Origin of the sequence: Agromyces fucosus, assembly GCF_004134865.1 — a bacterium.
In the GTDB taxonomy this organism is placed as follows: domain Bacteria; phylum Actinomycetota; class Actinomycetes; order Actinomycetales; family Microbacteriaceae; genus Agromyces; species Agromyces fucosus.
Window position 1 is genome coordinate 282,506 of the sequence record NZ_SDPO01000003.1, and the last position, 112,687, is coordinate 395,192.

Consider the following 112,687-nt stretch of genomic DNA (forward strand, 5'->3'; position numbering starts at 1 on the left):
CCTGCTCACGACCGGTGACGACACTCCGTCCGGTGCAGCGAGGGCGGTGCTCGCCACGAGAGCACCTCGCCGTCCATCGGCCTCGCCGGGCTCGATGCCACCGCGGATGCGCCAGAGGGGCGTACGGTACGACTGGCGGCATTCCGCGTGCTGGAGGCCGCCGCGGGCAGGCACTGCGCCGGCAGGCGTGCGCGCGAACGGCCCGACGGAAGGACGCATCGTGAAGACCCTCGTGCTCATGCGACATGCGACTTCGAGCTGGGACTCGCCAGGCCTCGTCGATCACGATCGGCCGCTGAACGATCACGGCCGCGAAGACGCGCCCCGCATGGGCCGGCGACTCGTCGAACGCGGCATCGAGCCCGACGTGATCATCACGAGCACCGCCGAGCGCGCCCGGTCGACGGCCGCGCTGGTGGCAGGTCAACTCGGCACCCCCGCCCGGCGCATCATCGCCGACGAACGGCTCTACGCCGCGTCGGTCGACACGATGATGCGCGTCATCCGCTCGCTCGACGACCGGCTCGCCGTCGCGATGCTCGTCGGACACAATCCCGAGATGACCGAGCTCGCGACCCGCTTCTCGAAGACCGCCGAGGCCATGTCGACGGCGGCGATCGCCGTCTTCACCTTCGATACGGCCTCGTGGGCCGATGTGCGCACGACGCCGAGCGCGGGCAGGGCCGCGGCGGCGCCGGTCGGCGTGACGTTCGACGCCCCCGACCGGTCGCACGACCGGAACCGGTGACAGCCGCCTCCTGCGTCGCTAGTGTCGATGCCAACGGGAGGGAGCGCCATGTCGTTCATCACCAGGGGATTCAGCGGGCGCAGCCGTGATCGCGACGATCGGCTTCCACCCGGCCAGACGCTCGTGCCCGATTTCCCGGTGCTGTCGGCGGGGCCGACGCCCGAGGTCGACACCGCGGAGTGGGAGTTCACGATCCGCACCGAGTCGGGCGTGCACCGGTGGAACTGGGACGAGTTCATGGCCCTCGCGATCGAGGACGTCGACACCGACATCCATTGCGTCACGCACTGGTCGAAGCTCGGCACGAATTGGCGCGGCGTCTCGCTCGACACCCTCTTCGAACACGTCGAGACGGAGCGGGAGTTCGTCATGGCGCACAGCTACGGCGGCTACACGACCAACGTGCCCCTCGATGAGCTGCTCGGCGGCAAGGCGTGGGTCGCGTTCGAGTTCGACGGCGAACCGCTCGAGCCCGAGCACGGCGGGCCGGCCCGGTTGCTCGTGCCGCACCTCTACTTCTGGAAGAGCGCGAAGTGGGTGCGCGGACTCCTGATGATGGACGAGGACGAGCCAGGATTCTGGGAGCAGAACGGCTACCACCTCCACGGGGACCCGTGGACCGAGGAGCGCTACTGGTGAGCGAGGCCGTCGCCCAGAGGCCGGAATCGAATGCCCCGTCGGCGGTGCCGCCAAGCGCCGCGCTGCGTGCGGTGCCCCGCTCGGGCTGGCACGTCGCGACCGTCGCGTCGACGCGCCGCGAGACGCCGAACGCGTCACGCCTCGAGCTCGACGTCGACGGATGGCCCGGCAACGCCGCCGGACAGCATCTCGATGTGCGGCTCACCGCACCCGACGGCTACACGGCGACCCGCTCGTACTCGATTGCATCGTCGGGCACCGGCACCCGCGTCACCCTCGCGGTCGACAAGCTGCCCGACGGCGAGGTCTCGCCGTATCTCGTCGACGAGGTGCGCGGCGGTGACATGCTCGAGGTGCACGGACCGCTCGGCGCATTCTTCGTGTGGGCACCGGATGCCGCGGCAGCGGGCGACTCGGACGGCGACGACACCGGCGGCCCCACGGCAGGAACCCGGCCCGTGCAGCTCATCGCGGGCGGCTCGGGCGTCGTGCCGCTGTTCGCGATGGCCGCGGCCCACGGTGCGGTCGCCGATTCGACGCCGTTCCGCCTGCTCTACTCGGTCCGGAGCCCCGACGACGTCTACTTCGCCGACGAGTTGCAGCGGCTCGCCGAGGCATCCGCACCGTTGCGACTCGACCTCGTCTACACGCGCCGCGCACCCGACGGATGGCCGTCGTCACCGGCGCGCATCACTCGAGAGGTGCTCGAGACGGCCGTGATCCCGGCGGCCGAGCGGCCGCGGGTCTTCGTCTGCGGGTCGACCGGCTTCGTCGAGCGCGTCGCCGACTGGCTCGTCGAGCTGGGCCATGATGCACGGTCGATCCGCACCGAGCGATACGGAGGCACCTGATGGAGCATGTCGACGGCAACGCCCTGGCGGGTCCGCTCGCGGAGTTCTTCAGCTTCGACGCGACCACCGCGACGGCGCGATGCAACGGGTGCGGTGCGATCGGCGAGCTCGCCCGCGCGATGGTCTACCGCAGCGGCGCCGGCACCGTGGTGCGCTGCAGCAGCTGCGACCACGTGCTCGCCACCCTCGTCGAGACCGCCGGGCGCGCCTGGATCGGCCTCAGCGGCATCAGTGCGATCGAGGTGCCCCGGGGCCCAGCCACATCGTCGGGGTGACCATGTGGATCGGCTGGATCGAGTTCGACGTGCTGCTCGGCGACGTGCACTCGCTGAAGGGCAAGCGCGCCGTCATCCGGCCGATCATGGCCGAGTTGCGGCGCACGACCGAGGCGAGTGTGGCGGAGGTCGGCGAACAGGACCTGCATCGTCGCACGGTCATCGGACTCGGCGTGGTCTCGTCCGCGCCCGACCGGGTGACCGAGACGCTCGACCGGGCTGAACGGCTCGTCGCCGATCGGCCCGAGGTCACGTTGCTCTCGACCCGGCGCGGCCTGCATCGCAGCGACGACTGAGTGGATGCCCCGGCGTCAGCCCGACGCGACGACCGCGCCGTCCTTCCAGACGCGTGAGATGAGCGGCACCCCGGGCCGGTAGGCGAGGTGAACGTGGCTCGGCGCCGAGAGCTCGACGAGGTCGGCGCGCATGCCGGGGCGGATCGCACCGACATCCGTTCGCCGCAGCGCGAGGGCACCGCCCGCGGTCGACGCCCAGACCGCCTCGGCCGGGGTCATGCCCATGTCGCGCACGGCGACGGCGATGCAGAACGGCAGCGAGCTCGTGAAGCTCGAGCCCGGGTTGCAGTCGCTCGCGAGCGCGACGGTGACGCCGGCCTCGATGAGGCGTCGGGCGTCGGGGTAGGGCTGCCGCGTCGAGAACTCGACGCCCGGCAGCAGGGTCGCCACGGTATCGGATGACGCGAGCGCCGCGACATCCGCATCGCTCAAGTAGGTGCAGTGGTCGACCGACGCGGCGCCGAGTTCGACCGCGAGCTGGACGCCCGGCCCTTCGCCGAGCTGGTTGCCGTGCACCCGAACGCCGAGTCCGGCAGCCGCCCCGGCCTCGAGCACGCGTCGCGACTGCTCGGCGGTGAAGGCGCCGCGCTCGCAGAAGGCGTCGACCCAGCGCGAGTGCGGGGCGCACGCGTCGAGCATCTCGCCCACGACGAGGTCGACGTACGTCTCGGCGGCTTGATCGGCGTCGCCGCCGAACGCAGGGTCCTCGCGGAACTCGAACGGCACGACGTGCGCGCCGAGGAACGTCACCTCGGAGGTGACCTCGTGGGCGAGCCGTACGAGCCGTTCCTCGTCAGCGACCGAGAGGCCGTAGCCCGACTTGATCTCGAAGGTCGTCGTGCCCTGCGCGTGCAGCTCGGCGACGAATCCGGCGAGCCGCGCTCGCAGCTCGTCGTCGCTCGCGGCTCGCGTCGCCGCAACCGTCGAGCGGATGCCGCCGGCTTCGTACCGCTGCCCGGCCATGCGGGCGGCGAACTCCGCCGCGCGGTCGCCGCCGAAGACGAGGTGCGAATGGCTGTCGACGAAGCCGGGGATGACGGCCCGGCCGCCGGCGTCGACGACCTCGACGTCGGCGTCCCACAGCGAGCGGTGCTCGTCGCCGTCGCGCCGGTCTTCGCGTTCGACCCGGTGACCGAGGCGCTCGTCGGCGTGCGTGGCGGTGCCGACCCACGCGATGCGTCCGTCTTCGACGAGCACGGCGGCGTCACGCACGATGCCGAGCAGGCCCGCCTCGCGATCGGGCGACGGGTCGTTCGTGATGAGCTCGCCGATGCCGGTCAGCAGCATGCGCCCGGCGGCGCCCCCGTCGCTCATGCCTCGAGCATAGGCACGCGCAGGCCGCGCTCGCGAGCGACCTCGACCGCTCGGTCGTACCCGGCGTCGACGTGGCGCATGACCCCGGTGCCAGGGTCGTTCACGAGCACGCGCGCGATCTTCTCGGCGGCGAGCTCGGTGCCGTCGGCGACGATGACCTGTCCGGCGTGGATCGAACGCCCGATGCCGACGCCGCCGCCGTGGTGGATCGAGACCCACGTCGCACCCGACGCCGTGTTCAGCAGGGCGTTCAGGAGCGGCCAGTCGGCGATCGCGTCGGAGCCGTCGGCCATGGACTCGGTCTCGCGATATGGGCTCGCCACGGATCCCGAGTCGAGGTGGTCGCGACCGATCGCGACCGGGGCACTGAGCTCGCCCGAGGCGACCATCTCGTTGAACTTCAACCCGGCGAGGTGACGCTCCTGGTAGCCGAGCCAGCAGATGCGCGCCGGCAGGCCCTCGAAGTGCACCTTCTCACCGGCCTGGGTGATCCAGCGGCGGAGGTGCTCGTCGTCGGGGAAGAGCTCGAGGATCGCCCTGTCGGTCGCGGCGATGTCGGCGGGGTCGCCCGAGAGCGCCGCCCAGCGGAACGGCCCCTTGCCCTCGGCGAAGAGGGGCCGGATGTAGGCGGGCACGAAGCCGGGGAACTCGAACGCACGGTCGTACCCGCCGAGCTCTGCTTCGCGGCGGATCGAGTTGCCGTAGTCGAAGACCTCGGCACCGGCGTCCTGGAATCCCACCATCGCTGCCACCTGCTTGGCCATGCTGCCTCGCGCACGATCGGTGAACCCCTCGGGGTCGCGCTCGGCCTCGGCGCGCCAGTCCTCGAATGCGACGCCGACCGGCAGGTACGCGAGCGGGTCGTGGGCGCTCGTCTGGTCGGTCACGATGTCGACCTGCAGCTCTCCGGCGCGGTGGCGCAGGAGCAGGTCGCCGAAGATCAGGGCGGCATTGCCGACGACGCCCACCGAGAGGGCCTCGCCAGCCGCCTTCGCGGCGGTGACACGCGTGATCGCCGCCTCCAGGTCGGTGGTGTACTCGTCGAGGTAGCCGTGCTCGACGCGGCGGGCCAGCCGCGTCTCGTCGACGTCGACGATGAGCACCGCCCCGCCGTTCATGGTGACGGCGAGCGGCTGCGCGCCGCCCATGCCGCCGCAGCCGCCCGTGAGGGTCAGCGTGCCGGCGAGCGTGCCGTCGAACGACGCGCGCGCGATCGCGCCGAACGTCTCGTACGTGCCCTGCAGGATGCCCTGCGTGCCGATGTAGATCCACGAGCCGGCCGTCATCTGGCCGTACATCGTGAGGCCCTGCTGCTCGAGCTTGCGGAACTCGGGCCACGTCGCCCAATCGCCCACGAGGTTCGAGTTGGCGATGAGCACGCGGGGCGCCCACTCGTGCGTGCGGAACACGCCGACGGGCTTGCCCGATTGCACGAGCAGCGTCTCATCGGACTCGAGGCCTTCGAGCGTGCGCACGATCGCGTCGAAGGACTCCCAGTTGCGGGCGGCCTTGCCCGTGCCGCCGTAGACGATGAGGTCCTCTGGCCGCTCGGCGACCTCGGGGTCGAGGTTGTTCATGAGCATGCGCAGCGGCGCCTCGGTCTGCCAGCTCTTGGCGGTGAGCTCGGTGCCGCGGGCGGCCCGAACCGTGCGGGGGCCGGCGGGGGCTGCGATGGGTGCGTCGGTCATGCTCCGATGCTCGCGCACCGCGCGGTCACCGACAACGGATGTCGCGAGCGTGCTGTCTGGGATACCAGACGAGTGCGAGCGCGCCCGACGAACAGTTGCGGGTCGAGCCTGTCGGAACCCGGTTCCGGGAGAGCCTCAGCCGAGCTGGATGCCGCGGGCCGCCATGAACGGCACGGCGTCGACGGCGGTGCCGTCGAGTCGCACCTCGAAGTGCAGGTGGCAGCCGGTCGACGCGCCGGTGCTGCCGACGGCCCCGATGAGCTGACCCGCCGCAACCGCGTCCCCGGGACTGACGAGGATGCCGCCGTCGGAGAGGTGCGCGTACCCGGTCTGCACGCCTGCGCCGTGCTCGAGCAGGATCCAGTTGCCGTAGCTGCCGTTCGCGCGGGCTTCGACGACGATGCCGCCGGTCGCGGCGAAGACGGGCGAGCCGCAGCTCGCCGCGACATCCGTGCCGCGGTGGAAGTCGTTCACGCCGGCGAGGGGCTTGTTCGGCCGGGGGCCGAATCCGTCGGTCTGGTTTCCGGAGACCGGGGGGGCCCAGCCCTGCTCGCTCAGCTGCCCGGCATCGCGCGGGAGCGAATCGATCAGCGAGACGCTCGTCGAAGCCACGCGCGTGCGCAGGCCGGAGAGGTCGGAACGAGCGGATGCCACGGCGCGCTCGGCTGCGGCCACCGCAGCCTGTGCCGCCTCGACCGGCACCGCGTCGACGGCGGCCCACGCCTCGGCGGCGCGCTCCTCTGCGACGTCGGCTTCCGCCGAGCGCTTCTCGGCGATCTTCTGCAGCTTCTCGGCGTCGCCGGTGATCTGGTCGACGCGGGCCACGCCGCCGAGGCCGGCGAGCAGGTCTTTGCCGGAGCCGAAGGCCGCGGCCATGGACGTGAGCGAGCTGTCGCCGCCGCGCGAGGCGGCGAAGGCGGCCGCGCCGGCTGCATCGGCGTCGGCGCGGGCCTCGACGGCCTGCTCCTGCAGTTGCGTCGCCAGCGCCCGGGCCTCGATGCGCGTCGACTGTGCGGCGTCGAACTCCGCCTCAGCGGTGCGGAGTGCTGCGGTCGCCCGATCGAGGGCGGTGCGGGCGCCGAGCAGCGAACTGAGCTGCGGGTCGCTGCCGCTCGAGATGCGCGCGTACGGGCCGCTGCCGACGAGCAGCGAGGCGCCGGGGCTCGCGACCGGGGCGGAGGGGGCCGGCGGCTGCGCCGGAGTCCCCGTCGTCGGCGGCGGCGTCGTGGCCGGCGGGTCGGTGGGCGTCGGGGTGGGAGTGGGCGTCGGGGTCGGCTCGGGGGTCGGCGTCGGCGTGGGCGTCTCGGTCGGCGTCGGCGTCGGTTCGGGCGTCGGCTCCGGGGTCGGCTCGGAAGTGGGTTCGGGTGTCGGCTCCGGTGTGGGTTCGGGCGCCGGTTCGGTCGCCTCCCCGGTCGTGTCGGCCGTCGTGTCGGTGGTGTCGGCGGTGGTCTCCGAGGTCGTCGCCGCCGTCTCGGTCGCGACGATCTCCTCTGCCGATGCCGTGGTGATGCCGGAGATGCCCAGCACGACGACGGCTGCCGCGGCGGCCAGGGCGAGCCCATCGGGGCGAGCGCGACGCACTCGGGACGGGTGGTGCAGGCCGGGCACTCGTTGCATCATCGACATAGGGTTCCGTTCAGACGCCGGCTTCGGGGGCCGACATCTCCCTCAGTCTCTCAGCGCAGGCAGGTCGACACAACACCTGAACGCGTCGATCTCGCACCCTGTTCGGGGCACACGTGGGCCCGGCTCAGTCGAGCGCGCCCGTCGCCGACGTCGCCGCGACGACGATCCGGCCGTGTTCCACGAGGTCCGAGATCGCCTCGATCTCGGGGGAGAGGAAGCGATCGGGCCCCGGCACCGCACCGGTCTCGGCGACGAGCGAGACGACCGCTGCGGTCGCCGCGCCGGGCACGAGCGGTGCCCGCAACGCGAGGCCGCGGGCCGCGGTCATGACCTCGATCGCGAGCACGCGGGAGAGGCCGTCGATCGAACGCCGCAGCTTCCGCGCGGCCGCCCAGCCCATCGAGACGTGGTCCTCCTGCATCGCCGACGACGGGATCGAGTCGACGGATGCCGGCACCGCGAGCCGCTTCAGCTCGGAGACGATGCCTGCGGCGGTGTACTGGGCGATCATGAGACCCGAGTCCACGCCGACCTCGTGCGCGAGGAAGGGTGGCAGGCCCTGGTTGCGCGCGCGGTCGAGGAACCGGTCGGTGCGGCGCTCGCTCATCGACGCGACATCCGCCACGCCGATCGCGAGGAAGTCGAGCACGTAGGCGACCGGGGCGCCGTGGAAGTTGCCGTTCGACTCGACGCGGCCGTCGAGCGTGAGCACGGGGTTGTCGACGGCGCTCGCGAGTTCGGCGTCGGCGACGGATGCCGCGTGCGCGAGCGTGTCGCGTGCGGCGCCGTGCACCTGGGGGGCGCAGCGGAGCGAATAGGCGTCCTGCACGCGCGTGCATTCGGGGCCCTTGTGGCTCTCGACGATGGGCGAGCCGGCCAGCAGGCGCCGCAGGTTCGAGGCGGAGATCGCCTGGCCGCGCTGCGGGCGGAGCGCGTGCAGGTCGGCGGCGAAGACGGCGTCGGTGCCCATGAGTCCCTCGACGCTCATCGCCGCGGCGATGTCTGCGGTGGTGAGGAGCATCCGCAGGTCGTCGATCGCGAGGGCCAGCATGCCGAGCATGCCGTCGGTGCCGTTGATGAGGGCGAGACCCTCCTTCTCGGCGAGGCGGAGCGGCGTGATGCCCGCGGCGGCGAGGGCGCTCGCGGCATCCGTCGTTTCGCCGACCCCTCCGGTCGAGCCCGTCGATACGCGGACCTCGCCCTCGCCCATCGCGACGAGCGCGCAGTGCGCGAGGGGGGCGAGGTCGCCGGAGCATCCGAGCGATCCGTACTCGCGCACGACCGGCGTGATGCCGGCGTTGAGGATCGCCGCGTACGTCTCCGCAGTCTCGCGGCGCACGCCCGTGCGGCCGGTCATGAGGGTCGAGAGGCGCAGCAGCATGAGGGCGCGCACGACCTCGCGTTCGACCTCGGCGCCCGAACCCGCGGCGTGCGAGCGCACGAGGCTCGCCTGCAGCTGGGCGCGGCGGTCCTCGGCGATGAACGTGGTGGCGAGTGCGCCGAAGCCCGTGGAGATGCCGTAGTGCGGCTCGGGGTCGGCCGCGAGTCCCTCGACGATCTCGCGGCTCGCGGCCACGCCGTCGAGCGCTGCGGGGTCGAGCACGACGGATGCCCCGTGGCGGGCCACCGCGACGACGTCGTCGATGCCGAGGGGGCCGGTGCCGACGGTGACGGATGCCGCGGCGCGCGCGGGGGCGGAGTCGTTGCTGCTCATGCCTCCGATTCCACACCGCCCCCACGCGCGCGGGAAGCGCGTGGACTCGGAAGCCGTCCGGTATCCCAGACTCGCGCGGTACGCTCGCCTCACACTCCAAACCTCAGCTCACACTCCACACCTCACCCTCACCCGACCCGACTCGAATCGAGATGGCAGAAGATGTCGGAATCCATCGCCCGGAGCGACAACACGCGTCATCTCGATACGCTCGACCGCTCGAAGGTGCCCGCGGCCGACCAGACGCTCGCGATCCTCACCCACCTCGCGGCGCAGCGCGGGCCCGTGCCGGCAGCGACGATCGCCGCAGCGCTCGGCATTCCGCGCTCGACGGTCTACCACCTGCTGGCCGTCATGCAGGAGCGCGGTTTCGTCGTGCACCTGCCCGAAGAACGCCGCTACGGGCTCGGGATCGCCGCCTTCGAGCTCTCGAGCGGCTTCTCCCGACAGCAGCCGCTCGCCCGCCTCGGCCGGCCGCTCGTCGCGGCGCTCGTCGACCGGCTCGGGGAGAGCGGGCACCTCGCGGTGCTCCACGGGCGCGACGTGCTCTACCTCGTCGAGGAGCGCGCCCCGAGACGCCCCTCGCTCGTGACCGACGTCGGGGTGCGGCTGCCCGCGCACCTCACCGCCACCGGCAGGGCGATGCTCGCCGTGCTGCCCCCCGCGCAACTCCGGGCCCTCTACCCAGACGCGGCTGCGTTCGCGGGACGCGCCGCGCTCGACGGCGCCGAGCACGTGTGGAGCTACGGGCGCCTGAAGCGCGTGCTCGCCGTCGTGCGCGAGCAGGGCTGGGCCGGTGAAGACGGCGAGGTCACGGGCGGTCTCGCCTCGGTCGGGTCGGTCGTGCTCGACCACGTCGGCTGGCCGGCTGCGGCGATCGCGGTGACGTACCCGGATGCCGCGCCCGAGACGGAGGTCGCCCGGTACGTGTCGGCGGTGCAGGAGGCGGCCACGACGCTCGCTCGCCGCATCGGCACCCCGCGCTGAGTCACGGCGCCCAGCTTCCGTCCAACCGGCGCCGGTAGCGTGAAGCCGCCGCCGAGCACCGATCATCGACCCCGACCGAGAGCCGAGACACGACCTTGCTGACGACTGCCGCCGACCACGGTTTCACCGGCCTCACCGGATTCGCCGCCGACGTGCTGAACTCCCTCGGGGACGTCGGCGTCGGGGTGCTCGTCTTCCTCGAGGTGCTGATCCCGCCGATCCCGAGCGAGGTCATCCTGCCGTTCGCGGGCTACCTCAGCCAGTCGGGCGACCTCCACCTCGGGATGCTCATCCTCTGGTCGACCCTCGCCTCCGTCGTCGGGGCGCTCGTGCTCTACGGGCTCGGCGCAGCGGTCGGCCTGGCACGCGCCATCCGCTGGATCGCGTGGACGCGTCTCGTGAGTCTCACCGACCTCGAACGGGGCGCGGAGTGGTTCCATCGGCACGGCCGCTGGTCGGTGCTCGTGGGGCGCATGATCCCCGGAGTCCGCAGCCTGATCTCGCTGCCTGCCGGGGCCGATCGCATGCCGCTCCTCTCCTTCTGCCTCTTCACCGCCCTCGGCTCGGGCCTCTGGAACACGCTGCTCATCGGCGTCGGCGCAGCGCTCGGCACCCAGCACGCACTGCTCGAGGAGTACCTGCAGTACCTCGATTGGGTCGTCTACGGCGCGATCGCGGTCGCCCTCGCGGTGCTCGTCATCCGCCGAATCCTCGAGCACCGGCGCGTGGTCGACGAAGCATCGGCGTAACGCCGCCGGCTTCGGCGCTCCTGCTCCGGCCCGTCTCAGCGAGCGTCGGGCGCGAGCCAGCGCCGGAGCAGCCGCGTCACGAAGGGCAGCGCCCAGAACGTCATGACGGGCGTCAGCAGCAGGGTCGTGACGAGCACCTTCCACACCACCGCGAGCTCGTTCCAGCCCGGCAGGTACGCCGTCACGAGCAGCGTGAAGACGAGGTTCACCGGGAAGAAGCCGAGCCAGATCGTCACCGCCTGCTTCCACCGGGGCGGCGCAGGCGGCAGTTCGTCGAGCGAAGCGGATGCCGCGGCATCCGCTGCCGGCACCGAACCTGTCGCCGGGTCGTCGAACCAGCCCTCGATGCCCGTGCGGCGCTTGCTGCGCTCGGAGCGCACGAAGCCCTCGCCCATCGAGAGCCACCAGGTGCGCTCGGCCGAGCCCTCCCAGGCCTCGAGCGTCGCCTCGTTCGCGAAGCGGTAGAGCATGTGCCACACCTGCGAGCCCTCGCCGGCGCGCACCCAGCCGGAGCCGAGGAAGCCCGGGTACTTGGCCGCGAGGTTCACGCCGGTCTGCACCCACGCGGTTGCCTCCGAGATGCGCTCGGGGTCGACCTCGCGCCGGATCGAGACGGTGATCGGTTCGCTGTTCATGGGCCACCCCGGGGCACTCGCGAGTCCCGCGGATCGTGTGCGCGGAACTCTGGATGATCGGCCGTTTCGCTGGTGGCGGGCTGGTCCAGGCCGAATGCGAGTGTAACCGGGCCATGTTTCGAGGGTGCTTCGAGCACGTCGCCGCCGGCGACCGCCCGGCTCGTCAGCCGGCGAGCGGCCGAGGCGCCTCCGGCCACGCGACCGTGAACCGCTCGAAGAGGATCTCGAGGTCGTCGGACCACTCGATTTCGAGGGCTGCGCAGACGCGGTCCCAGTAGCGACGGTGGCTCACGAGCCACGCGTCGAGCGAGCGGTCGTCCTCGGCCTCGTCGAAGGCGAAGGCCTCGTCGGCGTCCGCGATCGTGCCGAGTCGCAGCTCGGTGCTCCGCAGGATGACCCGGGGCGCACCGCTCGCGTCGCAGGCGATCCAGTGGCTGCCGACGCGGGGGAGCGGCACGCCGTCGGCGGCGAACTCCTTCACGAGCGTGGCCGTCGCCCGTTTCCGGCCGGAGACGACGAGGTCGAGCAGCGCATCCGAGAGTTCGGCGTGGTCGCCGAACCGCTCGACGGTGGGCACGTCGTCGAGCCCGACCTGGTCGGGATGTGCCCGCCAGTAGGCGTTCCACATCGTGGAGGCTGCTTCGCGGTCGACCGGCACCATTTCGTTCAACGGCACCTCGCGCTCCCTCGGGCTGCGCTCGTCGATGATCATCCCCGTGCCCCGGTTCAGAGCTGGTCGGCGACCACGGCGGCGGCGGTGAGCCACGCGTCGTGGGTCTCGGCCGAGAGTGCGTCGAAATCGATCGTGCCGCCGTCGACGAGCGCGGCGTCGTAGGGGATCGTCGTGACCGCGGCGGTGAGCGCGCCGAAGTGGTCGGTGAGGCGCTGCTCGAGCTCGCGGTCGGGCTTGTCCGATGGCGAGGTCAGGATGGTGACGGCCCGGTCGACCTTGTCGCCGAAGCCCTTCTCGGCGAGGCCGTCGAGGAGCCAGGCGGCGCTCGCCGCGGTGTCCTCGCGCACGGTCGAGACGATCACGAGCTGGTCGGCCGCGGCGACCGCTGCGACCCAGTTGGAGGCGCGCATGTTGTTGCCGGTGTCGACGATCAGCAGGCGGTAGTACCGCGAGAGCGTGCGGTGCAGCCGGTCGAACGCGGCGTCGTCGATGGTGGATGTCGCGGCGGCATCCTCGTCGGAGGCGAGCACGTCGAAGCGGGCGTCGACCTGCGTGCGCACGTAGTCGTCGAGCTGGCTGAGGCTCGCGACGCTCGGATTCTCGAACCGCTCGAGATCGTTCAGGAGGTCGACGGCGGTGCGGTGATGCGGGGTGTGCTGCGCGCGCCAGCCGAGGGTGCCGCGCGTCTCGTTGTTGTCCCACGCGAGGGTCGAGCCGCCGCGGAGCCGTCCGAAGGTCGCTGCGAGCAGCAGGGTGCTCGTGGTCTTGTGCGCGCCGCCCTTGGGGTTCAGCACCACGATCGTGCGGGGGCCGTCGAGCCGCTTCTGCACGCGGTTCGTCTGGTCGTGACGGGTCTGCTCGGTCGCGCTCGGCTTCGGCGAGATGAGGCCGCCGCTCATGCGGCGCACCCGGCCCTGCCAGCCGGTGGTCGCCTTCAGTGGGCGCTGCCGGGGCCGGCTCGAGAGCAGGTCCTCGACGGTCGGGCGGTGCGGCCTGGGTTCGGCGGGTGGTGTCGCCGGGACAGCCGGGGCGGCCGCGACCGGCGGAGGTGCCACCTCGGAGGCCGGGACGATCGGCGGGGCTGGCACCGCCTGAGCAGCGACCGGCTGTGCGACGGGCTGGGCGGGCACCGCCGGGGCGACCGGTGCGGCCGACACCGTCGGGATCGGCGCGGTCGAGGTCGGGCGCGGCTCGAAGCTGTCGGTCACGAGCCCGGTCGGCGCCTCGGTGACCCGGCCGTCGGGTTCGACGGTCAGGGTCCAGTGGGAGGAGTCGTCGATGAGCGCGGCGGTGGCCGGTACTCCGAGGCGCTGCGCTCGCTCCTGCACGAACGCCACGACGCGGTCGCGCAGCGCGTCGCCGTCGGCGGCCTGGATGCCGAGCACCGCCCCGTCAGCGTGCACGTCGGCCTCGGTGGCCGAGGTCAGGAAGACCGTGACGCCGTCATGCGTGTTGATCGAAGTGGACAACTGATTCCCCCAAAAAGCCGTGCGTCGGTCATGGGAGATCGGGCCGGGTGCACCGGCTGCAACCGCCCGGATGCAGCCTGCCGGACGCGAGCGCTCCGCGTCGCCGGCCGTTCCCCCGCGGATCAGTCTATGGTCCCGTCCATCGACGGAACCTGGACCAATCCGCTCCCCGAGCCGTTCCGAATCCCCTTCCAGCACGGCAGATGCCGCGCCACTGAGAAGGAGGAACCTCATGCGAAACTCCCCGAACCGCATCGTCGCGACCGTCTTCGGCGCGGTCTACGTGCTCGTCGGACTGCTCGGATTCGCCGTCACCGGCGGGGTCGGGTTCTTCGCGACCGAAGGAGGGCTGCTCCTCGGCGTCTTCGCGGTCAACCCGTTCCACAACGTGGCCCACCTGCTGATCGGAGCCGCGCTGCTCATCGGCGGCATCGTCTCGGCAACCGCGGCGAAGGCTGTCAACGCGACGGTCGGCGCCGCCTACCTGCTGCTCGGCATCGTGGGGTTCTTCCTCGCGGGCACGGCGGCGAACATCCTCGCGCTGAACACGGCCGACCATTTCCTGCACCTCGCGAGCGCGATCGTGCTGCTGGGGGTCGCGCTCGGGTTCGAGCGCTCCGGACGCGTGGCGACGGCGTAGGGGCCGGCCATGCACGCACTGGCGGCGGCGCTGCGCAGTTGGCCGATGCTCGCCGCCCTCGGCGCCGGGCTCGTGCTGCTCGCGCTCGCCGCCGGTGCAGGGGGAGCGATGCTGCCCGCCCTCGCCGCGGCCGGCGTCGCCGCGCTCGGCTGGGGCGGGCTGGCGCTTCGGGCGGGGCGCGTGATCGCCCCGTCGACGACGCTCGTCGTGACCGCCGTCGCCCTCGTGGGGATGGCGGCGGCGGTCTCGACGGGTGCCGCCGCGATGACGGATGTCGCGCCGGGCCCGCTCGCCGCGGCATCCGTGTTCATCGTGGTCGTGGCGCTCTCCGCTGGCCTCGAACTGCGTGCACGCTCCCGCCTCGCCCGTGCGGGAGCGCATCCCCGCGGCGACCGTGATGCCGCGGCATCCGACACTGCTCGTCTCCTCGGCCTGGTCGCCGGTGCCGCGCTCGTCGCGGCCCTCGCGACGCCGGCGCTCGCGGCGACCGAGGCCGGCGAGTCGGCCGTGCCGCACGGCACGCACGACGTCGGCACCGATGCGCCTCTGCCGGGCGCGCCCGCCGGCCACGATCACTGACCCCACGCGGGCGTGCCCGCGAGCCGGCCGAGCCGTCGCTCCACCGCGCAACGGTCGATCGGTCAGTCGCGCGGCGCGGCGCCGTCGGTCGGGATGAGCGCCGTCGCGAGCGTGACGGCACGGCGGCCGTCGACCTCACGCTCGGCGGTCAGGTAGGGCGCGAGCAGCTCGCCGAGCCCCGCCTGGATGACGGCGAGGTCGGCCGTCGTCACGTGCAGGGTCGTCTCGCCGAATCCGAGGAAGTCGCGGAACCGCGGATCCTCGGCCGCGCTGGCCCGGTCGAAGCTCTCGCCGAGGTGGGCGAGGAAGGTCAGGAACGCCTGCTGCAGCTCGCGCGACCCCATCTCGAGCAGTTCGTCGTGATCGACGTGCGCCATGCGCTCGCCGAGGGCGAAGGTGCGCTCGACCGCGCCGCGAACGCGTCGCTCCTCGACGACGGTGAGCACGTCGGCGTCGACGAGCGCGGCGATGTGCCGGTAGAGGGTCGCCTGAGCGACATCGGGCAGGGCGCTGCGCAGGCTCGCCGTGGTGACCTCCTGCGTGCCCACCTGCTGGATGATCCGTAGCCGGACGGGGTGCATGACGACGTCGGCGATGGGCGACGGGTTGCGCATCGGTCCTCCGGATGATTATTCTCACGGTGAGAACATTCTCATTGCTCTCGAACGAGTATGCCACCGAAGGGATCCGCTCCATGATCACCGCCCAGATCGAAGTCTCCGGACTCGCGAAGCGCATCGGCGACGTCGAGGCGGTGCGCGACGTCACGTTCGTCGCGGCGCCCGGCCGCGTCACCGGCTTCCTCGGCCCGAACGGCGCGGGCAAGTCGACGACGCTTCGCATCCTGCTCGGACTCGCGCGCTCCGATTCGGGCACCGCGCTCATCGGCGGCCGTCGGTACGCCGAGCTGCCTGACCCGACGGGCACCGTCGGGGCCGTGCTCGACCTCGCCGGCGCGCATCCGGCGATGACCGCCCGCGGCCACCTGCGCGCCTACTGCGCACTCGGCGGGCATGATGCCGGACGCGTCGAAGCGGTGGCCGAGCTCACCGGCATGTCGGAGTACCTCGACCGCCGTGTCGGCGGCTTCTCGACGGGCATGCGGCAGCGACTCTCCCTCGCGACGGCGCTGCTCGGCGACCCCGCGGCGCTCGTGCTCGACGAGCCGTCGAACGGACTCGACCCGGCGGGCATCGTCTGGCTGCGCACTTTCCTCCGGGAGTTCGCGGCGAAGGGCGGCACCGTGCTGATCTCGAGCCACGTGCTCACCGAACTGCAGCACGGCATCGACGACCTCGTGCTGATCGATCGCGGTCGCACGACCTGGTCGGGGCCGCTCGACGCGTTCACCGCGCGCGGCACGAGCCTCGAGGAGGCGTTCCTCGAACTCACCTCGGGAGTCGAGTCGTCGCCAGTCCCGACCGCCACCGCCACCCCCAACGCCACCGAAGGGATCCGCGCATGACCCGCCTGCTCCGCGGCGAGGTCGCCAAGCTCTTCGCCACCCGTCTTCCGCTCTGGTCGCTCGTGACCGCCGCGCTCTGCGGAGGCGGCCTGACCGGGCTCCTCTCGCTCATCGGCCCCGAGAACGCGACGCCGCCGCTTCCCGGACTGGGCGCCGCCGAGGGCGTCGGCATCGTCGTCGGGATGAGCGGGCTCCTGCTCTTCGTGCCCGCGCTCATCGGCACGATCGCCGTCACCGGCGAGTACCGGCACCGCACGATCGGCACGACGTTCCTCGCTGCGCCGCGCCGCGGGCGGGTGCTCGCCGCGAAGCTCATCGTGTTCGGGGGTCTCGGCGTCGGGTACGGCGTGGTGTCCTCCCTCTTCGCCGGCCTGGCCGTCGCGGCGGGGGCCGCGGTGCAGGGGGTCGAACTCGGGGTGCCGCTCGCCGACCTCGTCGCGCTGCTCGCGCGGATCGCCCTCGCGGCGGCCGTGTACATGGTGCTCGGCGTCGCGATCGGCGCGCTCGCCCGCCACCAACTGCTCGCGGTCGGCATCGTGCTCGGGTACTTCTACTTCCTCGAGCACGTGCTCATGATCATCCCCGGGGTCAACGTGATCCACCCGTTCCTCCCCGGCGGCGCGACCGCGGCTCTCACCGACTTCACCTTCCTGGGCGACGCGATCGCGGAGCAACTGCCCATGGCGGCCGCGTCGACGACGTCGCCGCTCGTCGGAGCCCTCGTGCTGCTCGGCTACGCGGTCGTGGCGGCCTGGCTCGCCATCGCGATCCCGTTGCGCCGCGACCTGCGCTGAACCCGCAGCGCCGTGGTCGCCCTCGCGAGCACCGGGCCGATGTTCTCGCTGCCGTGCAGTGCGATCGTCAGCAGCGCGAGCGCGATGCCGGCCTGCACCGGCCCGAACCCGCTGACGAGCACAACGGCGACGCCGGCCACGCCGCAGACGGCATCGAGGGCAGCCGCACGACGACTCGTCGCGGCGGGTCGGGGCGCTGCGTTCCGCGCTCGCTCGAACCGGGCGAACACGAGCGTGACGCACACGACGACGACCGCCGCCGCGCTCAGCCAGAGCGGACGCGTCGCCCACCAGTCGGCGCTCATCGGCGCGGGCAGCGGCAGCCCGAATGCGGCGTTCGCGACGAGCAGTGCCCCCGCGAGTCCCACGAGCACCGGCATGTGCCACAGGTAGACGGTCATCGCGCGCTCGCCGACGGCCGAGATCGGCCGCGAGGCATCCGCTCGGTCGACCCAGGCCCTGATGCGCGGGCGCGCCAGCTGGAAGAGGGCGAGCTGTGCGACGCCGAGCACGACGAGGCATACGGTCGGCGGGTTGAGGTTCTCGTACATGTCGGCCGAGTACGGCGTCGCGGCGGTGAGCGCGACGAGCAGCGCGAGCGCGCCGGCGGCGATCGACCACAGGGCCGCGGGGGAGAGACGGTCGAGCGCCCCGTCGGCGAGGTGGAATCCGAGCTGCTGCACGAGCAGCCACACGAGCAGGAGGTTCAGGAAGCCGATGCCGTCGAGCCCGGTCGAGAAGCGCAGCATGTCGACCGCGACGACGCCCGCGAGCAGCGCGACCGGTGTCAGCACCCGCGCGCGCTCGTGGGCGCGCACCATGAGCGGCACGAGCGCCGAGGTCGCGAGGTACACGCCGAGGAACCACAGCGGCTGCCCGATGCGGAAGCCCGCCGTCGCGACCATCTCGGGCGGCAGCCCGGCGAGCGAGAGTGCCACGAGGGCGGCGGCGACCACGGCGACGAGCACGACGGCCGGGCGCACGAGGCGCTCGACCCGCGCTCGCACGTAGTCCGCCCCGCTCGCCCCGCGGCTCCGCATCGAACGCCAGTGGTGGAAGCTCGAGAACCCGCCCGCGATGAAGAACAAGGGCATGATCTGCACGACCCAGCTCACGGCGGCGAACCACGGCCGGCCCTCGAGGGCGTTCTCGAGCACCGGGCCGTCTGGCCCGACGCTCACGCCGACCATCATCGCGTGCAGCGCGAACACCACGACGAGCAGCGCGACCCGGATCGCGTCGACGCTCGAGTCGCGGGTGACCGGCGTCGAACGACGAGCGGATGTCTCGGCGCGCGTCGCCGGATGGACGCGACCGGCCCCGGTCGAGGGTGCGAGTACGTCGGTCATTGCCGCCTCCATCCGGGCGGCTCCTCCGCCCTCGAAGGCAGGTTAGGAAGGCGGCGTCGCCGTGCTCATCACCCGCAGGAGCGGTTCCGACCGGTACCGGCGTACGGTCAGGATCCCGGTTGCACGAGACCGGTGTCGTACGCCAGTACGACGGCGTGCACGCGATCGCGGAGGCCGAGCTTCGAGAGGATCTTCGACACGTGGGTCTTCACCGTCTGCTCGGCGATGAAGAGGGCCGCGGCGATCTCGGTGTTCGAGAACCCCCGGCCGACGAGCGTCAGCACCTCGCGCTCGCGCTCGGTGAGCTCGGAGAGGCGGGTGGCGTCGATGCGCGGCGGCGGCGCCGACCGGGCGAAGTCCTCGATGAGGCGGCGCGTCACGCTCGGCGCGAGCAGCGCGTCGCCCCCGGCGACGATGCGCACCGCGGCGACGAGCTCCTCGGGCGTCGCGTCCTTCAGGAGGAATCCGCTCGCCCCGGCTCGCAGCGCCTCGTAGACGTAGTCGTCGATGTCGAACGTCGTCAGCATGAGCACGCGGGGCACGTAGTCGCTCGAGCGCGGCGGGGTCTGCAGGTCGCGGGTCGCCTCGAGGCCGTTGCGGCCGGGCATGCGCACGTCCATCACGACGACGTCAGGTCGCAGCTCGTGCGCCATCGCCACGGCTTGGTCGCCGTCGGCCGCCTGCCCGACGACCTCGATGCCGTCCTGGGCGGCCAGCACCGCCGCGAAACCGGCTCGCACCATCGCCTGGTCGTCGGCGATGAGCACCGAGATCGTCACACCGCGCCTCCGTCCGACCCAAGCGGAAGGGTCGCGAGAACACGGTAGCCGCCGTCCGGCCGTTCGCCGAACTCGGCGCGCCCGCCGAGCAGTGCCGCGCGCTCGCCGATGCCGACGAGGCCGTGGCCGCCGCCCTTCGCGTCGGTGGCCGGGTCAGCCGTCGCCGCCTCGTTCTCGATGCACACGACGAGGTCGTCGGCGAGCACCTCGACCGAGACGAACGTGGTCGCGCCGGGCGCGTGGCGGACGACGTTGCTGAGCGCCTCCTGCACGATGCGGTAGGCCGCGGTGGCGGCGAGTCCGCCGTCGTGCAGGGAGGCGTCGACCGTCAGCGTCACCGGCACGCCGGCGCGTTCGACGGATGCCGCGAGCTCGGGCAGTTGGGCGAGCCCGGGCTGCGGGGCGGTCTCCGCCGCGGTGTCGGCGCTGCGGAGCACTCCGAGCAGCTGTCGCATCTCGGTCATCGCCGAGCGGGCGGAGGCCGCGATCTCGGAGAACTCGGTCTTGGCGGCGTCGCTCAGCCCCTCGACCCGGTACGGCGCACTCGTCGCCTGCACGTGGATGATCGAGAGTCCGTGCGCGACGACGTCGTGCAGTTCGCGGGCGATGCGGTTGCGCTCCTCGACGAGCACGCGGCGCTGCTGCTCGGAGGCGGAATGCGCGCGTTCACGGAAGAGCTCGACGCCGATCACGCGGCGCTGGGCGAGCAGCACCGCGATCGCGCAGGCGAGTGCCGTGACGGCGGCGCCCGTGATCATGCTGGCCGCAGCCCCGGTGTCGACGAAGGCGAACGGCAGCGTCACGACGACCCCCATCGCCCACGCGATGAGGCCAAGGCGCCACTCCCACATGAGGCCGAGCACGATGAGCAGCACGCCCTGGCTCACGATCGAGGTGACCGGCCACGGCCACGGCCACCCCTCGGAGTTCATGGTGAGCAGTGCGAAGGCGAGCAGGCCCGCAGCGGAGACGCTCGCGGCGACCCACGGCCACCGCACCGCGAGCGGCAGCGCGATCGCGAGCGCGAGGCACGTGCCGAACGCGGCGAGCAGGTTGATGTCGTAGATGGTGGCCGCGAGCGGCACCGAGATGGCGAAGAGGATGATGGCGAGGAGCGAGGTCGACACGAGCATCCAGGCCCTGAACTGCCGTTCGTCGGCCGTGATGCGCGCGAGGCGCGCGGGCGCGGCGGGGATCGACGGCACGGGCGGAAGCGGCGCCGCAGGCGGGCGCGGCGGGGGCGGGGCCTGCTGCGCGGGACGGGCCTGCGCCGCGGCATCCGCCGGGCTCTGCTCAGGGTGATGGGTCTGCGCCATGATGCCAGTAGCCAATCACGCCGTGTGCTGCGCTGCATCCCTCCCGAGGACGATTCGGGGGCGTACGCGGGTACTGTGCCGCTCAGCCGTGCGGGCGGAGCCCGGCGGGCGGGGTCACGCCGTCGACCGGGGTGTCGGGGCGCATGCCGGCGGAGGCGTGCACATCGCGCAGGCGCTGGGTGCGGTTCACCGTGATCACGCGGTCGTCGCGCAGCGGAAGACGCACCTGCTCCTCGGCGGGAATGCCGGCGCGCAGCTGGCGAGCCCGTTCGACCTCGGTGTCGAGCACGGCGCCGAAGAGCATCGCGAGGTTCGACAACCACACCCACAGCATGAAGGCGACGACCCCGCCGAGCACGCCGTACACGCGCTCGTAGTTGCCGACGCCGAAGACGTAGAGGGCGAACAGCGCGGTCGTCGCGATCCAGGCGAGCAGCGCGGCCACCGCGCCGATGCTGAACCAGCGCAAGTGCCGACGCCGCACGTTCGGTGCGGCCCAGTAGAGCACCGCCAGGACGAGCACGCCGATGGCCGCGAGCACGGGCACCTTGGCGAGGTCCCACCAGAAGACGACGCCCTCGTCGAGGCCGAGCACGCGGGCTGCGGCCTCGGCCACGGGCCCGGTCATGACGAGCCCGGCGGCGGCGATGGCCCCGAGCACGACGAGCACCGCGGACACGGCGAGCATCGCGGGACGCATCTCCCAGAAGGGGCGCCCCTCCTCGACCCGGTAGATGCGGTTCATGCCGCGGCCGAAGGTGCCGACGAAGCCCGAGGCGGCCCAGAGGGTGGCGACCAGGCCGCTCCCGAAGGCGAGCCCCGCGTGGGACGCGTTCAGCAGCTGGTCGAGCGGCTCGCGCAGGACCTCGACGACGGATGCCCCGCCGAGCTCCTCCAGCACCCGCAGCGCATCGGCCACGACCGCCTCGGCGCTGCCGAAGATGCCGAGCAGCGCGAGCACGGCGAGCAGCGCGGGGAAGATGGTGAGCAGCACGTAGAACGTCAGCGCCGCCGCGATGTCGTGCACCTGGTTGATGCGGTACTCGTGCACCGTGCGGGTGCCGATGATGCGCCAGTCGGCGCGCGAAAGTTGCGCCGGCGAGTCGTCATCGGCCGAGCCGGACGGGTCGTGGACGGCTGGATCGTGGACGGCTGGATCGTGGTCGGATGGACCGTGTTCGGGCATGATGCCTCCCGTGCAGACGCCCCGAGCCTACGGGTGCCGGCGACGTCGGCACAGGGGGTTGCCGAACTCAGGCCGATCACCTCATACGCGGGACGCGCGCCGGCCGGGCGGTCAGCCCAGGTGCGCGTGGAGGAACGCGGCGACGCGCGCGCGCATCGCCGCATCGAGGATGCCGATCGAATGATCGGAGCCCGGCACGACGGCGAGCTCGGCCGAGACGCCTGCCGCGGTGAGGGCGGTGGCGAGCCGCTCCGACTGCCCGAGCGGCACGACCTCCGCCTCGGCGTGCCCGATGAAGAAGGGCGGGTCGCTCGGGTCGGCGAAGCTCGCGGCCGAGGCATCCGCCGCCTGAGGGCACTCTTCGTCGCTCGCGCCCGGCTCGCAGTCGAGGTACTCGCCCACGATGCGCTGCAGCCAGTCGGATGCCCCGTCGGACACGAGGTCCGCAGCCCCGAGCCCGACGGGGCCCGAGAGCTCGGCGACCGCCGCGACCCGGGATCCCTCGTCGAGCGGCCCTTCGCCGGTGGTGCCGAGCAGTGCGGCCAGGCTGCCGCCCGCCGAACCGCCGAAGGCGCCGATGCGAGCGGGGTCGATGCCGAAGCGCTCGGACTGCTCGGGGTCGCGGAGCCATTCCACCGCGAGCGCGACATCGTCGATAGCGGCGGGGAAGACGGCGTCGGGCACGAGCCGGTAATTGACGGATGCCGCGACGAACCCCTCGCTCGCGAGCCAGAGGCAGACGCCCCGCCAGTCGGCGTTGCCCTTGTCGCCGCGCGCCCAGCTGCCGCCGTGCACCGAGACCACCGCGGGCAGCGGCTCGTCGGTGAGCACCGCACCGGCGGGCGTGCACACGTCGAGGGTGAGCAGCGTGCCGTCTTCGCGCACCCCGTACTCGACGTCGGCCTCGACCGCGATGTCGGCCGGCGCCGTGAAGGTGCGGATGCCGATGAGCTCAGCGGTCGCGACCTCGCTCGCCGCGTCGGCGCCCCGGGGGTCGATCTCGCGGAGCGGCACATGGAAGCCCGAGAGCGCGCTCACGCTCGCGATGGCGGCTGCAGCGGCCGCGACGGCCCACACCACTCGCCGGGCGCGAGTGCCGGAGCCGCCTGTGCGTCGGGTCGAGTTCACACCGGGCTCCGGGTTCAGGGGTGGAGTGATGCTACCTCACGTTCTGTGCAGGTGGAAACGCTTGCTCCTCGGCGGCGAGGGGCTTCGCGAAGCACACCGAGTGCGCCTCGCCGACGTACTGGCCGAACTGCGGGATCTCGCGGTAGCCGTGGCGCGTGTAGAGCGCCTGTGCGGCGTCGTGCAGGTCACCGGTCTCGAGCACGATCTCGATGAGCCCGCGCGCCGAGGCATCCGCTTCGATGCGTTCCAGGAGTGCGGCCGCGACGCCGCGACCGCGCGCATCGGAGTCGACGAACATGCGCTTCAGCTCGCCGCGCGCGGCCGACGCATCGGCGACGAGTGCGGCGATGCCGACCGCGCGCCCGCCGTCGCGCGCGACGTAGAGGGAGACCTCGGGGCGTTCGAGGGTTGCGATGTCGAGCAGGAAGTTGCTCTCGGGCGGGTACAGGCTCTCGGCGAAGGCGGTGCTGCCGTCGAGGAGGCGTTCGACCTCGGGCTGGCGGGGCGGTTCGATGCTGACGGTCACTGGAGCGGGGTGCTGCGGCATCCGGCGAGCATACGTCGCGGGTGTTTCGTCGCGATTTCGGAGTCGGCGGGAGTTCCGCGTGCCGCGACGGATCGCGGAACGGCCTCGCTACGATGAGCGCGACGCGGCTCCGCACCGTGCCGTCACGGGTCGACCGGAGCGCGAGACGTGAGGGGTGCACGCCATGACCGACGACCGGAACCCGCAGAACGCGCCATCCGAACCGACGGGAGCATCGCCTCAGTCGTCGACCACCGCGGGTGCGCCCGCGAAGCCGGCGGGAGCGAGCCGCGCGATGCTGCTCTGGGTCGGTGTCGCGGTCGTGCTCCTCTCCTTCGTGGCGTCGTTCCTCGGGGCCACGCTGGCCCGGTCGTCGGATGCCGACGAGGCGGCCGCCACCCCGCCGCCGACCACGGCCGAGGTCGACGAGGCCGCCTACGAGGAGGCGCTCGCCGAGATCCTCCCCGCGGGATCCGCGGTGCGCGCCGGTTCTGGGGTTCCCGAGTCGGGCAAGGGCTACGAGGGCGACGTCTACATCGACATCGCCACGGCCGACGTCTACCTCTTCTCCGACGGCGAGTGGTCGCTCGTCGGCAACATCCGCACCTCGGCGGCCGAGCACCTCACGGGCGCGACCGGCGCCACCGGTGCGACGGGCGAGACCGGCGCGGCGGGCAAGCCCGGTGCCACCGGAGCGCCCGGCGCGAGCGGTGCTCCCGGCCAACCCGGAACGCAGGTCGTGCTGGGCGTCGGCGAACCGGCTCCCGAGACGTGCACGACCGACGGCGACGTGTTCATCGACACCGAGACCGTGACCTTCTACGAGTGCCAGGGCGGCGCGTGGGTGCTCTCGGGCGCCACCGATGAGGTGGCGCCGGCTCCCGAGGGCTGAGCCGCCGACGGCAGCGCGGATGTCCCGTGCGGGACTTTCCCAGACGATTCCGGTATCGTTGCCGAGTCGGTTCTGGACACCGCGCTGTGCGCGGATGGGTTTGTGAGTCCAAAGGGCCGGTTTCGAGGCACAGGCCTCGGATAGTCACCGTATGTGAACGGCCCCGGTCGACGATGCTCCGGGTTCTCAGTGTGCTGCGCCTGCAGTGGCGCTGCCATGTACATGAGTACAACCCAGGAAGTCACCATGCCCAAGAACAAGAAGCCCCAAGGCGGCAGGCCCGCCAAGAACTTCGATCCCTCGTACGCGAAGGGCGGCTCGAAGGGCGGCCCGGCACGCGCCGGATCGTCCAAGCCCGGCTCGCGCAGCGAAGGCCACCGCGGCTACCGCCCCGAGGCCGACGCGCCCCGAAAGGAGCGCTGGTCGCGCGACGAGCGCGTCTCCACCGGCCGCGCCCCGCACCGTTCCGAGCGTGACGGCCGCGACGAGCGGGCTCCTCGCTCGTTCGATCGCAACGACCGTCCCGCGCGTTCGTACGACCGTGACGACCGTGCACCCCGTACGAACGACCGCAACGATCGCGCGCCGCGTTCGTTCGATCGCAACGACCGCCCGGCCCGTTCCTTCGACCGGAACGACCGCAACGACCGTCCCGCGCGGTCGTACGACCGTGACGACCGTGCGCCCCGCACGAACGACCGCAACGACCGTGCGCCCAGGTCGTTCGACCGCAACGACCGCAACGACCGTCCGGCTCGTTCGTTCGACCGGAACGACCGTCCTGCGCGTTCGTACGACCGTGACGATCGTGCACCGCGCACGAACGACCGCAACGACCGTCCGGCTCGTTCGTTCGACCGGAACGACCGTCCGGCCCGCTCGTTCGACCGGAACGACCGCCCCGCGCGTTCGTTCGATCGCGACGACCGCGCCCCTCGCTCGAACGACCGGAACGACCGCCCGGCTCGTTCGTTCGATCGCGATGACCGTGCTCCCCGCTCGTTCGACCGCAACGACCGCAACGACCGTCCGACTCGCTCGTACGACCGGAACGACCGGAACGACCGTCCGGCCCGTTCGTTCGACCGGAACGATCGCAATGACCGTCCGGCTCGCTCGTTCGATCGCCCCGACCGTCCCACCCGGTCCTACGATCGCGACGACCGCGCTCCGCGCCGTGACTTCGACCGCCCCGGCTTCAAGGAGTCCTCGGGTCGCCGCGACTCGAGCTTCTACCCGGCCAAGGACCAGGGCAACCGTCACGCGAAGACCGACGACGTCGTGCTCGAGCGCCTCGAGGCCCAGGCCATCCAGGCGACCGACGCCGACGGCGTGAGCTTCGCCGACCTCGGCCTCGGCGGCAACGTCGTCGCCGCGCTCCGGCAGCTCGGCGCCGAGTCGCCGTTCCCGATCCAGGCTGCGACGATCCCGGTCGTGCTCGAGGGTCGCGACGTGCTCGGCCGCGGCAAGACCGGATCGGGCAAGACGATCGCCTTCGGCGCCCCGACCGTCGAGCGCCTCATGAAGCTCTGGGCCGAGTCCGGCAAGGCCGGCGGCAAGCGCCAGATGGGCCGCAAGCCCCGCGCCCTGATTCTCGCCCCGACCCGCGAGCTCGCCCTCCAGATCGACCGCACGGTGCAGCCCATCGCGCAGAGCGTCGGCCTCTTCACCACGCAGATCTACGGCGGCGTGCCCCAGCAGCGTCAGGTCGGTGCGCTCCAGCGCGGCGTCGACATCGTGATCGGCACCCCCGGCCGCATCGAGGACCTCATCGAGCAGCGCCGACTCGACCTCTCCGAGGTCGTCATCACGGTGCTCGACGAGGCCGACCACATGTGCGACCTCGGCTTCCTCGAGCCCGTGCAGCGCATCATCCGCCACACCGCGAACGGCGGCCAGAAGCTCCTCTTCTCGGCCACCCTCGACAAGGGCGTCGCCGCGCTCGTCGACGAGTTCCTCGTCGACCCGGCTGTGCACGAGGTCGCCGGTGAAGACCAGGCCTCCTCGACGATCGAGCACCGCGTGTTCGTCATCGGCAACCACGAGAAGCGCGACATCGTCGCAGAGCTCGCGAACCGCGAGGGCAAGACGCTCGTCTTCTCCCGCACCCGCGCGTTCGCCGAAGACCTCACGGGGCACCTCGAGGACTACGGCATCCGTGCCGTCGCCCTGCACGGCGACCTCAACCAGTCGCGTCGTACCCGCAACCTGCAGCAGCTCACGAGCGGCCGGGTCAACGTGCTCGTCGCGACGGATGTCGCGGCACGCGGCATCCACGTCGATGACATCGACCTCGTGATCCAGGCCGACGCGCCCGACGAGTACAAGACCTACCTGCACCGTTCCGGCCGCACCGGCCGTGCGGGCAAGACGGGCCAGGTCGTCACGCTCATCCCGCGCAACCGCCAGCGTCGCATGGTCGAGCTGCTCGACCGGGCGGAGATCGACGTCGACTTCGTCGACATGCGGCTCGGCGACGACTTCGCGGGCGAGCTCGAGCGCGGCACGGCCGCTGCCGTGGCCATCGAATCGCTCGACGCGGCTGCCGACGCAGTCGACGTCGTCGAGCTCGATGACGTCGTCGAGATCATCGAGGTCGAGGAGACCATCGAGATCGTCGAGACCGTATCGGTCGCAGCCGATGAGGAATTCGCCGGCTGACTCGCGGCGAACTGATCGACCGAAGGCCCGTGTCCGGTGGACGCGGGCCTTCGTCGTCCCCGGCTGCCATGGTCGAGCCCGCGGCGTGCCGGTATGCTGGCGCCCCAGCACGGGACCGACGGGGAGGGCGCATGACCATCGCGGATCCGGTCGTCGCGCGGCGCGAGCGCCGGCGACGGCTCGAAGGGCGGCCCGCCGTGCTCGCCCTGATCGTCGTGGCCGTCGTCGTGGCGATGGGCTGCGCGGTCGCGCTCGGCATCATGATCGGCGCGACCGTCGAAGACATCCGCCACTCGATCATCGACAGTGTCTTCGACGAACGCGAGTCGGAGCCGACGTTCTGGGGGCCCGCGACGACGGCCATCCTGTGGATCCTGGGCACGTTCGGCCTGCTCGGGTCGGCGGCGGCGGCATCCTGGTCGCTCGACGCCTACCGCGGCGGCGAGCGGACGCCGGTCGTGCTCGTGCCGGCGCTGTCGGCGATCGTCGTCGCCGTGGTCGCGATCGACGCCACGGGTTGGCTCGAACCGTTGCGCGTGGGCACCCGGGTCGACCCGGTGTTCCACCACGACGTGCCGTGGGATGCGGGCTCGTGGGTGGCGTACACCGCCGACCTCTGGCTCCCGGTGCTCCTCATCCTCGCCGTCGCCGGCGGCATCGTGGTCGTCGCCGTGCACAACCGGCGACTGCTCGAGCAGCGGAGGCTCCGCACTCGCCTCCTGCGTGAAGGCCGACGGGTGCCGGGCACGATCGTCGGGACGACCGCCCGCACCGCGACGAACGATGTCGGCCAGCGCTCGGTCATCGGCGCGACGGTCGACGTTCGATACACGGACCACGCCGGTGTCGGGCATCGGCTCAGTCGTTCGATACGTCGGCGCGACGTGCTCGCCGGAGGCTTCAGCGTCGAGGTGCTGTACGACCCGGCGCGACCGGGCGACGACGACGCGGTCTTCCTCGCGTTCGATCGGGATCCCGACCCGTCGGAGTGGGTCGGCGCCGTCGACTGATCGCGGCGTCCGGCGGACGGCTCGCGCGTGATGGGCCGCAGCTCGTCATCTGTCGGAGAAGATCGGATGTCTCGTGAGAGATTTCTTCAGCTCCATGAGAGCGGTTCCACTCGGCGGCCTCTTGCCAGGAGAACCGAGCAAGATCGTAGATGCCTGAGATTGCAGGCATGCGCACGGTCACATTGGTGCTTGCCGAACCCTCGTTTCCCCAGTAGCGTCAACACTCATGCAACCGACATCGTCGTCGTTCCCCTCTCGCCCACGGGCCGTTGTCCTGACCTTTGCGACAATCGCGGCCCTCGCTTCGTCAACGCTCGTGCTGCCGAGTGCCGCTCACGCAGCAGACGTTCCCGTCACCCCCGCGACCGTCGGCTACGGTTCCTCGAGCCCGGCTGCGGCCGACACGACGGTCATGGCCGTGCACGCCGCCGGGCGCACGATCATCGACGTGACGGACTTCGGCGCCGACCCGACGGGCGAGAGCGACTCGGCCGGCGCGATCGCCGACGCCGTGGAGCACGCGAAGGCGCTCGGCACGCCGGTCACGATCCGGTTCCCCTACGGCACCTACGACATCTATCCCGAGCAGACCGAGAAGCGCGAACTGTACGTCTCGAACACGACCGGCGCGGACGCCGGCCCCCGGGTGAAGAACATCGGCATCCTGATCGAGGACATGTCCGACGTCATCGTCGACGGCGAGGGCTCGAAGTTCAACTTCCACGGCCTGCAGACGCAGTTCGCGGCGATCCGTACCGAGGACGTCACCTTCACGGGATTCAGCACCGACTGGGTCGCCCCGAACACGGTCGACCTGACGGTGCTCGACACGGGCGTCGCGAACGGCGTGCCGTACCGCGACATCCAGGTGCCGCCCGGAACCCGCTACGAGATCGCGAACGGCAAGGCGGCCTTCCTCGGCGAAGCGAGTCCGGTGACGGGTCAGCCGTACTGGCGGTACGAACCCGGCTCGGCGACGCAGGGCCACAACCAGCGGCGTCACCTCGCGACCGGCCAGACGTACCGCACCTCGATTCCCGTGTGGACGAACTCGACCGGCGTCTCGGAACTCGGTGACAACCGGCTCCGCGTAACCTACTCCGGCAGCACCGACCCGGGCGGCCGCGGCGAGGTCTACGAGCTCCGACCGACCTACCGAGACACCCCCGGCGTCTTCGCGTTCGAGGCCGCGAACACCGACCTCGTCGATCTCGAGTTCGGGTACCTGCACGGGTTCGGCATGGTCGGGCAGATGTCGCACAACATCACGCTCGACGGCGTGCGGTTCAAGACCGAGGACGGCACGTGGCGGCAGACCTCGGGCTTCGCCGACTACCTGCAGATGTCGGGTGTGGGCGGCAAGGTGCAGATCCTCAACACCCTCTTCGACAACCCGCACGACGACCCGATCAACATCCACGGCACCTACATGCAGGTCAAGGGCGTCGACGTCGCGAACAAGAAGGTCACCCTGCAGTACATGCACCACCAGAGCGCGGGCTTCCCGCAGTTCTACCCGGGTGACTCGCTGCGCTTCGTCACCCGGGGCACGATGCTCCCCGTCGCGGGCGAGAACTTCACGGTGACCGGTGTCACCGGCCCGTCGGGATACGACCACGACACGAGCCTCACGCAGATGACGGTCACGCTCGATCGGGCGCCCCAGGGCATCCAGGTCGACACGCACGCCGCCGAGAGCCTGACCTACACGCCCGAGGTGCGCATCGCGGGCAACACGTTCGCGTCGGTTCCGACGCGCGGCATCCTCGTCACGACGCCCAAGCCGGTCGTCATCGAGCGCAACCTGTTCGACCAGGTCGGCATGGCGAGCATCTACATCTCGGGCGACGCGGCCAACTGGTACGAGTCGGGCGGTGTCGAAGACCTCGTGATTCGCGAGAACATCTTCGACCGGCCCACGACGAGCGCCCCGGTGATCTACTTCGACCCCACGAACGGAGCGACCGAGCCCGATCGCACGGTGCACCGCAACGTGCTGATCGACGACAACCGGTTCAACCTCCTGCCCGGGACCCAGCTGCTGAACGCGAAGTCGGTCTCCGACCTGACGTTCACGAACAACGCGGTCGGATGGTTCGGGCCCACGACCACCCCCGACCCGGCGAAGTCCTCGCGCACCGCGCTGTTCTCGATGAACGGCAGCCACCGCTTCGAGTTCAGCGACAACACCTACGCGCCCGGCTTCAACGTGCGGGTCTCGACCAACACCGCGGCATCCGAGGTCACCGGCAACGACCCGTTCGCCGTGAACGCCGACTCGATGACGCAGGTGCCCACGGTGCCGCTCGCCGCAGGGCTCAGCTGGATCCGCGAGGACGCCTCACGCTGGTCGGCGGTGGCACCCGACTCGATTCGGCTGCTCTCAGGCGGCGGCACCCTCTGGGCGACGCAGAACTCCTCCAACGGCATCCTGCTGCGCGACGCGAGCGGGGTCTCCCCGAACGAGGTCGTCGTGAAGATGGCCGGCGCGACGAAGTCGTTCTACGAAGAGGCCGGTCTGATCTACTACGTCGACGACGAGAACTACGTGGCCCTCCATCGCAAGCACAACAACGGGACCCCGTGGCTCGCGCTCGTGACCGAAGCCGGCGGGTCGCCCAATGAGAACACCCGCATCAACGCGCCCGCCGCGGCCGACATCTGGATCAAGATCGCGCGCAACGGCAATGCGTTCACGGGCAGCTACTCGACGAACGGCGTCGACTTCACGACCATCGGCACGATCACGAACGCGGCCGTCGGTGCCGCGACGCCGCGAGTCGGCGTCATGGCCGACGGACCGTTCGCCTCCGGCAGCACTCCCGCCGCCTTCGTCATGAGCGGGCTGAAGGTCGACGGAACCGCGGTGCCGTTCTTCGACTCCGTGCCGCCGCCCGTCGAGATGCGGCTCGCTGCCGCACTCGAGGACCCGGCATGGCAGGGCGTCGACTTCGGAGCACCCGTGGCGCCGCGATCCTGGCTGACGGTCGTGCCGGCGAGCCTCGACAGCGTCTCGACGACGCTGACACCCGTCGATGACGACACCGACGTGGTGCTCGCCGTCAACGGTCGCCCGGTCGAGTACGGCAGCGGCGCCATCGAGCTCCCGCTCGCGGCCGGTGCCAACCTGCTCGAGGCGCGCACGTTCGCCCCGAACGGCGACAGCCAGACCTATCGGTGGACCGTCGTCTCGCTCAAGCCCGGCGTCGTCGTCTCGACCCGGCCTCCGGTCGCGCCCGCTCTCGATGTCGCCGTGACGGCGGCGACGAAGTGCATCGGCGGCAAGGTCGTCGTGTCGGTGCGGGCCACGAACGCGGAGGCGGTGCCGGTCTCGATCGCGTTCGCGTCGGAGTTCGGTCAGAAGTCGTTCGCGGCGGTGGCTCCCGGCAAGAACGCCGTCCACACGTTCACGACGCGCCAGGCGGGCATCCCGGCCGGTGAGGTCGACGTGACTGCGCAGGCGACCATCGACGGTCAGCCGGTGACGGCGACGGTGGCCGCCGAGTATGCGGCGAACAGCTGCGGCTAGCGGTGCAACTGCGCCTGTGCGGCTGGCCGGTCGCCTTGGCGTGACCTGAACGGCCGAGAGCCCGTGTCCGGTGGTGTGAATCGCCTGGACACGGGCCTTCGTCGTCGCCCGGGACATCCCTGAATCGGCGCGCTCGCACGGCCACTAGGCTCACGCCATGCGCCTCATCACCGGCGGGATCGCCGCAGCCGCCCTCGTCCTGCTCCTCACCGGCTGCGTGGCACCGGCGCCCGCGCCGACGCAGACTCCGGTCGCCGAGCCGACGCCGGTCGAGACGGCACCGGCGGGGCCCCTGATGTGCGGTGACCTCGTCGCGGATGCGAACCTCGCAGCGGTGATGACGGGCAGTGATGGCGTCGCGCCCGATCCCGTGCGGGCGATCCGGCCGTCCGACGCGTTCAGCGCGGTGGAACTCGCGGCAGCGGGCGGTCTCGGGTGCTCCTGGCGCGTCGGAGCGGCTCCGACGACGATCTATGCAGGGGGCGACGACCTCGCGTACCTCTCCATCGACGTGCTGCCGGGTGCCGCCGCGCAGTGGCAGCCGGCGTGGGCGGGCGATGCGCCCTCCGATCAGACGCTCGCCGTCGGTGCCATCGAGGCGTCGACCGCCGTGGGTGAATCCGGCTGGCAGCTCACCGCCCCGGTCGGCGATGCCTGGGTCGCCATGCGCCTGACCGCGTCCGGGCTCGGCACGACGGGCAGCCGCTACGACGGCATCTCGCCAGAGGAGATGCTGTCCCGCCTCGCCGGGGTCGCCGAGACGACCTTCGCGGCCGTGGAGGGCGCGACCGCCGAACAGCTCGCCTTCCCCGCGGCGGCATCGCAGCGACAGGGCGACGCCGTCTGCAACGGCGGCCTCGATCCGCAGGGCATCGGGATGGCGCTCGGCACGACGTACACCGAGACCGAGGTCGAGGATCCGACGACCCGCGCCCCGCAGTCGTTCGATGCCGCGGTCGCGGCGGCGGCTCGCTCCTACTCGTGCGACTACCTGAACGACACCGAGCGCGGGCCGCACATCGCCGTCGTGCACGGTGCGGGCCAGTTCTTCGACCTGCTCGGGCAGGCCGACGTCTCGACGGCGTTCGGCCCGCTCGACCTCTCGACCGTCGCGGGTGCGAGCGGCGGCGATGCCGCCATCGTGGCGCTCGTGACCGACGGTCCCGCCTCACCCGTGCTGATGCGGGTCGGCGACTCCGTGTACCTGATCCAGAGCAAGGACGGGGCGGCGTCGGTCGCCGAAGCGGTGATCGCGCAGATCCGCTGAGACCCTCTCGAACGGGCCGGGTGGCGCCCGGGACATCCGTTTGCCATAATTACTTCCTGAACGGTCGGTCACTAATTCCGACCGAGCGGATGCCACGCACCCTGCCTACGCTGGGTGCAGCGTTCCATCGCAGACAGTGCAGTCAGGAGTGGACCATGGCCGAGGCCTACCTCGTCGGAGGCGTTCGCACGCCCGTCGGCCGCTACGGCGGGGCGCTCGCCGGAGTGCGGCCCGACGATCTCGCGGCCCTCGTCGTCGGTGAGCTCGTGCGACGCACCCGGCTCGACCAGGCCGGCGAGCTCGGCGCGATTGACGAGGTGATCCTCGGGGCGGCCAATCAGGCGGGCGAAGACAACCGCAACGTCGCCCGCATGTCGGTGCTGCTCGCGGGCCTGCCCGACGAGGTGCCCGGCATCACGGTCAATCGGCTCTGCGCCTCGGGCATGTCGGCCATCACGATGGCCGCGCAGGCGATCCGGGCCGGCGACGCCGACCTCATCATCGCCGGCGGCGTCGAGTCGATGACCCGCGCGCCCTGGGTGCAGGCCAAGCCCGATCGCGCGTGGGCGAAGCCGGGCGCCGCCTACGACACCTCCATCGGCTGGCGTTTCCCGAATCCGAAGCTCGTCGCCCGCGACAAGGCGACCTTCTCCATGCCCGAGACCGCTGAAGAGGTCGCTCGCGTCGACGGCATCACCCGCGACGAGGCCGATGCCTTCGCGCTCCGCTCGCAGCAGCGAGCAGCTGCCGCGATCGCCGCGGGCCGGTTCGAGGCCGAGATCGTGGGGGTGCCGACGCATCGCGGCGAGGTGCTCGTCGACGAGGGCCCGCGGCCCGAGACCACGCTCGAGGCACTCGCCGGGCTGCGCCCGGTCGTGCACGGCGGTTCGGTCGTCACGGCGGGCAACTCGAGCGCGCTGAACGACGGCGCGTCGGCGATCCTCGTCGCGAGCGCGGCCGCCGTCGAACGCTACGGGCTCACCCCGCGCGCCCGCGTCGTCGTCGGATCGTCGGCGGGGCTGCCGCCCGAGATCATGGGCCTCGGCCCGGTGCCCGCGACCGAGAAGGCGCTCGAGCGCGCCGGCATCGACCTCGACGACATCGGCTCGGTCGAGCTCAACGAGGCGTTCGCGACGCAGTCGATCGCTTCGATGCGCCGCCTCGGGCTGGACCCCGAGCGTGTGAACGCCGACGGGGGAGCGATCGCCCTGGGGCATCCGCTCGGTTCGTCGGGCTCGCGCCTCGTCGTGACGCTGCTCGGCCGCATGGAGCGCGAGCAGTCGCGCTACGGGCTCGCGACGATGTGCGTCGGCGTCGGCCAGGGCAGCGCGCTCATCGTGGAGCGCGTCTGATGGGCGCGGATCCGCTCCTCGTCGAGCGTCGCGACGACCGGGTGATCGCCACGCTCAACCGGCCCGAGAAGCGCAACGCGATCGACCAGGCGACGATCGATGCCCTCCACCTCCTGTGCGCCGAGCTCGAGGCGATCCCGCGCACCCTCATCCTCACGGGCGCCGGCGGCGTCTTCGCCTCGGGCGCCGACATCGCCGAGCTCCGCGAACGGCGAGCGGATGACGCGCGCGCGGGCATCAACGCGAACGCGTTCGTGCGTCTCGCGCTGCTGCCGATGCCCGTGATCGCCGCCCTCGACGGGTACGCGCTCGGCGGCGGCGCAGAACTGGCGTACGCCGCCGACATCCGCATCGCGACGCCCGAGTTGAAGATCGGCAACCCCGAGACGGGTCTCGGCATCATCGCCGCGGCAGGCGCGAGCTGGCGGCTGAAGGAGATCGTCGGCGACGCCCGGGCGATCGAACTGCTGCTCACTGGGCGCACGGTCACCGCGGCCGAGGCGCTCGCGATCGGGCTCGTGAGCGAACTGCACCCGGCCGACGAATTGCTCGCCGCCGCGCACGCCATCGCCGATCGCATCGCCCGCAACGACCGTGCGGCGACGATCGCGACGAAGCGCGTGTTCCGCGCACCGCGCGACGCGCACCCCGCCGTCGACCTCGAGGAACAGGCCGTGCTCTTCGAGAGCCCCGAGAAGATCCGCCGCATGACCGAGTTCCTCGAGAGGAAGCAGCAGTGAACGAGACCGACACGGGAGCACCGGCCGACGTCGGCGTGCTCGGCGGCGGGCGCATGGGCGCCGGCATCGCGCACGCCTTCCTGCTCGCGGGTTCGCGAGTCACCGTCGTCGAGCGCGACGCCGAGGCTGCTGCGGCGGCCTCGACCCGGGTGCTCGACTCCGTCGCGGCATCCGTCGCCCGCGGCACCGCCGACGACGACGAAGCGGCGATCGCCGCCCGCTTCGCCACCTCGACGGAGGTCGCCGACTTCGCCCGCTGCGACCTCGTCGTCGAGGCCGTGCCCGAAGACCTCGAGCTGAAGATCGACGCCCTCACTCGCGTCGAGGCCGTGCTCGCGCCGGGCGCAGCGCTCGCCTCGAACACCTCGTCGATCTCGATCGACCAGCTCGCGGCCCTGCTCGACCGGCCGTCTCGGTTCCTCGGCCTGCACTTCTTCAATCCCGTGCCGGCATCGACGCTCGTCGAGATCGTGCGCGGCGACGTGACCGACAGTCCGCTGGTCGAGCAGGCTCGCGGGTGGGTGCACGCCATCGGCAAGACGCCGATCGTCGTCGCGGATGCCCCGGGCTTCGCCTCCTCGCGACTCGGCGTCGCGCTCGGGCTCGAGGCGATCCGCATGCTCGAAGACGGCGTCGCCTCGGCGGAGGACATCGACGCGGCGATGAGCCTCGGCTACAAGCATCCGATCGGCCCCCTGCGCCTGACCGACATCGTCGGGCTCGACGTGCGACTCGGCATCGCCGAGTACCTCTCCTCGACGCTCGGCGAGCGCTTCGCCCCACCCGCACTGCTGCGCCGCATGGTCGCCGAGGGCAAGCTCGGCCGCAAGACCGGCGAGGGCTTCTACCTCTGGGACGCCCCGTGAAAGGAACACCGATGAACACGATCCTGCCGAGCTACGTGAACGGCCAGTGGTGGACCCCTGCCCTTCGGGAGGCTCAGGACGAAATCGATGGGGCCGAGGTGCGAGACGCCTCGACCGGAGAGGTCGTCACTCGCGTCTCGACCGAGGGACTCGACCTCGGGGCTGCGCTCGACTACGCCCGCACGGTCGGGCAGGCCTCGCTCGGCGAGCTCACCTTCCACCAGCGCGCCGTGCTGCTCAAGCAGATGGCGCTCGCCCTCACCGAGCGGAAGGCTGAGCTCTACGAGCTCTCGGCGCGCACCGGCGCCACGAAGCAGGACTCGTGGGTCGACATCGACGGCGGCATCGGCGTGCTCTTCACGTACTCCTCGAAGGGGCGTCGCGAGATGCCGAACTCGAAGGTCTACGTCGACGGTGCGGTCGAACAGCTCTCGAAGGACGGTTCATTCCTCGGGCGGCATATCTACACCCGCCTGCCGGGCGTGGCGGTGCAGATCAACGCGTTCAACTTCCCGGTGTGGGGTTCCCTCGAGAAGTTCGCCCCGGCGTTCCTCGCCGGCGTGCCGACGCTCGTGAAGCCCGCGACGCCCACCGGCTACCTCGCGGAGGCCTTCGTGCGCATCCTCGTCGAGTCGGGACTCCTGCCCGAGGGCTCGCTGCAGCTCGTCTCGGGCAGCGTGCCGACGCTCTTCGACCACCTCCGCCTCGGCGACCTCGTCGCCTTCACCGGATCGGCGTCGACCGCCGAGAAGTTGCGCTCGCACGACTCGGTGCAGACCGGCGGCGTGCGGTTCACGAGCGAGACCGACTCGATCAACGCGAGCGTGCTCGGCACCGACGCCGTGGCGGGCACTCCCGAGTTCGATGCCTACGTGAAGCAGCTCGTCGCCGAGATGACGACGAAGGCGGGCCAGAAGTGCACGGCGATCCGCCGGGCGATCGTGCCCGAGGCATCCGTCGACGCCGTGATCGACGCGGTGCGCGCGCGCATCGCCGAGCGCGTCGTGCTCGGCGACCCGCGCGCGGAGGGCGTCACGATGGGGCCGCTCGCCTCCATCGCACAGCGCGACGAGGTGCTCCGCCAGGTCGGTCGCCTCGAGGCCGGCGGCGGCGAGCTCGTGATCGGTTCGACGGATGCCCCGGCGGTCACGCTCGCCGACGGCGCCACCGGCGAGGCATCCGACGGCGCGTTCGTCGCGCCCATGCTGCTTCGGTTCGCGGATGCCTCGAGCGCCGCGTTGCACGAGGTCGAGGCCTTCGGCCCGGTCTCGTCGATCCTCGGCTACGACACCACCGCCGAGGCGGCCGCCCTCGTGGCCCGTGGCGGCGGATCGCTCGTGACGAGCGTCGCGACCCACGATCCCGAGGTCGCCATCGCGCTCGCGACGGGCATGGCGGCGTACAACGGCCGGGTGCTCTTCCTCGACCGCGACGACGCCCGCTCGTCGACCGGCCACGGCTCGCCGCTGCCGAACCTCGTGCACGGCGGGCCCGGTCGTGCCGGCGGCGGCGAGGAGCTCGGCGGCATCCGCGCCGTGCTGCACCACATGCAGCGCACCGCCGTGCAGGGATCGCCCGAGATGCTCACCGCCCTCACCGGCGTGTGGCATGCAGGCGCCTCGTCGCAGCCCGGTGGTGAGCACCCGTTCCGCAAGTCGCTCGCCGAGCTGAAGATCGGCGATCAGGTCGTGAGCGCGTCGCGCACCGTGACGCTCGAGGACATCGAGACGTTCGCGCAGTTCACCGGCGACACGTTCTACGCGCACATGGATGAGGCCGCGGCATCCGCGAACCCGTTCTTCCCCGGTCGCGTCGCCCACGGTTACCTGCTCGTCTCGTGGGCCGCCGGACTCTTCGTCGACGCGGCGCCGGGGCCGGTGCTCGCGAACTCGGGCCTCGAGAACCTGCGCTTCGTGACACCGGTGTCGCCCGGCGACTCGATCCGCGTCGAGCTCACGGCGAAGCAGATCACGCCGCGCGAGACCGATGAGTACGGCGAGGTGCGCTGGGATGCGGTGCTGCGCAACCAGAACGACGAGCTCGTGGCGTCGTACGACGTGCTCACGCTCGTGGCGAAGGAGCTCGAGCCGGCCGAGAGCCCGACGTCGTGAGCGACGACGCGGTTCTGGCCGTGAGATGAGTCCCGGAACCGCAGGCCCGGTTGAGCGGCCGGGCGTGAAGCATCCTGACCGATCCTTCGAATCCGCCTGACCGATCCTTCGAATCCGTATGCCAGTTCCCCCTCATCGATGAGGGGGAACTGGCATACGGGATCTGGAACCACCCGCCATTTGGGACCACCGGCCGGTCGTCAGTGCGATCCGCTGCGCGAGTGCCAGCTGCGCGCCAGGTCACCCGCGCAGCGCGAGCACGAACGGCAGCACCTCGGCGGCGCCAGCCCGGCGGAGCTCGCGCGCGGCGATCGTGAGGGTCCAGCGGCTGTCGGCCTGGTCGTCGACGAGCAGCACGCCGCCCGACGGCACGTCGAGGCCGTCGGCCGAGAAACGGTCCCAGAGGCCGGCGAGCCGGAACGCGCTGTTGCCGCCGGGCTGACCGGTCGGGCCACCGTTCCGGAACTCGAGCGCGCCGAGGTAGGGGAGCCGCCCCACCTCCGCGAGGCCGCGGGCGAGGGAGTCGACGAGCTGTGGGCGCGAGCGCGACGGCATCGCCACGACGGCGACCGGGCGTTCGGCCCAGCCCCAGTCGGCGAGCACGCGAACGCACGCGGCGAGCACCTGCGGTGAGACGCGAGCGTCGGCCGCACCGGCCGCGAACAGCTCTCGCAGGGTGCCGCCCCACCCGAGATCGGTCAGCCGTGCCAGTGCGCGGCCCTCGCTCGCCTGCTCGGCCGGCGCGATGCGCCCCTTCACCGGTACGCCGAGACGGTCGGCGCCCGTCGGCCAGGCGCGGCGCGGTTCGACGGGCACACCGACGCGGTCGAGCGATTGAGCGGCGGTGGCCGTGGCGGATGCCGCGATCTCACGTGGGAACCAGATGCCCGCGCAGTTGTCGCACCGCCCGCAGGGCGCCGCTGTGTCGTCGTCGAGCGATCGCTGCAGGAACTCCATGCGGCATCCGTCGGTCTGCTCGTAGTCGATCATGTGCTGCTGCTCGGCGAGCCGCTCGGCGGCGATGCGCTCGTAGCGTTCGGCGTCGTAGACCCATGGCACGCCCGTGGCGACCCAGCCGCCCTGCACTCGACGCACCGCGCCGTCGACGTCGAGCACCTTGAGCAGCAGTTCGAGCGGGGTGCGGCGGATGTCGACCATCGCCTCGAGCGCCGGTGTGGAGACGGGCACGTCGGAGAGAGCGCCGATGACGCGCTCGGCTCGCTCTTGGTCGGGCATCGACGCGGTCGCGAAGTAGTGCCAGATCGCGGCGTCTTCGGTGCCGGGGAGCAGGAGCACGTCGGCGCTCTCGCTCGCACGGCCCGCGCGACCGACCTGCTGGTAATAGGCCACGGGCGACGACGGCGCGCCGAGGTGCAGCACGAAGCCGAGGTCGGGCTTGTCGAACCCCATGCCGAGCGCGCTCGTGGCGACGAGCGCCTTGACCTCGTTGCGCTTCAGCATGCCCTCGGACTCGGTGCGCTCGTCGGTGTCGGTCTGGCCCGTGTAGGCGCGCACCTCGTGCCCGCGTTCGCGCAGGAGGCGCGCGGTGTCGTTGGCGGCGGCGACCGTCAGTGTGTAGATGATGCCCGAGCCCGGCAGGTCGTCGAGGTGGCTGAGGAGCCAAGCCAGGCGGCTCGGTGAATCGGGGAGCCGCAGCACCCCGAGCCGGAGCGACGCCCGGGCGAGCGGCCCGCGGATCGTGAGGACCTCGGGGCCAGCAGCAGGCGGGGCCGCACCCCCGGCAGTGGTCTCGCCGTCGGCCGCGCCCGTGTCGAGCTGTTCCGCGACGTCGGCGACGACCCGGCTGTTCGCCGTCGCGGTCGTCGCGAGCACCGGCACCTCGGCGGGCATCTGCGAGATGAGGTCGCGGAGCCGCCGGTAGTCGGGACGGAAGTCGTGGCCCCAGTCGCTGATGCAGTGCGCCTCGTCGACCACGAGCATGCCGATGCGCCGCACGAGTGCGGGCAGCTGCTCTTCGCGGAACGCCGGGTTGTTGAGCCGCTCGGGCGAGACGAGCAGCACGTCGACCTCGTCGCGGTCGAGCTGTGCGAGCACATCTCCCCACTCGTGCGCGTTCGTCGAGTTGATGGCCACGGCCCGCACCCCGGCTCGCTCGGCAGCGGCGATCTGGTCGCGCATGAGGGCGAGCAGCGGCGAGACGAGCACCGTCGGCCCCGCGCCCTGCCGTCGCAGCAGCAGCGTCGCGACGAAGTACACGGCCGACTTGCCCCACCCGGTGCGCTGCACGACGAGCGCACGGCGGCGGCCCTCGACGAGCGCCTCGATCGCCTCGAACTGCCCGTCGTGGAACTCGGCGTCGTCGCGCCCGACGAGTTCGCGCAGGGCGGCAAGGGCCGCGGATCGGGTGTCGGCGGGCGGCGCTGCGAGGGTCATGCCCCCACTCTGGCGCACGCGACCGACAAGCGGCTGGGCGAGTCTGCGTGCCACCTCAGACGGCGAGCCGAGGAATAGGGCGATCTCCGGATGTCCCGCCCCCGCCTTAGCGAGGAGTCTCTACTCAGACACACAGGAGCAGACACATGTTGATCTCGGAAATCGCCTTTCCCCACCTCGTCGCCGCGAACGACGATCGCATCGCCCGCGACCTCGAGCGCCGCAGGGTCGCGCTGGAGCGCACTGCCGAAGCGGCCGAAGCGGCTGCGGTCGAGGCTCGTGCCGCCGTGACGGCCACGGCGCCGGCGGCGACGACCGGTCGAGCGCCGCGCCACGCGGCATCCCGCCGGCATCTGACGAACCGGATGCCGCGCCCCGCGGCCTGATCGCTTGACGGCGGCCCTCGCGCCCACCACCCTGAACCCATGAGCGAAACGACGCGTGCAGCGACTCGTGGTGCGGCCTTCTGGATCTGCTACGCGGTCACGGTCATCAGCGCGGGGGTGAGCGTCACCTACTCGGTGCTCTCCGTGATCGACGGCGGGCTCGAGGCGAGCGATGCGCTCTACGCGACCTCGCGCAGCGTGGCACTCGTCGTGATGGCACTCGTGGCGCCGATGTTCCGATCCGACGCGGGCCTGCTCGCCATCGCGGTGGCGATGACCATCGTGCAGGGCATCGACTCGTTCATCGGTGCGGTGCAGGGCGACGTGGCCAAGACCGTCGGCCCGGCGGTGCTGTGCATCGTGACGATCGTCGCCGCGACGTTCCTCGCCCGCAGCGACCGCATCCGCAGCGAGGACTGAACCGGACCCGACGAGTCGATGTCAGCCGAGCCGCTCGTCCACGCGGTTCGAGTTCGGCATGCGCAGACCGAGAGCCCTGACTCCGCGCCTCCGGAACTTGCGTCCGAAAATGTTAGCTACTAACATTATGGCGTGACCAGTTCCGCGGATGGCCCGGCGCAGCGCCCCTCCAAGCGCGAGCGCACCCTCGCGGCACTCGTCGAGGCAGGGCTCGAGCTGTTCGAACAGCAGGGCTACGAAGCGACGACCGTCGCCCAGATCGCCCGCGCCGCCGGCGTCACCGAGATGACCTTCTTCCGCTACTTCGCGGCGAAGGAGCACCTCCTGCTCGACGACCCGTACGACCCGGTGCTCATCGCGGCGATCGGCGCCCAGCCGCGCAGCGACCCGCCGTTCCTCCGCGCCGCTCGCGGGATTCGGGCAGCGTGGCGAGCGCTGCCCGAACCCGAGACGCCGGTGATCCGGCGGCGGGTGCGAATCGCCGCTCGAACCCCCGCGCTGCGAGGCGCGACGTGGCGTTCGACGGGCAACACCGAGCGGGCGATCGTCGAGCAACTGGTGACGGATGGTGCGGAACCCGAGGTCGCCGGTGTGGCGGCGGCATCCGTGCTCGCCGCCCTCGTAGCCGGCCTGTTCGCCTGGGCCGAACACGAGACGCAAACCCTCGCCGAAGCGATCGAGCGCGCCCTCGACGTGATTGACGTGGCATCATGAGCGCGCCAGTGCAACGCCTCGATGTGCGCGGGATCGTGCGCGAGTTCTCGGGCGGAGCCGGCGTGCACGGCATCGACCTCGCCATTGCGCCAGGAGAGATCCACGCGATAGTGGGGCTCAACGGTGCGGGCAAGACCACGCTCATGCGGCTCGTGCTCGGGATGCTCCGGCCGGAAGCGGGAACCGTCAGCATCGACGGGGTGCACCTGCACGATGCACCTGCGGCGTTGTGGGCCGGAGTGGGGCAGCTGGTGGAGCATCCGCTCGCCTACGCCGAACTCGACGGCCGGTCGAACCTCGTCGTCGCCGCACGCCTGCACGGCATCGGGCGGCGGCACGCCGGCGAGGTCGCCGACCGGGCCATCGCGGAGTTCGACCTCGCCCGGTATGCCGAGGTGCGGGCCAGCCGCCTCTCGCTCGGCAACCTCCAGCGGGTCGGGCTCGCGGCCGCTCTCCAGCACGAGCCGCGGCTCGTCGTGCTCGACGAGCCGACGAACGCGCTCGATCCGGCGGGGGTGATCCTGCTCCGCGAAGCGCTCCTGCGTCGAGCCGCGGCGGGCGCCGGCATCCTCGTGTCGAGCCACCACCTCGACGAGGTCGCGCGCATCGCCGACCGCATCACCGTGATCAACGCCGGTCGCGCGATCGGCGCACTCGACCCTGCGGGCATCGATCTCGAGCGGGCGTTCTTCGCGATGCTGCACGCCGACGACCTCGAACGGCCGGCGGCATGAGCGCCCTGTTCGGCACCGCGGTGGCCGTCGAGGCGCAGAAGGCGCTCGCGTCGCGGGTCATGATCTCCATCGCCGCGCTCGTCGTCGGCGGCATCGCCGTGCTCTCCGTGGGCATGCTGCTCGGCGCGGCGACGGGCGACGAGCAGATCCTCGCGAAGATGGGCCCACTCGCGGGCGTCGGCGGGTGGGCCGGGCTCGTGGGCGTCGTCGCGCAGATCACCGCCGCCGGCGGAGTGGTGGCGTTCGGCGTGGCGCTCAGCTGGATGTTCGGCCGCGAGTTCGCCGACGGAACCGTCGGCGGTCTCTTCGCCCTCCCGGTGCGTCGCTCGACGATCGCCCTCGCGAAGCTCACGGTGTACTTCATGTGGGCCGTCGGCGTTGCCATCCTGCTCGCTGCGGTGGTCGCGGTCATCGGCCTCGCGCTCGGCTACGGCTCGACGGATGCCACGGGCCTCGGCGAGCTCGTGCGCATCCCGGTACTCGTGGTGCTGACCGCACTCCTCTGCGTGCCGGCGGCGTGGGTCGCCACCATCGGACGAGGGCTGCTCCCCGGCATCGGCGCGACGGTCGTGCTCGTGGTGATCGCGCAGGTCTTCGCGGTCATCGGCATCGGCGAGTGGGTGCCGCTCGTGGCGCCGGCGCTCTGGGCGATCACGCCCGATGCCGTGCCGGTCGCGAGTCTCTTCCTGGTGCCGTCGGTGCCGCTCGCGTTCGGGGTGCTGTGCGCACTGGCGTGGTCGCGCCTGCAGCTCGACCGCTGAGGTGGCGCCGGTCGAGTGCTGAGCGCCGGCGAGCGAATCGAGACCCTGCGCGTGTGGGTCTCGATACGCGCCCTCCTTCGTGGAGCGCTATTCGACGGGAGGGTACTCCGCCGCCCAGTCGATCGCCGCGCGCTCCTCACCGAGCGGGAACACGCGGAAGCCGCCCGGCACGAGGCCGCCGAACGCCGTCGCCACACCGGCGAGCACGTCGTGGTCGGTCACGATCGCCGCGCGACCCCAGCTCGACAACGGCAGGCCGACGAGCTTCGCGTCCTCCCACATGGCGCCGAGCGAGAGGTGGTCGAAGTCGTCGCCCAGCACGGCCACCACGTTGACGTGCTCATGCTCGGCGAGCACGGCTTCGATCGCGGGAACGAGCACGGCGCGGTAGTCGGCGGCATGGATGGTGCCGATGGCCCGGAACCCGATGACGCCCTCGGGCAGGTCGGCGATCGGCTCGATCATGCCGGACCCCGTTCGATGAGTTCCTCGATGCGGTTCGACGTCGGCATGCGCAGTCCGTCGAGGGCGATCGCGATCACGTCGCCGGCGAGCCGGTCGGCATCCTCCTTGCCGCCGGGCCGGTACCACTCGACGATCGAGTTGATCATGCCGAAGGCGAGGCGGGCGACGACGCTCGGGTCGATGTCGGAGCGGAGGCTGCCCTCGGCCTGCGCGTCCTCGACGAGCGAGGTGACGGCCCGGTCGAATGCGCGCCGACGCGCGAGGGCACGCCGCTCGACCTCGGTGTTGCCGCGCACGCGCAGCAGGAGCGTCACCGACGGCAGCTTCTCGACGAGAACATGCACGGCGCCGCCGAGCACCGCCTCGAGACGATCGGCGGCGCGGCCCCGTGTGGCAGCGGATGCGCCGAGCACTCCCTCGAGGGCGCTGAGGGCGTCGTCGAGGGCCCGCTCGAGGATCTCGTCCTTCGAGGCGAAGTGGTGGTAGATCGCCGACTTCGACAGGCCCAGGCGGTCGGCGAGCACGCCCATCGAGGTCGCGTCGTAGCCGTACTGGTTGAAGGCGGCGACGGCGACGTCGAGGATCCCCTGCTGGTCGTACCCGGGGCGCCCGCGTCGAAGTGAACCGTTGTCAGACATCGCCCTCATCTTCGCATCCGCCTGCGCCGAGAGGACGCAACTCGTCGCTTCGACGCCGGTATTGCGACAACTGGCGTCGTCTCGAGGCAGCCGCGGTGCTCATTGGCCGCGCAGGTCGTAGACCCGCTTGTACTTGCCCTCGCTGCGGGGGAGGGCTCCCGGCTCCTCCAGTTGCACGGCGACGGTCGAGCCGATGCCCTCCTTGATGCGCTTGGCGAGCACGACCGTGGCGGCCTGGCAGACCTCGACCGAGAGGTCGGGGTGCCGCTCGATGCGCACGGTCATGTCGTCCATGGTGCCGGTGCGGCGCAGCTCGAGGATGAAGTGCGGCGTGAGCTGCTCGATGCCGAGCACGATCTCCTCGATCTGCGTGGGGAAGAGGTTCACGCCGCGCAGGATGATCATGTCGTCGTTGCGGCCCGTGATCTTCTCGATGCGGCGCATGCCGGGCCGGGCGGTGCCGGGCAGCAGGCGCGTGAGGTCGCGCGTCCGGTACCGGATCACCGGGAACGCCTCCTTCGTGAGCGAGGTGAAGACGAGCTCGCCCATCTCGCCGTCGGCGAGCTGGGCGCCCGTGTCGCCGTCGATGATCTCGGGCAGGAAGTGGTCCTCCCAGAGGTGCGGGCCGTCCTTCGTCTCGAGGCACTCGTTGCCGACGCCGGGGCCCATGACCTCGCTGAGGCCGTAGATGTCGAGCGCATCGATGCCGAGGCGCTGCTCGAGCTCGTGCCGCATCTCGTTCGTCCACGGCTCGGCGCCCAGCACGGCGACCTTCAGCGAGGTCGAGCGCGGGTCGATGCCCTGCTCGACCATGCAGTCGGCGATCGTCAGCAGGTAGCTCGGCGTGCAGAGGATCGCGTCGGGCTCGAAGTCGAGGATGAGCTGCACCTGGCGCGCGGTCTGGCCGCCCGACATCGGGATGACGGTCGCGCCGAGCTTCTCGATGCCGGCGTGCGCCCCGAGGCCGCCGGTGAAGAGCCCGTAGCCGTAGGCGTTGTGCACCTTCATGCCGGGCCGGATGCCGCTGGCCCGAAGAGACCGCGCGATGAGCGTCGCCCAGCGGTCGAGGTCGCCCTTCGTGTAGCCCACGACGGTCGGCCTGCCCGTGGTGCCGCTCGAGGCGTGGATGCGGGCGACCTGCTCCATCGGCACGGCGAACATGCCGAACGGGTAGGTCTGGCGCAGGTCCTCCTTGGTCGTGAACGGCAGCTTCACGACGTCGGCGAGCGAGCGGATGTCGCGGGGGTGCACTCCGGCGTCGTCGAACTTCTTCGTGTAGAGCGGCACGTTCTCGTAGGCGTGCTGCACGGTCTGCCGCAGTCGCTCGAGCTGGAGCGCCTCGACCTCGGCGCGGGACATCCGCTCTTCGGGGTCGAGGGCTTCGGGTGCCGCCGGAGCGAGGCCGGAGATGGAGGGGGAGGTGGTCGTCGTCGACACGGTGGCTCCTGGTGGCGGGTCAGATGGTGCGGTTGGTGGAGATCGAGCGGCCGCGGAACTCGGCCACGGCGTCGCCCTGGTCGTCGACGACCGTGACGTCGTAGAGGCCGGTGCGGCCGCTGCGGGCGCGGCGGCGGGCCGTCGCCGTGAGGGTCTGCCCGACGACCGTGGACTTCAGGAAGGTGATGTCGGCCCCCGCCGCCACGGTGATCGTGTGGTCTTCGTTGCAGGCGATGGCGAAGGCGGTGTCGGCGAGCGTGAAGACGAAGCCGCCGTGGGTGATGTGGAAGCCGTTCGTCATGTCGTCGCGCACCCGCATCGAGACGACCGCGTGGCCCGGCTCGTCGACCTCGACGATCATGCCGAGGGCCGCTGAGGCCTGGTCGCGCTGCATCATTGCGCGAGTGGGAGTGGTCGCGGCATCCGCCATGTGAAGCTCCTCGTCGAGTTCATGCGTTCGCGCGCCGTTGCTGTGGCGCTCGAGATGACTATATACTAACTGAACGATCGGTTAGTAATGCCGAGTCCAGAGACACAGGAGTCGACGATGACCTCTCCAGCAGACCTCAGCGTGGTCGATCCGGAGCTCTCCGCCGAGGAGGCCCGGTTCGCCGACCTCATCGCCGCCGACTCCCGCATCGAACCTCGCGACTGGATGCCCGATGCGTACCGCAAGACGCTGATCCGGCAGATCAGCCAGCACGCGCACTCCGAGATCATCGGCATGCAGCCCGAGTCGAACTGGATCACGCGCGCCCCGAGCCTCAAGCGCAAGGCGATCCTCATGGCGAAGGTGCAAGACGAAGCGGGCCACGGGCTCTACCTCTACTCGGCGGCGCAGACCCTCGGCATCACGCGTGAAGAGATGATGGACCAGCTCATCACCGGTCGCGCGCGCTACTCGTCGATCTTCAACTACCCGACGCCGACGTGGGCCGACATGGGGGCCATCGGATGGCTCGTCGACGGCGCCGCGATCTGCAACCAGGTGCCGCTCTGCCGCGCCTCGTACGGGCCGTACGGCCGGGCGATGGTGCGCATCTGCAAAGAGGAGTCGTTCCACCAGCGGCAGGGGTTCGAGATCCTGCTCGAGCTCATGCAGGGCACCGACGCCCAGCGGCAGATGGCGCAGGACGCCGTGAACCGCTGGTATTGGCCCGCGCTGCAGATGTTCGGCCCGCCCGACGACCAGTCGCCCAACTCCGCGCAGTCGATGGCGTGGAACATCAAGCGCTTCTCGAACGACGAACTGCGCCAGCGCTTCGTCGGCATGCTCGTGCCGCAGGCCGAGGTCATGGGTGTGACGCTGCCCGACCCGAACCTGCGCTTCAACGAGGAGACCGGCGAGTACGACATGAGCGAGATCGACTGGACCGAGTTCGAAGAGGTGCTCGCCGGGCGCGGCCCGGCGAACGCCGAGCGCATCCGCCGACGCCGCGAGGCCCACGAAGACGGCGCCTGGGTACGCGAGGCTGCGCACGAGTACGCCCGCAAGCAGGCCGAGCGCGAGCTCGCAGGGGCGGTGGCGTGATGTCGACACCCGGTGAGATCGGCACCGAGGCCTGGCCCCTCTGGGAGGTCTTCGTGCGCGCCAATCGCGGCCTCTCGCACGTGCACGTCGGGTCGCTCCACGCGCCCGACGCCGACATGGCCGTGCGCAATGCACGCGACCTCTACACCCGTCGCAACGAGGGCATCTCGATCTGGGTCGTGCCCGCCGACGCGATCACCACGAGCGACCCCGACGCGAAGGGCGCCTTCTTCGAGAGCCCGGCCGGCAAGAACTACCGTCACGCGGTCTACTACACGAAGAGCGAAGGGGTGAAGCACCTGTGAGCGGCGCCGACCTCGACCCGCACGGCGACGTCCACGGCGACGTCTCCGTCGACCGCCTCGCGCTCGCCGACGAGCTCGCGGGCACCGCCGCTGACGGCAGCACGGCGGTCGCATCAGAGGATGCCGCGGAGTATGCACTGCGCCTCGGCGACGACGCCCTCGTGCTCGCCCAGCAGCTCGGCATGTGGATCGCCCGCGCGCCCGAGCTCGAAGAGGACGTCGCGCTCGGCAACATCGCCCTCGACCTCATCGGGCACGCCCGCTCGCTGCTGCACTACGCCGGCACCGCGAGCGGCCGAAGCGAGGACGACCTCGCCTACTGGCGGGATGAGCCCGAATGGCGCAACGCCTGGCTCTTCGAGCAGCCGAACGGCGACTTCGCCCACACGATCGCGCGTCAGCTCGCGGCATCCGTCTACCTGTTCGAGCTGTACGCGCGACTCGTCGACTCGGCCGACCCGACGCTCGCGGCGATCGCCGCGAAGTCGGTGAAGGAGGTCGACTACCACCGCGACCACGCGACGCAGTGGGTCCTGCGGCTCGCGGGCGGCACGGAGGAGTCGCGTCGCCGCATGCTTCTCGCGATCATCGACGTCTGGCCCTACGTCGACGAGCTGTTCGACGACGACGAGCTCGTCGAGCGCCTCGCCGCGGCAGGGATCGCGGTGCTGCCGTCGACGCTGCGCCCGGCGTTCGACGCCGTCATCGATGAGGTCTTCGCCGAGGCCGCGCTCGAGCGCCCGGCCGGTCGCACCGCGTTCATCGCCTCGGGCGGCGGGCGTCGCGGCAGCCACACCGAGCACCTCGGGCCGCTCCTCGCCGAGATGCAGGTGCTCGCCCGAGCCCACCCGGGGGCGTCGTGGTGACCGCGGCAGTGGCGCAGCGCGCCGAGGCATCCGCTGCATCCGTCGCCCGGCCGGTGCCGAGCGACCCGGCCTCCGCGCGCGTGTGGGAGGTCGCGGCGACCGTGACGGACCCCGAGATCCCCGTGCTCACGATCGAAGACCTGGGCGTGCTGCGCTCGGTCGAGATCGGCGACGACGGCGCCGTTCGCGTGCAGCTGACGCCGACGTACAGCGGATGTCCCGCGCTCGACGCCATGCGCGACGACGTGCTGCTCGCGCTCACGCACGCCGGGTACGACGACGTTCGCGTCGATCTCGTGCTCGCACCCGCGTGGACCACCGACTGGATGAGCGAAGCGGGCAAGGAGAAGCTGCGCACCTACGGCATCCAGGCGCCGACCGGCAGCGCCGCCGCCCGCCCGGCCGGACCCGTGCGCGTGCAGCTCGCCGTGAAGTGCCCCCGTTGCGACTCGCTCAACACCCGCGAACTCGCCCGCTTCGGCTCGACGTCGTGCAAGGCCCTCTACGAGTGCCGCGACTGCCTCGAGCCGTTCGACTACTTCAAGGTGCTCTGATGGCCGCCCGCAACCTGGGGTCGACGGCGACCCCGACGGCGACGTCGGCGGATGCCGCCGTCGCTTCGGCGTTCCTGCAGAGCACGGTCGGCGGCGAGCACGTCGCCAAGCGCCGACGTGCGCGCTTCCACTCGCTCGAGGTCGCCGAGGTGCGCCCGCTCACGGCCGATGCCGTCGAAGTCACCTTCGCCGTGCCCGACGAGCTTGCCGACGACTACACCTACCTGCCCGGCCAGTACGTCGCGCTCCGCAAGGACTTCGACGGGCACGAGCTGCGACGCAGCTACTCGATCTGCCGCCCGCCGGTACGCGGCAGCGTCTCGGTCGCGATCAAGCGCGACCTCGGCGGACTGTTCTCGACGTGGGCGAACACCGAGCTCGTCGCCGGCGACCGGCTCGACGTGATGAGCCCGCAGGGCACCTTCACCTCCACCCTCGACGCGCTCGACGGCAAGCACGTCGTCGGCATCGCTGCGGGGTCGGGCATCACCCCGCTCATGGCGCTCGCCCACACGGTACTGTCGCGCTCCGCGACATCCGAGTTCGAGCTCGTCTACACGAACCGCTCGACGCTCGACGTGATGTTCCTCGAGGAGCTCGCCGAGCTGAAGGACCGATACCCGTCGCGACTCGCGCTGCACCACGTGCTCTCGCGCGAGCAGCGCACGGCGCCGCTCCTGTCGGGGCGCATCGACGCCGAGAAGCTCGACCGCATGCTCGACGTGCTCATTCGCCCCGAGACGGTCGACGAGTGGTTCCTCTGCGGCCCGTTCGAGCTCGTGCAGCTCGCCCGCGACACGCTCGAAGCGCGCGGGGTTCCCGCCAAGCACGTGCGCTACGAACTCTTCACGACCGACGCCGACCGGGTCGAGCCGCGCCACGGCCGCCCGGTCGTGGTCGAGCGCGGCGAGCCGACGGTCGCGATCGAGTTCACGCTCGACGGCCAGTCGACGAGCGTCGAGAGTCCCGTGAGCGCGAACGAGTCGATCCTCAACGCGGCCCTGCGCGTGCGGCCCGATGTGCCGTTCGCGTGCGCCGGGGGAGTGTGCGGCACGTGCCGTGCGCGCGTCATCGAGGGCAGCGTCGCCATGACCGAGAACTACGCCCTCGAACCCGACGAGCTCGAGCGCGGCTACGTGCTCACCTGCCAGTCGCACCCCAAGTCCGACCGGGTCGTCGTCGACTACGACGTCTGACGCCGATACCCTGCGAACGGGTCGATGGAGACCCCGCGAACGGAGCATCATGATCGAACTCACCGTGACCGACGGCGTGGCCGAGGTCGTGCTGAACGCCCCTGAGAAGCTCAATGCGCTCGACGAATCGGCGATCGGAGAGCTCGCAGCGGCCTACGCCGAAGCCGAGCGGATGGCGCAGGCCGGCGACATCCGCGCGCTCGTGCTGCGCGGCGAGGGGCGCGCCTTCTGCGCCGGTCGCGACATCTCGGGCGTCGACCCGCGCGAGGACGACGTGCTCGGCTACCTCGGCGGCCTCGTCGAGCCGCTCCTGCAGCGTATGGCCGGCATCGCCGTGCCGACGTTCGCGGTCGCGCACGGCGCGTGCCTCGGTGTGGGACTCGGTCTGCTCATCGCCTCCGACATCGTCTACGTCGCCGACACCGCGAAGATCGGCTCGCCGTTCGCGAACCTCGGCGCGACGCTCGACTCGGGTGGCCACGCCCTCTTCGTCGAGCGACTCGGCGCGCACCGCACCCTGGATCTCATCGTCACCGGCCGGCTCATGTCGGGCGCCGAAGCGGTCGCGGCCGGCCTCTTCTCGCAGGTCTTCGCCGCCGACGAGGTGACGGATGCCACCCGCTCCGCGGCCCGCGCCGCGGCATCCGGGGCCACCCAGGCCTTCATCGCCTCGAAGCGCCTCGTCGCCGCGCTTCGCGACGACCGGCTCGGACTCTGGGCGTCGATGGCCGAGGAGAACCGCGCGCAGGCCGCCCTCTGCGACACCGCCGACTACCGTGAGGGCTTCGCGGCGTTCCAGGAGAAGCGCAAGCCCGAGTTCACCGGGCGCGGCTGAGCCCTGCACTTCAATTCGGGCTGGCGTGCCGGGGTTCTGAATCGGTTGACGTTCCTGATTCGGGTATGCCAATTCCCCCTCATCGATGAGGGGGAACTGGCATACCGAACAGCGGGATGCACGTGTTGCGAGGTGCGGCTTCTGCCCTGCCGGTCAGCGACCCGTCTGATCGTGCTCGGCGATGTCGCGGTCGAGGTCGTCTTCGATGAGTAGATCGCGGCGCACGTGATCGCTGCGGTACGCCGAGCGGCCGAGCATGTGCGCGGTCATCGGCTGGGTGAGCAGCTGGAACGTCATCACGAGCACCACGGTGGTGAGTACGCCCCATGTCGGCACCTGGACGACGATCGCGACGAGCACGGTCGCGAGGCCCAGCACCTGCGGCTTCGTCGCGGCGTGCAGCCGGGTCAGCACGTCGGGGAAGCGCACGATGCCGATGCCCGCGGCCATCGAGAGGAACGCGCTCACCAAGATGAGCAGCCCGACAGCGATCTCGGCCGCGCTCACGAGGCATCCTGCTTCGCCATGAACCGTGCGATCGAGATCGAGCCGACGACCGCGAACATCGCGAGCACGAGCATGACCACGAGGGTGTCGGTGTGCTTGTTGATCGCCATCTCGGCGCCGAGCGCGCAGATCGCGATGGCGAGCAGTACGTCGGTCGCGAGCGCCCGGTCGAGGATCGACGGCCCGCGGATGATGCGGTAGACGGCGGCGAGCGCGCCGATGCCGAACATGATGCCCGCCAGCAGGCTGACGATCTGGAGGAAGGTCATGAGTCCGATCCCTTCGACTTCGGGCTGAGCGCACGGCGTTCGCGACGGGCCTCGCGCACCGAGACGGCCTGGGCGTGGCTGCCGATCGCGAGCACGATGCGCTCCTCGGTGCCGAGCACGGCGCTGCGCACTCGATCGATGTCGGCCTGGGTGCGGGTGCCGAGGGCGTGCAGGTAGAGCAGCCCGCGCTCGCGGTCGATGTCGACGACGACCGTGCCCGGCACGACCGAGATGGCCTCGGCCGTCAGGGTCGTGACGAGGTCGGAGCGGGTCAGCAGTTGCACGGCGATGATCGAGTTCATCGGCTTCCAGCGCGAGTCGATCGCGAGCACCGCGACCTGCAGCGACGCGACGGTCACGTCGAACATCATGCGGAGGCCGAGCAGGAGGCCCCGCCACGGGTTGAACCGGCCGCTCAGCAGCACGGGCGGCAGGTAGAGCACCCGGGTCACGCCGATCGCCAGCAGGATGCCGGTTACCACGGTGAGCACGGTGACCTGGTCCCAGAGGAACACCCACAGGAAGACGAGGGCGACGAGGAGCGGCAGCTGCCGCCAGACCGAGCGCCAGCGTGAGACATCCGCTGCAGCATGCGTCATCGGATGCCTCCCGGGAAGACGAGGGACACGTACGCACCGGCATCGAGGAGGTCTGCGGCGGCGCGACCGGTGAGCTCGAAGAGCGGGCCGGCGAACACCGTGAGGCAGACCGTGAGCATCACGAGCGCGCTCGTCGCGACGACCATGAGCACGGGCGTGGTGCGGGTCGCGGTGACCGTGGCGCCCTCGGGGGCCTCGAGCACGGAGCCGAGCAGCACCGACTCGTAGCCCTCGAGCTCGCGCCGGCCGCGCCAGAACGCCATGTTCCAGAAGCGGGTGAGCGCGTAGAGCGTGATGAGCGAGGTGACGGCGCCCGCGGCGATGACGATCCAGACGAGCCAGGCGTTCGCGGGATCGGCCGCGGCCTCCTCGCCGCCCGCGAGGAAGAGCCCGGTCTTGCCGAGGAAGCCGGAGAACGGCGGGATGCCGCCGAGGTTCAGTGCCGGGATGAAGAAGAGCACGCCGAGGAGCGGCGAGGCCTTCAGGAGGCCCGCGAGCCGGTTGATCGACGTCGCGCCGCCGAACCGTTCGATGAGACCGGTCGTGAGGAACAGGGTCGTCTGCACCGTGATGTGGTGCACGACGTAGTAGATGGTCGCCGTGTAACCGAGTTGCGACCCGAGCGCGATGCCGAAGATCATGTAGCCGATGTGGCTCACGAGCGTGAACGAGAGCAATCGCTTGATGTCGGCCTGGGTGAGCGCGCCGAGGATGCCGATGAGCATCGTGAGCCCGCCGATCACCATGAGCAGCACCGTGACGTCGCTCTCGGTGAAGATCACCGTCTCGGTGCGGATGATCGCGTAGACGCCGACCTTCGTGAGCAAGCCCGCGAACACGGCCGTGACGGGTGCCGGCGCCGTCGGGTACGAGTCGGGCAGCCAGAACGAGAGCGGGAACACCGCGGCCTTGATGCCGAAGGCGATGAGCAGCAGCAGGTGCAGCATGAGCTGCACGTCGCCCGGCAGCTCGGCGAGGCGCACCGAGAGCTGCCCGATGTTCACGGTGCCCGTTGCTCCGTAGATGAGGGCGATCGCGCTCAGGAAGAAGAGCGAGGAGACGAGGCTCACGATGATGTAGGTGACGCCCGCTCGGATGCGCTCGCCCGTGCCGCCGAGGGTGAGCAGCACGTAGCTCGCCGACAGCAGGATCTCGAAGCCGACGTAGAGGTTGAACAGGTCGCCCGCGATGAACGCGTTGAAGACTCCGGCCGACAGGATCAGGTACGAGGGGTGGAAGATCGACACCGGCGTCTCGCGATGCTGGTCGGCGATGCCCTGCCCGACCGAGTACACGAGCACGACGAGCAGCATGATCGCCGAGATGACGAGCATGATCGCCGAGAGCCGGTCGACGACGAGGGTGATGCCCCACGGGGCATCCCACCCGCCGATGTAGACGACGGCCGGGCCGTTCGCGTCGACCGAGACGAGCAGCACGGCGGCGATCACGGTGACCGCGGCGAGCACGCCGAGGCTCACGGTCATCTGGGCGCGGCGACGGCGGCCGAGGATCAGCGCGGTGGCCGCCCCCAGCAGGGGCAGCAGCACGACGAGGGGCACGAGCACGGCGGTCACCGCTTCGCCTCCTCATCGCGATCGCGGGCGGATGCCTCGAGCTCGAGGTCTTCGTCGGGTTCCTCGTCACTCGCGTCGATGAGGTCTTGGATGGCCTGGTCGTCGGCCGCCGAACTGCGGATGAGGTCGGCCGCCTCTTCGGCGTCTTCGGCGATCTCCGCCGCGTCGTCGACGAGGTCGCCCTCGGCACCGAGTTGCGCGAGCCACCAGGAGCGGTAGATCAGGGCGAGCATGAACGCCGTGATGCCGAGGTTGATGACGATGGCCGTGAGCACGAACGCCTGGGGGAGCGGGTCGGAGATCTCGTCGGGGTCGACGCCCTCGCCGAGGATCGGCGCGAGGCCCGGAGCGCCGCTCATGAGATAGATCAGGATGTTGACGGCGTTGCCGACGAGCAGGAAGCCGATGAGCACCCGAGTGAGGCTGCGCTCGAGCATGATCGAGACACCGGCGCCGAAGAGCACGGCCATGAGGATGACGAGGGTCAACGAGGCGGTCATGGGCGGGCCTCCTCGGGCTGCGGCAGGCGGGCGCCGTCGCGGTACTCGACGCCGTCGGCGTGCTCGACGCCTTCGTCGTGCTCGGCCGCGCCCTCGCCATCGCCGGTCGTGAAGTCGCCATCGCCGTCGTCGGCGGTCTGCCGCTCCTCCTGGCGGTCGACCTCGCCGCCGAGCGAGCGCAGGATGTCGAGCACGAGGCCGACGACCACGAGGTAGACGCCGATGTCGAAGAGCGTGGAGGTGCCGATCGAGATCGTGCCGAGCAACGGCACCTCGGTCTCGAACCAGGCGGACTCGAACACCGGGCCGCCGAAGAGCAGCGAACCCGCGGCGGTGCCGGCGGCGAGCAGCAGGCCCGTGCCGAGCAGGCGGCCCGCATCGACGGGGGCTGCCTCGCCGAGTTCGTAGCGGCCGCCCGCGAGATAGCGGGCGACGAGGGCGAGGCCGGCGAGCAGGCCGCCGGCGAAGCCGCCGCCGGGCGCGTTGTGCCCCACGAAGAGGAGGAAGACCGAGACGATGATCGCGGGGTGGAACAGCAGGCGCACGAGCACCTCGATGAGGATCGAGCGGTTGCGCGGCGAGATCGTGCGACCGGCCAGAAGCCAGGTCTGCCGGGTCTCGGCGGCCTCGCCCGCGGCATCCGTCTCGCCTGCGGTGTCGGCGAGGCTCGTGCGGGGTGCGCGGATCGACCAGGCGGGCTCGGGAACCGGTGTCAGCCGGTCGCGGCGATTGACGAGCCCCTCGACATGGTCGAGGCGCGGTGCGCCGCCGGTGCGGCCCGAGACGAAGATGAGGCTCGCGACGCCGGTCGCCACCGCGACGAGCACCGAGATCTCGCCGAGGGTGTCCCATGCGCGGATGTCGACGAGCATCACGTTCACGATGTTCTTGCCGTGCGCCTCGAGCGCGAGCGCCGGCAGGCCCTCGGCGATCGTCGGCTCGATGCGGGCGCCGAGGGCGACGAGGCCGAGCACGCCCATGACGATGCCGGCGAGGGCGCCGATGATGCCGCGCGCGAGCTTGTGCACCGGCGGGTTGCGCTGGGCGATCTGCTTCGGCAGGCGCCGCAGCACGAGGACGAACACGACGAGCACGATGGTCTCGACGAGGGCCTGGGTCAGCGCGAGGTCGGGCGCGCCCGACATGCCGAACAGCAGCACGAGGCCGTAACCGGTGACGCTCACGAGCAGCACCGCCGTCATGCGCTGGCGCACCGTCGCCGCGGCGATCGCGGCGACCGCCATGACGAAGGCGAGGAACGGCTGGGCGGGGTAGTCCCACAGGCGAATCTCGCTCGGCCACGAGGTGTTCAGGATCGAGAGCGTTCCGAGGCCGCCGATGAAGACCGCGACGATGATCGCGAGATAGCCGGGCAGGCCGCGCGACTGGATCGTCGTGGTGACCGTCGCGGCGAGCCGATCGACGATGGAGACGATGCCGAGGTAGCCGCGGGCGGAGTCGAGCACCGGCGCCACGGATGCCTGCAGGCGGGCGACTCGCTGACGGCCCCAGACCAGCAGCGCGCCGAGGGCGAAGACCACGGCCGAGATCGCGAGGGCAGGCTCGAGGCCGTGCCAGAGGGCGAGATGGTAGTCGTGGCTGCCGGGCAGTTCGTCGGCGTAGGCCGCGAGCAGCGGTTCGATGAACGTGATCGCGAAGGCCGCGACGATGCTCGCGCCGGCGAGGAGGCCGGGCGCGACCGCGATCGCGCGGCTCGGGGCGTGCAACGGGCAGTCCGCGACATCCTGCTTCGAGGAGAAGGCGCCCCAGACGAAGCGCACCGAGTAGGCGACGGTGAGCACCGAACCGGCGAAGGCCGCGATGAGGGCGATCCACGCCCAGGCGTCGCCCGCCACGACCGCGTCGAGGAACGCCGTGAACACGGCCTCCTTCGCGACGAAGCCGAGCAGCGGCGGCACGCCTGCCATCGACGCGGCCGCGACGATGCCGATCGTCGCGATCACGGGCATGCGCCGGCCGACGCCCGAGAGCTTCCGCCAATCGCGCGTGCCCGCCGCGTGGTCGACGATGCCGACGACCAGGAACAGGGTGGCCTTGAAGAGGGCGTGGGCCAGCAGCAGGGTGACGCCCGCGAGCGCCGCGTCGCGGGTGCCGAAGCCGGTGACCATGACGAGGAAGCCGAGCTGGCTCACGGTGCCGTAGGCGAGGAGCAGCTTCAGGTCGTACTGGCGCAGCGCCCGCCAGCCGCCGACGAGCATCGTGAGCGCACCGAGCCCGATGACGATCGGGTGCCACACCTCGAGGTCGGCGTAGCCGGGGGCGAGGCGGGCGACGAGATAGACGCCCGCCTTCACCATGGCGGCGGCGTGCAGGTAGGCGCTGACGGGGGTCGGCGCGGCCATCGCGGCCGGGAGCCAGAAGTGGAACGGCACGAGTGCGCTCTTGGAGATCGCGCCGAGCAGTACGAGCGCGATGGCCCACTCGCCGGCCGCGCCCGTGACGGGGTTCGCGATGAGCTCGGAGAGCGAGGTCGTGCCGCCGTCGACGGCGAGGATGACGAGGCCGACGAGCATCGCGAGCCCGCCGAACGTCGTGACCGTCAGTGCCTGCAGCGCGGCACCGCGGCTCTCTTTGCGACCGGTGTAGTGGCCGATCAGCAGGTAGGAGAGCACGCTCGTGGCCTCCCAGAACGTGAACAGGATGAACACGTCGTCGGCCGTGACGAGGCCGAACATGACGCCGGCGAAGGCGAGGAGGAGGGCCGCGAATCGGCCGAGCGCGGGCTCGTCGTCGGCGAAGTAGTGCATGCAGTAGAGCAGCACGAGGGCGCCGACGCCCGTGACGATGAGGGCGAGGAGGAGGGCGAGCGCGTCGAGCCGGAAGCTCAGCGCGATGTCGAGGGTGGGGATCCACGGCACGATCTCGACGACGGGGGTGCCGGCGAGGATGCCCGGCATCCAGGTGAGCAGCAGCACGAAGACGGCGGCGGGCAGCAGCGCGATGACGGCGAACACCCGGCGCCCGAGCCACTTCGTGAGCAGCGGCGTGACGAGCGCGGCAACCGCGAAGGCAGCGAGGCTGGCGATCATTCACCCTCCTCGCGCTCGCACCGTCCGCCCAGTTTATCGGCAGGCGGGTTTCACGCCCGAGGCGTGTCGTATGCCGAGAGCGGAATCCAGGGAGCCCTGCTCCCGCCGGTCAGCGGCGGATGATGCGCCGCTCGATCGCCGCGGCGACCGCACCCGCCCGGGTGTCGACGCCGAGCTTCGTGTAGATGTGCGAGAGGTGCGACTTCACCGTCGCCTCCGAGACGAACAGCTCCTTCGCCATCTCGCGGTTGCCGAGACCCTGTGCGAGGAGTTCGAGCACGGCGACCTCGCGCTCGGTGACGACGGGGCCCGGGGAGGCGGCTCGGCGCACGAGCGTGGCTGCGACGGAGGGCGCGAGCACCGTCTCGCCCCTGGCGGTCGCGCGGATGCCGGCGAACAGCTCGGGCGCCGGGGCATCCTTCAGCAGGTAGCCGCTCGCTCCGGCATCGAGGGCGCGCAGGATGTCGGCCTCGGTGGCGTACGTCGTGAGCACGAGCACGCGGGGCGGTTCGTCGAGCGCCCGCAGTTCGGCGGTGACGGCCGCGCCGCCGGGGCCTTCGCCGAGGTCGAGATCCATCAGCACGACGTCGGGCCGGGTCGCGGCGACGACCGAGCGCGCCGTGGCGAGATCGTGCGCTTCGCCGACGACCTCGAGGTCGTCGGTTCCGGAGATGAGGGCCGAGAGGCCGGCGCGGACGACGGGGTGGTCATCGACGAGGACGACGCGCACGCTCATTCGCCCTCCAGCGGCAGCTCGACCGACACCGTCGTGCCATCGCCGGGCCCGCTCTCGACGGAGGCTCGGCCGCCGAGCCCCGCGGCGCGATCGACGATGCCCTGCAGGCCGCGTCCCCGCCCGGGGCGACCCGGCTGTGCGCTCGATGCATCGGGCGCACGGCCGGCGGCCCAGTCGACATCGAACCCGCGGCCGTCGTCGCGCACGTCGAGCCGCACCTCGTCGGGGAGGAACGTCAGGGTCACCGCGACCCGGCGGGCACCGGAGTGCTCGATGGCGTTCGCCAGCGCGCCCCGGGCGGAGCGCAGCAGGGCGCCCGCGACATCCGTGGCGAGGGGTACCGATTCGCCGTGCACGTGCAGGCTCACCTGGGGCCCAGTGCCCGACGCGGTGCCCGCCGTCTCGTCGACGAGGCGTTGCAGCGCCGACGGCAGCGCGTCGCCTGACGCGTCGTCCGCGAGCTCGACGGGCGGGAGCCCGTGCACCACGCGGCGCACCTCGGCGAGTCCGTCGCGTGCCGTCGCAGCTGCCACGCCGACGTGGTCGCGGGCGAGGTCGGGGCGCCGCTCCCAGTCCTGCTCGGTCGCGGCGAGCAGGAGCGTGATGCTCGCCAGCCGCTGCCCGACGGAGTCGTGGATCTCCCGCGAGAGCCGCTGACGTTCGGCGAGCGCGCCGGCTCGGTGCTGCGCCTGCAGCAGCTCGTGCTGTGCGTCGGTCAGTTCATCGAGCAGGGCCTGACGGGCGGCGGACTCGCGCTGCAGCGCCCGGTAGACGAGCACGGTCACGAGTGCGATGCCGACCGGCCCGGCGATGACGGTGGGGTCGACGCCGTCGGCGATGCGCAGCTCGGCCGCGGTGACGACCGCCGTCATGAGCACGACGACGGTCACCGCGCCGCGGAACGGCAGCACCTGCAGCACGGCGAACCCGAGGGGCACCGCGCACCAGGCGAACGAGGGCGCCGCGAGCGTCAGCAGCGCCCAGAGCACGGTGACCGTGACGACCCACGCGGTCGGCCACCACGAGCGCGTCGGCAGGAGCGGCCGCAGCGAGTACGCGATCGTGAGGAGCGCGGCGCCCGTGAGCACGAGCACGCCGTCGGCGCCGAGGCCGTGACGTTCGAGGTACCGCACCGCCGAGGTGACGACGAGCACGATGAACACGAGCGCCAGCCAGCGGTCGAGCCGGGCGACGGGCGCGAGGATGCCGCGGACACCGCTCATCTCGGAGGGGCTGCGGTCGGAAACGGACATGATCGCCCAGCCTAGGCACGGCATGCTGCGCCCGGCATCATCCGATCGGCTATCCGACGGCAGCCGATCGCCCGACGCCGGATGCCACCACTCCGGCGGAGTCTGGATGGGCACGCCGAAACCGGCACGCAGAGAAGGGGAATCCCATGAAGCGCATCATCGCAACCGCGCTCGCCGCAGCGAGCCTCACGGCTGGAGTCGCGACGGCGACGATCACGAGCGGTGCCGACGAGGCAGCGGCTGCCGAGACATCCGCTGCTCACCTCGGCGGCCAGAGCCAGGGCCGCCCCGACCGGTACGTGCTGCCGGGCGACGCCGCCGGCTCCCGCTTCGAGGGCATCGGCGTCGACGAGCGTCGCGGGTTGTTCTACGTGAGCGAGGTCACCGGCGGCGAGATCCACCGCGGCGATGCCCGCGACGTGCAGGCCGAGGAGTGGCTCGCGGGCGACGGCACCGACGGACGCTTCACGGCTCGTGGCGTCACCGTCGACGGGGCGGGCAACGTCTACATCGCCGGTGGCCCGAACGGCATCGGCAACCCGGACCGCCCCGACCTCTGGGTGTACTCGGAGCAGGGCGAGCTGCTCGCCGCGCTGCGCGTGCCGGGCACCCCCGACGCCTTCCTCAACGACGTCGCGATCGGCGCCGACGGCGCCGCCTACTTCACGAACTCGAACGATCCGCAGATCTTCCGCGTCGCGCAGTCGGCCGCCGGCTGGTCGGCAGAGCTGTGGGCGGATGCCTCGGGCACGGTCGACCGCGTCGCGGGCTTCAACCTCGGCGGCATCGTGCTCTCGGCCGACCGCAGCGCGTTCGTCGTCGCGCAGGGCAACACCGGGCAGCTGTGGCGCTTCGCCACGGCCGATGGCGCGGTCTCGGCGATCGACACGCAGGGCGCCGACCTCGTGAACGCCGACGGCCTCGTGCGCCAGGGCAACGAGCTCACCGTCATCCGCAACTTCTCGAAGATGGTCGCGACGATGCGGGTGTCGGCCGGCGGCGACTCGGTGTTCGGCGTCAGCCAGCAGGCGAGCGACCCCGACCGCGTCTACACGACCGCGAAGATGCTGCGCGGTCGCCTGCTCGCGGTCGACAGCAAGTTCGACGAGCAGCCGGCGCCGTCGGGCCCGTACGACGTCGTCGGGTCGCCGTGGAACTGATCCGGGTTCGCCGCAGCGGCGCCGTCGCGGTCATCGCGGCGGCGCTGCTGCTCACCGGGTGCGCGGTGGCGCTTGAGCCGTCCGTGCCGCGCACCGCTCCGCCCTCGAGCACGCCGACACGAGAGGATGTCCAGATGACCGAGACGCCCGCACCCCAGTTGCCCGACCCCGACGGCACGTTGCTCGCCGCGGCATCCGTCGGCGACACGGCGACGGTCGACCTCGCCCTCCGCGCGGGCGCCGACCTCGAGGCGCGCGACGATCGCCAGCGCACGGCGCTGCTGCTCGCCGTCAGCGGCGATCACGTCGAGGCCGCGAAGCTGCTCGTCGCCGCCGGTGCCGACCCCGACGCCCTCGACGACCGGCACGACACGCCGTGGCTCGTCACCGGCGTCACGGGAAGCGTCGCGATGGCCGAGGTGCTGCTGCCCGCCGACCCCGACTTCACGATCGTGAACCGCTACGGCGGCATCTCCGTCATCCCGGCGGGGGAGCGCGCCCACGTCGAGTACCTGCGGCGCGTGCTGCAGACCGACATCGACGTGAACCACGTGAACGACCTCGGGTGGACCTCATTGCTCGAGGCCGTGATCCTCGGCGATGGCGGCCCGCGGCATCAGGAGACGGTGCGCGTGCTGCTCGAGGGCGGCGCCGACCGTTCGATCGCCGACCGCGACGGCGTCACCCCGCTCGGGCACGCTCGCGCGAAGGGCTACGACGAGATCGTCGCGCTGCTGTCGTGACTCCGTCGGTCGAGTAGCGGGCGACGGAGGAGCACGCGTATCGAGACCACGCCGCGAGATGCGTGGTCTCGATACGCTTCGCTCCTCGACCGGCGGGCATGGCGCTAGGCCGCCGCGCCGCCCAGGTAGGCGTTGCGTACCTCGGGCAGCTCGACGAGCTCGGCGGGCGTGCCCTCGAGCACGACCCGGCCGCGCTGCATGACGACCGCGCGGTCGGCGATGCCGAACGAGGCGCGCACGTTCTGCTCGACGAGCAGCACCGCCATGCCGCGCCCGCGAAGCTCGGTGAGCACCTTCATGATCTCGGCGACGACCTTCGGCGCGAGCCCGATCGACGGCTCGTCGAGCATGATCGCCTTCGGCGAGGCCATGAGGCCGCGGCCGATCGCGACCATCTGCTGCTCGCCGCCCGAGAGCGTTCCGGCCGCCTGACCGAGGCGCGGCTGCAGGCGCGGGAACAGCTCGAGCACGGCGGCGAGGTCGCCCTTGCCGCCGCGGCTCCAGGCGCCGAGCATGAGGTTGTCGCGCACCGACAGCGTCGGGAAGCACAGGCGGTTCTCGGGCACGTGGGTGAGCCCGAGCGACGCCATCTTCTCGGTCGGCTTGCCCGTGATGTCGACGCCGTCGATCGTGACGGTGCCGGCGGTCGGGCGGATCAGGCCGTTGAGCGCTCGAAGCAGCGTGGTCTTGCCCGCTCCGTTCGATCCGACGACGGTCACGATCTCGCCGGGTGCGACCGAGAGGCTCACCTCGTGCAGGATGGCGAGCTTGCCGTAGCCCGCGTCGAGGCGGTCGACTGCGAGGGTCATGACTGGTCCTCCAGTTCCTTCAGCTCGGCTTCTGCCTCTTCGGCATCGGTGCCGAGGTAGGCGACGATGACCGCCGGATCGTTGCGCACGGACTCGGGGTCGCCGTGGGCGATGAGCACACCGTCGTCGAGCACCGCGACCGTGTCGGCGAGCGCCATCACCTGGGCCACGTCGTGCTCGACGAGCACGATTGTGAGCCCGGCGTCGCGCAGCGCCCGCAGCAGTTGCGCGAGCAGCTCGCGCTCGCTGCCCGAGAGGCCGGCCATCGGCTCGTCGAGCAGCAGCAGCGCGGGCTCGGCAGCGAGCGCCCGGCACACCTCCATCATGCGCTGGCGGCCGAACGGCAGGTCGCCGGCCGCGAGGCCCGCGACGTCGCCGAGGCGCATCGAGTCGAGGATGTCGTGCGCGATCTCCTCGTGGGCGTACTGCTCACGGCCCTGGAGCCCGAACATGCCGCGGAGGATGCCGGCCCGGCCCTTGCGGTAGCGCCCCATGTAGACGTTGCCGACGACGTCGGTCGACGAGAACACCTGCAGGTTCTGGAACGTGCGGGTGAGACCGGCCTCGGCGCCGACGTGAGGCTTGCGCCCCTGGATCTCCTCGCCGAGGAAGCGCACCGTGCCCGAGGTCGGGGCGATCGCACCCGTGATCATGTTGAAGCACGTCGTCTTGCCCGCGCCGTTCGGCCCGATGAGGCCCATGATCTGCCCGGCGGGCACCGTGAGGGTCACGTCGTCGACGGCGACCACGCCGCCGTAGCGCTTCGTGAGCCCCGACACCTCGAGGATCGGCTGGCCGGCCGCGACCGGCGTCGAGACGGTCGGAATGCGGGCATCGGATGCCGCGGCATCCGTCGCCTCGTCGAGGCCGGCGCCGGCCGGGGCCTCGCCCGGCAGCCCGCCGAACGCGCGCGTGGGCACCTCGCCCGAGCCGCCGTCGACGGATGCCGCGGAGGAGGGCTTCGCCGAGGCATCCGCTCGCCGTCTCGTGATCGCCGCCCACGCCGACTTCACGACCTGGTAGAGACCGCCCGGCAGCAGGATGATCACGAGGATCAGCACGAGGCCGTAGCCGATGAGCTGCACCTCGCCCGTGGCGCCGGGGATGATCGCGGGGATGAGGTCGCGGAGGCCCTCGGAGAGGAGTTCGACGATGAACGCACCGGCGACCGCGCCCCAGACCGAGCCGAGACCGCCGAGGACGACCATCAGCAGCAGCTCGACCGAGACGTGGAACTCGGCGACCTGCGGCGAGACGATCTGCACCTGGTAGGCGTAGAAGACGCCGCCGAGGCCCGCGAAGCCCGCTGAGAGGGTGAAGACCTTCACGCGCAGTGCGTAGGTGTTCACGCCGAGCGATTCGGCGGCGAGCTCGGAGTCGTTGACCGCCGAGAGGGCCCGGCCCGCCCGCGAGCGGGTGAGGTTCAGCGCGAGCACGAGGCCGATGAGCACGAACGGCGCGACGAACCAGAAGAACAGGCCGTTGTTGTCGATCGGGATGCCGAAGACCTCGGGGCGGCCGTAGCCGTAGATGCCCGTCGTGCGGCCCGTGAACTCCCACTCGCGCACGGCGATCATGACGATGAAGCCGAGTCCGAGGGTCGCGAGCGCGAGGTAGTGGCCGCGCAGGCGCAGCATCGGCAGGCCGATGAGGAGCGCCGCGAGCATGGCCGCGGCGACGCCGCCGACCGCGGCCACGGGGCCGGGCATCTCGAACTTCTGCAGCAGGATCGCGTGCGTGTACGCGCCGATCGCGAAGAACGCTGCCTGCCCGAGCGAGACCTGGCCGGCGAGGCCCATGAGCAGCGACAGGCCGATCGCGGGCAGCGCGAAGATCATCGAGAAGACGGCGATGTTCATCATCGACGAGCTCGCCGTGAACGGGATGATCGCGATGATCACCGCGAACGCCGCGACGCCGAGGATCGTGCCGCGGTTGTTGGGCCAGAAGCCGGTCTTCGACCGCATGGCGGCCTTGTTCAGGTAGGACATCTCAGACCCTCACGGCGTTCGGGCGCAGCACGAGGCCGGCCGGTCGGATGATCAGCACGATGATGAGGATGAAGAACGCGACCGCATCCTTCCAGCCGGATGCCACGTAGCCGGCGACGTACGACTCGATGATGCCGAGCAGCAGCGCGCCGACGATCGCCGCCCGGAACGAGACGAGCCCGCCGAGCACCGCCGCCACGAACCCCTTGAGGCCGAGGAGCAGCCCGCCCGACCAGATCGAGAGGTAGATCGGCGAGGAGACCACGCCGGCCGTCGCGCCCACGAAACCGGCGATCGCGAAGGCGATGACGGATGCCGCGGCCGGCGAGATGCCGACGATGCGGGCCGCGACCGGCTGCTCGGCGCTCGCGCGCAGCGCCTTGCCCCACCGGGTCTTCTCGTAGAAGAGCAGCACGCCGCCGCCGACGACCACGAGGGCGCCGAGCATCCAGAGCTCCTGCGAGCGGATGCTGACGCCGCCGAGGGTGAGGTCGCTGCCGGGGAAGGCCGGCAGCCGCTTCGCCTCCGCGCCCCAGATGAGGAGCATGATCGCCTGCAGCAGCGTCGAGACGCCGAGGGTCAGGATGATCGAGACGAGCGTCGTGAGGTTCTTCACGCGGGCGATGACGAGCCGCTCGATGAGCACCGAGGCGAGCGTCACCGAGATGAGCGCGATGAGGATGGCGACGGGCAGGGGCAGGCCGGCCGTGACGAGCGAGATGCTGCCGAGGCCGGCCAGCGTCGCGTAGTCGCCCTGGGCGATGTTCACGACGTGCCTTACCGTGTAGGTGGCGATGAGGCCGACGGCGAGCAGGGCGTACACGGACCCTTGTGAGAGCCCCGCCACCGTCAGCTGGAGGAAGTCGATCAACGGATGCCGCTCACTCTTCGTAGAGGGTCCAGCGGCCGCCCTCGGCGAGCGCCATGATGAGCGCGTCCGCGGTGAGGCCGGAGTGGTTCTCGGGGGTCATCGTGAAGATGCCCGAGATGCCGACGAGGTCGGTCGTCGCCTCGATCGCGTCGCGGAGCGCCTCGGGGTCGGTGCCGGCGGCCTCGATGGCCTTCGTGCCGACGAGCCAGGCGTCGTACGCGTGACCGGCGAAGCTCGAGGGAGAGCTGCCGAACTCCGCGGAGTAGTCGGCGATGAACTGGTCGATGACGGGCTTCTGCGGGTCGTCGTCGCTGAGTTCGTCGGCGACGAGCAGGCGGCCCATCGGGGCGATGACGCCGTCGGCGGCGGGGCCGGCGGCCTCGAAGAAGGCGTCGTTGGCGACGCCGTGCGACTGGTAGACCGGCTTGTTCACGCCGAGCTGCACGTACGCGGCCTGCGCGAGACCGGCCGAGGGGGTGATGCCCCAGATGATGACGGCGTCGGCGTCGGCCGCGCGGATGTTCGTCATCTGCGCGGTGAAGTCGGTCGCGCTCGGCTCGAACGACTCGGTCGCGGTGAGGGTGATGCCGCGCTCTTCGCCGAGCTCGGTGATGATGTCGGCGATGCCCTCGCCGAACCCGGTGGCGTCGCGCACGAGGGCGATCTTCGTGTAGCCCTTCGACTCGGCGTCATCGAGGATGCGCTCGAGCACGACGAGGTCGTTCTGCGCGGTCTTGAAGACCCACTCGGAGCCGTCGACGATCGCGGCGTTCGCGGCGACCGAGATCGTCGGCACCTGGGCCGCCTCCACGAGCGGGCGCATGGCGAGCGATGGGCCCGTGCGCGAGGAGCCGATGATGAGGTCGACGTCGTCGTTCTCGATGAGCTGGGTGGTGGCCTTGGCGGCACCGTCTTCGGTGGACTGGTTGTCCTTGATGATGAGCTCGACCTCGCGGCCGTCGATGCCGCCGTCGGCGTTCAGCTGCTCGGCGAGCATGTTGAGCGTGTTCTGCTCGGGCACGCCGAGGTTCGCGCCGACACCCGTGATGTCGAGCACGGCGCCGATCTTGATGGGACCGTCTTCGGCGGTCTCACCGCCACCCGAGTCGCCGCCGAAGTTCGAGGCGCCGCAACCGGTCAGGGCGAGTGCGATGGATGCCGCGACCGCGGCGGGGACGAGTAGACGGCGTTGCGCACGGTGCATGGGATGAACTCTCCTTTGAGCCCTCACGGGTTCTCGACATTGAGTAGGGGGATTCATGACCGACCATTCGGTCACTATTTCAACTCCCTCGAAGATACGTTGCGTGGCCAGCCATCCGCAAGGTGTCGTTCTGCATCGGAGGCGTGGATGTTGCGCGCAGAACGACATCCCCGGCGAGCCGAGCCGCCGAGGAGCTGCGCATTCGGGCAGGTTCCGGGCGAGGCAGGATGGAAGCATGCCGATCCTGATCACCGCCGAAGAGCTCGCCGACCGTCTCGCTGCGGGGGAGCGCACCATCGTGCTCGACGTGCGCTGGTCGCTCGCCGAGCCCGACGGCACCGACGCCTACCGGGCCGGGCACATCCCGGGCGCCGTGTACGTCGACCTCGACCACGAGCTCGCCGACCACGAGGTGACCGGGCAGGGCCGGCATCCGCTGCCGAGCGAGGCCGCCTTCACCCGGGCCATGCGCCGATGGGGCCTGCGGGACGGCGACACCGTCGTCGTGATGGACGACCTCGGCAACCAGTCGTCCGCGCGGGCATGGTGGCTGCTCCGGCACGCCGGCGCCGCCGACGTGCGCATGCTCGACGGCGGCCTCGCGGCCTGGCGGGCCGGGGGACATCCGCTCGACATCGGCGATGTCGTGCCCGACGCCGGTGACGCCACCGCGCACTTCGGCGCGATGCCGGTGATCGACATCGACGGGGCGGCCGCCTTCCCGGCCGACGGCGTGCTGCTCGACGCGCGCGCTGCGCCGCGCTACCGCGGAGAGGTCGAGCCGATCGATCCCCGTGCCGGGCACATCCCCGGCGCCCGCTCCGCGCCCAGCGGCGAGAACCTCGACGACGACGGCCGGTTCCGCTCGCCCGAGGCGCTGCGCGAGCATTTCGCGGGCGTCGGCGTCACCGGGGGCGTGCCCGTCGCCGCGTACTGCGGTTCGGGGGTCACGGCGGCGCACGAGGTCGCCGCGCTCGCGATCGCGGGCTTCGAGGCGGCGCTCTATCCCGGCTCGTGGAGCCAGTGGTCCAACGATGAGGGCCGCCCGGTCGCGGTCGGGCCCGAGGCGGGCTGACGCAGCGGGCGTCTACGCCGGCCGCTGCCCGATCGCGATGAGCGTCGTCACGTCGACCGACGCGACGCCACGCGATTCCACTGCTGCGAGGAAGCGCTTCCGCACCTTCGCCACCGCCGGCGCGCCGAGGCCGCCGAGCAGGAATCGCAGCGCGGTGCCCTCGACGAGGGTCCACGACAGCTCGGGCGTCAGCTCGAGATGCCGCTGCACCGCGTGCGCCCGCACACCCGTGAGGCCGAGCCCGGTGAGCCATTGCGCGAGGCTTCCGGCCGTGTCGATCGACTCCAGCCCCGCCGCTCTCGGCACGGCGGCATCGAGCGACGCCCCGCCGTCGGGCAGCGCATCGGCGAGCAGCTCGGGCAGCGGATCGAACGCACCGCGCGCCCACACGGTGATCGCGACCCGGCCGCCTGGACGTGCGCGCTCGATCAGGTGGCGCGTGCCAGCGTCGAGGTCGGGGAAGTGGAACACGCCGAGCACGCACTGCACGAGGTCGTACCCGGTGGGCTCCCACGTCGTGACGTCGGCGACGTGCAACCGGAGCTGCGGCATCCGCTCGCCCGCGCGCTCGCGCGCCGCCTCGACGAGCGGTTCGGCGAATTCGACCGCGTCGACCACGCCGGCCGGGCCGACGAGCTCGGCGGTGGGCAGGGCGGATGCCCCGTCGCCGCAGCACGCGTCGAGCACGAGTTCGTCGAAGCGCGGGTGCGCCCTCGCCACGGCCGCGGTCGAGATCGGATTCCACAGCGCATCGTCGAGCTCGATGGATGCCGCGGCCGCAGCCGCGAATCCTCCAGCGAGATCAGGTTCCCCCAACGTGTCCCCCATCCGCCCATTGTGTCCCTGATCGGCATCATTCGGTCGGATTGCGGCGGCCCGCCCGCGGATGCGGCACCGCGCCGGGCGTGCAGATCGTGCGGATTCCGTGACCATGGACTCAGGCAATCGAAAGCCGAACGGTGCAGACTGGAGGGATTCCACCCCTGATCGAAACGAGTCGTCCCGTCATGAACCGTGCCATGCGCCGTGCCGCGCCCCTCGCGCTCGCCTCCGCGACCGCCCTGCTCCTCGCCGGTTGCGCAACCGGTTCGGAGCCCGAAGCGACGAAGACCCCCGACGCTGCGGCGTGCATGGATGTGCCGTCAGGCGACCTCAGCGACGGCGTGAAGGTCGAGGGCGAGTTCGGCGGAACGCCGACCGCCACCTTCACCACCCCGCTCGAGGCCGACGAGCTCGAGCGCACGATCGCCATCGAGGGCGACGGCGACGAGACCGCGGCGGGCGACCCGATGAACATCGTCGTCACCGCGTTCTCGGGCACGAGCGGCGAGACCCTCTTCTCGCAGCCGACCACGATCACCGTCGGCGACGAGCAGGTCTTCGAGTCCTTCCTCGCCGGCATCGACTGCGTGCCCGTGGGCTCGCGCTCGGTGGTCGTCGCCCCGGCGTCGACGCTCTACGGCGACACCGGAAACGAGACCATCGGCGTCGCCGCCGGCGAGACGGTCGTCATCGTCGTCGACGTCGTCGAGGTGCAGGAGCCGCTGAAGCCCGCCGAGTGGACCGAGAACGTGCCCGAGGTGAAGTTCGGCGCCGAGGGCGAGGCCCCGACCGTGACGCTGCCCGACACCGAGCCGTCGACCGAGCTGCAGATGAAGGTGCTCGAAGAGGGCGACGGCGACGTGGTGCAGGCCGGCGACAGCGTCACGGTGCAGTACCAGGGCATCAGCTGGACCACCGGCGAGATCTTCGACCAGAGCTACACGCGCGGCTCGGCGTCGACGTTCACGACCGACGGCGTGATCCAGGGCTTCGGCGCTGCGCTCGTCGGCCAGAAGGTCGGCACCAAGCTCATCGTGACGATTCCGCCGGAGTACGCCTACGGCACGGATGCCGCGGCGCACGAGCTCGGCGGGCAGACGCTCGTCTTCCTCGTGGAGATCGAGGGCACCGAAGCCGCGAAGTAGGTCTCGCGCACGAAGGGCCGGACGGGCGACCGTCCGGCCCTTCGTCGTTCCTGCGCTCGTCTCGCCTGCGGTCAGCGCCCCCAGGTCAGCACGGCGATGACGACGCTCACCGCGAGGAAGCACGCCACGAACACCGTGTCGCGCACGCGCCACGGCGAGAGGTGCCGCTCGGTGCGCGTGCGGTGGGCCCCGAAGGCGCGCGCGTCCATCGCGAGGGCGACGCGCTCGGCGTGCCGGATCGCCGAGGCGAGCAGGGGCACGATGTAGCCGAGCGAACGGCGCACGGCCGCGACCGGCCCGCGCCCGACATCCGTGCCCCGCACTCGGTGAGCGGCACGGATGATCTCGAGTTCGTGCCCGAACCGCGGCACGAACCGCAGCGCGGCGAGGGCGGTGTAGCCGAGGCGATACGGCACGCGCAGGTTCTGGACCATCGAGCGCACGAACTCGGTGCCGGTCGACGTGATGCCCGCGATGAGCGAGAGCAGCAGGATCGCGAGGATGCGGAGGCCGGTCGCGAAGCCCACGAGGTAGGCCGCGAGGGTGAAGTCCCAGTCGCCGATCGAGATGAGGGTGATGGATGCCTCGGGGTGGTCGGCCACGCTCGAGGGGTCGATCCACACGCCGAAGGTGACGCCGAGCACGAGCGCGACGACGGGGATGCCGAGGAGGAGTGCCGCGATCGCGCGGCCCGACAGCCGTGCGCCGATGAGCAGCACGGCCGCCGCGAACACGATGAACGCGAGCGGCAGCGCGATGCCCCGACTGAACATGACGACGACCATCACGGGCACCGGCGCGGCGAGCTTCGCGAGCGGGTTCAGTGCGTAGAGGAATCGAGACGGGCGCTGCGTGCGATGTTCGGCGAAGGGGTCGAGGGCAGCGGATGCCGCGTGCGGCTCGCTCCCGTCGACCGGTGCTGCTCCGAGCTCGGGGAAGACCGCGCCGCCCTCGCCAGCCGCGGTCACGACGACGCCTTCGACGAGACCGGCAGCTGCGACATCCGGGTCACCGAGTGCCAGGCGGTGTGCCGCGCGAGGCCGCGGGTGGCCCGGGCGAGCGGAGGGTGCCGGAGTCCGGCTTGCTCGACGAGGGGGCCGGCGAGCACCTCGACGGTGGGGCCGACGCCGAGAAGGCGACCGCTGTCCATGACGGCGATGTGGCTCGCGTAGTCGGCGACGAGCTGCAGGTCGTGGGTGACGACGAGGACCGTGGTGCCGTCGTCGTTGAGCGTGCGCAGCATGTCGAGCAGCTCGGAGGCGCGAGCCCGGTCCTGTCCGAACGTCGGCTCGTCGAGTGCGAGCACCGGCGCACCGGCGATGAGCGCGGTACCGACGGAGAGGCGCCGCTTCTGCCCGCCCGAGAGCAGGAACGGGTGCTGGCCGCGCAGGGACTCGAGGCCGAAGCGCGCGAGCATGGCCTCGACCCGGGGTTCGGCGTCGGCTTCGGAGACGCCCTGCAGATGCAGGCCCTGAGCGAGCTCCTCCGCCACCGTCGGGGCGATGAACTGGTGCTCGGGGTTCTGGAAGACGAAGCCGATGCGTCGGGCGCGCTCGCGAGCGGCGCAGCGTGCCGGGTCGACGCCGAGCACGTCGACCGTGCCGCGGGGCGCGGGGATGACGCCCGCGAGTGCCTGCAACAGCGAGGTCTTGCCCGCGCCGTTCGTGCCGACGATCGCGAGGAAGTCGCCGGCAGTCACGTCGAGGTCGACGCCTTCGACGACGATCGGGCCGCGGCGCCCGCCGCGGCGCACCGAGAGGTCGCGTGCGCGGATCGCGGTCTCGCCGATGACCGCGATCGCACCGGTCGATCCCGTGCCCGGGCCCATCGAGAGGGTCGGACGCGGCGACAGGGCGGTCGAGCGCACGGGCGACGACGCGCTGAGCGGCGCGGGGAGGGACGGCAGCGCGTCGAGCGCCTCGGCCAGCTCGGACGGGGTGAGCGGGAGCGGGTCGAGCACGATGCCGGCGTCGCGCAGCCGCATCGCCGCGAGCGTCGACACGGGCAGCCACACCCCGAGGGCGACGAGCTCGTCGGCGCGCTCGCGCAGGACCTCGCGGGCCGGACCGTCGATCACGAGACGCCCGCCGGCATCGAGCACGATGACCCGGTCGACGAGGTCGACGGCCGCGTCGAGGTTGTGCTCGACGAGCACGACCGCGTGGTCGCGCACGCTCGCGAGTTCGCGGAGCACCGCGTACACCTCGTCGATGCCGGCGGGGTCCAGGTTCGCCGTCGGCTCGTCGAGCACGAGCACCGGAGCGGCCATGGCGAGCGCGCAGGCGATCGCGAGGCGCTGCCGCCCGCCGCCCGAGAGCGTGTCGGGGTTCTCCGCGCGGCGGTCCCAGAGGCCGACGAGCTTCAGCGCGCGCTCGGCGCGTTCGAGCACCTCGGATGCCTCGACGAGCTGGTTCTCGGGCGCGAAGCACACCTCGTCGAGCACCGTGCCGGTGACGATCTGCGCGTCCGGGTCCTGGAAGACCATCGCGACGTGCTCGCTCAGCACGCCGACGGGGTGCTCGCTCGTGTCGAGGCCGGCGACGCGCACGGTTCCCTCGAGGGCGGCGGGCACGGCGTGCGGAACGAGCCCGTCGAGCGCGAGGGTCAGCGTCGACTTGCCGCACCCGCTCGGCCCGAGGATCAGCACGACCTCGCCGCGGGCGACCTCGAAGGAGACATCGACGGGAGTCGCGACCTCTGCACCCTCGTGGCGGATGCTCACGCGGTCGAGGTCGAGCAGGGGTGCTGGGGGCATGGCTGGGCCTGGGCGAGGTGGTTCGGTCGGACGGCCCGCGACGCGGCATCCGTGGTGCTCAGGCAAGCCTAACCTTCGCTCCGTGGACGATCGGCGGCCGGCTCGGCCGCGCCCGGGTGTCGAGCTCGGGAATTCCCCGGTCAGCCGGAGTGTTGTACCAGTGTTCGGGTGTGGAGTCACCACCCCGGAAGGAGGAGAACGTGGGCATCAGTTACGTCGAGTTCGAGGACGAAGCCGGGATCCTGCGTCGCTACCGCAAGCACGTGAACGGCCGGGGCCTCGTGGCCACGACCGCCAAGGTCGACCCGACCGCGTTCGTCGACCCGACGGCATATGTCGACTCGGGTGCCGAAGTGCAGCGCGGTGCACAGATCGGCCCCGGCGGCTGGGTCGAGGGCGACGCGATCGTCGCCGAGCGCGCCGTGGTCGGCGTCAACGCGCACGTCGGTCGTCGGGCGGTCGTCGGCCGCAACGCCGTCGTCGGCCCCTACGCGACCATCGGTCGCGACGCGAAGGTGCAGAACGGCGCTCGCGTGCCGCGCGAACTCACGATCGCCGACGGCGACGAGTACCGCGCCTCGGGCGACGACCTGCGCCGGCTCGGCCTCGCGGCCTGAGCCTCGCGGGAGAGCCTGTCGAGACCCGGGTTTCGACAGGCTCGACCAACAGACGCTACTGCCTGGCCATGGCCACCCGCAGGCGTTCCTCCGGGTCGATCAGGTGGTCGTGGTCGTCGTCGCCGACATCGATCTGGACCCACTGGATCTTGCCGGTGAACCGACTCGACTGCGGTGTGTAGTCGGGGCTGACCGCCGTGCCGGATTCGTAGCCCACATCGGTCGTCTCGTCGGCGGAGAAGACCATCGGCTGAGTGGCGCCGACTCGTCCGGTGCCCACGGCCTCGCCGTCGTGGTACAGCGTGACGCCGCCGCCCTTGGCGAGCCCGCCGCCGTCGTAGGCGAACTCCATGCGCACCTGGTGGTTCCCGGCCGGGATGGGCGTCTCGGCCTCGGTCTCGAAGGACTGGATGCCGAGCACGTTGTAGACGAACTTCAGCTTCCCGCCGCTCACGAAGACGCTCCACCCGCCGAAGCGGCCACCCTGGGCGATGATCACGCCCTCGGCCCCGCCGTCGGGCACGTCGACCTCGGCGGTCACCGAGAACGACTTGTTCTTGATGCTGACGACGCTGTTCTCCGAGAGGCGCCCCATGCCGGCGAAGAAGAGCTGTGAGTTCCCGTGGATGAGGGTCGGCCTGCCCGCGATCTCGGGGTTGAGCCGATCGGCGGTGCGGTCGTCGAGCGGCAGCACGTTGTACTTGACCGCTTCGATCAGCCAGAGCCGCTGCAGCTCGTGCAGGCGTTCGGGGTGCTCGGCCGACAGGTCCCGAGCCTGGCTGAAGTCGCCGCTGCCGTCGTAGAGCTCCCACACGTCGTCGTCGAACGCGATCATCGCGCCGCCGACCATGACCCACGGAGTGCGGTGCTTCGTGACCGCGCTCCAGCCCTTGTGGTAGATGCCGCGGTTGCCGAACATCTCGAAGTACTGCAGTTCGTGACGCTCGGGGGTATCGGGTTCGTTGAAGGAGTAGAGCATGCTCGTGCCCTCCATGGGCGACTGCATCACACCGTTCACCATCGTCGGCTCGGGCAGCCCGGCCGCCTCGAGGATCGTGGGCGCGATGTCGATGACATGCGTGAACTGCGACCGCACTCCGCCCTGTTCCGTGATGCCCTTCGGCCAGTGCAGGATGGTGCCGTTGCGGGTGCCGCCCCAGTGCGAGGCGACCTGCTTCGTCCACTGCAGCGGCGAGTTCATCGCCCAGGCCCAGCCGACCGCGTAGTGGTTGTACGAGCTCGGCGTGCCGAGCTCGTCCATCTTCGAGACCATGAACTCGGGCGTCTCGAGGGCAGCCATGCCGTTGAAGTTCGCCATCTCGTTGAAGGCCCCGTTGACGGTGCCCTCGGCCGATGCGCCGTTGTCGCCGACGATGTAGTAGATGATCGTGTTCTCGAGCACGCCGAGGTCTTCGATGGCATCGATCACGCGTCCGACGTGGTGATCGGTGTGCTCGAGGAAACCGGCGTACACCTCCATCTGGCGTTCGAGCACCGGCTTCAGTTCGTCGGGCATGTCGTCCCACGCGGGGATCTCGGCGTGGCGTGCCGTCAGCTCGGCATCGGCGGGGATGACCCCGAGTTCCTTCTGGCGCGCGAAGGTCTGCTCGCGCTGCACGTCCCACCCGGCGGCGAACCTGCCCTTGTACTTGTCGGCCCACTCCGTCGGAACGTGGTGCGGCGCGTGCGTCGCGCCCGGCGCGAAGTATACGAAGAACGGCTTGTCGGGCATGAGCGCCTTCTGCGTGCGGATCCAGCTCACGGCGTGATCGGCCAGGTCTTCGGTGAGGTGATAGCCCTCCTCGGCCGTCGCCGGCGGCTCGACCGGAGTCGTGCCGTTGTACAGGGCGGGCTCGTACTGGTTGTTCTCACCGCCGATGAAGCCGTAGAACGTCTCGAAACCTCCGCCGCCCGACGGCCAGGCGTCGAAGGGACCCATCGGCGACGACTGCCAGACCGGCACCTCGTGGCATTTGCCGAACTGCGCGGTCGAATACCCGTTGAGCTTCAGGGTCATCGCCAGCGGCGCCTTCGTGTTCGGCTTCAGTGAGCTGTTGCCCGGTGCCGAGGTCGCAGTCTCGGTGATGCTGCCCATGCCGACCGAGTGGTGGTTGCGCCCGCTGAGCATCGCAGCACGGGTGGGCGCGCACAGGGCGGTCGTGTGGAAGCGGTTGTACTTCAGGCCGCCGGCAGCGAGCTTCTCGGCGTTCGGTGTCGCGCACGGCCCGCCGAAGGCGCTCGATGCCCCGAAGCCCACGTCGTCGAGGAGGATGACGAGCACGTTGGGAGCCCCGTCGGGTGGCATCAGCGGCTCGATCGGCGGATACGCCGTGTCGGGATCCTTGGCGTCGTAGGTCGTCAACCCCGGCGACGGGCGATCGGGAATCGGCAGCATGGTGCGGGCGTGGCGATCTGGCTTCATCTTGTTCCCCCGTTGTGTTGACGCGGCATCCGCCGACACCGCCGTCGAGCTCGCCCGGCGAAGCCGGCGACCCGGCCACGGTACCGAGCGCCGAGCGCGGCCGAATCACCCAATGTGGGTGATGCCGGTGGGTGAACCCTCCGCGACGCTGAGACCGTGACCGCGCACGCCGGTCGCTCAGCCATGGATCGGAGCAACAATGACGGAGCAGGCACTGGATGGACTCGGACCGGTCGACTACCTGGTCATCGAGTTCCCCGCCGGAGAGGCCGACTTCTCGGGCGAGATCGCCGAGGAGCTCGTGCGTCTCGTGGAGGCCGGCACGATCCGGCTCATCGACGCGATCGTCCTGACGAAGGACGCCGACGGCTCGGTCGACGCGGTCGAGTTCGAAGACCTCGAAGACCTGGGGCCGCTCGTCGCGCTCGAGGCGGAGCTCGCCGAGCTGCTCGCCGCGGAGGACGTGGAGCAGCTCGCGAACGCGATGGAGCCCGGCAGCGTGGCCGGCGTGATCGTCTACGAGAACCTCTGGGCCGCACCGTTCGCCGCAGCCGCCCGCCGCGCCGGCGGACAACTGATCGCGAGCGGGCGCATCCCGATCCAGGCGATCATCGCCTCGCTCGAGGCCGACGAGGCCGACGAGGCCGACGAAGCCAACGAAGAAGAGGGAGCCTGACATGCTGAGAGCCGCACGAATGGGACGCGTCGGCGTCGTCGGAGCACCGGTCGCGAGAACGGCGGTGGTTGCCGCCGCCGTGACCCCGGGGCCGTCGCCGATCGCGAAGGCCGCCGTGGTCGGCGCCGCCGTGACTCCGGGTCGCCGGCGACGCCGCATCTGACGGGAGAGCGGCCATGTCGCTGTGGGACTACCTGACCGTGTTCTTCTGGGTCTACGTCGGAATCACGTGCCTGTGCATCTTCGTGTACCTGATCGTCGACATCTTCCGCGACCCGACCCTGAGCGGGTGGGCGAAGGCGGTCTGGGTGCTCTTCCTCGTCGTCCTGCCGTTCATCGGCTCGATCATCTACCTGATCACGCGCGGCGGCGGCATGTCGTCCCGTCGCGGCGGCGATCAGGCCATGCTCGCCTGAGGGGGACCGGGCGAAGGCGGAGCGGGAGCGGTGCGCATGCACCGCTCCCGCTCGTCGCGATTCAGCTCGCGGCGGATGCGCCGCCGGCGAGCAGCTCGTTCGCGAGCAGTTCGAGCGTCTGCTCCCGCCCGGGGGTCGCGTCGAGGGCCTCGCCCTCGTAGCTGCCGCCGATGGGCGCGAGCATGATCTCGTCGATGCCGTGGCGCGCCGCGAGGGTGCGCAGTTCGGATGCCGCGGTCGCGGGGTCTCCGATGATCCACCGCCGCTCCATGGTTGCGATGAGCTCGTCGCCGATGGAGTCGGCGGGCGCGGCGAGCGCCTCCTCGACCGTCTCGAGCGGCCGCATGGGCCGGTTGGTGCGGAGCCGCGCCATCGAGTGCAGCTGCGGCAGCGCGCGAGCCCGCGCCTCCTCGGCGGTCGGTGCGACCGACGCGTTCACGGTGAGGAACGTCTCGGGCGCCGGGTGCGCCTCGCTCGGCTGGTACTCGGTGCGGTACAACTCGAGCGCCCGCTCGAGGCCCTCGCCCGAGAAGTGGTTCGCGAAGACGTACGGCAGCCCGAGCGACGCGGCGAGCTTGGCCGAGTAGTCGCTCGATCCGAGCAGCCAGAGCGTCGGGACATCCGTCGCCGCCGGCGTCGCCGTGATCGCGTACTCGCGCCCGCTCGTGAGGCGCAGCGATGCCCCGTCGGGGGAGAGCAGCGAGAGGATGTCGGCGATGTGGTCGGGGAACCGGTCGACGTCGGCCGTCGGGCCCGAGATGCGCAGCAGTTGCGTGATGACCGGATCGCTGCCGGGGGCGCGGCCGATGCCGAGGTCGATGCGGCCGGGCGCGAACGCCTCGAGCGCCGCGAATTGCTCGGCGACGACGAGGGGCGCGTGGTTCGGCAGCATGACGCCGCCCGACCCGACCCGGATGCGCTCGGTCTTGGCCGCGATCGCGGCGATCAGCACGGGCGGCGTCGTCGAGGCGACGGCCGGCATGTTGTGGTGCTCGGCGAACCAGTAGCGGGTGAAGTCCAAGCGGTCGGCGAGTTGCGCGAGGCGAACGGATGCCGCGAGCGCACCCGCGCTCGTCTGGCCGGTGCGCACCGGGATGAGGTCGAGCACGGAGAGTCGAGGTGAAGAAGTCATCCTTCACGGCAACCGGGGCGCGGGGCGGGGTATTCCGACGTGGTCCGGCTGGTGCTGCCACTGAGGGCATCGGAGGGCGACCCCTGACGCGGGGGAGACCGTGCCGACGTTGTATGGGTTCTCGTTGCGAGCGCCGCCTGAGACCAGAGCGGCCGTCGGAGCGCCGCCCCGAGGGGCGCGCATGGGCCCGCGACGATCCCGAAAGGAAGCATCCGTGAACACCCCCTTGCCGCCGGTCGCCACGACCGACCCAGCCACGCTCTCGCTCCGCGAGGCGTTCGCATTCCTCGACGACCGCATCGCCGGTCGCGTGCTCATCTCCGGCGACCCCGGATGGGACGCCGCCCGCTCCGCCTGGAATCTCGCGGTCGATCAGCGCCCCACCGCGATCGTCGTCGCCACGACCACCGACGACGTCGTCCACACCGTGCGCATGGCGGCGGAGCTCGGCGTCGCCGTCGCCCCGCAGGCCACCGGACACAATGCCGGTCCGCTCGCTGCGGACGACGGCCTCGCCGGCGTCATCCTCCTGCGCACCCACGAGATGCGCGGCGTCGAGATCGACGCCGAGGCCCGCATCGCGCGCGTCCAGGCCGGTGCGCAGTGGGGCGACGTCGTCGCCGCGGCTGCGCCTCTCGGGCTCACCGCGCTCGCCGGCACCGCCCACGACGTGGGCGTCGTCGGCTACACCCTCGGCGGCGGCGTGAGCTGGCTCGCCCGCTCGCACGGTCTCGCCGCCAACCACGTCGTGGCGATCGAGCTCGTCACGGCGGACGGTGCGGCACGCCGGGTGGATGCCGAGAACGACCCGGAACTGTTCTGGGCGCTCCGCGGCGGCGGCGGCGACCTCGGCATCGTCACCGCGCTCGAGTTCGGCCTCTTCGACGTGCCGACATTGAGCGCCGGAATGCTGCTCTGGCCGATCGAGCGCACCGCCGAGGTGCTCACCGCCTGGTCGGAGTGGGTCGACGGCCTTCCCGCCTCCGTCACCTCGGTCGCCCGCGTGCTGCGCCTGCCGCCGATGCCGGAGCTGCCTCCCTTTCTCTCGGGTCGCGCGCTCGTCGTCGTCGAGGTCGCGATGCAGGAGGACCCCGCACGGGCCGACGAACTGCTCGCGCCGCTCCGCGCCCTCGTGCCCGAGGTCGATACCGTGCACCCGCAGTCCACGGCCGAGCTGCTGCAGCTGCACATGGATCCGCCCCAGCCGGTTCCCGGGCACGGCGACGGCATGATGCTCGACGAGCTGACCCCGGCCGCGATCCGCGCCTTCGTCGACGCGGTGGGACCGGATGCCTCCTCGGCCCTGCTCTCCGCCGAGATCCGCCACCTCGGGGGCATGATGGATCCGGGTGTCGCGCGCGCCGCGGCATCCGTTCATGGCACTCCGCAGCCCGGCGTCACGGCGGGCTTCGCCGCCGGCTTCCTGCTGTTCGGGGTCGGCATCGCGATGCCCGACAACGGCGCAGCGCTCGCCGCGTCGCTCGATCGGCTGCTCTCGGCCGTCGAGCCGTGGCGCGCCGACATCGACTACCTGAACTTCGCCGAGCACGCCCGCCCCGCCGAGCGGTTCTTCGGCGACGATCTCGAGCGGCTGCGCGCGGTCAAGCGGTCGGTCGACCCGGCCCGAGTGATCCGTTCGAATCACCCGATCGGCTGAGTGGGGACTGTCGCTCGCGCCCCGGCCTTCATAGGCTGGGGTGCGAGCGACGTCGTCGTCGCCACGACCTCGGGGGAGGAACGATGACCGTACATTACGCATTGCCCACCGCAGCAGACTTCACCGTGCTGGCGGGGGTGCACCATCCGTCGATCACGATCTACGCCTCGACCTCGCCCGTGGTGAGCGAGCGCGAGCGGGCCGAGGTCGCGGTGAAGAGTTCGTTCGACGAGGCGATCGAACGGGTGAAGGCCTCGGGCGCCGCGAACGCCGAGCTCGAGGCGCTCCGCCGCGAACGCGACGCGGTGATCGGCGACCAGCAGCTCTGGGCGGGCCTCGCCCGGTCGATCGCGATCTTCGTCGCTCCCGGCTTCAACGAGGTCTTCGTACTGCCGAACCGTCTCGACGACGCCCTGCACGTCGGCTCGCACTTCACCCTCGGACAGCTGCTGCGCGCGCCGAGCCAGGACCAGGAGGCGTTCGCGCTCACCCTGTCGGCCAACGAATGGTCGCTCTGGCATGCCACCCCCACCGACCGTGCCGTGCGCCTCGACGTCGACGAGTCGCACGACAAGAGCCTCGACGACGCCATCAACCGCGACCCCGAGAACGACGACAAGCCGCGCGGCGGCAAGCACGGCGACCGCGGTGTGAGCGGCGACGAACGCCGCAAGGGATTCTTCGAGCTCTACGCGAAGCGCGTCGCCGACGCCACGCGGCACGAGCTCATGCAACGCGATCCCGACGAGCACGTGCCGCTCTTCGTCTTCGCCGCAGAGCCGCTGCTCAGCCTCTTCGCCGATCGCATCCGCAACGGGCGCCGTGTCGTCACCGTCCCCGGTGCACCCGATCGGCTGGGCGCCGCCGAGATCGACGAGGCGCTGCGCGAGCAACTCGGGCGGCTGAACGTCGCCGAGGCCGACGGAGCCCTGCGTCAGCTCACCGAGGGCACCGCCGGCCGGGTCGAGCGGGACCTCGCGGCGATCGCCCGTGAAGCGGCGGATGGCGCGGTCGAGGTGTTCTGGTTCGACTTCACGACCTCGGTGAACGGCACCCTCGATCGCGAGTCTGGGGCGATCGAGTTCGCGAGCGGTCACGGTGCCGGCGAGCAGCTGCACGACGGCACGCACGCGGGCGACCTGCTGCCGCAGCTCGCGCTGCTCGTGATGTCGAAGGGCGGCAAGGTCGTCACGGTGCGCAGCGACGATCTCGACGGGGAGGTCTGGTCGGGTCCGGCGATGGCCGAGCTGCGGTTCGCGCTGGCGTAGGCCCGGGCGGGGTCAACGCCGTGTCGCGGCGATCCGCTCGCGCAGCGGGAGCACGAAGCCCTCGCGCCAGCGGAAGCGGATGACTACCTGCTGCGCGTGCGCGTCCTCGATCATCGCCTCGACGTGCGTCTCGGTCAGGATGGGAGGCCGGTCGGCGCGGGGCGGTGTCTCGCGGAGCTCGAGCCAGAGGCTCTCGGGGTGGGGCACGACGCCGGGGTTGGCGGCGACGAGTTCGACGGTCCAGCCCTGGCTCGAGCAGAGGCCGTAGCCGGTGACGTGGATGAGTCGGGTGTCGGTGGTCTCGATGACGGTCGCCTCGAAGTCGGCGGCAGAGTATTCGCAGTGCTGCTGTCCGTTCATTCGCCCGAAGGTACCGGGGCGAAGGTGAGGCTGCCTCAGTGCTGACGCTGAATTCGGCGGTCGACCTAGGGTGGAACCCATGCGATTCGGAATGTTCGTTCCCCAGGGTTGGCGCCATGACCTCGTCGGCATCGAGCCGGCCGAGCACTGGCAGACGATGCGTTCGCTCGCCGAGTACGCCGATGCTCCCGACTCGGCATGGGAGTCGATCTGGGTCTACGACCACTTCCACACCGTGCCGCGCCCGTCCGAGACGGAGGCGACGCACGAGGCGTGGAGCCTCATGGCCGCGTACGCCGCTTCGACCTCGCGCGTGCGGCTCGGGCAGATGTGCACGTGCATGAGCTACCGCAACCCCGCCCACCTCGCGAAGGTCGCCTCGACCGTCGACCACGTCTCGGGCGGACGCCTCGAGATGGGCATCGGCGGCGGCTGGTACGAGCACGAATGGCGCGCCTACGGCTACGGCTTCCCCGAGATCCCCGAGCGGCTCGGACGCCTGCGCGAGGGCGTCGAGATCATGCACCAGGCGTGGACGACCGGCTCGGCCACGCTCGACGGCCAGTACTACCAGCTCGACGGGGCGATCGTGCAGCCGCAGCCGGTGCAGCCTGGAGGCATCCCGATCTGGATCGCGGGCGGCGGCGAGAAGGTGACCCTCCGCATCGCGGCGAAGTACGCCTCGTACACGAACTTCACCGGTACGCCCCAGGAGTTCGCGCACAAGAGCGAAGTCCTGCGCGCGCACTGCGAGCGCCTCGGCACCGATTTCGAGGCGATCACCCGGTCGTCGAACTTCAACACGGTCGTCGGTGTCGACGAAGCGGATGTCGCGCGGCGCCTCGCCGTCATCGAGGCGCGGGTCGCCCCCTTCCTCGGCCCCGAGAAGACCGCCGCCTACCTCGCGGACTTCCATTCCCCGAACGCCGCCGTCGGCACTCCCGCCCAGGTGGCGGCGAAGCTCGCCGAGCGCCACGAGCTCGGCCTCGGCTACGCGATCCACTACTTCCCCGAGGCCGCGTACGATCGCTCGGGCCTCGAGCTCTTCGCCGCGGAGGTCGTGCCGGCGCTGCGATAGCCGGAGCGCCCGGGGCCGGACCGGGGTCGGGGCCGGGTCGGCGCGAGGCGCGACTCCGGCGTTCAGGCCAGGGCGCCCTCGCGCGCGTCATGGCCGCGCTTGCGGGCCACGCCCGCGTCATCGGTGACGGCGGAGTAGGGCAGGGCGAGCAGGTCGCCGGCGGCGAGGTCGCCGGGCAGGGCGACCGGGCCGGGCGCGGAGCATCCGCTCGTTCCGCCCGTGAGCGTCGTGGGCGTCGCGCGCGCCACCGAGGTGCGCCCGATGAGCCGAGCCTCGGCCCAGACCGGGTCGAGCTCCGCGAGGTCGGCGTCGATCGACGCGGTGCGCCCGGCCCCGCGTGCATCGCCGCGCGCGCCGTCGTCGAGTCGAGCGGATGCCTCGAGCACCCGTACCACGACGACGCCCGTGTGCTTCGCCCCTGAGGCGAGGCCGCCCCCGGTGCCGGGTACGGCCGCCGGGCCGAGGTGCACGGCCGGCGTGCCGCACAGCTCGACGACGCGCAGCAGCGAGACGCCGTCGACCGTCACGTCGGTGATCGTCGCGACCGTGGCGGCCGGCCAGTGATCGCCGGCGATCGGGTCGGGGATCGATCGACGCAGCGTCGGCAGGATGCGCGTGAGCGTCATCGGCTGCTCGCAGCCGCGCGGGAGCCGGATCGGTACGCGAGGTTCGCGAGGCTGATCGGGGGCATGCCTCAGTTCTACGCCCGGTCGCGGCATCCGGCCCGTTTGTTACGTGATCCGAACGCCGGGCGACCGTTCCCTCATGCGCTGCTTACGCGGCGATGGCCTCGTCGAGCTTGGCGGCGAGCTCGGCATCGGTGGGCTCGGTGAAGTGCGTGCCGTCGGGGAAGACGACCACGGGGATCTGCGTGCGGCCGCTGATCGCCTTGGCGCGGTCGGCCCCGTCGGCGACGGTTTCGAGGTCGACGTACTCGTAGTCGACGCCGCGCGAGTCGAGCAGGCGCTTGGAACGACGGCAGTCGCCGCACCACTCGGCGCCGTACATCGTGACGCGGGCGGGGTTCAGGTCGGTGGCAGGAGAAGTCATACAGATAACCTACGTGGGTACCCTGTCGGTTATTCCCAGCGTGGGGTCGGCAGTGGCAGACTCGGGCGCATGCGATTCGAGACCACGATGTCCCAGGTCGGCAACAACACCGGCATCGAGGTGCCGCCCGACGTGATCGAGGCGCTCGGCGGCGGCAAGCGGCCCGCGGTCGTCGTGCTCGTGAACGGCTACGAGTACCGCAGCACCGTCGCCGTCATGGGCGGCCGCTTCATGATCTCGTTCAGTTCCGACAAGCGGGCGGCCACGGGCATCGGAGGCGGCGACCCGATCGTCGTCGAACTCGAGCTCGACACCGCGCCGCGCACGGTCGAGGTGCCGGCCGACCTCGCGACCGCGCTCGAGGCGGCCGGGGCGCGTGCAGCATTCGACGCGCTCTCGCCGAGCGCGAGGAAGGCGCATGTCACGGCGGTCGAGGGCGCGAAGGCCGCCGAGACACGGCAGCGGCGAGTCGACGGCATCGTGGCGAAGCTCGCCGAGTGATGACGCGCCGTCAGCTGCGCACGGGAACGAGCGTCGGGTCGCCGACGAGTCGCACGAAGGCGCTGAGCTGCGCCACTCCCTCGGGGGTGTACGGCAGCGCGTCGAGCAGCCCGGGCGAGTAGAGCAGGTACGCCGCCCACTTCGCCCGCGAGATCGCCACGTTCAGGCGGTTCTTCAGCAGCAGGAACTCGACGCCGCGCGGCGCCGCCGCGGCCGATGACGCGGCGAGCGAGACGATCGCGACCACGGCCTCCTGGCCCTGGAACTTGTCGACCGTGCCGACCGGCACCTCGGTCAGCCCTGCTGCGTCGAGCGCGGCTCGCACGACGGTGAGCTGTGCGTTGTAGGGCGTCACGACGATGAGGTCGCGCTGCTCGAGCGGGCGAGCGGACGCTGCGATCTGCGCCGCGCCGGTCGCGACCGCGCCGTCGGCCGCGTCGCCGATCCCGTCTTCGATCCAGTCCCGGCCGAGCAGCGAACGAGCCAGGTCGACGACCGCGGCCGCTTCTTCGGGCGAGGAGGTCGTGTTGCCGACGTGCTCGATGGGCAGTGCGGTGAGGCCGGGGGCGACGCCGGAGAGCGAGCGTCGGGAGGCCACGGCGTGCGAGTGCAACTCGCCCTCGTACGAGAGACGCGACACGGGTTCGGCGACCGCGGGGTGCATACGCCGGCTCTCGGCGAGGAAGTAGCCGAATTCTGCGGGCAGCACGTCGCGGCCGTCGTTGATCCAGCCGAGGGCCGAGGTATCGATGGGCTCGGGATGGTTGCCCTGGCTCACCTGCGGCAGCTGCTGGGGGTCGCCGAGCAGCAGCAGGTTGCGAGCGCCGACGGCCGAGGCGATGGTCGACGCGAGCGAGAACTGACCGGCCTCGTCGATGACGAGCAGGTCGAGCGAACCCCGCGGCACGCGGTTCTCGTTCGAGAAGTCCCACGCCGTGCCGCCGAAGACGAACCCCGAGCTCTCGTGGGCCGCCGTGTAGTCGGCGACGCCGTTCTTCGCGATGAACGTGTACCCGTGGTCGCCGGGCGTCTTCGCGTCTTTCGGGGCCTTCGCGACGAGCTCGGGATCGAGGCCCGCCCGGACGACGGCGTCGAGCACGTTCTCGACCACGGCGTGCGACTGGGCGACGACGCCGATCTTCCACGCGTGCCGCCCGACGAGCTCGGTGATCACGTGCGAGGCGAGGTAGGTCTTGCCCGTGCCGGGCGGGCCCTGCACCGCGAGGTACGAGTCGTCGAGATCGCGGAGGGAGGCGGTGACGGCGGCGACGTAGTCGTGGTCGGGCCCGAGCGGTGCGAGGCCCATGCCGCTGCGGGTGCGCGGCGGGATGCGCCGGAGCACGTCGACGGAGGGATTCGCGGGCCAGCGCGGGAACGCGCGGTCGACGTGCTGGGCCCACTCGAGGATCGCGCCCTGCTGCCGTCCGGCGGGCGGCGGGGTGCCCGGCGCGATCGCGAACGGCAGCTCGTGCCAGGAGACGCCGGCGATCGCGGTCTCCTCGATGAGCAGTCCGTCGTCGAGCACCTCGAGCACTCGCACCGAGTGCCATGCCCGCGAGCCGGGCCGCAGCGAATTGCTCGGGAAGGGCGCCGGCGGTTCGTAGAGCGCGATGGGCTCGCCGCCGACGCTGAATCGCGATCCGGGAGCGATGCGCCCGCGCAGCAGCACGTGCCTCCGGTCGACGCGGTGGTGGTCTTCGCGGTACCAGCGCTGCACCACGGCGGAGGTCGCCGGGTCGACGACGAGCACGTCGCGGTGGTCCTCCCAGGCCTCGAGCGGTTGCTCGACGCGGAAGTAGTGCGACCACCAGAAGCTCTTCGCCTCGCGGTCGTGGTAGTCGATCGCGGCCGCGGCGAGGGCGAGCGCCGTGTGGTCGGCATCCCGGTCGGGGTCGTCGGGCGGGCCGGCGACCGACTGCAGGTGCACGGCGAGGGGGCTGGGCTCGTACACCTTGCCCGCGGCCTTGGCCGCCTCGACGATGAGCGACTCGGGCACGGGGTCGACGCCGGCTCCGCGGGCGAGCCCGAGCAGCCAGTCGCGCAGGCGCAGCGTCGAGACGCAGTCGTAGCGGTTGTAGTCGGCGAGGTCGTCGAGCACGTACTGCGCGGCTGCGGTGCCCGCGAGGCCCGTGACCGGATCGGTCTCGCCGGTCGCCGCGAGCTCGCGGGCCCGCACGTACTCGAGGATCGAGTCGCCGCCCGACTTCACGTCGGCCTCGCGCAGCTGGGTGCCCATGTAGAGCGGCTCGAGCTTCTTGATCGAGTACGAACGGCTGCCCACCCGCACCGCGCGCTTGACGATCGGATAGAGATCGACGAAGACGCCGTCGGCGAGCAACTGGTCGACGGCGGCCTCGCCGACGCCGTGCCGCGCGGCCATCGAGAGCAGGTGCGTGCGCTCGTAGCTCGCATAGTGGTAGATGTGCATGCGCGGATGGGAGGCCCGGCGCAGCTTCACGAGCTCGAGGAACTGCACGAGCGCGACCCGCTCCTCGGCGAAGGAGTGCGCCCAGAGGGGCGTGAACTGCTCGGCGTCGTCGACCATGCCGAAGAGGTAGTCGAGGCCCCAGTCGTCGGCTGCGCCCTCGGTGTAGAGCGGGTCGCCCTCGAAGTCGAAGAAGAGGTCGCCGGCGTCGGGCTCGGGGATCGCCGCGAGCGAGGCGGCGTCGCGCACGACGACGGGCGGCGGCAGCGGGGGATCGTCGGGGGAGCGGAGGCCGGAGGCGGCCGCCGCCAGCTCGGCCGACTCGGCTTCGAGCTGCAGGCGCGCCTGCACGCGCAGGTTCTCGATCGTCGCGTCGAGCACGCCGGGCACCGGGCCGAAGGAGGCCGCGAGCGCGTCGATCGTCGTGATGCCCGCGTCGTGCAGGGCGGCGCGCTGGGTGACTCGCAGACCGGCGACGAGCAGCACGTCGCGGTGCGCCTGCACCTCGAGGTCGCACGTCGGGCATCGCCCGTCGAGGGCGTAGCGCGGGTCGCCCCACGCGACCGGCCCGTCTTCGGCGAGCCGGTCGGCGACGATCTGCTCGAGCCGTTCGCGGCGCAGCCGGTAGACCGGGGCGATGTCGTCGAGGCGGTGCACGCTCGTGGTGCCGTCGCCGAGGAGCAGCTCGACGGTGTCGGCGCACGGCACGCCGGTGCGCTCGAGCTGTTCGGCGTAGGCGGCGAGCTGGAGCAGCGCGGTGACCCGCGCCCGGCGGGCGAGCTTGGAGTCTTGCACGAGGTAGCGGCCGTCGGGCTGGCGCACGATGAAGTCGGCGAAGCCGATGAAGCCCTCGTCGGCGAACGTCGCTTGGAAGACGACGGGGGCGCCGGCCGCGAAGGCCGCCTGCGTCGCCTCGACCGCTGCTGCCACGGCGGCCGGGTCGCGCACATCGGGGCGCTCGATCTCGACGACTCCGTCGCCGAGCGCCGCGCGGTAGTCGTCGAGCACGCGCAGCTCGTGCTGGTCGCCGAGTCGGCCCGAGCGCTCGAGCATCGCGTCTTCGGGGTCGGGCACCTTCTCGATGCGGCCGAGCTTCGCGTCGAGGGCGCGGAGGAAGGCGAATTCGCACTCGGACGCCTTCTTCAGGTCGCTCGCGCTCGTGACGACCGAACCGTCAACCAAGTACATCGGGCTCCTTCGGGTCGTCGTGCTGCAACGCTATCCGGCGCCGCCGACAACGTGCGGGGCGAGCGCGCCGGGTCGCAGCCCCAACAGGCCTTCGACGCTCCGGGTCGTCAGCGTGTCTCGCTCGCCGGCGCCGTCCCAACGCACGAGCGCCTGGGCGTTGAGTCCGTCGATCATGCCGAGCAGCTGCCAGGCGGCGGCTGCAGCATCGACGGGGCCGAAGTCGCCCGTCTCCACGCCGTCGTCGATGATGCCCACGATGACCGACTGCCAGGCGTCCATGCGGTGCCGCACGCTTGCGGCGAGCGACTCGTTGCGGCGGCCGAGCGCCCAGGCCTCGACCCACACGACGGTGACGTCCTCGCGCGAGCCGTCGAGCAGCGTGCCGACGAGGATGGCGAGGCGCTCGGGCGGGGTCCGTCGCTCGGCGACGAGCGCGCCGACCTCCTCGATCTCGACGGCGACGATCGCATCGAACGTCTCGGCGATGAGGGCGTCCATGCTCGGCTGGTAGTGCGCGACGAGGGCCGGCGTCACGCCCGCTCGGGCGGCCACTGCGCGCAGCGTCACGGCGGACAGGCCCTCACCGAGCGCGAGCGATCGGGCGGCTGTGGCGATCTCGGTTCGACGCTCGGCCGGGGTCTTGCGCTCGGCGCGCTTGCGTGGCGTGCTTGACATGGTGCGCCCAGTCTATGTACCGTCGGAGCAATTGTTGATCATTTGATCAATACGAATCGACGGATGCCGCTCGGCACGGCCGACGCACCGACGCGACGCACGGAGGAACCGATGAGCTGGCGCATGCCGTCCGAGACCGCACCCCATGAGCGCACCTGGATGGCGTTCCCGGTCACCGACAACGTCGCCGACGAGACGCCCGGCGGCGTCGAGCGCACGCTCGCGGCCTGGGCCGCGGTCGCGAACGCGATCACCGAGTTCGAACCCGTCTCGATCCTCGTCGACCCGAGCGAACTCGAGAACGCCCGGCGCCTGCTCGACCCCGCGGTCGAGATCGTCGAATGCCCGGTCGACGAGTTCTGGATGCGCGACCACGGCCCCACCTTCGTCGTCGACGACGAGCGACCCGGCGTGCTCGGCGCAGTCGACTGGACCTTCAACGGCTGGGGCGCGCCGAGCTGGGCGAGCTGGGAGAAGTCGGCCGAGCACGCCCGCTTCATCGCCGATCGCGTCGGTGCCGAGCTCGTCTCGAGCGCACTCGTGAACGAGGGCGGCGGCATCCACGTCGACGGCGAGGGCACGGTGCTGCTCACCGAGACCGTGCAGCTCGACCCGCGCCGCAACCCCTACGCCGACAAGCGGCGTGTCGAGGCCGAGATGGCCCGCACGATCGGGGCGACGACGGCGATCTGGCTGCCGCGCGGCCTGACCCGCGACTACGACGAGCTCGGCACGAACGGGCACGTCGACATCGTCGCGACGCTCACCTCGCCCGGCCAGGTGCTCGTGCACTCGCAGCGCAACCCCGAGCACCCCGACTTCGAGGTGAGCCGCGAGATCGTCGCGCTGCTCGCCGGGTCGACGGATGCCGCGGGGCGCACGCTCGAGGTCACCGAGCTCCCGGCGCCGTCGACCATCCGCGATCACGAGGGCTTCGTCGACTACAGCTACGTCAACCACCTGGTCGTGAACGGCGGCGTCATCGCGTGCGGCTTCGGCGACGACGAAGCGGATGCCGCGGCGCGCGGGATCCTCGAGGCCGCTTACCCGGGCCGACGTGCCGTGACGGTCGACGCGCGACAGGTCTTCACGGGCGGCGGCGGCATCCACTGCATCACGCAGCAGCAGCCGGTGGTCGCTCCATGAGCCCGTTCGACGTCGTCGAGGCCTCGATCGCGGAACTCCGCGCCGCGCTCGAGTCGGGTCGCGTCACGGCGGTCGAGCTGCTCGACGCCTATCTCGCTCGCATCGCGGCGTTCGACGGGCCTGAGACGCCCACCGCGCTCAACGCCCTCGTCGTGATGAACCCGGAAGCCCGTGCCGACGCGCTCGCCGCCGACGAGCGCCGTGCCGCCGGTCAGGTGCTCGGGCCGCTCGACGGCATCCCCTTCACCGCGAAGGACAGCTACCTCGCCCGCGGGCTCACGGCGGCCGCGGGCTCGCCCGCCTTCGAGCACCTCGTCGCGCAGCGCGACGCGTTCACGATCGAGCGCCTGCGCGGCGCCGGCGCCGTGCTCATCGGCCTCACGAACATGCCGCCCATGGCCAACGGCGGCATGCAGCGCGGCGTGTACGGCCGCGCCGAGAGCCCCTACAACGCGGAGTACCTCACCGCGGCCTTCGGCTCGGGATCGTCGAACGGCTCGGGCACCGCGACCGCGGCGTCGTTCGCGGCCTTCGGCCTCGCCGAGGAGACGTGGTCGTCGGGCCGCGCGCCCGCCTCGAACAACGGGCTCTGCGCGTACACGCCCTCGCGCGGCGTCATCTCGGTGCGCGGCAACTGGCCGCTCGTGCCCACGATGGACGTCGTCGTGCCGCACACCCGCACGATGGCCGACCTCCTCGAGGTGCTCGACGTGATCGTCGCCGACGACCCCGATGCGCGCGGCGACTTCTGGCGGGTGCAGCCGTGGGTCGAGATCCCCGCGGCATCCGCGATCCGCCCCGCCTCGTACGCGGCGCTCGCGACGGGCGCGGCAGCGACGGATGCCACGGCCGGTGCCGGCCCGCTCGCCGGCAGCCGCATCGGCGTTCCTCGCATGTACGTCAACGCCGACCCCGAGGCCGGCACCGCCGAGCCCGGCCGCACGCCCGGCATCGGCGGTGCGACCGGGCAGCGCATCGAGACCCGCGCCTCGGTGATCGAGCTCTGGGAGGCGGCCCGCCGCGACCTCGAGACTGCGGGCGCCGAGGTCGTGCTCGTCGACTTCCCCGTCGTGTCGAACTACGAGGGCGACCGCCCGGGCGCGCCCACGATCGAGACGCGGGGTCTCGTGAGCCACGAGTACCTGCGCCGCGAGATCGTCGACCTCTCGGCTTGGGCCTGGAACGACTTCCTCGACGCGAACGGCGATCCGGCCCTGCACGCCCTCGCCGACGTCGACGGCGAGCGCATCTTCCCGCAGCCCGAGGGCGCCCTGCCCGACCGGTACACGGGCTTCGAGGACGACATCGCCGAGTACCCCGAGTGGGCGCGCTCGCACCCCGGTGCCACGCTCGCCGACATGCCCGAGCTCGAAGCGGGGCTGCGCGGCCTCGAGGAGACGCGGCGCATCGACCTCGAGCAGTGGATGGACGACCTCGGCCTCGACGCCGTCGCCTTCCCCGCCGTCGCCGACGTCGGCCCTGCCGACATGGACGTGAACGAGGCATCCGCCGATCTCGGCTGGCGCAACGGCGTCTGGGTCGCGAACGGCAACCTCGTGCCGCGCCACCTCGGCATCCCGACCGTCACGGTGCCGATGGGGCTCCTGCGTGACATCCGGATGCCGGTGGGCCTCACGTTCGCCGGACGCGCCTACGACGACTCCGCCCTGCTCGCGCTCGCTGCGGCGTTCGAGGCGCTGCCGGCCTCGACCGCGAGGCGCGTGGCGCCGCCGCGGACGCCCTCGCTCTGAGCGGGGCGCGAGTGCGGGCGCGGCGGCCGGTCCCGCGGCGCCGCCGGGGTTAGTCTGACGCCATGGCGGTCAGTCGGAGCCGTACGGCGGTCTACGCGCGTCGGCGCAAACGTCGCATGGCGCAGCACACGCACGACCTCAGTGACGAGCAGTGGGCCGCGCTCGCCGCCGAGTGGCAGGGGTGCGCGTACTGCGGTGCGAGCGACCGGCCGCTGCAGCGCGACTGCGTGCAGCCCATCTCGCGCGGCGGTCGCTACACGCTCGGCAACGTGGTTCCCGCGTGCGGCTCGTGCAACGCCAGCAAGTCCAACGACGAGGTGACGTCGTGGATGCGTCGCAAGAAGCTCGACGAGCGCGCCTTCCTGCTGCGGCACTACGAGGTCGGCATGCTGATGGCCGCGCGATTCCCGAATCCGGATGCTTCGCCCGAGTGAGTCGCGCATTCAGCTGGTGCGAGCACGCGCTCAGTTGCTGAGGATCGGGGCGCGGGTCGGCGTCAGCCGGCGGACGTGGAGCACGATGTCGAGCACGAAGACCAGCATGATGCCGATGAGGCAGACGCGCGTGACGTCATCGGCGGCGGGCGAGACGAAGATGGGGCCTGCCGTGAGGCTCCACGTCACCAGGGCGAGGAAGGCGACGTCGTTCGCGATCGAGATCAGGCGGATCGTGCGGGTGTAGCGGCCGGCGATGAGCAGCGCCAACCCGACGGCGAAGGCCATGGCCCAGAGCACCACGAACCAGGGTGCGCGCCACGCGAGGAACTCGGGGTCGAACACGAAGGCCTCGATGACCGGCTGCGGCAGCCCGGGGGCGATCACTGCCAACCAGGGCAGCGCGATCAGCACGGAAGCACCGAGCGCGCCGAACGACATGGCGAGCACGAGGCCCGCGCGGTTGACTCGGTCGCGGTCGAGCACCTGAGGTGGGATATGCGGCGCCACCCGCGGCTCGGCCTGCGGTGCGCTGTCAGTCGCAGCATCGGTGGCATCCCGCCGATGCCTGATGATCGCGGCGATGAGCGTCAGCGTGATCATGAATCCCGGCCACCAGAACGCGCCGAGCCCCCCGCTGAGCCACCAGGCGGGCAACGGCGCCCACCAGGCGCCTGCGACGCCGGCCGACTCCGCCCACTCGGCGACTCCCGGGTCGGCGTACGCGATCGGGAGAGTGACCGCCCACTGCAGGGCGACGCCGCCGAGGGCGAACCAGGCGAAACCCGGTGCATCCGCCGGGCGGATCACGGTGAACCCGGCGGGGCGGTAGCGATCGGCAACCTCCTGCGGTCGGCCGAAGGCGGCGAGCAGCTCCATGACCATCGGCTCGTCGGCGGGTCGATCGGCCTCGTCGGCACGACCGGCGAGCTCCTCGCGCAGGAGCGACCGGAGTTCGAAGCCGACGTCGGCTCGTTGTCGCCGAGGAATGCGCCCGACGACGTCGCCGACGTAGCTCTCGATGATGGCGTTCGGATCCATGTCAGTTCTCCTCGTGCAACAGTGCGGCGACGACCGAGGTCAGCGACCCCCACGCGGCGGTCAGGTCGCGGTAGCTCTCGGCCCCGGCAGGGCTCAGCGTGTAGTAGCGGCGGGGCGGCCCGTCGTCGATGCGCCACTCGGAGGCGAGGAGCCCCTGCCCCTCGAGCCGGCGGAGCAGCGGGTAGAGCGTGCCCTCCTCGATCGGCATGCCGCGCTCGGCGAGCGCCTGGCGCAGGGAGTAGCCGTACTGAGGCGCCTGCAGTTGCGAGAGCACGGCGAGCACGAGCACGCCCTTGCGCAGATCCTGCTCGAGCTTGCCCGTCTGCTCGGGTCGACCCTCTACCATGCGGCCCACATTACATAGAGTCATACAGTACTTCAACGGTAGCCCAGCGGATGCCGCGGCGGTTCCTTTCCTCGCCCAGCGCGAGGGGCACCGTCAGAGCGGCCGAGACTCCTCGACGGCTCGGCGCAGCCCGGCCGGGTTGAACAGCCGGAGCGCGGTCGATGACAGAACCGTCGTCGGTGCGCCGAGGAGCCGGCCCGCGATGATCTCCAGTTCGAAGGTGGACTCGCTCCCTCTCACCGGATCCGTCTCGGCGAGCAGCTCGAACTCGTCGGCCTCCTGCCCGATCGCCAGTGGGCCCATGATGCGGACGTTCGAGGCGCCGTGCTCGCCGAACGCACGCAGGAGTTCGCTGCGCCGCAGTGTCAGGCGCTCGCCGAGCGGCAACTGATCGAAGCGCTCGTGAGCAACCGGGGACGCCGAGCCGCCCGCACGACGTGGCTCGCCCTCATGGTCCACATCACCCGCCCTGGGCGCGCCGCCCGTTTCACCTCTGCTGTCCGCGACCAGTGACGTGCCTCGGCCGCGAGCTGCGGCGAAGTCCGCGACCGCCTCGCGCAGGACCGACTTCTTCGTGGCTCTCAAGAAGTAGGCCATCTCCGAGACGAGACGATCGGTCGCAACATCCACCTTGATCGACTTCTCGTCGAGCTGCTTCTCGTTGATCTGCTTCTCGCTGATCACTTGCCTCCTCTGATGGTGTCGCGTCGTGTGGTCGTGGAGACCGGAGGTGGGTGTTCTGCCTCAGATTCGGTGCCGAAGTGCCGAAGTGCCGCCGATCTGTAGAGCACACTCCACCACGATCGCTCGACCAGATCGGGTACGCCCCAAGGCTCGTGGATGCGCGCCTCGGCGCTCATGCTGTGCAGGACGAGTGCGGTGCGAACCGCGCGTCGCAGCCCCGAAGCGGCGACCCTGTTCAGCGCACCTCGACGGTGACCTCGTCGAGGCCGGTGGCGCCGTCGGGCACGACGCCCTGGCGCTTCGCGGTCTGCACCTCGCCGTCAGCCCCGAGGGCGCGCACGCGAACGGTGTGCGAGCCGGCCGAGGCATCCGCCCACTCGTACTTCCACTGCACCCACGTGTCGTCGTTGATCGCCGTCGCGAGCTCGGCGTCGCGCCATTCGCCGTCGTCGATCTGCACCTGGACCCCGGCGATGCCGACGTGCTGGTGCCAGGCGACGCCCGCGAGCATCGCGGAGCCGGGGGAGACCGACTGCCCCTGACGGGGCACGTCGATGCGCGAGGAGAGCTTGATGGGCCCGCGTTCGCTCCAGCCGCGGTCGGTCCAGTACGCGGATGCCGCGTCGAACCGCGTCACCTCGAGGTCGACGACCCACTTCGTGGCCGAGACGTAGCCGTAGAGTCCGGGCACGACCATGCGCACCGGGAAGCCATGCTCGGCCGGCAGTGGTTCGCCGTTCATGCCGACGGCGAGGATCGCGTCGCGATCGTCCTGCAGCACCTCGAGGGGCGTCGACGCCGTGAACCCGTCAATGCTTCGAGAGAGCACCATGTCGGCGTCGGCCGACGGGCCGGCCTCGGCGAGCAGTTCGCGGATCGGGTAGCCGAGCCACACGGCGTTGCCGATGAGTCCTCCGCCGACCTCGTTCGACACGCACGCGAGGGTCGTGACGCTCTCGTCGAGGGGGAGCGCGAGCAGTTCGTCCCACGTCAGCGTGATCTCGCGATCGACGAGGCCGTGGATGCGCAGGCTCCAGTCGGCCGGATCGACCGCCGGCACGGCGAGGGCGGTGTCGATGCGGTAGAACTCCGCGTTCGGCGTGACGACCGGGGCGAGGCCGTCGATGCCGAGCTCGGCGCCTGCCGGCACCGTCACCGTGCTCGCGGCCTTGGGCAGGGTGATCGCCTCGCGTACGGCGGTGACCGCGCGGGCGCCGGCCTGCAGGGCGTAGCCGCCGAGGGCGGCGAGCGCCCCGAGCGCCACGGCGCCGCCCGCCCATCCGAGGAAGCGGCGGCGGTCGACGCCTGTCGGCGGCGGCGTCGCAGTCGGCGGCGTCGCTGAGTCGAAGGACGATTCCCGCGACGCGCCGGTCTCGGCCGCGCGTGTCGGCTCGATGGTCCTGCGACTCAGCGTGTCAGGCGCGGGCGCGGGCGCGAGCCGTCGCAGGAGGAACGTCAGCGCGAGCATGGCCGCGATCGCCGCCACAGCCGAGGGCACGATCGCGAGCATGGAGGCGTTCGCCCGGCTCGCCGCGGCGACGGCGCCGACGACGCCCACTGCGCCGACGACGACCATGCCCCAGGGCGGCCGTCTCGCCTCGAGCACTCCGGCCGCGCCGGCGACCGCGAGCAGCACGAGCCCGATGCCCACGAGCAGCGCGGCCTTGTCGCCCGTGCCGAAGAGGGCGATCGCGGCGTCCTTCGCCCAGGGTGGCGCAAGATCGATGAGGAGCGACCCGACGACCACCAAGGGGCTCGAGGCCGGGGCGACGAAGGCGGCGACGAGCTGCCCGACACCGACTCCGAAGGCGACGGATGCCACGCCCGCCACGGCGGGCAGCACCCATCCCCGGGCAGGTCCGCTCGTCTCGGGCATGCGCACAGCGTACGCTCGTCGAGCTCGCGCGGGCTGCGCGGCATCCGCTCTGCCGAAGTATCCGGTCCTGCCGAGGCGGCTGCTCTGCCGGATGTCACCGCCCCATGTCAGAATCGTGAGTCGCGGGCGCGCGCCCGCGTTGAGGGGAGCAGCCGAATGACCGCGACCGACCAGACCGTCAGCGACCGCAGTACCGACGACCGCAGCACCGACGAGGGCGCCCGGCGCATCGCCGACGCGCACGACGTCATCGAGGTGCGCGGGGCGCACGAGAACAACCTGCAGGGCATCTCACTCGACATCCCGAAGCGACGCCTCAGCGTCTTCACCGGGGTCTCGGGCTCCGGCAAGTCGAGTCTCGTGTTCGGCACGATCGCGGCGGAGTCGCAGCGGCTCATCAACGAGACGTACTCCACGTTCATCCAGTCGTTCATGACGACGCAGCCGCGGCCCGAGGTCGACAGCCTGCGCAACGTCTCGGCGGCGATCATCGTCGACCAGGAGCGCATGGGCGCGAACTCCCGTTCGACCGTCGGCACGGCGACCGACGCCTACGCGCTGCTCCGCATCCTGTTCTCCCGCCTCGGGCAGCCCTACGTCGGCCCGAGCTTCCACTTCAGCTTCAACGTGCCCGCGGGCATGTGCCCGCGATGCGAGGGCACCGGCGAGGTCAACGACCTCGACCTCGACCAGCTCTTCGATCGCGACAAGTCGCTCGCCGAGGGTGCGCTCACGATCCCCGGCTACACGGCCGACGGCTGGATGGTGCGCATCTTCACCGAGTCGGGATTCCTCGACCCCGACAAGAAGATCCGCGACTACACCGAGGCCGAGCTGCACGACCTCCTCTACAAGGAGTCGACGAAGGTCAAGGTGCAGAGCATCAACATGACCTACGAGGGCCTCGTGCCGAAGCTGCAGAAGAGCCTGCTCTCCAAGGATCGCGACGCCATGCAGCCGCACATCCGCGCCTTCGTCGACCGCGCGGTGACCTTCACCGCCTGCCCCGAGTGCGGCGGCGCACGTCTCAACCAGGAGGCCCTCTCGTCGAAGATCAAGGGCATCAACATCGCGGATGCCGCGCAGATGCAGATCTCCGACCTCGCGAGCTGGCTCGCCGACATCGACGACCCGAGCGTCGGGCCACTCATCGCGAACCTGCGGCAGAACGTCGACTCCTTCGTCGAGATCGGTCTCGGCTACCTCAGCCTCGACCGCCCGTCGGGCACCCTCTCGGGCGGTGAGGCCCAGCGCGTCAAGATGATCCGCCACATCGGGTCGGCGCTCACGGATGTCACCTACGTCTTCGACGAGCCGACGGTGGGCCTGCACCCGCACGACATCCAGCGCATGAACCGCCTGTTGCTGCAGCTCCGCGACAAGGGCAACACCGTGCTCGTCGTCGAGCACAAGCCCGAGGTCATCGAGATCGCCGACCACATCGTCGACCTCGGCCCCGGCGCGGGCTCACGCGGCGGGCAGATCTGCTTCGAGGGCGACCTGCAGGGGCTGCGCGCCTCCGACACGCTCACCGGGCGCCACCTCGACCACCGGGCGAAGCTCCGGGACGAGGTGCGCACGGCGTCGACCGCGCTCGAGATCCGCGGCGCCACGCAGCACAACCTCACCGGGGTGGACGTCGACGTGCCGCTCGGCGTGCTCACCGTCGTCACGGGCGTCGCCGGCTCCGGCAAGTCCTCGCTCATCCACGGCAATGTGCCGAAGCACGACCACGTCGTGGTCGTCGACCAGGCGCCGATCCGCGGCTCGATCCGGTCGAACCCGGCCACGTACACGGGCCTGCTCGACACGATCCGCAAGGCGTTCGCGAAGGAGAACGGCGTCAAGCCCGCGCTCTTCAGTGCGAACTCGGCCGGAGCCTGCCCGAACTGCAAGGGCATCGGGCTCGTCTTCGTCGAGCTCGGGCCGATGTCGACGGTCTCGAGCACATGCGAGGAGTGCGGGGGCAAGCGGTTCACGGCCGAGGTGCTCGAGTACCGCCTCAACGGCCTCAACATCGCCGAGGTGCTCGCCCTCTCGGTCGACGGCGCCCTCGAGTACCTCACCGACAAGACGGCACGAGTCATCCTTCAGCGCCTCGCCGACGTCGGCCTCGGGTACCTCGTGCTCGGGCAGGCGCTCAACACGCTCTCGGGCGGCGAACGCCAGCGCCTGAAGCTCGCCATCAGCATGGCCAAGAAGGGCACGGTCTACGTGCTCGACGAGCCGACCACCGGCCTGCACCTCGCCGACGTCGACCGGCTGCTGGCGCTCCTCGACCGGCTCGTCGACGACGGCAACTCCGTGATCGTCATCGAGCATCATCAGGCCGTCATGGCGCACGCCGACTGGATCATCGACCTCGGCCCCGGCGCCGGTCGCGACGGCGGGCGCATCGTCTTCGAGGGAACGCCGCGCGCACTCGTCGAGGCCGCGGCCACCGACGAGGCGACCCTCACCGGCACCCACCTGCGGGAGTACGTGGGCGCCTGAGGCCGGGCACGGCCCGACGACCCGCGCGCCTCGCATCGCTCGTGCAGCGTGCAGCGAGCGAGCGGCGACGGGTCGTCGGGCCGCCCGGCGTGGTTACGGACTGACGTACGTCTGCCGCTGGATCGTCGGCTGCGGCGGCACCGCCGGGAGCCAGTCCGGTTCCTCGTCGGGGAACTCGTCGTCGGGCGCGGCGGGCGCCGCCGACTCGGCCGCTTCGGCCACCTCGGCCGCGTCGGGCGGCGGCAGCGTGCCGAGTCGATCGACCTGCTCCGTGAGGGCGTCGAGCACCGAGCGCAACTGGATCTGGGCGACCTGCGCATAGGTGCGCACGTACTCGATCTCGGGCATCGACGGCAGCGGGATGCTCGCCGTCGTCGTCGCAGGTTCGGCCGGCGCGGCAGCCGCGGTCGCGGCGGCGCGCTCCTGTGCCTCGCGATACTGGGTGCGGGCCGTGATCACGAGATCCCGGGCGTACTCCTCGGCGTCGGCGACCGCCTTGTCGGCGATCACCTGGGCCTGTGAGAGCAGACCGACGGCGCCCAGCGTGACCTCGCGCTCGAGGTCGGCGGAGTCGGACGTGCGGAGCTTGGTGTTCTCGGCACGGAGTTCGGCGAGTTCGCGCCGGTTCTCCGCGAGCTCCCGAAGGTTCTCGGCCAGTGCCGCCCGTACCTCCTCGATCGTGCGCGCGAGGTCGGCCACGTACGCGTCCACTTCGGAGCGGTCGTAGCCCCCGAGCGGGCGTGAGGCGAACTTCACCGTACCCGTCTCGGGCAGGCGCGAGACGGCGGCGACGAGGCCGCCTTCGGGTGCCGGCGGGCCCTGGATCAGGAGTTCGTCTGCGTCGTCCCAAGTGGTCATCGGGCACTTCCCATCGGTTCTTCCACGAGCGGCGACGGCTGCGGGTCACGCAGCCCGTCCTCATCGAGTGTGGCGAACAGTTCGAAACGGATGTCGGGTGACGGCACACCGAGCTCGCGCAGCCGGGAGGCGGTGTGGCGCACCATGGACGGCGATCCGCAGATCATCGCGAGGGCGCCGGGGGTGACGCCGGCCTCAGCCGCGGCGTCGCTCACGAGCCCCTTGTGACCGGGGTAGCTCCGGTCGTCGGACACGACCGGTGTGTAGCTGAACCACGGTCGACCGGTCAGGCTCTGCATGAGGCGGTTCTCGTACAGGTTCCACGGGACTCGAGCGCCGTGGAGCAGGTGCACGCGCGGGGCGTCTCCGGTCGCCTGCCACTGCAGGTCGATGCGTTCCAGGTGGGCACGGAGCGGCGCGAGGCCGGTTCCGCCGGCGACCATGACGAGGTCTCGATCGCGGTCGGCCTCGTCGAGCGTCAACTCCTGCCCGACCGCCGAGCCGAGCCGCAGCACGTCACCGGCCTTCAGTCGCCGCACCATGGCGCCGGAGACCTGCCCGCCCGGTACCAGTTGCACGTGGAACTCGATCGTGCCGTCCTGCCGCGGCGCGTTGGCGGCGCTGAAGTAGCGCCACAGGCGCGGGGCGTACGGCGTCTCGACGGCGAACGACTGCCCGGGCTCGAACGGGAGGTCGGGTTCGGGGCGCACGTGCACGATCGCGACGTCCATGCTTCGTCGCTCGACCGCGGTGACGTGCCCCGCCCAGGAGGCCGGGCTGCTCAGCTCCGACTCCTCGGCGGCCTGCACCATCGCGGTCGCGATGACGCCGTACGCGCCGGCCCAGTCCTCGGCGAGCTCCGGAGTCCAGAGGTCGCCGAGGAAGTGCTCCAGGGTGGTGAGCAGGGAGAGGCCGACCGCGTCGTAGTGCTCCGCGATGACCTCGAACCTGCGGTGGTCGCGGCCGAGCTGCTGGATGAACGCGGTCACCTCGTCGAGTTGATCGACGTTGGAGACGATGCGCCCGAGCGCGCCGACGAGTCGGTCGCGCTGGGTCGCCATCGCGACCGGGAACATCGCCCGGAGCTCGGGGTGCGTGTAGAAGAGGTGCGAGTAGAAGAAGAGCGGCACCTCGTCGCCGAGCGACTCGGCCAGCGACCAGGTGTGCTTCAGCGCAGCGGTGTCCACGCCGTCAGTCTTGCGTCGCGCCGACCTCGACGATGTCGGGTTGCGTCGCGGCGACGGCGGTCACGGTGCGGTCGACGATCTCGGACGGAACACCGGCTTCGGTGAGCGCAGCGATCAGGTGCTCGGCGACGGCGCCGAACTCCTCGGCCGTGATGCCCATGTTCGCGTGGGCCGCACGCAGGTCGCGTCCCTCGTAGGCGACCGGGCCGCCCATGACCTGGGAGACGAGCGCGACCTGGTGCCGCTTGAGGCGGACCATCTCGATGCCCTCGAAGTGCTTCAGCAGTCGGTCGTCGGCGAGCACCAGCTCGTAGAACCGGTTGACGACGGCGGTGACGGCGGGTGCGCCTCCGACGGCTGCGTAGTCGCTCTGGGCTTCGGGTTGGGTCTGCAGATCGAGGGAGTTCATTCGGGCGTCCGTTCGGTAGGGGGGTGTGAGGACTTCCCTTTCCTAGCAGAACGCGCCCCCTCAGATCAAAGCTTTTCTGCATGTCGCGTGGGTTCGGAGCGGGCGTTCAGTCCCGTCTGGCACCCTTCGTCCCCAGCTTTCGTCCTCGGCTTCCGTCGCCGCGGATAGGCTGGTCGGGTGGAACTCGGTCTGGCCTTCGCCCTCGCGTGGGCCGTGCTCGCGCTCGCCGTGGGCGTCGTGCTCATCGCCAAACGCCGCTGGCTCTCCGAGACGATCACGGCCGAGCGTCAGTCGACGGTGGCGCGCGCCGGAGCCCGCGGTCCGGGCGCCGTCGTCTTCCTGATCGTGGGCCTGGCCTTCGTCGCGATGGGCCTGTTCATCATCGTCTGGTGGGCCTCGGCAGCCCTCTGAGCGGCGCCGTCCGAGCGGCGCCGTCGGATCCGCCCCGACCGCGGTCTCGCTACTCGATCGTCGGCGAGTGCGCCCGCATGAACGCCGCGACGGGCACCGCGAGCCCCGCGCCGATCTCGGCGGCCGGCCGCTTGGCGCCCTTCACCTCGAACGAGTGGTTCGCCTCGGCGATCCAGTCGAGGGTGGCATTCGGCCCGACCCGGGCGACGACGTCGTCGAGCTGCTCGGTCGGCTGGGCGAACGGGTCGTTGCGTCCCTGCAGGAAGAGCATGGGCACGGTGATGCCCGGCAGGTGCTCGTCTCGCGGCTTCTCGGGCTTGCCGGGCGCGTGCAGCGGATAGCCGAGGAAGACGAGGCCCGCGGCCGGCATGCCCTCGGCGACGGCCATGGACGCCATGCGTCCGCCGAACGACTTGCCCGATGCCCAGATCGGCTCACCGGGGCGGCCGGCTGCGGCCGCGCGTGCGGCCGCGACATCCATCACCGCTCGCCAGGTCGCGATCGCGACCGGCGGGCGATCGGGGAACTTCCGCCCGGCCTCGCGGTACGGGAAGTTGAACCGCAGGGTGGCGATCCCGTCGTCGTTCAGCGCTCGCGTGAAGCCGGACATGAACGGATGCTCCATGCCGGCGCCCGCGCCATGGGCGACGACGATCGTGGTCGTCGCTCCCGGCGGCCGTGCGGAGACGGCGGAGACGGGCACGCCGTCGACGTCGATCGTGATGGGCTGTTCTGCGGCGGTGTTCATGTGCCCGTTACAAGTTGAACAGTTCGAAGACGCCGCCGATGACATTGCCCGCGCCGTCGGCGAGGTCCCCGACGGCCGAGGTCAGCTCGACGACGCTGCCGGCAGCTTCGATCGCGACGGCGATCTCGGCGGTGACGTCGACGAGGTCGCCGAGGCTGTCGAGGTTCGTCGTCGCGAGCTCTGCGTGCTCGAGCTTCAGCTTCGCGAGCCACTCGCGTTCGAGCCCGAAGACGACGGCGTACGGCAGCAGCCGTTCGTGCAGGTGGAAGCGGGCGATCGGGTCCGCCCCCGGCGCCACGGACGACGCGGGCGACACGGCCGCCGGCGCGAGTGCCCCGGGAACGTCCGGCGTCACGACAGCCTCGGATGCCGCGGCATCCGTCGTGCGCAGCTCTGCGCCGCTCGGTGACTGCAGCACGCGGAGCCGGTCGGCTTCCGCGAGCTCGAGGTACTGCTTCAGGCCGGCGAGGTGCTCGCGGCGGGCGTCGGCGGCCGGCAGGAACTTGCGCCACGACGAAGGCGTCACGAAGATCGTCGCGATCGTCGCGGCGATCGCGACGAGCGTCGCGATGAGCGCGCCCCATTCGCCGCCGATGATCGTGAAGACGAGGAAGAGCGCCTCGACGAGCATGCCGAGGTAGGCGAGGACGGTGAGGGTGACGCCGGGCCACGTGACACGGCGCTCGGCCACGAGCCCGTCGCGCGCGAGGGCGTGCTCGGTGTTCAGCAGCAGGCTCTTCAGCCGCCCGGCCAGGGCGCGGCGATCGGCCGAGAAGCGGCGCACGCGCGTGCTCGTGTGCTCGGGGCCGAAGAGGGCTTCGAGCAGTGCCGCCTCCTCGGCGGTGAGCACCGTTCCCGAGACGAGTTCGACGCCGATGGGTTCGCGCTTGCCCGCTCCGGCGATCAGGTGGATCTTGCGCTTCACCGCGAGGTCGATGAGGGCAGCGGATGCCGCGCGCCGATCGGCATCGACGAGCAGCGCATCCCGCAGCACCGTCGTGTCGCGCGCGGGGGCGTACTGCACCACGCGCGGCGTGAGGCGCTGGGCCGCGACCGCGCGCGCGACCAGCCCGAGCCCCAGGATGAGGAACGCGGGCAGGATCGCGAAGACGAGGACGGCGGTCAGCACGCGCCCAGTCTAGGGATTCGGCGACCCGGCGAGCGGGAACGCGGGGTCAGGCGGTCGCTGGCCTGCGCGTGTGCGGCGGTCGGGCGACGCGCCTGCACGGTGCCGCGGATGTCGGAGGCCCGGCGTACCGTGACAGCCATGACGAAGCAGATGCAGCACTCAGCACCCCACCTGGTGATCGATGAGCCGTGTCCCCGCTGCGACTCGCTCGCGGTGCGCGCCATCGTCTACGGACCGCTCGACTTCGAGGTCGAGGCGGGCGATGCCGCCGGCGCGCTCGCGCACGACGAGGAGCCCATCTTCGACTGCCGCGAATGCGGCTTCCAGTGGGGGGCGGCGGTGCGCGACCGCCTGAGCTGACGAATGCCAGCTGACAAAATTCCAGCTGACGAATCGCGAGCCGACGAGTTCCGGGCACGAGTCGCGAGCCGAGGCTACTCCTCGACGAGCTCGTCGCGGATGCGGCGAAGGTCCTCCATGAGGGAGCCGATCAGGATCCAGTGACCGGACTTCGGCGGCCTGATCACGAGCGGTGACGTCAGGGCCGGGATCGCCGAGGTGGGCGGTTCGGGGTCGACGTCGGCGAGGTGCACGGCGAGCCGCACGTCGTGGGCGGCCCGGCGCAACTGCTCGGCGATCGCCTGCACGGTGGGCTCGTCGGCGAGCGCCGCGTCGTAGTGGTCGAAGAAGGCCCGCGTCATGCCGATCACCTGGGTGACGATCGGGCTCAGGCGCTCGAGCAGCGTGCGCATCTCGATGAGCTCGGTGCGGTGCGCGGAGCGTCGGGGATTCAGCGTGAGCGATTCCTCACCTGTGGCGATCGAGGCATCCGCTGCATCGCGCATCGGCCGCATGAGCCGCGCCTCGACCATGAGACGCTGCAGGTCGGCGGGCGTCTGCGGGCTCTCGAGCGCACTCGCGAGGCGGTCGAGGGAGCCCGCGAGTTCACCGCCGAGGAGCGCGAGGTCGCGCCGCGCCGGCGAGACGGTGACCGGCGGCACGATGAGCGCGTTCACGATGATGCCGATCGCCGCGCCGATCAGGGTCTCGAGGATGCGGTCGACGGCGTACTCGGGCGACGAGGAGCCGAGCGCGAGCACGAGCATCGCGCTGATCGCGACCTGGTTCGAGGTTCCGGGCGTCATCTTCAGCGCCCACGCGACGAGCATCGCGATCACGATCGTGACGAGGATGATCCAGCTGTTCACCCCGAAGACGAGCGACGCGGCAGTGGCGACGATCACGCCGAGGATCACCCCGATCGACCGCTCGATCGCCTTGCCGAACGACTGGTTCACGCTCGGCTGCACCACGAGCAGCGCCGCGATCGCCGCGAAGACGGGCAGCGGCCCCGGGATCAGCCAGCCGGCGATGAGCCACGCCGCGATCGTCGCGGCCGAGGCCTTCGCGACCTGCAGGATCGGCACGCGACGGGAGGCGCGGAACGTGCCGGTGATGCCCATGCGGACCACGCTACTGCGGGATGCCGCGGGGCTCGTCTTCGCCGTGCTCGGGGATGTCGGGGTCGTCGGTGACGGCCAGCGGGTCGTGGTCGACGATCTCGTCGACGTCGGCGGTCGGCACCGAGTCGGGCAGGGCGTTCTCCTCGGCGAGTGTCGCGGGGGAGGCGCGGCGGGGCGCCGCGGCATCCGTGCCCAGACGGAGGCGCTTGCGCAACCCGCTCACCCACTTCGGCTGTCCCGCGACGAGACCGCGCTCGAGCGGTTCCTCGACCTCGAGCCCGTAGTGCTCGCCGATGTGGTCGATGAACTGCGCGCGCTCGGCCTTCGCGTAGGCGCGGCGCTCCCGGGTGAAGGCGATGATCGTCGACCAGCAGATGAGCAGCATCACGATGCTGAACGGCAGCGCGATGATGATCGCGGCCGTCTGCAGGGCCTTGAGCCCGCCGCTGAGCAGCAGTGCGATCGCGAGCAGCGCCGTGATCGCGGTGAAGATCGTGCGCACCCAGCGTTTCGGGTTCAGTTGGCCGCCCGTCGCGATCATGCCCATCACGAGTGCGCCGGAGTCCGCCGAGGTGATGAAGAAGATCGTGATGAGCAGGATCACGCCGACCGTCAGCACCGGGGTGCCGGGAATGTAGGTGAGCAGCTCGAAGAGCGCCGCCTCGACGTTCACGCTGCCGTCGGGTTGGGTGAGCGCGCCGGGGTCGGCGAGCTCGATCGCGAGCGCCGAGCCGCCGAGCACGGCGAACCAGAGGATGCCGATGAGGGTCGGCACGAGGATGACGCCCGCGACGAACTGGCGCACGGTGCGCCCCTTCGACACGCGGGCGATGAAGATGCCGACGAACGGCGCCCACGAGATCCACCAGCCCCAGTAGAACGAGGTCCACGCGGCCTGCCACTCCTCGCCCTCGGTGCCCTGGAAGGCGCTCACGTTGAAGGAGAGGCCGATGAAGTTCTTGATGTAGTTGCCGATCGACTGCACGAACTCGCGCAGCAGGAACTCGGTCGGCCCGAGCGCGAGCACGTAGACGACGAGGATGCCGGCGAGCACGAGGTTCGCCGTCGACAGCCACTTCATGCCCTTCGTGACCCCGGAGAGCACCGACCACAGCACGAAGACGGAGATGACGAGGATGATGACGACCTCGCTGAGCGCGGTCGGTTCGAGGACGCCCAGGTAGTCGAGGCCGGCGCTGATCTGGAGCACGCCGAGCCCGAGCGAGGTGGCGACGCCGAAGAGCGTGCCGACGAGGGCGATGACGTCGATCGTGTGCCCCCAGCCGCCCTCGACGCGCTTGCCGAGCAGCGGCTCGAGGGTCCACCTGATGGAGATCGGCCGGCGCCGGCGATGGATCGCGTAGGCGAGCCCGAGCCCGACGACGACGTAGATCGACCAGGCCTGCACGCCCCAGTGCAGGTAGGTCTGGCTGAGGGCCTGCTGCGCGAGCGCCTCGGGCGTGCCGACGACACCCGGTCGCGGCGAGACGAAATGGCTGAGCGGCTCGCTCACGCCGTAGAAGACGAGCCCGATGCCCATGCCGGCGGCGAAGAGCAGCGAGAACCACGAGAGCAGCGAGAACTCGGGCTCGTCGTCGTCGCGGCCGAGCTTGATGTCGCCGAACCGGCTGAAGCCGACGAACAGGCAGAACGCCACGAAGAACGCGGCGATGAGCACGTAGTACCAGTTGAAGGTGTTGACGATGCTCGACTGGATCGCGCCGAACATTGCCTCGGCCGCCTTCGGGGCGATGAGCGCGAAGGCGACGAACAGGGCGACGACGCCCGCGGCAGGCCAGAACACCCAGCGCTGCACGGGCGGAAGCGATCGGTGCGGCTTCGCACCCGCGGCATCGGTCGTGCCCGCGGCATCCGCTGCCCGTGCCGGGGTTCCGCCCGGATCGGAGTGCTCGGTCGGCTCGTTCGTCGTACCGCTCATACGCCCACGGTATCGAGGCGAGCACGGCGCCGCATCGGCACGCGCCGGTCGCGCCGGGGCCGGTGCGGGGGCCGGTGCGGGTGCCGCGGCGTGCCGTCGCCGTGCCCGTCCGCGACTCCTCGTGTCGGACGCGGGGACTATCGTGGCGCGCATGGTCTCCATCGACGCCGACCTCGCACGCCTCGGCACCGAGTTCTGGCAGTGGCGTGCCGCGAACTCCTTCCGCACATCCGACGACATCCCGCGCATCGAGCGGCCGCCCGGCTGGGTGCCGCGATTCGATCCGGCGAGCATCGACGCGCAGCGGCGCGAGCTCGAGCCGTTCGTCGAGCGGTGGCGGGCGACGGATGCCGCGGCGCTGCCGATCCCCGACCAGGTCGACCACCGGCTGCTGGGGTCGGCGCTCGCGCGGGTGCGCTGGGAGCTCGACGTGCTCCGCAACTGGGAGCGCGACGCCGTCTTCCTCACGAGCCAGGTCCTCGGTCCGTGGTTCGACCTGCTGCTCGCGCCACCGTTCGGCGCCGAACGGCAGTCAGATCTCGTCAGCGTGCTCGGCGCCGTTCCGCAGGCGGTCGAGCAGGCGATCGCGAACCTCGAGCGCGCCGGGGTCGCCGCTCTGGCACGGGTGGCGGCGGCCGAGCTCGCCGACATCGGCCCGCGCCTCGCCGATTCGGTGGCGGCGCTCGCCGGGCACGTCGATGCCGCGACGGCGACCGCGCTCGCCGAGGCGCAGCCCGCCGCGAGCGCGGCGCTCACGCGGTATGCACGGTGGCTCGAGGCATCCGCTGACCGGCTCGGCCCCGAGGTCGTCGTCGGCCGCGAGGCCTTCGTCTGGTACCTGCGTCAGGTCGCGCTCGTGGCGGCCGAGCCCGAAGAGCTCGTGCGCGGTGCCCTGCAGGAGTACCGGCGTGCGATCGCTGCTGAGACGATCTCGCGCAACGCCCATCGCGACGCAGCGGAGGCGCCGCTCGCCATCGACGTCGCCGCCGAGATCAGGGCCCAGGCCGAGGCGGAGGAGGAGGTCCGGAGCCTGTACGAGCGTGAAGGCCTGCTGAGCCAGCCCGACTCGCTGCGCCGCTACCGATTCGCGGCGTACCCGGCCTACCTCGCGCCCGTCGCGTTCCTCGGTGTCACCGACGACCTCACGAACGAGCAGTCGCGCGAGCTCGATGCGGTCTCCTACGTGCCGGCACCCGCAGCCGATCTGCCGTACTTCGACGCCGCGAACGCCCGCGATCCGAGACTCGGCATCATCCACGAGGGCGCGCACAGCCAGCAGCTCGCACTCTCGTGGGGGCACCCCCGCGCCATGCGGCGTCACTATGTGGACTCGGTCGCCAACGAGGGCATCGCTCACTACAACGAAGAGCTCATGCTCGATGCCGGCCTCTTCGACGATGCGCCGCACTCGCAGACGACGGTGCACAACTTCATGCGGCTGCGCGCGCTGCGGGTGGTCGTCGACGTGAACCTCGCGACGGGGGTCTTCAGCCTCGACGAGGCGATCGGCTTCTTCGTCAGGCTCGTGCCGATGGATGCCCCGACGGCCACCGAAGAGACCTCCTACTATGTGGCGACCCCGGGTCTCGCGATGTCGTACCTCGTCGGCAAGCTCGAGGTGAAGCGCCTGCTCGCCGACGCGGTCGTCGCAAGCGGCGACGACTTCTCGCTCCGGGAGTTCCACAATTCCCTGTGGCTGAACGGCAATGTGCCGGTGTCGCTGCAGCGCTGGGAACTGCTGGGCGATCGCGGTGACGTCGACGTGATCGATGCCGCCGGCGACTGGGCCGAGACCTTCCCGGGGTAGGAGCGCGGCCGGTGCCGTGCCATGATCGGCCTGTGGCCGACCGACTGATGCTCCTCGACACCGCTTCGCTCTACTTCCGCGCGTTCTACGGCGTGCCCGACTCGATCACGGCGCCCGACGGCACCCCCGTGAACGCCGTGCGCGGGCTGCTCGACATGATCGCGCGGCTCGTTCCCGACTTCGAGGCGACGCACCTCGTCGCCTGCTGGGACGACGACTGGCGCCCGGCGTGGCGGGTCGAGCTCATCCCGAGCTACAAGGCGCACCGTGTCGAGCGGGCCGTGCCCGGCGGCGTCGACGTCGAGGAGACCCCGCCCGGACTCATCGTGCAGATCCCGCGCATCCGCGAGGTCCTCGGCCTCCTCGGCATCGCCATCGTGGGCGCGCCGGAGCACGAGGCCGACGACGTCATCGGCACGCTCGCGACCGGTGCCGACCTGCCCGTCGACGTCGTCACGGGTGACCGCGACCTCTTCCAGCTCGTCGACGACGAGGCATCCGTTCGGGTCGTCTACACCGCGCGCGGCATGAGCAGGCTCGAGGTGCTGACCGATGCCTCGGTCGTCGGCAAGTACGGCGTGCTGCCCCAGCAGTACGTCGACTTCTCGGTGATGCGCGGCGACTCGTCCGACGGGCTGCCGGGGGTCGCCGGCGTCGGCGAGAAGACCGCCGCGTCGCTGTTGCAGCAGTTCGTCGACCTCGACGGCATCAGAGCGGCGGCAGCGGATGCCTCGGTGCCGATGTCGGCGAGCGTGCGCGCGAAGTTCGCCGCCGCCGCCGACTACCTCGACGTCGCCCCGACCGTCGTCGAGGTCGTGCGCGACCTCGATCTCGGCGAGTTCGACTCGCAGCTGCGACCCGTCACCGGGGCTCGCCGTGAGGCGCTCGAGGCGCTCGCGACGGAGTGGAACCTCGGCGGGTCGGTGCCCCGCGTGCTCGCGGCGCTCGATGCGCTTCCGCCTGCCGGGTGACGCCGCGGCCATCGGGAGCGCCATCGGTGGCCATGGCGGGATGTCGCGGTGATTCGGCAGCGGATCCGTCGCGGCCCGGTGGGTCGACGAGCAGAATGATCCGGTGACTCGTCGAGGGCTGATCCTGTTCGCTGCGCTCGGCATCGCCTGGGGCATCCCGTACCTGTTCATCAAGGTGGCGGTGAGCGAACTCGACCCCGCGATGGTGGTGCTCGGGCGATCCGCGCTGGCCGCGATCCTGCTGCTGCCGCTGGCCTTCTTCCGCCGCGAGGTGGCGACCGTGGTGCGACGTTGGAAGCCGATGCTCGCGTACACGATCGTCGAGATCATCCTCCCGTGGTACTTCCTGAGCTCGGCGGAACAGCGCCTGCCCAGCTCGACCGCGGGGCTCCTGCTCGCCACCGTGCCGCTCGCCGGTGTGGCGATCGCGTTCGCGATGGGCCGCCCCGAGCGGCTCTCGCGCCTGAACTGGCTCGGGCTCGCGCTCGGCATGCTCGGCGTCGCGGCGCTCGTCGGCCTCGACATCGCCGGTTCCGACCTGATCGCGGTCGCGCAGATGGCGGTCGTCGTCGTCGGCTACGCCCTCGGCCCGGCCATCCTCGCGCGATGGATGTCCGACCTGCCCGGCGTCGGCGTCGTCGCCGTCTCGCTCGCGGCGACGGCCGTCGTCTATGTGCCGTTCGTGCTCTTCACGGGCGGCTGGCCGACCGCGTGGCCGTCGCAGGCGGTCATCGTGTCGATCGTCGTGCTCGCCGTCGTCTGCAGTGCACTCGCATTCCTGCTCATGGTGGGCCTCGTCGCCGAGATCGGCCCGGTGAAGGCCACGGCGATCACCTACGTGAACCCCGCCGTGGCGATCCTCGCCGGTGCGCTCGTGCTCGGCGAGCGGGTGACGGTGTGGACCATCGTCGGGTTCGCCCTCGTGCTGGCCGGCTCGTATCTCGTGACTCGCCGGCGGCGCGCGCCCGTCGCGGTCGAGGGGCCCGAGGCGGCGCCGGCGCAGCAGCGGCGCGCCTGAGCGGCAGGTGGCCGAATCCTTTCGGCACATGGCATTCTGGCCGGATGACTCGCCGCAACCATCGCGTCGCCGTGCTCGTGCTGCCCGGGGCGAAGCCGCTCGACGTCGGCATCCCGGCCCAGGTGTTCTCGACCCGTGCGAGCATGCCGTACGAGGTGCGCGTGTGCGGGGCGGCGCCGGGACTCGTCACGGGTGGCGACGGGCTCTCGTACCACGTGGCCGACGGGCTGGACGCGCTCGAATGGGCCGAGACGGTGTTCATCCCGGGATACCGGCATCCCGACCGCGAGGAGCCGCCGGCCGAGGTCGTCGACGCACTCCGGGCGGCCCACGCGCGCGGAGCGCGACTCGCAGCGATCTCGACGGGGGCGTTCGCGCTCGCCGCGACGGGGCTCCTCGACGGACGCCGGGCCACGACGCACTGGCACTACACGCGCGCGCTCGCCACGAGGCATCCGCTCGTCGAAGTCGACACGAACGTGCTGTTCGTCGACGAGGGGGCCGTACTGACCTCGGCCGGCGCGGCATCGGGCATCGACCTGTGCCTCCACCTCGTGCGCCGCGATCACGGCGTCGCCGTCGCGAACCACGCGGCCCGGCGGCTCGTCGCCGCCCCGTACCGCAGCGGGGGTCAGGCGCAGTATGTTCCGCGGAGCCTGCCGCCCGAACTCGGGCCCGTGTTCGCGGCGACGCGGGAGTGGGCGCTGCGCCGGCTCGACGAACCGCTCACGCTCGACGCGCTCGCCCGCAACGCCAACGTCTCGCCGCGCACCTTCTCGCGCCGCTTCGTCGAGGACACCGGGTACACGCCGATGCAGTGGGTGCTGCGGGCGAGGGTCGACATGGCACGTGAGCTGCTCGAACGCAGCGACCTCGGGGTCGAGCAGATCGCCGCGCGCGCAGGCCTCGGCACCGGGGCGAACCTGCGGCTCCACTTCCAGCGCATCCTCGGGGTCACGCCGAGCGACTACCGGCACACCTTCGCCGCGGGGGAGTGAAGCGGGGCCGGGCTGCATCGGGTTGGCGAGATCCTTACGGATACTGACCTGCACGCCACTCGCGCGAAGTCGCCAGTACGGCGAGGGTTGAAGGGTCCGGATCGAAAGGAACCCCTCCGCCATGACCACCCGCATCGCCATCAATGGCTTCGGCCGCATCGGCCGCAACGTCGTGCGCGCACTCGTCGAGCGCGGCGCCGACCTCGAGCTCGTCGCCGTCAACGACCTCACCGACCCCGCCGGCCTCGCGCGTCTGCTGAAGTACGACAGCACCGCGGGCCGCTTCGGCTCCTCCGTCGAGGTCGACGGCGATGTGCTCGTCATCGACGGCCGTCGCGTCAAGGTGCTCGCCGAGCGCGACCCCGCGAAACTGCCCTGGGGCGAGCTGAACGTCGACGTCGTGCTCGAGTCGACCGGCCGCTTCACCGACGCCGAGGCCGCGAAGGCGCACCTCGCCGCCGGCGCGAAGAAGGTGCTCGTCTCGGCTCCCTCGAAGGGCGCCGACGTCACGCTCGCCTACGGCGTGAACACCGAGGCCTACGACGCCGACTCGCACGTCATCGTCTCGAACGCGTCGTGCACCACGAACGCGCTCGCGCCGCTCGCGAAGGTGCTCGACGACCTCGCCGGCATCGAGCACGGCTTCATGACGACGATCCACGCCTACACGCAGGACCAGAACCTGCAGGACGCGCCCCACTCCGACCCGCGTCGTGCCCGCGCCGCGGCCGTCAACATCGTGCCGTCCTCGACCGGTGCGGCGAAGGCCATCGGCCTCGTGCTGCCGAAGCTCGACGGCAAGCTCAACGGCGACTCGATGCGGGTGCCCGTGCCGGTCGGCTCGATCGTCGAGCTCAACACGACCGTCTCGAAGGACGTCACCCTCGACGAGGTGCTCGCCGCCTACAAGGCCGCGGCCGAGGGCCCGCTCAAGGGCGTGCTCGAGTACTCCGACGAGGCGCTCGTCTCGACGGACATCGTCGGCAACCCGCACTCGTCGATCTTCGACGCCGACCTCACCCGGGTCGACGGCCGCCACATCAAGGTCGTCGCGTGGTACGACAACGAGTGGGGCTTCTCGAACCGCGTCATCGACTCGCTGACGCTGCTCGGCGCGTCGGCGTAGGCATCGCCCCTGGCGCCGAACGGGCCCGCCTCCGATGGAGGCGGGCCCATTCGCGTCCCCGGCTCGCGGCCGTCGATGCGCGAGGGGTCACCCCGGGCGGCGGTCCGCTTCGCGCGGCGCGATCGCCGTACCGACCAGCCCGACGAGCGCCGCGACGGCCATCATGACGGCGATCGGCCACCAGTGACCGGCCTGGGCGAGCAGTGCGGTCGCCGCGAGCGGGGCGAGCCCGCCGCCGACGATCGCGCCCGCTTCGCGCCCGATCGAGATACCCGAGTACCGCACGCGCGTGTCGAACATCGCGGTGAAGTAGGCGGGCTGCACCCCGTCGGAGGCCGAGTTCACGATGCCGATCGCAGCGACCACGACACCGATGACGAGCGCCGCCGACCCCGTGTCGAGCACGAGGAAGATCGGCGCGGCCAGCAGGGCGAAGGCGACGAGGCTGCCCACCACGAGGCGGCGTGCGCCGATGCGGTCGCCGAGCGCGCCCCAGAACGGGCAGAGCACCGCGGCGACCGCCGCTCCGACGAGCAGCGCCGTGAGGGTGACCTCGCGGGGCATGCCGACGACCGTCGTCGCGTAGCTCAGGCAGAACACCGAGACGACGTAGAAGGTCGTGTTGACCCCGACGCGCACGAGGAAGACGGCGAGCACGCCGCGGGGCCGGCGCAGCACCTCGGCGATGGGCCGCCGCGCCTCGCGACGCGCCTCGAGCATCGCGACGAACTCGGGCGACTCGTCGACCCGGCGGCGCAGGCGCCAGCCGATCGCGACGAGCACGAGACTCGCGAGGAACGGCACCCGCCAGCCCCAGTCGTAGAGCGCCTGCTCGTCGAGCAGGGCGACGAGCAGCACGAAGGCGAGGTTGCCGAGGATGAGCCCCAGGTACACCGCGCTCGAGATGAACGCCCCGCGGAACCCGCGCCGCATCGGCGACTGCTCGAGGGCGAGCAGCACGGCGCCGCTCCACTCGCCGCCCGTCGCGAGGCCCTGCACGAGCCGCAGCACCACGAGCAGCACGGGCGCGAGCGCTCCGACCTGCGCGTGGGTCGGCAGCAGGCCGATGAGGGCGGTGGCGACGCCCATCGTGAGCAGCGTCGCCACGAGCACGCGCCGACGACCGAAGCGGTCGCCGAGGGAGCCCGAGACGAGGCCGCCGAGCGGCCGCGCGACGAAGCCCGTCGCGAACACGGCGAACGAGAGCAGCAGGCTCGTGAGCTCGTCATCG

General features: G+C 71.4%; 108 protein-coding genes (2 of these 108 cut by a window edge). 55 read left to right on the forward strand and 53 right to left on the reverse strand.

Going from position 1 to position 112,687, the window contains the following annotated elements:
• The 6 genes from ESP57_RS12855 to ESP57_RS12880 all read left to right on the forward strand — a co-directional run.
• Positions 1–18, forward strand: partial view of a SixA phosphatase family protein gene (locus ESP57_RS12855; RefSeq protein WP_056011883.1) — the 3' end only. The gene continues 474 nt to the left of window position 1, outside the view; 18 of the gene's 492 nt are visible here — the last part of the coding sequence; the start codon falls outside the window, past its left edge; the stop codon is at positions 16–18.
• A 202-nt stretch (positions 19–220) separates the two neighbouring features.
• Positions 221–748 carry a SixA phosphatase family protein gene (locus tag ESP57_RS12860; RefSeq protein ID WP_129231864.1) on the forward strand — a complete coding sequence of 176 codons (528 nt, stop codon included), beginning with the start codon at positions 221–223 and terminating at the stop codon, positions 746–748.
• A gap of 48 nt (positions 749–796) precedes the next feature.
• Positions 797–1,387 carry a sulfite oxidase-like oxidoreductase gene (locus ESP57_RS12865; RefSeq protein ID WP_129231865.1) on the forward strand — a complete coding sequence of 197 codons (591 nt, stop codon included), beginning with the start codon at positions 797–799 and terminating at the stop codon, positions 1,385–1,387.
• Entirely contained in the window at positions 1,384–2,238 is an 855-nt protein-coding gene (locus ESP57_RS12870) for an FAD-binding oxidoreductase (protein ID WP_341539088.1), read from the forward strand. The genes ESP57_RS12865 and ESP57_RS12870 overlap by 4 nt, the downstream gene beginning before the upstream one ends.
• On the forward strand, positions 2,238–2,513 hold the full coding sequence (locus ESP57_RS12875) for a DUF6510 family protein (protein WP_243648522.1): 276 nt from the start codon (positions 2,238–2,240) through the stop codon (positions 2,511–2,513). The genes ESP57_RS12870 and ESP57_RS12875 overlap by 1 nt, the downstream gene beginning before the upstream one ends.
• Before the next feature lie 2 nt (positions 2,514–2,515).
• Entirely contained in the window at positions 2,516–2,809 is a 294-nt protein-coding gene (locus ESP57_RS12880) for a DUF503 domain-containing protein (protein ID WP_129232165.1), read from the forward strand.
• Positions 2,810–2,824: 15 nt separating this feature from the next.
• Here the strand turns inward: ESP57_RS12880 and hutI are convergent, their stop codons facing one another.
• From hutI to hutH, 4 genes are all read right to left on the reverse strand, one after another.
• Complete coding sequence (hutI, locus tag ESP57_RS12885) at positions 2,825–4,123, reverse strand: imidazolonepropionase (RefSeq protein WP_165877466.1); 1,299 nt, start codon at positions 4,121–4,123, stop codon at positions 2,825–2,827.
• Entirely contained in the window at positions 4,120–5,811 is a 1,692-nt protein-coding gene (gene hutU / locus ESP57_RS12890) for a urocanate hydratase (RefSeq protein WP_115960504.1), read from the reverse strand. Before hutU ends, hutI begins: the two co-directional genes overlap by 4 nt.
• Positions 5,812–5,946: 135 nt before the next feature.
• Positions 5,947–7,431, reverse strand: coding sequence for a M23 family metallopeptidase (locus ESP57_RS12895; protein WP_129231866.1), 1,485 nt, complete (start codon positions 7,429–7,431; stop codon positions 5,947–5,949).
• Between the two features lie 130 nt (positions 7,432–7,561).
• Positions 7,562–9,151 (reverse strand): histidine ammonia-lyase, encoded by a 1,590-nt coding sequence (gene hutH / locus ESP57_RS12900; protein WP_129231867.1) that lies wholly within the window; start codon positions 9,149–9,151, stop codon positions 7,562–7,564.
• A 162-nt stretch (positions 9,152–9,313) separates the two neighbouring features.
• On the opposite strand from hutH, the gene ESP57_RS12905 reads away from it, so the two are divergent.
• On the forward strand, positions 9,314–10,138 hold the full coding sequence (locus tag ESP57_RS12905) for an IclR family transcriptional regulator (RefSeq protein ID WP_129231868.1): 825 nt from the start codon (positions 9,314–9,316) through the stop codon (positions 10,136–10,138).
• 95 nt (positions 10,139–10,233) lie between these two features.
• On the forward strand, positions 10,234–10,887 hold the full coding sequence (locus ESP57_RS12910; protein ID WP_341539089.1) for a DedA family protein: 654 nt from the start codon (positions 10,234–10,236) through the stop codon (positions 10,885–10,887).
• Positions 10,888–10,922: 35 nt separating this feature from the next.
• On the opposite strand, the gene ESP57_RS12915 is transcribed toward ESP57_RS12910, so the two are convergent.
• From ESP57_RS12915 to ESP57_RS12925, 3 genes are all read right to left on the reverse strand, one after another.
• A complete protein-coding gene (locus ESP57_RS12915) occupies positions 10,923–11,522 on the reverse strand; it encodes an antibiotic biosynthesis monooxygenase (protein WP_056011855.1) in 600 nt (199 codons plus the stop codon).
• A 163-nt stretch (positions 11,523–11,685) separates the two neighbouring features.
• Positions 11,686–12,198 carry an ASCH domain-containing protein gene (locus ESP57_RS12920; protein ID WP_341539090.1) on the reverse strand — a complete coding sequence of 171 codons (513 nt, stop codon included), beginning with the start codon at positions 12,196–12,198 and terminating at the stop codon, positions 11,686–11,688.
• A gap of 50 nt (positions 12,199–12,248) precedes the next feature.
• Positions 12,249–13,664: a MinD/ParA family ATP-binding protein gene (locus ESP57_RS12925; RefSeq protein WP_243648523.1), complete on the reverse strand. Its 1,416-nt coding sequence runs from the start codon at positions 13,662–13,664 to the stop codon at positions 12,249–12,251.
• A gap of 232 nt (positions 13,665–13,896) precedes the next feature.
• On the opposite strand from ESP57_RS12925, the gene ESP57_RS12930 reads away from it, so the two are divergent.
• Both ESP57_RS12930 and ESP57_RS12935 read left to right on the forward strand, forming a co-directional pair.
• Complete coding sequence (locus tag ESP57_RS12930) at positions 13,897–14,304, forward strand: DUF4383 domain-containing protein (protein WP_056011852.1); 408 nt, start codon at positions 13,897–13,899, stop codon at positions 14,302–14,304.
• Between the two features lie 9 nt (positions 14,305–14,313).
• The gene (locus ESP57_RS12935) at positions 14,314–14,883 is read left to right on the forward strand and encodes a hypothetical protein (RefSeq protein ID WP_129231869.1); all 570 of its coding nucleotides are present in this window, start codon (positions 14,314–14,316) and stop codon (positions 14,881–14,883) included.
• Between the two features lie 62 nt (positions 14,884–14,945).
• On the opposite strand, the gene ESP57_RS12940 is transcribed toward ESP57_RS12935, so the two are convergent.
• Entirely contained in the window at positions 14,946–15,497 is a 552-nt protein-coding gene (locus ESP57_RS12940; protein ID WP_129231870.1) for a helix-turn-helix domain-containing protein, read from the reverse strand.
• Positions 15,498–15,577: 80 nt separating this feature from the next.
• On the opposite strand from ESP57_RS12940, the gene ESP57_RS12945 reads away from it, so the two are divergent.
• On the forward strand, positions 15,578–16,348 hold the full coding sequence (locus tag ESP57_RS12945) for an ABC transporter ATP-binding protein (RefSeq protein WP_129231871.1): 771 nt from the start codon (positions 15,578–15,580) through the stop codon (positions 16,346–16,348).
• Entirely contained in the window at positions 16,345–17,142 is a 798-nt protein-coding gene (locus ESP57_RS12950) for an ABC transporter permease (RefSeq protein WP_129231872.1), read from the forward strand. The genes ESP57_RS12945 and ESP57_RS12950 overlap by 4 nt, the downstream gene beginning before the upstream one ends.
• Here the strand turns inward: ESP57_RS12950 and ESP57_RS12955 are convergent.
• The 6 genes from ESP57_RS12955 to ESP57_RS12980 all read right to left on the reverse strand — a co-directional run bounded on the left by ESP57_RS12955 (position 17,082) and on the right by ESP57_RS12980 (position 23,447).
• Positions 17,082–18,491 (reverse strand): acyltransferase family protein, encoded by a 1,410-nt coding sequence (locus ESP57_RS12955; RefSeq protein ID WP_165877467.1) that lies wholly within the window; start codon positions 18,489–18,491, stop codon positions 17,082–17,084. The two genes, ESP57_RS12950 and ESP57_RS12955, sit on opposite strands and share 61 nt — an antisense overlap.
• Before the next feature lie 107 nt (positions 18,492–18,598).
• Positions 18,599–19,270, reverse strand: coding sequence for a response regulator (locus ESP57_RS12960; protein ID WP_056011831.1), 672 nt, complete (start codon positions 19,268–19,270; stop codon positions 18,599–18,601).
• The gene (locus tag ESP57_RS12965; protein WP_115960534.1) at positions 19,267–20,586 is read right to left on the reverse strand and encodes a sensor histidine kinase; all 1,320 of its coding nucleotides are present in this window, start codon (positions 20,584–20,586) and stop codon (positions 19,267–19,269) included. The genes ESP57_RS12960 and ESP57_RS12965 overlap by 4 nt, the downstream gene beginning before the upstream one ends.
• Before the next feature lie 82 nt (positions 20,587–20,668).
• Positions 20,669–21,772: a YihY/virulence factor BrkB family protein gene (locus ESP57_RS12970; protein ID WP_129231874.1), complete on the reverse strand. Its 1,104-nt coding sequence runs from the start codon at positions 21,770–21,772 to the stop codon at positions 20,669–20,671.
• A gap of 111 nt (positions 21,773–21,883) precedes the next feature.
• Positions 21,884–22,900 (reverse strand): alpha/beta hydrolase, encoded by a 1,017-nt coding sequence (locus tag ESP57_RS12975; RefSeq protein ID WP_165877468.1) that lies wholly within the window; start codon positions 22,898–22,900, stop codon positions 21,884–21,886.
• Positions 22,901–22,931: 31 nt separating this feature from the next.
• Positions 22,932–23,447: a GNAT family N-acetyltransferase gene (locus tag ESP57_RS12980; protein ID WP_129231876.1), complete on the reverse strand. Its 516-nt coding sequence runs from the start codon at positions 23,445–23,447 to the stop codon at positions 22,932–22,934.
• 163 nt (positions 23,448–23,610) lie between these two features.
• Here ESP57_RS12980 and ESP57_RS18855 point away from each other — a divergent pair, with 163 nt between their 5' ends.
• The 9 genes from ESP57_RS18855 (at position 23,611) to paaZ (ending at position 37,854) form a co-directional block, all read left to right on the forward strand.
• Positions 23,611–24,318, forward strand: coding sequence for a hypothetical protein (locus tag ESP57_RS18855; RefSeq protein ID WP_129231877.1), 708 nt, complete (start codon positions 23,611–23,613; stop codon positions 24,316–24,318).
• A 246-nt stretch (positions 24,319–24,564) separates the two neighbouring features.
• Positions 24,565–26,979, forward strand: coding sequence for a DEAD/DEAH box helicase (locus ESP57_RS12990; protein ID WP_129231878.1), 2,415 nt, complete (start codon positions 24,565–24,567; stop codon positions 26,977–26,979).
• Positions 26,980–27,110: 131 nt separating this feature from the next.
• Positions 27,111–27,989: a DUF3592 domain-containing protein gene (locus ESP57_RS12995; protein ID WP_129231879.1), complete on the forward strand. Its 879-nt coding sequence runs from the start codon at positions 27,111–27,113 to the stop codon at positions 27,987–27,989.
• A gap of 316 nt (positions 27,990–28,305) precedes the next feature.
• Entirely contained in the window at positions 28,306–31,518 is a 3,213-nt protein-coding gene (locus tag ESP57_RS13000; protein ID WP_165877469.1) for a DUF1349 domain-containing protein, read from the forward strand.
• 157 nt (positions 31,519–31,675) lie between these two features.
• The gene (locus ESP57_RS13005) at positions 31,676–32,785 is read left to right on the forward strand and encodes a hypothetical protein (RefSeq protein ID WP_129231881.1); all 1,110 of its coding nucleotides are present in this window, start codon (positions 31,676–31,678) and stop codon (positions 32,783–32,785) included.
• A gap of 155 nt (positions 32,786–32,940) precedes the next feature.
• On the forward strand, positions 32,941–34,137 hold the full coding sequence (locus ESP57_RS13010) for an acetyl-CoA C-acyltransferase (RefSeq protein ID WP_129231882.1): 1,197 nt from the start codon (positions 32,941–32,943) through the stop codon (positions 34,135–34,137).
• Complete coding sequence (locus ESP57_RS13015; protein WP_129231883.1) at positions 34,137–34,877, forward strand: enoyl-CoA hydratase/isomerase family protein; 741 nt, start codon at positions 34,137–34,139, stop codon at positions 34,875–34,877. The genes ESP57_RS13010 and ESP57_RS13015 overlap by 1 nt, the downstream gene beginning before the upstream one ends.
• Positions 34,874–35,743 (forward strand): 3-hydroxyacyl-CoA dehydrogenase family protein, encoded by an 870-nt coding sequence (locus ESP57_RS13020; protein WP_129231884.1) that lies wholly within the window; start codon positions 34,874–34,876, stop codon positions 35,741–35,743. Before ESP57_RS13015 ends, ESP57_RS13020 begins: the two co-directional genes overlap by 4 nt.
• Positions 35,744–35,754: 11 nt before the next feature.
• On the forward strand, positions 35,755–37,854 hold the full coding sequence (gene paaZ, locus ESP57_RS13025) for a phenylacetic acid degradation bifunctional protein PaaZ (RefSeq protein WP_129231885.1): 2,100 nt from the start codon (positions 35,755–35,757) through the stop codon (positions 37,852–37,854).
• Positions 37,855–38,094: 240 nt separating this feature from the next.
• Here the strand turns inward: paaZ and ESP57_RS13030 are convergent, their stop codons facing one another.
• Complete coding sequence (locus tag ESP57_RS13030) at positions 38,095–40,248, reverse strand: RecQ family ATP-dependent DNA helicase (protein WP_129231886.1); 2,154 nt, start codon at positions 40,246–40,248, stop codon at positions 38,095–38,097.
• 146 nt (positions 40,249–40,394) lie between these two features.
• Here ESP57_RS13030 and ESP57_RS13035 point away from each other — a divergent pair, with 146 nt between their 5' ends.
• The 5 genes from ESP57_RS13035 (at position 40,395) to ESP57_RS13055 (ending at position 43,263) form a co-directional block, all read left to right on the forward strand.
• Positions 40,395–40,634 carry a hypothetical protein gene (locus tag ESP57_RS13035; RefSeq protein WP_056011788.1) on the forward strand — a complete coding sequence of 80 codons (240 nt, stop codon included), beginning with the start codon at positions 40,395–40,397 and terminating at the stop codon, positions 40,632–40,634.
• 39 nt (positions 40,635–40,673) lie between these two features.
• Positions 40,674–41,054 carry a hypothetical protein gene (locus ESP57_RS13040; protein ID WP_115960573.1) on the forward strand — a complete coding sequence of 127 codons (381 nt, stop codon included), beginning with the start codon at positions 40,674–40,676 and terminating at the stop codon, positions 41,052–41,054.
• Between the two features lie 132 nt (positions 41,055–41,186).
• Positions 41,187–41,768 (forward strand): TetR/AcrR family transcriptional regulator, encoded by a 582-nt coding sequence (locus ESP57_RS13045; protein ID WP_129231887.1) that lies wholly within the window; start codon positions 41,187–41,189, stop codon positions 41,766–41,768.
• An 8-nt stretch (positions 41,769–41,776) separates the two neighbouring features.
• Entirely contained in the window at positions 41,777–42,502 is a 726-nt protein-coding gene (locus ESP57_RS13050) for an ABC transporter ATP-binding protein (RefSeq protein ID WP_243648524.1), read from the forward strand.
• Positions 42,499–43,263, forward strand: a complete 765-nt coding sequence (locus tag ESP57_RS13055) for an ABC transporter permease (protein ID WP_129231889.1) — start codon at positions 42,499–42,501, stop codon at positions 43,261–43,263. Before ESP57_RS13050 ends, ESP57_RS13055 begins: the two co-directional genes overlap by 4 nt.
• Positions 43,264–43,350: 87 nt before the next feature.
• Here ESP57_RS13055 and ESP57_RS13060 read toward each other — a convergent pair whose 3' ends face one another.
• The 4 genes from ESP57_RS13060 to paaI all read right to left on the reverse strand — a co-directional run bounded on the left by ESP57_RS13060 (position 43,351) and on the right by paaI (position 46,233).
• Positions 43,351–43,728 (reverse strand): SpoIIAA family protein, encoded by a 378-nt coding sequence (locus tag ESP57_RS13060; protein ID WP_056011776.1) that lies wholly within the window; start codon positions 43,726–43,728, stop codon positions 43,351–43,353.
• Positions 43,725–44,366: a TetR/AcrR family transcriptional regulator gene (locus tag ESP57_RS13065; protein WP_129231890.1), complete on the reverse strand. Its 642-nt coding sequence runs from the start codon at positions 44,364–44,366 to the stop codon at positions 43,725–43,727. The genes ESP57_RS13060 and ESP57_RS13065 overlap by 4 nt, the downstream gene beginning before the upstream one ends.
• 99 nt (positions 44,367–44,465) lie before the next feature.
• Positions 44,466–45,725: a phenylacetate--CoA ligase PaaK gene (gene paaK / locus ESP57_RS13070; RefSeq protein ID WP_129232170.1), complete on the reverse strand. Its 1,260-nt coding sequence runs from the start codon at positions 45,723–45,725 to the stop codon at positions 44,466–44,468.
• 97 nt (positions 45,726–45,822) lie between these two features.
• Positions 45,823–46,233, reverse strand: a complete 411-nt coding sequence (paaI, locus tag ESP57_RS13075) for a hydroxyphenylacetyl-CoA thioesterase PaaI (RefSeq protein WP_115960589.1) — start codon at positions 46,231–46,233, stop codon at positions 45,823–45,825.
• Positions 46,234–46,350: 117 nt separating this feature from the next.
• Here paaI and paaA point away from each other — a divergent pair, with 117 nt between their 5' ends.
• The 6 genes from paaA to ESP57_RS13105 are packed head-to-tail and all read left to right on the forward strand — an operon-like array spanning position 46,351 to position 51,090.
• Positions 46,351–47,334: a 1,2-phenylacetyl-CoA epoxidase subunit PaaA gene (gene paaA / locus ESP57_RS13080; RefSeq protein ID WP_115961559.1), complete on the forward strand. Its 984-nt coding sequence runs from the start codon at positions 46,351–46,353 to the stop codon at positions 47,332–47,334.
• The gene (gene paaB / locus ESP57_RS13085; protein ID WP_056011764.1) at positions 47,334–47,639 is read left to right on the forward strand and encodes a 1,2-phenylacetyl-CoA epoxidase subunit PaaB; all 306 of its coding nucleotides are present in this window, start codon (positions 47,334–47,336) and stop codon (positions 47,637–47,639) included. Before paaA ends, paaB begins: the two co-directional genes overlap by 1 nt.
• Positions 47,636–48,505 (forward strand): 1,2-phenylacetyl-CoA epoxidase subunit PaaC, encoded by an 870-nt coding sequence (paaC, locus tag ESP57_RS13090; RefSeq protein ID WP_129231891.1) that lies wholly within the window; start codon positions 47,636–47,638, stop codon positions 48,503–48,505. The genes paaB and paaC overlap by 4 nt, the downstream gene beginning before the upstream one ends.
• Before the next feature lie 53 nt (positions 48,506–48,558).
• Positions 48,559–49,059: a 1,2-phenylacetyl-CoA epoxidase subunit PaaD gene (paaD, locus tag ESP57_RS13095; RefSeq protein WP_129232171.1), complete on the forward strand. Its 501-nt coding sequence runs from the start codon at positions 48,559–48,561 to the stop codon at positions 49,057–49,059.
• Complete coding sequence (gene paaE / locus ESP57_RS13100) at positions 49,059–50,255, forward strand: 1,2-phenylacetyl-CoA epoxidase subunit PaaE (RefSeq protein ID WP_082571460.1); 1,197 nt, start codon at positions 49,059–49,061, stop codon at positions 50,253–50,255. The genes paaD and paaE overlap by 1 nt, the downstream gene beginning before the upstream one ends.
• Before the next feature lie 49 nt (positions 50,256–50,304).
• Positions 50,305–51,090 carry an enoyl-CoA hydratase/isomerase family protein gene (locus tag ESP57_RS13105; protein ID WP_129231892.1) on the forward strand — a complete coding sequence of 262 codons (786 nt, stop codon included), beginning with the start codon at positions 50,305–50,307 and terminating at the stop codon, positions 51,088–51,090.
• Between the two features lie 153 nt (positions 51,091–51,243).
• On the opposite strand, the gene mnhG is transcribed toward ESP57_RS13105, so the two are convergent.
• From mnhG to ESP57_RS13145, 8 genes are all read right to left on the reverse strand, one after another.
• The gene (gene mnhG, locus ESP57_RS13110; protein WP_074259783.1) at positions 51,244–51,597 is read right to left on the reverse strand and encodes a monovalent cation/H(+) antiporter subunit G; all 354 of its coding nucleotides are present in this window, start codon (positions 51,595–51,597) and stop codon (positions 51,244–51,246) included.
• Positions 51,594–51,866 (reverse strand): MrpF/PhaF family protein, encoded by a 273-nt coding sequence (locus tag ESP57_RS13115; protein WP_056013261.1) that lies wholly within the window; start codon positions 51,864–51,866, stop codon positions 51,594–51,596. The genes mnhG and ESP57_RS13115 overlap by 4 nt, the downstream gene beginning before the upstream one ends.
• On the reverse strand, positions 51,863–52,465 hold the full coding sequence (locus ESP57_RS13120; RefSeq protein ID WP_243648525.1) for a Na+/H+ antiporter subunit E: 603 nt from the start codon (positions 52,463–52,465) through the stop codon (positions 51,863–51,865). The genes ESP57_RS13115 and ESP57_RS13120 overlap by 4 nt, the downstream gene beginning before the upstream one ends.
• The gene (locus ESP57_RS13125; RefSeq protein ID WP_207904546.1) at positions 52,462–54,042 is read right to left on the reverse strand and encodes a Na+/H+ antiporter subunit D; all 1,581 of its coding nucleotides are present in this window, start codon (positions 54,040–54,042) and stop codon (positions 52,462–52,464) included. Before ESP57_RS13125 ends, ESP57_RS13120 begins: the two co-directional genes overlap by 4 nt.
• Positions 54,039–54,542, reverse strand: coding sequence for a Na(+)/H(+) antiporter subunit C (locus tag ESP57_RS13130; RefSeq protein WP_056011754.1), 504 nt, complete (start codon positions 54,540–54,542; stop codon positions 54,039–54,041). The genes ESP57_RS13125 and ESP57_RS13130 overlap by 4 nt, the downstream gene beginning before the upstream one ends.
• Complete coding sequence (locus ESP57_RS13135) at positions 54,539–57,592, reverse strand: Na+/H+ antiporter subunit A (protein WP_129231893.1); 3,054 nt, start codon at positions 57,590–57,592, stop codon at positions 54,539–54,541. The genes ESP57_RS13130 and ESP57_RS13135 overlap by 4 nt, the downstream gene beginning before the upstream one ends.
• Before the next feature lie 109 nt (positions 57,593–57,701).
• A complete protein-coding gene (locus ESP57_RS13140; protein WP_115960601.1) occupies positions 57,702–58,328 on the reverse strand; it encodes a response regulator in 627 nt (208 codons plus the stop codon).
• Complete coding sequence (locus ESP57_RS13145) at positions 58,325–59,581, reverse strand: sensor histidine kinase (RefSeq protein ID WP_243648526.1); 1,257 nt, start codon at positions 59,579–59,581, stop codon at positions 58,325–58,327. The genes ESP57_RS13140 and ESP57_RS13145 overlap by 4 nt, the downstream gene beginning before the upstream one ends.
• A gap of 146 nt (positions 59,582–59,727) precedes the next feature.
• Between ESP57_RS13145 and ESP57_RS13150 the strand changes: the two genes are divergently transcribed.
• Together ESP57_RS13150 and ESP57_RS13155 are read left to right on the forward strand one after the other, a co-directional pair.
• A complete protein-coding gene (locus ESP57_RS13150; RefSeq protein ID WP_129231894.1) occupies positions 59,728–60,741 on the forward strand; it encodes an SMP-30/gluconolactonase/LRE family protein in 1,014 nt (337 codons plus the stop codon).
• 134 nt (positions 60,742–60,875) lie between these two features.
• Positions 60,876–61,484, forward strand: a complete 609-nt coding sequence (locus ESP57_RS13155; protein ID WP_129231895.1) for an ankyrin repeat domain-containing protein — start codon at positions 60,876–60,878, stop codon at positions 61,482–61,484.
• 104 nt (positions 61,485–61,588) lie between these two features.
• Here the strand turns inward: ESP57_RS13155 and ESP57_RS13160 are convergent, their stop codons facing one another.
• Genes ESP57_RS13160 through ESP57_RS13175 form a run of 4 tightly spaced genes read right to left on the reverse strand, consistent with a single transcriptional unit; the run spans position 61,589 to position 66,359 of the window.
• On the reverse strand, positions 61,589–62,293 hold the full coding sequence (locus tag ESP57_RS13160; protein ID WP_056011741.1) for an ABC transporter ATP-binding protein: 705 nt from the start codon (positions 62,291–62,293) through the stop codon (positions 61,589–61,591).
• Positions 62,290–64,284 (reverse strand): branched-chain amino acid ABC transporter ATP-binding protein/permease, encoded by a 1,995-nt coding sequence (locus ESP57_RS13165; RefSeq protein WP_129231896.1) that lies wholly within the window; start codon positions 64,282–64,284, stop codon positions 62,290–62,292. The genes ESP57_RS13160 and ESP57_RS13165 overlap by 4 nt, the downstream gene beginning before the upstream one ends.
• Before the next feature lies 1 nt (position 64,285).
• Entirely contained in the window at positions 64,286–65,155 is an 870-nt protein-coding gene (locus tag ESP57_RS13170; RefSeq protein ID WP_056011735.1) for a branched-chain amino acid ABC transporter permease, read from the reverse strand.
• A gap of 10 nt (positions 65,156–65,165) precedes the next feature.
• Positions 65,166–66,359 carry an ABC transporter substrate-binding protein gene (locus tag ESP57_RS13175; protein WP_165877471.1) on the reverse strand — a complete coding sequence of 398 codons (1,194 nt, stop codon included), beginning with the start codon at positions 66,357–66,359 and terminating at the stop codon, positions 65,166–65,168.
• Between the two features lie 235 nt (positions 66,360–66,594).
• Between ESP57_RS13175 and ESP57_RS13180 the strand changes: the two genes are divergently transcribed.
• Entirely contained in the window at positions 66,595–67,434 is an 840-nt protein-coding gene (locus tag ESP57_RS13180; RefSeq protein ID WP_129231898.1) for a sulfurtransferase, read from the forward strand.
• 12 nt (positions 67,435–67,446) lie between these two features.
• Here the strand turns inward: ESP57_RS13180 and ESP57_RS13185 are convergent, their stop codons facing one another.
• The gene (locus ESP57_RS13185; RefSeq protein WP_165877472.1) at positions 67,447–68,262 is read right to left on the reverse strand and encodes a class I SAM-dependent methyltransferase; all 816 of its coding nucleotides are present in this window, start codon (positions 68,260–68,262) and stop codon (positions 67,447–67,449) included.
• A 179-nt stretch (positions 68,263–68,441) separates the two neighbouring features.
• Between ESP57_RS13185 and ESP57_RS13190 the strand changes: the two genes are divergently transcribed.
• The gene (locus ESP57_RS13190) at positions 68,442–69,401 is read left to right on the forward strand and encodes an FKBP-type peptidyl-prolyl cis-trans isomerase (protein WP_129231900.1); all 960 of its coding nucleotides are present in this window, start codon (positions 68,442–68,444) and stop codon (positions 69,399–69,401) included.
• Positions 69,402–69,472: 71 nt separating this feature from the next.
• On the opposite strand, the gene ESP57_RS13195 is transcribed toward ESP57_RS13190, so the two are convergent.
• Together ESP57_RS13195 and ESP57_RS13200 are read right to left on the reverse strand one after the other, a co-directional pair.
• The gene (locus ESP57_RS13195) at positions 69,473–70,369 is read right to left on the reverse strand and encodes an energy-coupling factor transporter transmembrane component T family protein (RefSeq protein ID WP_129231901.1); all 897 of its coding nucleotides are present in this window, start codon (positions 70,367–70,369) and stop codon (positions 69,473–69,475) included.
• Positions 70,366–72,156 (reverse strand): ABC transporter ATP-binding protein, encoded by a 1,791-nt coding sequence (locus tag ESP57_RS13200; protein ID WP_129231902.1) that lies wholly within the window; start codon positions 72,154–72,156, stop codon positions 70,366–70,368. The genes ESP57_RS13195 and ESP57_RS13200 overlap by 4 nt, the downstream gene beginning before the upstream one ends.
• Positions 72,157–72,356: 200 nt before the next feature.
• On the opposite strand from ESP57_RS13200, the gene ESP57_RS18460 reads away from it, so the two are divergent.
• Complete coding sequence (locus tag ESP57_RS18460) at positions 72,357–72,773, forward strand: hypothetical protein (protein ID WP_056011717.1); 417 nt, start codon at positions 72,357–72,359, stop codon at positions 72,771–72,773.
• Positions 72,774–72,828: 55 nt separating this feature from the next.
• On the opposite strand, the gene ESP57_RS13210 is transcribed toward ESP57_RS18460, so the two are convergent.
• A complete protein-coding gene (locus ESP57_RS13210) occupies positions 72,829–75,195 on the reverse strand; it encodes an arylsulfatase (RefSeq protein WP_129231904.1) in 2,367 nt (788 codons plus the stop codon).
• 199 nt (positions 75,196–75,394) lie between these two features.
• On the opposite strand from ESP57_RS13210, the gene ESP57_RS13215 reads away from it, so the two are divergent.
• From ESP57_RS13215 to ESP57_RS13220, 3 genes are read left to right on the forward strand one after another with little or no spacing between them, the layout of a single operon-like run.
• Positions 75,395–75,871 carry a DUF6325 family protein gene (locus ESP57_RS13215; RefSeq protein WP_129231905.1) on the forward strand — a complete coding sequence of 159 codons (477 nt, stop codon included), beginning with the start codon at positions 75,395–75,397 and terminating at the stop codon, positions 75,869–75,871.
• Between the two features lies 1 nt (position 75,872).
• The gene (locus tag ESP57_RS18465) at positions 75,873–76,034 is read left to right on the forward strand and encodes a hypothetical protein (protein ID WP_165877473.1); all 162 of its coding nucleotides are present in this window, start codon (positions 75,873–75,875) and stop codon (positions 76,032–76,034) included.
• A gap of 13 nt (positions 76,035–76,047) precedes the next feature.
• A complete protein-coding gene (locus tag ESP57_RS13220; RefSeq protein ID WP_115960640.1) occupies positions 76,048–76,287 on the forward strand; it encodes a PLDc N-terminal domain-containing protein in 240 nt (79 codons plus the stop codon).
• A 61-nt stretch (positions 76,288–76,348) separates the two neighbouring features.
• Here the strand turns inward: ESP57_RS13220 and ESP57_RS13225 are convergent, their stop codons facing one another.
• Positions 76,349–77,419 (reverse strand): LLM class flavin-dependent oxidoreductase, encoded by a 1,071-nt coding sequence (locus ESP57_RS13225; RefSeq protein WP_129231906.1) that lies wholly within the window; start codon positions 77,417–77,419, stop codon positions 76,349–76,351.
• Positions 77,420–77,633: 214 nt separating this feature from the next.
• Here ESP57_RS13225 and ESP57_RS13230 point away from each other — a divergent pair, with 214 nt between their 5' ends.
• Both ESP57_RS13230 and ESP57_RS13235 read left to right on the forward strand, forming a co-directional pair.
• Positions 77,634–79,076, forward strand: a complete 1,443-nt coding sequence (locus tag ESP57_RS13230) for an FAD-binding oxidoreductase (RefSeq protein WP_243648527.1) — start codon at positions 77,634–77,636, stop codon at positions 79,074–79,076.
• An 83-nt stretch (positions 79,077–79,159) separates the two neighbouring features.
• On the forward strand, positions 79,160–80,344 hold the full coding sequence (locus tag ESP57_RS13235) for a baeRF11 domain-containing protein (RefSeq protein WP_129231908.1): 1,185 nt from the start codon (positions 79,160–79,162) through the stop codon (positions 80,342–80,344).
• Positions 80,345–80,356: 12 nt separating this feature from the next.
• Here ESP57_RS13235 and ESP57_RS13240 read toward each other — a convergent pair whose 3' ends face one another.
• Positions 80,357–80,704, reverse strand: coding sequence for a hypothetical protein (locus ESP57_RS13240; protein ID WP_129231909.1), 348 nt, complete (start codon positions 80,702–80,704; stop codon positions 80,357–80,359).
• 79 nt (positions 80,705–80,783) lie between these two features.
• Between ESP57_RS13240 and ESP57_RS13245 the strand changes: the two genes are divergently transcribed.
• Positions 80,784–81,782: an LLM class F420-dependent oxidoreductase gene (locus ESP57_RS13245; protein ID WP_129231910.1), complete on the forward strand. Its 999-nt coding sequence runs from the start codon at positions 80,784–80,786 to the stop codon at positions 81,780–81,782.
• A 62-nt stretch (positions 81,783–81,844) separates the two neighbouring features.
• On the opposite strand, the gene ESP57_RS13250 is transcribed toward ESP57_RS13245, so the two are convergent.
• Together ESP57_RS13250 and ESP57_RS13255 are read right to left on the reverse strand one after the other, a co-directional pair.
• Positions 81,845–82,408: a hypothetical protein gene (locus tag ESP57_RS13250; protein WP_129231911.1), complete on the reverse strand. Its 564-nt coding sequence runs from the start codon at positions 82,406–82,408 to the stop codon at positions 81,845–81,847.
• A gap of 148 nt (positions 82,409–82,556) precedes the next feature.
• Positions 82,557–82,832 carry a glutaredoxin family protein gene (locus ESP57_RS13255; RefSeq protein WP_056011690.1) on the reverse strand — a complete coding sequence of 92 codons (276 nt, stop codon included), beginning with the start codon at positions 82,830–82,832 and terminating at the stop codon, positions 82,557–82,559.
• Positions 82,833–82,901: 69 nt separating this feature from the next.
• On the opposite strand from ESP57_RS13255, the gene ESP57_RS13260 reads away from it, so the two are divergent.
• On the forward strand, positions 82,902–83,333 hold the full coding sequence (locus ESP57_RS13260) for a YdeI/OmpD-associated family protein (RefSeq protein ID WP_056011687.1): 432 nt from the start codon (positions 82,902–82,904) through the stop codon (positions 83,331–83,333).
• Positions 83,334–83,343: 10 nt separating this feature from the next.
• Here the strand turns inward: ESP57_RS13260 and ESP57_RS13265 are convergent, their stop codons facing one another.
• Positions 83,344–86,946 carry a TM0106 family RecB-like putative nuclease gene (locus ESP57_RS13265; RefSeq protein WP_056011685.1) on the reverse strand — a complete coding sequence of 1,201 codons (3,603 nt, stop codon included), beginning with the start codon at positions 86,944–86,946 and terminating at the stop codon, positions 83,344–83,346.
• A 30-nt stretch (positions 86,947–86,976) separates the two neighbouring features.
• Positions 86,977–87,621, reverse strand: coding sequence for a TetR/AcrR family transcriptional regulator (locus tag ESP57_RS13270; protein ID WP_056011682.1), 645 nt, complete (start codon positions 87,619–87,621; stop codon positions 86,977–86,979).
• A 111-nt stretch (positions 87,622–87,732) separates the two neighbouring features.
• Between ESP57_RS13270 and ESP57_RS13275 the strand changes: the two genes are divergently transcribed.
• The 3 genes from ESP57_RS13275 to ESP57_RS13285 all read left to right on the forward strand — a co-directional run bounded on the left by ESP57_RS13275 (position 87,733) and on the right by ESP57_RS13285 (position 90,952).
• On the forward strand, positions 87,733–88,767 hold the full coding sequence (locus ESP57_RS13275; protein WP_129231912.1) for an agmatine deiminase family protein: 1,035 nt from the start codon (positions 87,733–87,735) through the stop codon (positions 88,765–88,767).
• The gene (locus tag ESP57_RS13280) at positions 88,764–90,518 is read left to right on the forward strand and encodes an amidase (RefSeq protein WP_129231913.1); all 1,755 of its coding nucleotides are present in this window, start codon (positions 88,764–88,766) and stop codon (positions 90,516–90,518) included. Before ESP57_RS13275 ends, ESP57_RS13280 begins: the two co-directional genes overlap by 4 nt.
• 62 nt (positions 90,519–90,580) lie before the next feature.
• Positions 90,581–90,952 (forward strand): HNH endonuclease, encoded by a 372-nt coding sequence (locus ESP57_RS13285; RefSeq protein WP_129231914.1) that lies wholly within the window; start codon positions 90,581–90,583, stop codon positions 90,950–90,952.
• Between the two features lie 30 nt (positions 90,953–90,982).
• Here ESP57_RS13285 and ESP57_RS13290 read toward each other — a convergent pair whose 3' ends face one another.
• The 4 genes from ESP57_RS13290 to ESP57_RS13305 form a co-directional block, all read right to left on the reverse strand.
• Positions 90,983–91,993 (reverse strand): hypothetical protein, encoded by a 1,011-nt coding sequence (locus ESP57_RS13290; protein ID WP_129231915.1) that lies wholly within the window; start codon positions 91,991–91,993, stop codon positions 90,983–90,985.
• A 1-nt stretch (position 91,994) separates the two neighbouring features.
• Positions 91,995–92,339, reverse strand: coding sequence for a PadR family transcriptional regulator (locus ESP57_RS13295; RefSeq protein WP_129231916.1), 345 nt, complete (start codon positions 92,337–92,339; stop codon positions 91,995–91,997).
• A gap of 93 nt (positions 92,340–92,432) precedes the next feature.
• Positions 92,433–93,023 (reverse strand): hypothetical protein, encoded by a 591-nt coding sequence (locus ESP57_RS13300; RefSeq protein WP_129231917.1) that lies wholly within the window; start codon positions 93,021–93,023, stop codon positions 92,433–92,435.
• Positions 93,024–93,258: 235 nt separating this feature from the next.
• Positions 93,259–94,899, reverse strand: a complete 1,641-nt coding sequence (locus ESP57_RS13305) for a molybdopterin-dependent oxidoreductase (protein ID WP_129231918.1) — start codon at positions 94,897–94,899, stop codon at positions 93,259–93,261.
• 156 nt (positions 94,900–95,055) lie between these two features.
• Here ESP57_RS13305 and ESP57_RS13310 point away from each other — a divergent pair, with 156 nt between their 5' ends.
• Positions 95,056–97,392 carry an ATP-binding cassette domain-containing protein gene (locus ESP57_RS13310; RefSeq protein ID WP_129231919.1) on the forward strand — a complete coding sequence of 779 codons (2,337 nt, stop codon included), beginning with the start codon at positions 95,056–95,058 and terminating at the stop codon, positions 97,390–97,392.
• Positions 97,393–97,485: 93 nt separating this feature from the next.
• On the opposite strand, the gene ESP57_RS13315 is transcribed toward ESP57_RS13310, so the two are convergent.
• From ESP57_RS13315 to ESP57_RS13325, 3 genes are read right to left on the reverse strand one after another with little or no spacing between them, the layout of a single operon-like run.
• Positions 97,486–98,250, reverse strand: coding sequence for a DivIVA domain-containing protein (locus ESP57_RS13315; RefSeq protein WP_129231920.1), 765 nt, complete (start codon positions 98,248–98,250; stop codon positions 97,486–97,488).
• A complete protein-coding gene (locus ESP57_RS13320) occupies positions 98,247–99,437 on the reverse strand; it encodes a globin domain-containing protein (protein WP_129231921.1) in 1,191 nt (396 codons plus the stop codon). Before ESP57_RS13320 ends, ESP57_RS13315 begins: the two co-directional genes overlap by 4 nt.
• Positions 99,438–99,441: 4 nt before the next feature.
• Positions 99,442–99,846: a group I truncated hemoglobin gene (locus ESP57_RS13325; protein WP_129231922.1), complete on the reverse strand. Its 405-nt coding sequence runs from the start codon at positions 99,844–99,846 to the stop codon at positions 99,442–99,444.
• Between the two features lie 177 nt (positions 99,847–100,023).
• Between ESP57_RS13325 and ESP57_RS13330 the strand changes: the two genes are divergently transcribed.
• Entirely contained in the window at positions 100,024–100,257 is a 234-nt protein-coding gene (locus tag ESP57_RS13330) for a hypothetical protein (RefSeq protein WP_129231923.1), read from the forward strand.
• 49 nt (positions 100,258–100,306) lie between these two features.
• Here the strand turns inward: ESP57_RS13330 and ESP57_RS13335 are convergent, their stop codons facing one another.
• Both ESP57_RS13335 and ESP57_RS13340 read right to left on the reverse strand, forming a co-directional pair.
• A complete protein-coding gene (locus tag ESP57_RS13335; protein ID WP_129231924.1) occupies positions 100,307–101,005 on the reverse strand; it encodes an alpha/beta hydrolase family protein in 699 nt (232 codons plus the stop codon).
• A gap of 7 nt (positions 101,006–101,012) precedes the next feature.
• Positions 101,013–102,134: a DUF2207 family protein gene (locus ESP57_RS13340; RefSeq protein WP_129231925.1), complete on the reverse strand. Its 1,122-nt coding sequence runs from the start codon at positions 102,132–102,134 to the stop codon at positions 101,013–101,015.
• Positions 102,135–102,272: 138 nt separating this feature from the next.
• On the opposite strand from ESP57_RS13340, the gene ESP57_RS13345 reads away from it, so the two are divergent.
• The gene (locus tag ESP57_RS13345; RefSeq protein ID WP_056011644.1) at positions 102,273–102,494 is read left to right on the forward strand and encodes a hypothetical protein; all 222 of its coding nucleotides are present in this window, start codon (positions 102,273–102,275) and stop codon (positions 102,492–102,494) included.
• A gap of 74 nt (positions 102,495–102,568) precedes the next feature.
• Here ESP57_RS13345 and ESP57_RS13350 read toward each other — a convergent pair whose 3' ends face one another.
• Both ESP57_RS13350 and ESP57_RS13355 read right to left on the reverse strand, forming a co-directional pair.
• Complete coding sequence (locus ESP57_RS13350) at positions 102,569–103,597, reverse strand: FUSC family protein (protein WP_115961576.1); 1,029 nt, start codon at positions 103,595–103,597, stop codon at positions 102,569–102,571.
• 10 nt (positions 103,598–103,607) lie between these two features.
• Complete coding sequence (locus tag ESP57_RS13355) at positions 103,608–105,536, reverse strand: BCCT family transporter (RefSeq protein ID WP_129231926.1); 1,929 nt, start codon at positions 105,534–105,536, stop codon at positions 103,608–103,610.
• Positions 105,537–105,687: 151 nt separating this feature from the next.
• Here ESP57_RS13355 and ESP57_RS13360 point away from each other — a divergent pair, with 151 nt between their 5' ends.
• The 5 genes from ESP57_RS13360 to gap all read left to right on the forward strand — a co-directional run bounded on the left by ESP57_RS13360 (position 105,688) and on the right by gap (position 111,456).
• On the forward strand, positions 105,688–107,343 hold the full coding sequence (locus tag ESP57_RS13360) for a DUF885 family protein (RefSeq protein WP_129231927.1): 1,656 nt from the start codon (positions 105,688–105,690) through the stop codon (positions 107,341–107,343).
• Between the two features lie 32 nt (positions 107,344–107,375).
• Positions 107,376–108,314, forward strand: a complete 939-nt coding sequence (locus ESP57_RS13365) for a 5'-3' exonuclease (RefSeq protein WP_243648528.1) — start codon at positions 107,376–107,378, stop codon at positions 108,312–108,314.
• Positions 108,315–108,417: 103 nt separating this feature from the next.
• Complete coding sequence (locus ESP57_RS13370) at positions 108,418–109,332, forward strand: DMT family transporter (RefSeq protein WP_129231928.1); 915 nt, start codon at positions 108,418–108,420, stop codon at positions 109,330–109,332.
• Positions 109,333–109,376: 44 nt separating this feature from the next.
• On the forward strand, positions 109,377–110,330 hold the full coding sequence (locus tag ESP57_RS13375) for a GlxA family transcriptional regulator (RefSeq protein WP_056011622.1): 954 nt from the start codon (positions 109,377–109,379) through the stop codon (positions 110,328–110,330).
• 121 nt (positions 110,331–110,451) lie between these two features.
• A complete protein-coding gene (gene gap, locus ESP57_RS13380) occupies positions 110,452–111,456 on the forward strand; it encodes a type I glyceraldehyde-3-phosphate dehydrogenase (protein WP_115960688.1) in 1,005 nt (334 codons plus the stop codon).
• An 87-nt stretch (positions 111,457–111,543) separates the two neighbouring features.
• Here the strand turns inward: gap and ESP57_RS13385 are convergent, their stop codons facing one another.
• Positions 111,544–112,687, reverse strand: partial view of an MFS transporter gene (locus ESP57_RS13385; RefSeq protein WP_129231929.1) — the 3' portion only. Its footprint extends 176 nt past the window's final position; 1,144 of the gene's 1,320 nt are visible here — the last part of the coding sequence; the start codon falls outside the window, past its right edge — the gene reads right to left on this strand; the stop codon is at positions 111,544–111,546.

Coding starts and splice junctions, on each gene's coding strand:
- ESP57_RS12865 (WP_129231865.1), top strand. CDS start 797: ATGTCGTTCATCACCAGGGGATTCAGCGGGCGCAGCCGTGATCGCGAC.
- ESP57_RS12875 (WP_243648522.1), top strand. CDS start 2,238: ATGGAGCATGTCGACGGCAACGCCCTGGCGGGTCCGCTCGCGGAGTTC.
- ESP57_RS12880 (WP_129232165.1), top strand. CDS start 2,516: ATGTGGATCGGCTGGATCGAGTTCGACGTGCTGCTCGGCGACGTGCAC.
- hutI (WP_165877466.1), bottom strand. CDS start 4,123: ATGAGCGACGGGGGCGCCGCCGGGCGCATGCTGCTGACCGGCATCGGC.
- hutU (WP_115960504.1), bottom strand. CDS start 5,811: ATGACCGACGCACCCATCGCAGCCCCCGCCGGCCCCCGCACGGTTCGG.
- ESP57_RS12895 (WP_129231866.1), bottom strand. CDS start 7,431: ATGATGCAACGAGTGCCCGGCCTGCACCACCCGTCCCGAGTGCGTCGC.
- hutH (WP_129231867.1), bottom strand. CDS start 9,151: ATGAGCAGCAACGACTCCGCCCCCGCGCGCGCCGCGGCATCCGTCACC.
- ESP57_RS12905 (WP_129231868.1), top strand. CDS start 9,314: ATGTCGGAATCCATCGCCCGGAGCGACAACACGCGTCATCTCGATACG.
- ESP57_RS12915 (WP_056011855.1), bottom strand. CDS start 11,522: ATGAACAGCGAACCGATCACCGTCTCGATCCGGCGCGAGGTCGACCCC.
- ESP57_RS12930 (WP_056011852.1), top strand. CDS start 13,897: ATGCGAAACTCCCCGAACCGCATCGTCGCGACCGTCTTCGGCGCGGTC.
- ESP57_RS12935 (WP_129231869.1), top strand. CDS start 14,314: ATGCACGCACTGGCGGCGGCGCTGCGCAGTTGGCCGATGCTCGCCGCC.
- ESP57_RS12940 (WP_129231870.1), bottom strand. CDS start 15,497: ATGCGCAACCCGTCGCCCATCGCCGACGTCGTCATGCACCCCGTCCGG.
- ESP57_RS12945 (WP_129231871.1), top strand. CDS start 15,578: ATGATCACCGCCCAGATCGAAGTCTCCGGACTCGCGAAGCGCATCGGC.
- ESP57_RS12950 (WP_129231872.1), top strand. CDS start 16,345: ATGACCCGCCTGCTCCGCGGCGAGGTCGCCAAGCTCTTCGCCACCCGT.
- ESP57_RS12955 (WP_165877467.1), bottom strand. CDS start 18,491: ATGACCGACGTACTCGCACCCTCGACCGGGGCCGGTCGCGTCCATCCG.
- ESP57_RS12965 (WP_115960534.1), bottom strand. CDS start 20,586: ATGGCGCAGACCCATCACCCTGAGCAGAGCCCGGCGGATGCCGCGGCG.
- ESP57_RS12970 (WP_129231874.1), bottom strand. CDS start 21,772: ATGCCCGAACACGGTCCATCCGACCACGATCCAGCCGTCCACGATCCA.
- ESP57_RS12980 (WP_129231876.1), bottom strand. CDS start 23,447: ATGCCGCAGCACCCCGCTCCAGTGACCGTCAGCATCGAACCGCCCCGC.
- ESP57_RS18855 (WP_129231877.1), top strand. CDS start 23,611: ATGACCGACGACCGGAACCCGCAGAACGCGCCATCCGAACCGACGGGA.
- ESP57_RS12990 (WP_129231878.1), top strand. CDS start 24,565: ATGCCCAAGAACAAGAAGCCCCAAGGCGGCAGGCCCGCCAAGAACTTC.
- ESP57_RS12995 (WP_129231879.1), top strand. CDS start 27,111: ATGACCATCGCGGATCCGGTCGTCGCGCGGCGCGAGCGCCGGCGACGG.
- ESP57_RS13005 (WP_129231881.1), top strand. CDS start 31,676: ATGCGCCTCATCACCGGCGGGATCGCCGCAGCCGCCCTCGTCCTGCTC.
- ESP57_RS13010 (WP_129231882.1), top strand. CDS start 32,941: ATGGCCGAGGCCTACCTCGTCGGAGGCGTTCGCACGCCCGTCGGCCGC.
- ESP57_RS13015 (WP_129231883.1), top strand. CDS start 34,137: ATGGGCGCGGATCCGCTCCTCGTCGAGCGTCGCGACGACCGGGTGATC.
- paaZ (WP_129231885.1), top strand. CDS start 35,755: ATGAACACGATCCTGCCGAGCTACGTGAACGGCCAGTGGTGGACCCCT.
- ESP57_RS13030 (WP_129231886.1), bottom strand. CDS start 40,248: ATGACCCTCGCAGCGCCGCCCGCCGACACCCGATCCGCGGCCCTTGCC.
- ESP57_RS13035 (WP_056011788.1), top strand. CDS start 40,395: ATGTTGATCTCGGAAATCGCCTTTCCCCACCTCGTCGCCGCGAACGAC.
- ESP57_RS13040 (WP_115960573.1), top strand. CDS start 40,674: ATGAGCGAAACGACGCGTGCAGCGACTCGTGGTGCGGCCTTCTGGATC.
- ESP57_RS13055 (WP_129231889.1), top strand. CDS start 42,499: ATGAGCGCCCTGTTCGGCACCGCGGTGGCCGTCGAGGCGCAGAAGGCG.
- ESP57_RS13060 (WP_056011776.1), bottom strand. CDS start 43,728: ATGATCGAGCCGATCGCCGACCTGCCCGAGGGCGTCATCGGGTTCCGG.
- ESP57_RS13065 (WP_129231890.1), bottom strand. CDS start 44,366: ATGTCTGACAACGGTTCACTTCGACGCGGGCGCCCCGGGTACGACCAG.
- paaK (WP_129232170.1), bottom strand. CDS start 45,725: ATGTCCCGCGCCGAGGTCGAGGCGCTCCAGCTCGAGCGACTGCGGCAG.
- paaI (WP_115960589.1), bottom strand. CDS start 46,233: ATGGCGGATGCCGCGACCACTCCCACTCGCGCAATGATGCAGCGCGAC.
- paaA (WP_115961559.1), top strand. CDS start 46,351: ATGACCTCTCCAGCAGACCTCAGCGTGGTCGATCCGGAGCTCTCCGCC.
- paaB (WP_056011764.1), top strand. CDS start 47,334: ATGTCGACACCCGGTGAGATCGGCACCGAGGCCTGGCCCCTCTGGGAG.
- paaE (WP_082571460.1), top strand. CDS start 49,059: ATGGCCGCCCGCAACCTGGGGTCGACGGCGACCCCGACGGCGACGTCG.
- ESP57_RS13105 (WP_129231892.1), top strand. CDS start 50,305: ATGATCGAACTCACCGTGACCGACGGCGTGGCCGAGGTCGTGCTGAAC.
- ESP57_RS13115 (WP_056013261.1), bottom strand. CDS start 51,866: ATGACCTTCCTCCAGATCGTCAGCCTGCTGGCGGGCATCATGTTCGGC.
- ESP57_RS13120 (WP_243648525.1), bottom strand. CDS start 52,465: ATGACGCATGCTGCAGCGGATGTCTCACGCTGGCGCTCGGTCTGGCGG.
- ESP57_RS13130 (WP_056011754.1), bottom strand. CDS start 54,542: ATGACCGCCTCGTTGACCCTCGTCATCCTCATGGCCGTGCTCTTCGGC.
- ESP57_RS13135 (WP_129231893.1), bottom strand. CDS start 57,592: ATGATCGCCAGCCTCGCTGCCTTCGCGGTTGCCGCGCTCGTCACGCCG.
- ESP57_RS13140 (WP_115960601.1), bottom strand. CDS start 58,328: ATGAGCGTGCGCGTCGTCCTCGTCGATGACCACCCCGTCGTCCGCGCC.
- ESP57_RS13145 (WP_243648526.1), bottom strand. CDS start 59,581: ATGTCCGTTTCCGACCGCAGCCCCTCCGAGATGAGCGGTGTCCGCGGC.
- ESP57_RS13150 (WP_129231894.1), top strand. CDS start 59,728: ATGAAGCGCATCATCGCAACCGCGCTCGCCGCAGCGAGCCTCACGGCT.
- ESP57_RS13155 (WP_129231895.1), top strand. CDS start 60,876: ATGACCGAGACGCCCGCACCCCAGTTGCCCGACCCCGACGGCACGTTG.
- ESP57_RS13160 (WP_056011741.1), bottom strand. CDS start 62,293: ATGACCCTCGCAGTCGACCGCCTCGACGCGGGCTACGGCAAGCTCGCC.
- ESP57_RS13165 (WP_129231896.1), bottom strand. CDS start 64,284: ATGTCCTACCTGAACAAGGCCGCCATGCGGTCGAAGACCGGCTTCTGG.
- ESP57_RS13175 (WP_165877471.1), bottom strand. CDS start 66,359: ATGCACCGTGCGCAACGCCGTCTACTCGTCCCCGCCGCGGTCGCGGCA.
- ESP57_RS13180 (WP_129231898.1), top strand. CDS start 66,595: ATGCCGATCCTGATCACCGCCGAAGAGCTCGCCGACCGTCTCGCTGCG.
- ESP57_RS13185 (WP_165877472.1), bottom strand. CDS start 68,262: ATGGGGGACACGTTGGGGGAACCTGATCTCGCTGGAGGATTCGCGGCT.
- ESP57_RS13190 (WP_129231900.1), top strand. CDS start 68,442: ATGAACCGTGCCATGCGCCGTGCCGCGCCCCTCGCGCTCGCCTCCGCG.
- ESP57_RS13200 (WP_129231902.1), bottom strand. CDS start 72,156: ATGCCCCCAGCACCCCTGCTCGACCTCGACCGCGTGAGCATCCGCCAC.
- ESP57_RS13210 (WP_129231904.1), bottom strand. CDS start 75,195: ATGAAGCCAGATCGCCACGCCCGCACCATGCTGCCGATTCCCGATCGC.
- ESP57_RS13215 (WP_129231905.1), top strand. CDS start 75,395: ATGACGGAGCAGGCACTGGATGGACTCGGACCGGTCGACTACCTGGTC.
- ESP57_RS18465 (WP_165877473.1), top strand. CDS start 75,873: ATGCTGAGAGCCGCACGAATGGGACGCGTCGGCGTCGTCGGAGCACCG.
- ESP57_RS13220 (WP_115960640.1), top strand. CDS start 76,048: ATGTCGCTGTGGGACTACCTGACCGTGTTCTTCTGGGTCTACGTCGGA.
- ESP57_RS13225 (WP_129231906.1), bottom strand. CDS start 77,419: ATGACTTCTTCACCTCGACTCTCCGTGCTCGACCTCATCCCGGTGCGC.
- ESP57_RS13235 (WP_129231908.1), top strand. CDS start 79,160: ATGACCGTACATTACGCATTGCCCACCGCAGCAGACTTCACCGTGCTG.
- ESP57_RS13240 (WP_129231909.1), bottom strand. CDS start 80,704: ATGAACGGACAGCAGCACTGCGAATACTCTGCCGCCGACTTCGAGGCG.
- ESP57_RS13245 (WP_129231910.1), top strand. CDS start 80,784: ATGCGATTCGGAATGTTCGTTCCCCAGGGTTGGCGCCATGACCTCGTC.
- ESP57_RS13250 (WP_129231911.1), bottom strand. CDS start 82,408: ATGACGCTCACGCGCATCCTGCCGACGCTGCGTCGATCGATCCCCGAC.
- ESP57_RS13255 (WP_056011690.1), bottom strand. CDS start 82,832: ATGACTTCTCCTGCCACCGACCTGAACCCCGCCCGCGTCACGATGTAC.
- ESP57_RS13260 (WP_056011687.1), top strand. CDS start 82,902: ATGCGATTCGAGACCACGATGTCCCAGGTCGGCAACAACACCGGCATC.
- ESP57_RS13265 (WP_056011685.1), bottom strand. CDS start 86,946: ATGTACTTGGTTGACGGTTCGGTCGTCACGAGCGCGAGCGACCTGAAG.
- ESP57_RS13270 (WP_056011682.1), bottom strand. CDS start 87,621: ATGTCAAGCACGCCACGCAAGCGCGCCGAGCGCAAGACCCCGGCCGAG.
- ESP57_RS13275 (WP_129231912.1), top strand. CDS start 87,733: ATGAGCTGGCGCATGCCGTCCGAGACCGCACCCCATGAGCGCACCTGG.
- ESP57_RS13280 (WP_129231913.1), top strand. CDS start 88,764: ATGAGCCCGTTCGACGTCGTCGAGGCCTCGATCGCGGAACTCCGCGCC.
- ESP57_RS13285 (WP_129231914.1), top strand. CDS start 90,581: ATGGCGGTCAGTCGGAGCCGTACGGCGGTCTACGCGCGTCGGCGCAAA.
- ESP57_RS13290 (WP_129231915.1), bottom strand. CDS start 91,993: ATGGATCCGAACGCCATCATCGAGAGCTACGTCGGCGACGTCGTCGGG.
- ESP57_RS13295 (WP_129231916.1), bottom strand. CDS start 92,339: ATGGTAGAGGGTCGACCCGAGCAGACGGGCAAGCTCGAGCAGGATCTG.
- ESP57_RS13305 (WP_129231918.1), bottom strand. CDS start 94,899: ATGCCCGAGACGAGCGGACCTGCCCGGGGATGGGTGCTGCCCGCCGTG.
- ESP57_RS13310 (WP_129231919.1), top strand. CDS start 95,056: ATGACCGCGACCGACCAGACCGTCAGCGACCGCAGTACCGACGACCGC.
- ESP57_RS13315 (WP_129231920.1), bottom strand. CDS start 98,250: ATGACCACTTGGGACGACGCAGACGAACTCCTGATCCAGGGCCCGCCG.
- ESP57_RS13325 (WP_129231922.1), bottom strand. CDS start 99,846: ATGAACTCCCTCGATCTGCAGACCCAACCCGAAGCCCAGAGCGACTAC.
- ESP57_RS13335 (WP_129231924.1), bottom strand. CDS start 101,005: ATGAACACCGCCGCAGAACAGCCCATCACGATCGACGTCGACGGCGTG.
- ESP57_RS13345 (WP_056011644.1), top strand. CDS start 102,273: ATGACGAAGCAGATGCAGCACTCAGCACCCCACCTGGTGATCGATGAG.
- ESP57_RS13350 (WP_115961576.1), bottom strand. CDS start 103,597: ATGGGCATCACCGGCACGTTCCGCGCCTCCCGTCGCGTGCCGATCCTG.
- ESP57_RS13355 (WP_129231926.1), bottom strand. CDS start 105,536: ATGAGCGGTACGACGAACGAGCCGACCGAGCACTCCGATCCGGGCGGA.
- ESP57_RS13360 (WP_129231927.1), top strand. CDS start 105,688: ATGGTCTCCATCGACGCCGACCTCGCACGCCTCGGCACCGAGTTCTGG.
- ESP57_RS13375 (WP_056011622.1), top strand. CDS start 109,377: ATGACTCGCCGCAACCATCGCGTCGCCGTGCTCGTGCTGCCCGGGGCG.
- gap (WP_115960688.1), top strand. CDS start 110,452: ATGACCACCCGCATCGCCATCAATGGCTTCGGCCGCATCGGCCGCAAC.